Below are 115,343 nucleotides of genomic sequence, written 5' to 3' on the forward strand. Positions count from 1 at the left end.
GGTGGTGGCCTGCCCCGGCCCGCTCGGCGGCACGGCGGTGAGCGCCGCACCCAACTGCAACGAGGCCGCGTGCAGGGCCTGTTGGGCGATGCCGGTGGCCAGTGACGAGGCCAGGCTGCCCGCCCCGGGGTTGGTCAGCACGGTGACCGTGGGGCGGGTCGGCGCGGCCGGCGCGGGCGCTCCCAGCGCGGCCACCGACGCGGTGAAGCCCGCCGGCACCACGATCGCGCCGTACAGCTTGCCCGAGCCCATTTGTTGTCGGGCCGAGTCCTCGTCCATGATCCGCCAGGAGACCGCGTGGTCCGGGTCGGGCGCGGCGGCGATGCCCTCGGTGATCCGGGCGCCGAGGTTCTCCGTCCCGGCCGGCGCGCCCTGATCGGCGTCGACCAGGCCGATCGGCAGGCGATGCAGATCCGTGCGCGGGTTGAGGATGCCGCCCATGTAGAGCATGGACAACAGGAAGGCCAGTACCCCGACGATGACCGAGGGCATCACCCAGATCCGCGGATTGCGCAGCACCCGAGACGCGCCGACCCAGGGGGTGGACTGGTTCGAGGCCATCACTCTCCAGACGGGCCGAGGGCGGACCGGCCGCCCGCGCGCAGGCACGGCGACGGGCGGGCCGCCGTGGGCGAGATGGTCGCCCGGTCCGGGTCGGACCAAACCCCGGCTGCGCGGGACGGGCGAACGCCCGTATCGGGCCCGGGAGCGCTGCGTCGCCGGAACGGCGAAAAGGCCTCGCTCCCGGCGTGGGGCGCCGGAAGCGAGGCCGTCATCGGTCGCGCGTGATCAGGAGATGCTCACGTCGTCCACGAGGAACGTGGTGGTCAGCGAGGAGTCCTCGGCACCCGCGAAGGTGAGGGTGACCGTCTGGCCCGCATAGGCGCTCAGGTTCACCGTGCGTTGCACGTAGGCACCGGTGGCGCCGACGTTGGAATAGGTGGCCAGGGTGGTGGAGCCGATCTTGATCTTCAGAGTGTCGTAGACCGTGCTGCCGGTCTCCTTGGTGGTGGTCTTGATCCACACCTTCAGGCTCGGCGAACCGGCCGGGATCGTGATGTTGGACTGGCTCACGGTCTCGGTCGCGGTGGACCCGTAGCCCATCATCCACGCGTACCAGGAGCCGCCGTGCGCGGAGCCCGGGTTGCTGTTGGTGATGTCGTTGGCGCTTTGCGTCCAGTTCGCGGTGCCCTGTTCGAAGTCGCCGTTGCGGATCGAGTTGCCCGGCGGCGCGTTGCCGACGGTCAGCGTGTACTGCGCGGTGTGCGTGGCGGAGGGACCGGTACCGGTCACGGTGATCACGTACGTACCGTTCGCCGCGTTCGCGGCGGCCGTCGCGGTCAGGGTGGCGGAGGCGCCGGACTGGACGGAGTTCGGGACCACGCTCACCGAGACGTCGGCGGGCTGACCGGTGGCGGTCAGCGCGACGGTCTGTGCCACGCCCGAGGTGATGGTGGTACCGACCGTGGCCGAGACCGAGTTGCCGGCGAGCACGGAACCCGAGTTCGGGGTGACGGCCATCGAGAAGTCGTTCTGCCCGGGGCCACCGGTGCACGTCGGGTCATTGGGCTGCGCGGGCACGCTGATCGCGTCCCAGGCGGCCTTGGTCTTGTTGAACAGCGCGCAGGTCGCGTCGAGGGTCTTGGCCGAGTTCAGCGTGGCGGTGCGGTACTTCTTGTAGGTCATGCCGCTGGTCTTGAGCAGCATGCCGCCGTAGAAGACCTTGCCGGCCTGCTGGATGCCGACCCCGGTGAGGGTGGTGTTGTTGCAGGTGGGGCTGGTGGGCTTGCCGCCGCCGGGGTTGGTGCCCTCGGCGAGCAGGTAGAACCAGTGGTTCAGCGGGCCGGCCGCCGCGTGCTCCTCCGTGTTCGGGATGGAGGAGCTGTAGCAGTCGGGGTCGCCGTTGGTGGAGGGCTTGTACATGTAGCGGATCGGGCCCTGGCCGACCAGGTTGACGGCTTCGCCGACGGTGTAGTCGGGGACGTCGTACGGCGAGGGCTCGTTGGTGTACGCCTCGGTCAGCGCACCCATGATGTCGCCGGTGGACTCGCCCAGACCCGGCTCGGTGCCCGCGCCGCCGGGGGTGAACTGGTCGATGCCGTGCCCGAATTCGTGGCCCACGACGTCCATCGAACCGATCCACTGGTTCGCCTGGTTGTGCCCGATGGAAACGGACGAGCCGTCCCAGTAGGCGTTGACGTCGTTCAGGCCGACCTTGACCGGCCAGCTTCCGCCGGTACCGTTGTGCCCGTTGCGACCGAGCCAGTCGCGGAGCATGTTCCATTCCTTCTGCGCCGCCCACATGACGTCGGCGCAGCCGGTCTCCTTGCTGGACGCCTGGCCGTTGCCCCACGAGTCGCTCGACTTGGAGAAGACCGTGCCGTTGGCGTAGTCGGCGCAGGTCAGGCCGGGACGGTTCGGGTCGCGCAGGGAGTACGTGCCGTTGTTGTTGGTCGTGTCGATGGTCAGCGGACCGGGCCCGTTCCACTGGCTGTTCGCGCTGCCGGCCTTGACGTCGTCGACGGTGTCGAGCACCGTGCCCGTGCTCGCATCGACGAAGACGTGCAGCCTGCTGGGCGCGGACGCGGTACGACCGGCCAGGACGGTTTCCCAGGCCAGGTTGCTCTGCCCGTCCTTGACCCGGACGACCAGGCGGTGCGACTCGACCTTGTCGACCGAGGCGAGCCTGGTCCTGGAGGTGGCTTCCGCCGCCGCCGCGTCGATTCGCGCGGTGGTGTTCGCCGCGATCCGGGTGCCGGTGGCGGATTGGGTCGCGCGGACGCGGCCCTGGCCGTCGGCGAGCACCACGGCGTCGCCGCCGACCACCGGGATGCCCCGGTAGGTGCGCTCGTAGGCGACCGAGTAGAGGCCGTTGACCCAGGGGGTCACCGCTTGGCGCTGATACTGCTCGTCGGGACCCTTGGCGAGAGAGTCCAGACCACTGGCCGCGGCCCGGTCGGCGGCGGAGACCGCCAGGGACTGCGAGCCGGGGGGAGGCGGGTCGGCGGAGGCCGACTGAGCGGTCGAGGCGACCGTCAGCCCGGCGAGTACGGCCAGAACAGTCCCGGCCGTCACCGTTTTTCGATTCATCGAGGCTCCTTGAGTGGAAGGTAGACCTCGACCACGAATCCGGCCTTCGCCGTGCGTGTCCGCAAGGAGAGCGAACCGCCGCCGAGTATGGCCGCCGGGTTCGTGCCCGATCGGCAAACGCTCACACGGTGGGACGGCCCCGTTCAATGCGCCGTCGAGCGGTCGGCAAAATCTGTCAAATGCCTTCTTCCGCACCAGAGTTGCCCAGGACGGAGAATGACGGCCGGGAGTCGGTCGACGGGGCCGCCCGGCGCCCGGCGCGCCTTCGGAGAGGCACGTCGGGCATCGGGCGGTCGGTGCGATCGGCCCGGATCAGCCCAACGGGAGATCCAGATGATGCGGGTCCGATTCGGTGCGGGCGATGGTGATGGTGCTGCCCTCGACGGTGGCGGCACCGTAGAACGGGTCGATGGTGTCGACCACCAACATCACCCGGTGGCCGGCCGGCACGTTGTAACCGGTGGCCTGGAGTTCGATGTCCACCGTGACCGATTCGCCGGCCTCACCGAGGAGCCGGGTGAACGGCGCGTGCGTGATGATGTGGCCCAGGCCGCGCGGACCGACCGCGAACAGGTAGGCCACCAACGTCGATTCCGGCGCGTCGACGGTGTAGGTCAGGTGCAGCCGGGGGATGCCGCGCAGCGGTGTGACGACGGGCAGCGGCGCGGTGACCCACACGCCCGCGTTCGCCCGGTCGATCTTGCCGGTGCGGTAGACCCTGGGCAGACCGGCCAGTTCGGCGAATCCGGAGAAGATGATCGCGTCCGCGACGGTGGCCCGGGTGTCGGTGCCGGCCCGGAAGGTGACGTCACCGTCGCCGCTCGGCTTGTCGGTGAGCGTGCCGTCGCCGCCGTTCTGCGGCGCGGACAGGTAGAGGCGTTCGGTGCGTCCGGTGACCGCGCCCCAGGTGGACCGTTCCTCGATGGGGCCGTGCCACATGATCTCGGAGATTACTTCGCCCTCGGTGTTGATGCCGTTGTCGACCCCCTTGAGGTGGTGGTCGAACCATCGGTGGGCGTCCTCCCAGATCCGGTTCGGCAACCCGACGATGCCCGTCGCCTCGGGGCCCGAGTGATCGCCGATGGACATCAACAGCCGTTTGGGTCCGCTCAGTCGGTTGAACGTCTCCAACATCTGATTGCTCGGGAACAGCGTCTCGTGCCACGCGTTCGCGAACAGCACCGCCACGTCGTTGTCGTTGATCTGCTCGATGTAGGTGATCGGTGAGCGCGGGACGGCCCAGGCCAACGTGTCCGGCACGTTCTCGTTGTTCAACACGTCGGCGAATACCTGCTGGGTCTTCTTGCTGAGCCTGGCCTTGGCCGCGGCCTTCAACAACGCGGCGACCGAGGCGACATGGCGGGTGTCGTTCTCGTAGAACGCCTTGCCCAGGTCGCCCCACGTGCTGAGCGCGGCGACCGCCTTCACCCTGGGTTCGTGGGCGGCGACCAACTGGCTGATCCCGGAGCCGTAGGAGTCGCCGAGGAAGCCGACCGAGGTCGGCTCGGTGCCGATCTGCTCGATCGCGAAGTCCAGCGCCGCGATGCCGTCCTCGATGTCCGGGGTGCCGGCCACCTCGACGTGGCCACCGGATCCGGCGAAGCCGCGGGCGGTGTAGGCCAGGACGTCGTATCCCTTGAGGGCGAACCGGATCGCCTGTGCCACGTAGACGAGCCAGCCCGCGTCCGTCCACGGCGAGGGCATCACCACCACCGGCCGGGCCTCGCCGTCGCGGTGCGCCCAGAGCGCGCCGTCCAGCGACACCTTCGTGCTCCCGCCCTCCGGCGGACGGGGAACGGTGACCCGGCGGAAGTCGACCCGGGACCGAAGCTGCTCGATCTCGGCCGCCCGCGCGGGCGCGAGATGACTGGTGTCCCCGGTCTCCAGGGCCTCGGCGATTCGCGCCAAGGCCGCCTCGTCCAGTTCCGGATAGAGGGTGGTCGGTTGCGGTTCCTGAGAACTCACGTCGGTCCTTTCCCACTTCGTCGGATCGAGCGCACGACGTCGACGACGCACCATGATCGCGGTGCGTGCCGACTTCAGGACACACTGTCATTTCATGGTGCTCCGCGATGGGAGTATGGGAGGAAAATCCGAAGTGGGAAACAGCCGTTCCGGTGCGCCGGCCCCTTTCGCTACCCTCGGCCGACCTGTCGGAATCGACGAGCGGGGCGGCCCGCGGATCGGATGGCCAAGATGAGCGTTCCCCCGGAAGTCGAGACAAAGCGGCCGACCGTGTCGATCTCCGCCGGACGGGTGCGCGGCACCGCCTCGGACGGCATCCACCGCTTCCTCGGCATCCCGTACGCCGCCGCGCCGGTGGGGCCGAGACGGTTCGACCGGCCGGTGCCGCACCCGGGTTGGTCCGGTGTGCGGGACGCCGATTCGATGGGGCCGACCGCGCCGCAGGCGCCGTATCGGGGCGGCCTGGAATCGCTGCTGCCGACGGTGACGGTCGAGGGCGACGAGGTGCTCAACCTGAACATCTGGGCGCCCGCCGACGCGACCGGTCTGCCGGTCATGGTGTGGGTGCACGGCGGTTCGCTCGCACACGGCGCGAACGCGCTGCCCGGATACGACGGCAGCACCTTCGCCCGGGACGGCGTGGTGTTCGTGGCGCCGAACTACCGTCTGGCGTCCGAGGGTTTCTCGGTGCTGGCGGGTGCGCCGCGCAATCTCGGACTGGCCGACGTGCTCGCCGCGCTGCGCTGGGTGCGGGCCGAGATCGCGGCCTTCGGCGGGGATCCGGAACGGGTCACCGTGTTCGGCGAGTCCGCCGGATCGATCCTGCTCGGTGCGCTGATCGCGCATCCCGAGGCCGAGTCGTTGTGCACCCGGGCCATTCTGCAGAGCGGCATGCCCGGCGCCGTCCCGCCCGCGCGGGCCGGGCGGATCACCCGCCTGGTGGCCAAGCGGCTGGGCCGGGCGGCCACCCGGGAGGCGTTCGCGGACGTGCCCGCGGCCGAACTGGTCGCCGCCGAGCAGGCGGTCACCGCCGGCGGCAACCCGATGACCGGCGGCCCGGGCTTTGCCTTGGCCGTCGGCGAGGACCCGGTGCCGGTCGAGCCGTTCGCCGCGCTACTGGCCGGCGCCGGTTCCGGGATCGGGCTGTTGATCGGCTCGAACGCCGAGGAATACCGGTTGTGGTTCGTGCCCACGGGCCTGTTGCACCGGGTCGGGCCACTGTTGTTCGCGGGCGCCCGGCTGAAGTTCCGGATCGGGCGCCGGATCCTGGCCGTGTATCGGGCCGAGCGGCCGGGCGCCTCGCGCGGCGAACTGCTGGGCACGCTGGCCGGCGACCTGCTGCTCCGGCTGCCGATCAACCGGCTCGCGGATGCCCGGCTGGCGCGCGAGGCACCCACCCATGTCTACGAGTTCGGCTGGCGCAGTCCGGCCCGCGACCTCGGCGCCGCACACGCGATGGAACTCCCGTTCGTGTTCGACGGCCTCGACCTGCCCGACTGGCGGGCGCTTACCGGAGACGCGCCGCCGCAGCGGTTGGCCGACGAGATGCACGCGGCGTGGGTGCGGTTCGCCAAGACCGGCGACCCGGGCTGGGAACCGTGGGACGTCCGGCGCCCGGTCCGGGTGTTCGACGCGCCCGAATCGAGCACGGTGCTCGCCCCGCGCGAGGTCGAGCGGGCGGTCTGGCGCTGAGCGGTGCGGCACGTCCGGCCGGGTGGACGGCGACTCACCCGGCCGGGCCCGAGCCGGCGCGCCGCCGGCTCAGCCGAGGGCTCGGCGGACGGCCGCGTGCGGCAGCGCGTACGCCCGCTGCCCGGCCGGGGCGTGCACCGTCTCGGCGGCCAACAGGGCGTCCAGGACCGCCTCTTCTACGGCGTCCATGGTCGCCGCGAACACCGTGTCGAGCAGCGCCGAGGGCAGCGGCTCCATCGCGCGCGGCGGCGCGGTGGAGAAGGCCACCGCGCAGTCGCCGCTGCCGTGCGCGAACGCCGCGCCGACCCGGGCCAGGGCGAACACGCCGCGGCCGGCGATCCGGGTCGACTCGCGGGTCGAACAGGGCAGATCGGTGGCCACCACGATCACGCACGAACCCCGCCCGTGCACCGGCCCGGCGGTCGGCAGGCCCAGCGAGACGGGCCGCACCGACTGGCCGCCCAGGCGCAGTTCGCCGGACATGTTGGCCTGGACCAGGACGCCGACGGTCGCCTCGCCGGTGTCCGTCGGCACCCGGCGCGACGCGGTGCCGATGCCGCCCTTGTAGCCCAGCGCACACGCGCCGGTGCCGCCACCCACGTTGCCCTGCGGCACCGCCCCGGTCGAGGCGGTGTCCAGTGCGGCGTGCACGTGCGTGGCGGTCAGCGCCCGTGGTCGCGCCCGGGACAACCAGGTGTCGTCGATCTCGCCGACCACCGGGTCGACCGAGGCCGGCGGCGGGTCGACCCGGGCCGGCCGCCAGGTCAGCAGGGCGTCCGCGGCCCGACAGGTGGACTGCGTGGAGGTCAACAACAACGGCGTGCCCAGTCGGCCGAGTTCGACCAGTGGGCCGGCTCCGACCAACCCCGCGTGGCCGTTGCCGACGAACAGCCCCGCGCGCAACGGGCCGTGGGTGTACAGCGCGTCGGGCACGATCGCGGTCACCCCCGAGTACAGCCCCGCCGCGGCGTCGCGCAGCGTGGTGTGGCCCACCCGAACGCCCGCCACGTCGGTGATCGCGTTCCACGTCCCGGGGCGCAGTCCACCCGGTGCGTGGCCGTAGTCGCGGATCCGCGGCCGCGGCCCCGGGCGATCGGTCGCGAGTGCGGTCATGGTCGGGCTCCAGGGGTCGGTTCCGCCGGCATTCGCATGACGTCACTGTGCGCCGCTGCCGCGACGGGTCGCACCGTCGCCGCCGACGAAAGATCGGCCCCGACTCCGTGGCCCCCGCCAAGCCGGCCACACGGTGCGCGGCGGGCGCCGACGTGCCTCGCGTCCCGCGTCCGGCGTCCCGTGTTCCGGCGCCGTGCGGTCCGCGCTCTATAGGCTGACCACCCACTGGCGCCGGAGAGCGGCACCGACACGGTTGAGGGTGCACGGATGAGCGCGCGTTTCGAGGAACTCGACTGGCGGCCGACGCCGATGGGCGAGATCAGCCTGCGCCGCAGGCGGGATCCGGCCACCGGCGAGGACGTGTACGAGGTCAAGCTCGGCGACGAGTTCCTGATGTCCAGCCTGTTCACCGCAGGCGAGATCGCGCTGACCAGACTCGGCCTGGCCGCACTGCCCGAGGGTGAACTCGACGTCGTGGTGGGCGGGCTCGGGCTCGGTTACACCGCCAAGGCGGCACTGGACGACCCGCGCCTGCGCAGCCTGATCGTGGTCGACGCGCTCGGCGAGGTGATCGACTGGCATCGGCGCGGCCTGGTGCCGTTGGGCCTCGCACTGGCGGACGATCCCCGGTGCCGGTTGAGCCAGGGCGACTTCTTCGCACTGGCGGGCGATCCCCGGGGGTTCGATCCGCAGGAGCCGGGTCGCCGCTTCCACGCGATCCTGCTGGATGTCGACCACTCGCCGCGGCACGTGCTGCACCCCAGCCACGCCGCCCTGTACCGGCCCGCAGGACTGCGCGCACTGGCCGATCGGCTGCATCCGGACGGGATCTTCGCGTTGTGGTCGAACGACCCGCCGGACGCGGAGTTCGGCGAGGTGCTCGGCCAGGTGTTCACGGACCCGGTCGCGCACGTGGTCGACTTCGACAATCCGCTCCAGGGCGGTACGTCGACCAACACGGTCTATGTGGCGCGAAAGGCGGGAGACCCCGCGTCCTGACCCGGCGGGACGGCGAGCCGGGCCGGGACGCGGGGGTCCCGGGCGTGTTCCCGAGCCCCCTCCGGAACACGCGCGGATGCCGTACCCGGCGACAGGGCACGGGTCGCCGGATACGGCATCGGGTCAGCCGCGCAGGTGGTCGATCGCGGTGCGGGCGGCCAGGCCGATCGCCGCGTCGGCACGCGGGAGCCGGAAGCCCATCGACTCCGAGCGCAGGAACACGCCGACGGCGTAGCGCTTGCCGTCCGGGTATTCCACGACACCGGCCTCGTTGCGCACGCCCCACAGGGTGCCGGTCTTGCCGGACACCCGGATCTCGTCCCCGAACGCGGAGGAGAGCCGGTGCGGCCAGATCTGTCGGCCCATGATCTCGCGCACCTCGGCGCACGCCTCGGCCGGACCGGCCTCGTCCCGCCAGATCGCGGCGAGCAGTTTGGTGATCTCGCGCGGGGTGGTCGAGGCGGTGCGCTCGGGGTCGCGCACGCGCAGCCCGCGGCACTGGTCGGGGGTGAGCGCGGCCATCTTCTCCTGGGCGTCCGCGGCCGTCGGGTCGATGCCCAGATCGAGCATCACGGAGGCGAAGAGTTCCTTGCACCCGGTGACCGAGGTGTCCCGGCAGCCCAGCTCGTCCAGGGTGGCGCGCACGTTCTCCCGGCCGACCAGCCGCAACATCACGTCGGTGGCCGCGTTGTCGCTCATCGTCATCATCATGTGGGTGAGGTCGCGCGCGCTCATCTCCACGTCGTGCCGGCAACCGTCGGTGCCGATGCCGTCGCCCTCGCGGTCGGCGTCGGTGACCAGGTGGCGGCCGGCCCGATCGAGGCGGCCGTCGGCGGCCTGGCGGGCGTACTCCAGGGCGATCGGGATCTTGAAGACCGAGGCCAGCACGACCGGCGCGTCGCCTTGGTACTCGACCTCGCCGTCCCCGTCCAGTTCGCGTACGTGCAGGTAGCCGTCCACGTCGGCGGCGTCGAAGACGGCCCGGATGCTCTTCGCCGGCTCGGCCGGCGCTTGCTCGCTGCTCATGTGCGCTCCGTGAATCGTCGGCCGACCCCTGGGGGCCGGTGGTGGTGGCTCAGCGCTTCGCGGACGTGTTGGGCAGGTGGGTGGCCGAGGTGTGCGCGGCCACCGCGTACCAGATGTTGACCAGGTCCATCAGGGCGTTCGGGTCGGGCGCCGCGCACCGCACCGTCAACAGGTCCAGCCGCTCGGCGCCGGGCACCAACGCGGCGAACTCGGCGGCCAGGGGGAGTTGGAAACCCACCTCCAGGACCAGTTCCTCGGGCACCGGCAGCGCGCGCAGCGAGGAGGCGTTCTTGACCGCCAGCGCGGCCTGCTCGCGGATCAGGTCCCGAGCCAGGGAGGGGTGCATGGTGTCCGCCGCAGCCCAGCCCTCGGCCGACTTGACCTGTGCGGTGACCACGCCGGGGAACGCCTCCGCGGCCACCGAACACACGTGGTTGTCGCCGGTGACCAACCCGATCGGCACCCCGTGCTGGGCCGCGAGCAGCGCGATCACCTCGGCCTCGGTGACCTGGCGACCGCCGAGTTTGACCGTGGTGAAGTTGCCGGAGAAGGTGTGCGCGAGCACGCCCGGCTCGCCGGCCGCCGCGTGGTAGCCGACGAACAGCGCCACCGCGTGTTGCGGGCCCAGCCCCTGGGCCATGCACTGGGCCTTGGGCGAGCCGAGGATCATCCGGGCCCGGGGGTCGAGGTCCTCGGCGATCAGGTTGTCCATCGTGCCGTGGCTGTCGTTGATCAGTACGCGGTCCGCGCCCGCCGCGAAGGCGCCCTCGATCGCGGCGTTCGCCTCGCCGGTCATCAGGTGCTGGGCCCGCGGGTAGCCGCTGCCGCCGCGCCAGATCTGGTCCAGCGTGGCGATGCCCGCCACACCTTCCATGTCGATCGAGATGTACACGTCCATCGGTCACTCCCGCTTCGTCGCGTTGCCCGTGCCGGTCCGGTTCGCGCGCGTCCTGCGGGAAACCGGTGCGGGCGGTGCGCGGACCGTCGGCGGCCTCTGCCGAGGATTCCGGGAAGCGGTACCGCTCGGCGTCGGTGATTCGGACAGGTTCGGGGGCGGTTCTTCGTCCCGGACGACGATTCACGCCATTCGGGCGCTGCCTACCGTGATCGTCCTCTGCGGCACTCGCCGCCGCTTTCCGAGGAGGTATCCCACGATGGGACGATCCGAGGTGTCCGGGCCGGTTGCCCGGACGCTGCCGACGCCGGAGTATCTAGCGACCCGAATCGGCGAGCTGGCCGAGCGTGGCAACATCCCCGGCGCCAGCGTCGCGGTACGGATGGGCGACGAGACGGTGACCGCCGCCACGGGTGTGCTCGACGTGGAGATCGGGTACCCCGCGACCCCCGACTCGATCTTCCAGATCGGATCGATCACCAAGGTCTGGACGGCGACGCTGATCATGCAGCTCGTCGACGAGGGCGTGCTCGACCTGGACGCCCCGGTGCGGACCTACCTGCCCGAGTTCCGGCTCGTCGACGAGGCCGCCGCCCAGGTGGTGACGCCCCGTCAGCTCCTGTGCCACACCGCCGGTTTCGAGGGTGACCTGTTCGACGACCACGGCCCCGGTGACGACGCGGTGGCCAAAATGGTCGCGGGACTGGCCGACGACGCGGGCCAACTCTTCCCGCCCGGCGAGATGTTCTCCTACTGCAACAGCGGCTTCGTCGTGCTCGGCCGGATCGTCGAGGTGCTCACCGGGCAGACCTGGGAGGCCACCCTGCGTGAGCGGATCGCGATCCCGCTGGGGCTGACCCGGGTGGCCACCAACGCCAACGAGGCGCTCCTGCACCGGGTGGCGATCGGGCACGGTGCCGGGCCGGACGGGGTTCCGGTCAAGGTGCCGGCCTGGGAGGGGCCGCGGTCCAACGCGCCGGCCGGCTCGACGCTGACCACCACCGCGACCGACCTGGTCGCCTTCGCCGCCGCGCACGTCGCCCGGGGACTGTTGCCGGACGGCACGCGCCTGTTGTCCGAGGCGTCCGCGCTGGCGATGCGCGAGCCGCAGGTGCACGCGCCCGACATCGGCGCGGTGGGCACCGTGTGGGGGCTGGGCTGGAACCTCTTCGACTGGGTCGGCGGCCCGGTGATCGGCCACGACGGCGGTGCCATCGGGCAGAGCGCGATCCTGCGGGTGGCCCCCGAGAGCGGCGTCTCGATCGCGATCCTCACCAACGGCGGTGACCTGGGGGTGATGTACGACCTGGTCCGCGACGTGTTCGCGGCCAGTGCCGACGTGGTGGTCCCGGAACCCGTCGCGCCGCCCGTCGACCCCCCGGTGGTGGACTCGCGCTTCTTCGTCGGCCGCTACGCCTCGCAGGCGATGGTCTACGACGTGGTCGAGTCCGAGGAGGGCCTCGAGTTGACCATGCGTACGATCGGCGCCGCCGCCGAGATGGCCGGGGGCGAGCAGGTGCGGACCGGCAGGCTCGCGGTTCGCGACGCCCGCACCCTGATCGAGGTCGAGCCGCGGGGCGGGCGGTACACCCAGTACGCCTTCCTCGGCGACGGCGACCGCGCCGGCTTCCTGCACATGACCCGCGCGCTGCCTCGGGTCACCGCCGGCGAATCGGGCACCGCACCCGGCAACGGACAGCGCGGCGCCGAGTGTTCCTCCGGAGGCGAGCGATGAGACGCGCCCCGCGCACCGCCGCGGTCGTGTTCGCGCTGGGGTTGTTCGCGGCCGGCTGCGGGGGAACCGCCCCCGGTGGCGCCGGGGGCGGTGACGATGCGGTCACCATCGCGATCCCGGGCGACCCGGGCAACCTGAACCCGATGACCGCGCTGACCTCGTCCGCGGTGACGATGAACCGCTACACCTACGACGCGTTGATCCAGGTCGACCCGGTGGACGGGCGGATCGTCTCCGGCGTCGCGGAGAAGTGGACCTCCGACGCGACGTCCGCGACCTTCACGATCAGGCGCGACGTGATGTGCGACAACGGTGTCGCGCTGACCGCGTCCGACATCGCGGCTCAGTACACGTATATCGTCGACCCGGCGAACAAGTCCCCCCTGAACGGTCTGATGGTGCCCCCCGGCGTGGTTGCCACCGCCGACGACGCGACGAACACCCTGACGCTGAAGACCACCGATCCCAGCCCCTTCCTGGTTCGCGGCTCCGCGATGTTGCCGCTGGTGTGCCCCACCGGGCTGCGTGCGTCGGAGCAACTCACCCACACGTCCGACGGCACCGGGCCGTATCGCCTGACCGAGGTGGCCTCGGGCGATCACTTCACCTTCACCAAACGGCCCGGATACGTTTGGGGGCCGGACGGTGTCGACAACAAGCACATGCCGGAGCGGGTGGTCTTCAAGGTCATCGGCAACGAGTCCACCAGGGCCAACCTCCTGCTCGCCGGCCAAATCGACATCGCGCCCGTCATCGGCAGCGACCGTTCCCGGTTGCTCGCGGCCGGCGTGAAGTACCAGTCCCAGCGCGATCCGCTCGGGATGTTGACCTTCAACGAGGCCGCCGGTCGGGTCACCGCCGATCCGCAGGTGCGGCTGGCGCTGCTCTCGGCGCTGAACCTCAAGCAGATCGGCGCGGTGGCCACCGGCGGCAAGGGTGTCGCGCCGCTGCGGCTGGGCGTCACGATGGGCCCGCCGTGCACGGAGGACGCGATCACCGGCAACATCGCGCCGTACGACCCTACCAAGGCTGCCGAGACCATGCGCGCGGCCGGCTGGAAGAAGGTCGGCGGGCGTTGGAGCAAGGACGGCAAGCAGTTGTCGGTCTCGCTGGTCAATCCCGGCAACACCTATGGAACCCAGGTCGTGGCCGCCGTCGAGTTGGTGGCCAAGCAGTGGACCTCCTTCGGGGCCAAGGTCAGCCTGCAACCGACCACCCCCTCGACCAATGCCACAGTCCTGTTCAGCGGCCAGTGGGAGGTCGCGTGGGCGCCGCTTTCGGTGACCACGCCCGACCAGGCCGTGCCCTTCTTCGGCGGGCCTCCGCCGCCCGACGGCCTGAACTTCGGCTCGCTCGACAACCCCGAGTACAAGCGGCTCATGGCCCTTGCGATGGCCAAGCCTGACACCTCCGGCTGCCCAGAATGGACGGCAGCGGAGTCCGAGTTGACCAAACGTGTCGATGTGGTGACCTTTATGGACTCGATGACCCTGTATTTCACCCGGGGCTATACCTTCCAACTCGATGGTGGAGGCCCGATTCCCACCAGTCTTCGCAAGGTCGGTGGCCGATGAGCACCGCAACCCTCACCGGTCGGGTGATCGACTTCCGGCTCGGCCCCTGGGCCTCCTTCCTGGTACGCCGCACCGGGCGCCTGTTGGTCTCGCTCGCCGCTCTGATCACCGCAGCCTTCGCGATGATCCACTTCGTCCCCGGCGACCCGGTCCGAGGTGCCCTGGGGCTCAACGCCACGCCCGAGGCGGTCGCCGCCCGCAAGGAACAACTGGGCCTGGACGAATCGCTGATCTCCCAGTACCGGCACTTCCTGAGTGGGCTCTTCCACGGCGATCTGGGCGAATCGATCACCGCCCGGGTCCCGGTGTCCCAGATGATCGGCGACCGACTGCCGGCCACCATGGAGATCGCGATCTACGCGTTCGTCCTGGTGATGCTGGTGGCCGTCCCGCTGGGCATGGCGATGGCCGTGTGGACCCGCAACGGTCGGCGCCGGCGCGGCGAACTGGCCTTCGCCTCCTCGACCGGGGCGATCGTGGCCATCCCGGAATTCCTCCTCGCCGTCGGCCTCGCCTCGGTGTTCGGCGTCTCCCTCGGCTGGTTCCCGGTGGCGCTGCGCGAAGGCCCCGACTCCTACGTACTGCCCGTGCTCGCCCTCGCCGTCACCCCGATCGCCGCACTGTCGCGAATCGTTCGGGTCGAGGCGCTGCGCGTGTTCGAGACCGACTACATGCGCACCGCCCGGGCCAAGCGCCTGCCGGGCCGACTGGTCTACCTGCGGCACGCGTTGCCCAACCTGCTGACCTCCTCGCTCACCCTCGGCGGCCTGCTGCTCAGCGGCCTGCTGGCGGGCACCGTGCTGATCGAGAACGTCTTCGCCTGGCCCGGCCTGGGCATGACCATCGTCCAGGCGATCCTGCAGAAGGACTATCCGCTCGTCCAGGGCATCGTCCTGGTCTACGGAGCCACCGCCCTCACGATCAACTTCATGGTCGACCTCGCCGTCGCCGCCGCCGATCCCCAGTCCACGATTCGCGGGAGCTGACGATGTCCCAGACCCCAAGACTCCGCCTCGCCCTGCGCACCCCCCTGGGGATCGCCGCGGCCGCCGCGAGCACGATCATCGTCCTGACCGCGATCTTCGGACCGATGTTGCTCGGCGACACGGCCGACCGCATCGACACCGACGCGATCGGCCGACACAGCGGCACCGAGCACCTGTTCGGTACCGACGCGCTCGGTCGCGACATCGCCGCCCGGGTGGTGGTGGCGACCCGGCTCACGCTGGAACTCACCCTGTTCGCCACGCTCATCGCGGTCGTCGGCGGCCTGATCCTGGGCGTGCTGCCGGCGGTCCTGGGCCGCCGCGCCGGTCGCCTGATCACCGCGACGGTCAACCTGCTCGTCGCCTTCCCCGGCCTGCTGTTCGTGCTCTTCCTCGCCGTCATCTTCGGCGTCGGTACCTTCTCCGCCGCCTTCGCCATCGGCCTGGGCGCGGCACCCAGCACCGCCCGACTCGTGCAGAACCTGACCGCCTCCATCGCCGGCACCGACTACGTGGCCGCGGCCCGGATCCTGGGCGTCAACCGCTTCCGGATCATCGTGCGGCACATCCTGCCCAACATCGCCGAACCCGTCGCGCTGTTCGTCTCCACCACCGCCGCCGGCATCCTGGTCGCCTTCTCCGGCCTGTCCTTCCTCGGGCTGGGCGTGCAACCGCCCGACTACGACTGGGGACGCCTGCTCAACGAACAACTCGACCGGGTCATGGTCGACCCGATGTCGGCGGTCGGCCCCGGCGCCGCGATCGTGCTCACCGGCATCACCTTCGGCCTGATCGGCGAGGTCGTCGCCAAGGCGAACGCCGGTCGCACCGCGCCGCAGCCCGAGATCGCGACGGCCGAAACGAGCGCCATGACGCCCGCCGAGGAGAGCGCGTCCGGCCTGCTGCACATCGACCACCTCCAGGTCCGCTTCCCCGGCCACACCGCGGTGCACGACGTGTGCCTGACCGTCGACGAGGGCGAAGCGGTGGGCATCGTCGGCGAATCCGGCTCGGGCAAGAGCCTGACCGCGCTCGCCGCGGCCGGACTCGTCCCGCACCCCGGCCGGGTCAGCTCCCGGACCATGCGCTTCGGCGACCGGGACCTGAACAAGCAGGCGCCCAAGGGCACTTCGATGGCGATGGTCTTCCAGGACCCGATGGCCTCGCTCAACCCCGCACTCACCGTCGGCCGGCAACTCGCCGAAGTGGCCGAGGTGCACCACAACGCCGGACGCGCGGCGGCCGTCTCCCGCGCCGTCTCCCGGCTGGGCGCGGTCGGCATCATCAACCCCGAACTGCGGGTCCGCAAGCGCCCGCACGAGTTCTCCGGCGGCATGCGCCAGCGCGTGATGATCGCCATGGGCCTGATGGGCGAACCCCGCCTGATCATCGCCGACGAGCCCACCACCGCCCTGGACGTGACCGTCCAGGCCCAGGTGTTGGCCCTGCTCCGGGACGTGCGCACCGAATCCGGTGCCGCGCTGCTGCTCATCTCGCACGACATCGCCGTCGTCTCCCAGGTGTGCGACCGCGTCGTGGTCATGTACGCGGGCCGGATCGTGGAGGAACTCCCGGTCGGAGACCTCGCCGACGGCGTCGCCCACCCGTACTCGGCCGCGCTGATCGGCGCGGTGCCCAGCATGACCACCGACCGGGACACCCCGCTGGCGACCATCCCCGGCCGCCCGCCCGAGCCCGGCGAGCAGAGCGTCGGCTGCCCGTTCGCGCCCCGCTGCGCCCGGGCCACCGACCGCTGCCGCACCGAGGAGCCGGTGCTGGAGCAGATCCGCCCGGGCCGACGCGTCGCGTGCTGGGACCCGATCACCACCGCCACCCACGAACTGGAGGAGGCACGATGAAAGCCGTGAGCACGGCGGATCCCTCCGCCGCCGAAGCCGCCTCGGGCCCCGCCGGAAGCACCACGTCCGGCTCGCTCGAACTGCGCAACATCACCGTGCGCTACGGACGGGGCCGCAACGCCTCGACCGCCGTGGACGACGTCTCCCTGGACGTGCCCGCGGGCAGCGTGGTCGGTCTGGTCGGCGGTTCCGGATCGGGCAAGTCCACGCTGGGCCGGGCCGCGGTCGGGCTGGTCTCGATCGACTCGGGACAGGTCCTGGTGGACGGCGTCGACCAGGGCCGCAAGCCCGGGCGTCGGCCGATCCAACTGGTCTTCCAGGACCCGTTCGCGTCGCTGAACCCGCGGCTGACCATCGGCGGTTCGGTCGCCGAGGCGCTGCCGCGCGCCGACCGGGCGACCCGGGCGACCGAGGTGGCCCGCTACCTCGACCTGGTCGGCATCGACCCGGGTGTCAGTACCCGCCTGCCGCACGCGCTCTCCGGCGGCCAGCGCCAACGGGTCGCGCTGGCTCGCGCGCTGGCCGCCCGGCCCGCCGTGCTGGTCGCCGACGAGGTCACCTCCGCACTGGACGTCTCGGTGCAGGGTGCGGTGCTCAACCTGATCCGCGACCTGCAACGCGAGCTCGGCTTCGCGATGTTGTTCATCTCGCACAACCTGGCCGTGGTGCGCTACCTGGCGGACCGGATCGCGGTGATGGACCGCGGCGTCCTGGTCGAATGCGGCCCGGCCGCACAGGTGTTGGAGAACCCGGAACACGACTACACCCGGGCCCTGTTGTCCGGTGTCCCCACGATCGGCGAGCCGCTGCCCGAGCGGGCGGCGGTCGCGCCCGCGACCGAAGCGGAGACGGAGGCAACGGCCCGATGACGCCGACACCGGCGGGAGCGCGTACCGGCGGCGACCTGTACCGCGCCGACCGCGAACCCGAACCCGATTCCGGTGCACTTCGCGAGCGCGCGGTCGAGGCGGCCGACCGCGCGGCTCGCCTGGCCCGGATCGAGATCCGTGAGCTGCACACCCTGGGCGAGATGGCCGACGCGTGCGAGTTGTTCCAACACGTCTGGCAGCCCGAGCCGACCAACCCGATGATCAGCCCCGAACTGATGACCGTGGTCGCCCACTCGGGCGGCTACGTGGTGGGCACCTACGAGGGCGACCGGCTGATCGGCGCGTGTGTGGGCCTGCTCTCCACCGAGGGCCTGCACTCGCACATCGCCGGCGTCGACGAACGCTCGCGCGGACGCGACGTGGGCTACGCGCTCAAGGTCTACCAGCGCGCCTGGTGCCTGGAGCGCGCCATCACCCGGGTCACCTGGACCTTCGACCCCCTGGTCGGCCGCAACGCCTACTTCAACCTGGCCAAGCTCGGCGCCCTCCCGGCCGAGTACCTGGCCGACTTCTACGGGCCGATGTCCGACGCCATCAACGGGGACGACTTCTCCGACCGGCTGTTGGCCCGCTGGGACCTGACCGCCGACCGGGTCGCGCTGGCCTGTGCCGGGGTGGCGCAACCCGTCGACACCGAGGACCTGGCCGGAGAGGTGGTCATCGGCCTGGACGCGGGCCCCGACGGGCGGCCGATCCGGGGCCGCACCGACGGGGACGTGGTGCTGGTCGCGGTACCTCGGGACATCGAGGCGCTGCGGCGGGCCGACCCGTCGGCGGCGCGGGGGTGGCGGCTGGCGGTGCGCGAGGTGCTGGGCGAGCTGATGAGCCAGGGTCGGCAGGTGCGCGGCTTCGGCCGGGACGGGCGGTACGTGCTCGATCGCGGACCGGACGGGTATCGACCGTAAGAGTCGACATCGTGCGGAGTGAGCCGGTTTCACCCCCGCACATCCGACTCAAGATCGTTTAGACTCCGCCCACGGGCCGGCCATCGAGGACATGGGCGGCCCCTGGGCCGGACAGGCCGGCCGGGCTCGACGGGGGACCTGTGTCGACGGATTGGAACCCCGAGTCATGAACGTGCCAAGCAGCCGGCGAATACACCCCGTGGGCAGCACTCCCACGCACACCCCGGTGGGCAGCCGATGACCGCGAGTCCGCGCGCGGTCCTCGGGCGCATCATCGACGACCTCGGCTCGACCCTGTTCGCGGTGGCGGCCGGCACGCCGGATCCCGACCGCGAGGTCACCGGCGTGCTCATCCACGATCCGCACGACGAACCCGCGCACCTGCCGGGTGCGGTGGTCCTGGGCGTCGCCGTCTACGGATCCGCCGCGATCGCCGCCCTGGTGCACCGCGCCGCCGGGCTGGGCGCACCGGCCATCGTGGTGCGCGGCCCGATCGTGGTGGACGCCGAGATCGAGGCGGCCGTCGCGAGCACCGGCGTGGTGATCCTGGCGCTCACCCCCGGTGCGTCCTGGTCGCAGGTCACCACCATGCTGCGGGCCCTGCTCGCGGTGGACGAGGTGGGCACCGCGCAAAGTGGCGAAACCCTCGACGGCGCACCGGCCGGCGACCTGTTCGCGCTGGTCAACGCGATCGCCGCGCTGCTGGACGGACCAGTCACCGTGGAGGACCGCAGCGGCCGGGTGCTGGCCTTCTCCAGCCGCCAGGACGAGGCGGACGAACCCCGGATCGCCACCATCCTGGACCGCCAGGTGCCCGCGGAGATGTTGCGCATCCTGGAGGAGCGCGGCGCCTTCCACGCGCTGTACCGCAGCGAGGGACCGCTGTATCTGGCCGGCGTCTCCGACCTGCCCAGGGTGGCCATCGCGGTCCGGGCCGGGGACGAGATCCTGGGCTCGATCTGGGTCGTGGTGCACGAGCCGCTGTCCGAGGAGTTGGCCCGCTCGCTGACCGAGGCGGCCAAGGTGGTCGCGCTGCACCTGCTGCGCCGCCGGGCCGGCGCGGACGTGGAACGCCGACTGCGTACCGATCTGCTCGCCACCGTGCTCGAAGGCGGCCCGGCGGCGGTGGACGCGGCCGGCCGACTGGGCCTGGCCCATCAGCCCGCGTGCGTCCTCGCCCTCGCCGTGGTCGGCGACTCGGCACCGGCGGAGCGCAGCGCCGAGGAACACCGGATCGTCGACGCGCTGGCCCTGCACCTGGCCGCGGTCCATCCGCGTACCGCCACCGCCCGACTGGGCGGCTTCACCTACGCGATCCTGCCCACCGAGTCGGACGCTCGGGCGGTCCGGCTCGCCGAGGAGTTCCTGGCCCGGATCGGCGGCCGGATCGACGCGGTCGTGGGCATCGGCCGGGTGGCCGCCCGCGAGGTGGACCTGCCCTCCTCCCGCGCCGACGCGGACCGCGCGCTGCGGGTGCTGCGTGCGGGCCGCTCGTCGTTGCGGGTGGCCCGGTTGTGCGACGTGTACGTGTCCTCGCTGCTGGTCGACGTCGCCGACCGGGTCGCCGCCACCGACGACGCGCCGGCCGGACCGGTCACCCGGCTGCGCGCCTACGACGCCGAACACGACACGCACCTCACCGAGACCCTCGCCGCGTGGCTGGACACCTTCGGCGACGTCACCGCGGCGGCGGCGGCCGTGCACGTGCACCCGAACACGTTCCGCTATCGACTGCGCCGGTTGTCCGAGGTGGGCGCGATCGACCTCGCCGACGGGGACGCCCGCTTCGACGCGATGTTCCAACTCCGCCTGCACGGCGTGCATCCGGGCCGCGGCTCCGCCCGGGCCGCGGCCAGCGGACGGATCACCGCCCCGCCGACGCTGCGCGGGCCGGTGGTCTAGGAGGACGTCGTGTTCACTCGGTGCGGCGGTCGCGCCCGAGTGCCATCCGGGCGGCGCGCCGAATGGGCAGGCGGCGGCCGGCACCAACCACGGGGCACCCGTGCGCTCGGGCCTCGGCCGGCCGGGGCCGCTCCGGTCGAGGGGTTGCCGCCGGTGGCCGCCGGGCAGCGTGTCGGCAGGAGAAGGAAGAGGAGGCCGCGGTGTCCGGGACCGAGGATACGGAACGCGAAGGCGAGTCGGCGCAGGTCGACGGCCGGGCGATGACCCGGTTCGACGACATCTACGACCGGCCGGACCCACGGGCCTTCTTCCGGGCGCTCGGATCGTTCGAGTACCAGACGCCGCATCACGCCCAGCGGATCTTCCGCCACATGCTCACGACCTGGACCGGCAACGGCAACGGCAGCCCGGGGCCGGGCAGCGTGCTCGACATCTGCTGTTCGTACGGGATCAACGCGGCCCTGCTCAATCACGACGTGACGCTGGCCGACCTCTACGACCGGTACGGGTCCGCCTCCATCGCCGCGCTGGACACCGCCGAGCTGATCGAGGCCGACCGGGCCTGGTACGCGGCCCGGCGCCGGGCGGACGCGGTGCGCGTGGTCGGTCTCGACGTGGCCGCGAACGCGGTGTCCTACGCCCGGGCGGTCGGCCTCCTCGACGCGGGGTTCGCCGAGAACCTGGAGGTGGCACCGCCCTCGTCGGCCCTGCTCGCCGCCACCCGGTCGACCCGGCTGATCACCGTCACCGGCGGCGCCAGCTTCCTGTCCCCGCGGTCCTTCCGACCGTTCCTGACCGACGCCGCGGAACCCGTGTGGGTGGCCGCGTTCGTCCTGCGCACGGGGTCCTACCAGGCCATCGCCGACGGCCTGAGCGCGCTCGGCCTGGTCACCGAGAAGGTCGGCCCGCACACCTTCCCGCAGCGCCGCTTCACCGGCGAGCAGGAACAGCGCTACGCCGTCGAGGCGGTGCTCGCCGAGGCCGAGGATCCCCGCGGCAAGGAGAGCGCCGGCTACTTCCACACCGCCCTGCACCTGTCCCGCCCACCCCAGGACACCACAACCTTCCCACTCGCCGCCCTGCTGCCGGCGCAGGACTGACCGGCGCCCGGCGGGCCTTTACCGCCTTCCGACCCGGGTCAGAAGATCCGGATCTGTCGGATGCCGACCCCGGCCCGGCGCAGCCGGCCGCGCAGCGGGCCGTCGGTGTTCGGGGCCAGGGTCGGCCCGACCGAGGCGGCGATCCGCTCGGCCGCCCCGGCGACGTCGATGCGTTCGGTGTCGATGTGCTCGGCGAACTCCGGGGCCGCCAGTTTCTCCAGGCACACATCGAGTCGGGAGACCGCGAAGCTCTCCCGACGCGGCGGCGCTTCCTTGCCGAGCACCATCCGGATCGCCTGCCCGAGGCCGCGTTCGTTCAGCCGCCGCAGGATCGTCTCCCGCTCGGCGAACAGCGTGAAGTGCCGTACGTTGTGCCCGCGTTCCCGCAGACGTTCGATCGTCTCGCGGAAGTGGTCCGGCTCGATCATCGTCATCGGCGCGATCACCGGGCCGGATCGCCCTCGTCCGGTCAGCACCAGATCCAGTACCTCGAACACGCCCTGTCGCCAGGCGACCAGATCCTTGAAGTCGCCGCGCAGCGCCGGCGGCAACATCCGGTGCAGGCCGTAGCCGACCTCCTCCGGATCGCAGATCACACTGCCGGGCAACCGCCGGGACAACTCGTGTGCGGTCTGGGATTTGCCGACGCCGAAGGGGCCGTTGATCCATAAAAGCATGTATCGAGCCCACGAGTTCGCCGCCGCTTCCGGCGGCGATCACAGGTAGTGGAAGGTCGGGTGCGGGTGCATCAGGAAATCGTGGTGGGAGATGTTCCAGGCGTAGGCGCCGGTCAGGGCGAAGACCACGCGGTCGCCGACGCGAAGCCGGGCGACCGGGCGGTGGCGGGCGAACACGTCCTTGGGGGTGCAGAGTTGGCCGGTCAGGGTGAGTTCGGTGTCGTGCACCTCCGGGCGCGGCCACGGATAGGGCCAGGGGATCGTGCTCGGCACGATCGTGCACGGTTGGTCGTGGCCCTTGGCCGCGGGGGTGCGCAGGTGGTGGGTCCCGCCGCGCAGGACGGCGAACGTGCGGCCGTGACTGTGCTTGAGGTCCAGCACCTCGGTGGCGTACCAACCGCAGTACGCGGTCAGCGCCCGACCCGGCTCGATCCGCACGGTGAGGTCGGGGTGGTCGGCGACCAGGCGCGCCAGGCCGGCGCCGAAGCGGGTCCAGTCGAAGCGGGCGGCCGGATCCGCGTAGTCGACCGCCATTCCGCCGCCGATGTTCACCTCGGACAGCGCGATCCGGTGGCGTGCCGCGACGTCCCGCGTCCAGGTCAGGACGCGTTCGGCGACGGTGAGCGCGGTGTCCGCGTCCAGGCCGCTGGCCGGATGCGTGTGGATGCCGCGAAGGCGCGCCCGACCCGCGTCCGGCCCGGCGAGCAGCCGCAGACAGTCCTCGACCTCGGCCGGATCCATGCCGAACGGGCCGGAGCCGCCGCCCATGGTCAGGGCCGCGCCCCGGAGCAGGTCCGGCCCGAGCGGCAGGTTGACCCGCAGCAGCACGTCGACGTCGCGCTCGGGCCGGAACCGGGCGGCCAGTGCGACGAGTTGGTGCAGCTCGTGGCGGCTCTCCACATGGAAGCGCCCGACTCCCGCGCGCAGCGCGGCGATCAGCTCGTCCACCGTCTTGCCGGGGCCGCCGAAGGCCACCGGCACGGCGGGCTGCCGGGCGAGCACATGCGCGAGTTCGCCGCCCGAGGAGACCTCGTAGCCGCTCACCTCGGCGGCGAGCGCGGCCAGGATCTCCGGTGCGGGATTGGCCTTGACCGCGTAGTACAACTCGACCCGGGCGGGCAGCGCGGCGCGCACGGCCGCCACGTGCGCCCGCAGCGCGCCGAGGTCGTGGATGTAGGCGGGGAGTTCGGCGGTGGCCAGGTGCGTCACCCGGGTCCGTACGGCGGGGGTGATCATCGTGTGCTCCGGGCGGGTGTGCGGCGGACCCCGTCGGGGATCGACGCGGCCAGTGGTGAGGGGATCCGCAGGTACTGCGCCTCGCGGTCGGACCGCCGTTCCCAGCGGGCCAGCAGGTTGCCCTTGGCGGGCAGCGGGGCGCCGGCCAGCAGCGCCCGCAGCGGCGGTGGTTCGCCGTGCTCGGCCGAACAACGCGCCAGCACCGCGCGTACCCGCGCCCACAGCCGGGCCTCCAACCGCGGATGCAGGTCGGTCAGCGCGGCGAGCATCTCGGCGACGTTGTTGACCAGCAGGCAGTAGGCCACCCGGTCCCAGCCGCGCCGGGCGGTGTAGGTCATGGGTTCGGCGACCGAGGGCGGCAGCGCGGCCAGGGTGGCGGCGTGCGGTCCGGGCAGCAGCTTGGTGCCCTCCATGTCCCGGATCAGCACCTGGCGGGGCCGGCCCGCGGCGTCGACCGCGAGCAGCACGTTCTGCAGGTGCGGCTCCAACACCACGCCGTGCGCGAAGTAGGCGGCCAGCACCGGCGGGACCAACAACCGCAGGTAGTCGTCCCACCAGCGCAGCGCCGCGTCCGGTCCGGTGCCGGGCGGCAGCCGGGACACGTGGGCGGACCCGGTGGCGTATTCGGCGGCCACCGCGGCGGCCAACAGCGCCGTGTGGCCCGGCCGCAGCCGCGTGTCCAGGCCGTCCCGGACGATCACCCCGAACCCTTCGAGCAGGTCGGGTGCCACCGCCGCCGACACACTGCGATATGCGGGCTCGCCGAGCATCGCGAAGTCCGGGTGGCGTGCCGCCGATCGAGCCAGGATCGGGGCCAGCGCACGGGTCAGCGCGACCGCCCCGGACAACTCGTAGGCCGCGTTGCGGCGCACGCAGTTGGTGATCCGCACATTCAGACCGAACTTGAGGAACATGCCGGCGCCGGCGAGGGTGCGCACCGACGCGGTGGCGGCGAACGGGGCGCCGCCCGGGCCCAGGTCGAGTATGTCGCCTGCGGCCAATGCGGCGCGCAGACGGGGGTGTTCGGCGAGCAGGTCGAACTGCCACGGGTGTGCGGGCAGCAGGGTGTATCCGGCCGGGACCGGGCCGAGTCGATCCAGGACCGCGGTGTCGGCGGCGGCGAGCCGCTCCTGGGCGATCAGTTCGCTGCGCACCGCCAGGTGCCGCAGGCGGAACGTGGCCCGGGCCTCGGGCGCGTAGGCCGGCCACGTCGCCGGGTCGGCCCCGCGTGCCTTGGGCGTGGGATGGAAGCGGTGCCCGAACAGCAGGGCCTGTTCCGACTCCAGGTAGCGCGAGGCGGGCCGGACGACGGGTCGGGCCAGCCCCGCGGCCACGCCGGCTCGGCTGGACGCCACCTGGCCGAGGAACTCGTCGTTGTCCACGCCGGTTTGTCGACCCAGTTCGGTGTGGATGCGCCGGGCCAGCTCGGACCAGGTCAGCACCCGCCAGGCGGAGCCGCGCAGTTCGGCCACCGGGCCGATGAACCGGTGGTCGCCCAACAGCGAGGTGCGCCGCAACCGCACGCGCAGCCAGGTACCCGAACGAACCAGGTGCAGCCGGAGATGGCCGGCGTCGCCGGGCTCCACGAAGCTGTGTCCCGCCGGGCCGCACACCTCCCGGTGCAGACAGTTGAGCAGGGTGTGCGCGACGACGTCGTCGGCCGAGGGTGGTGCGGGTGGGACGGCGGAGACGGTTCGGGATGCGGCCGACGAGAGCGGCATGGGCGACTCCAGCGGTTCGAGGGGCGGCGGGGCGTGCGGGGGTGCAGGCCAGGGGTCGGCGGCGGGCGTGTCGGCGTGCTAGCCGCGTCTCGCGTGCCGGTGCAGGTAGTTCGGGCCGGTCGTGTAGTGCTTGTTGATGTCCGCCGCGCCCGAGCGCTGCTTGCTGAGCAGGGTGCCGGCGGTGATCATCGCCTTGACCGGCAGTCGGTCCCCGAGCAGCACCCGGCGGCGCAATTCCGGTTCCGCGAACTCGTCCAGCCGGTCGTGCACCAGGTGCAGCAGCCGGTCGCGTTCCGGCACCGGCAGGGCGAAGGCGATGGCGCCGGCGCACAGATGCACGGTGATCGTGACGAACACGTCGGCGAGCGCGCCCTCGTCCGTGCTGTAGGTGCGCGGGTCGTCGAACCCGTCGTGCGGCAGCGGACAGCGGGCCGGATACACCCTGGGGCCGTCGTTGTCCTTGAACAGCAGGCGGACCGGACGGTCCCGGGCGAACACCAGGGAGACGTTCTGCGGATGTGATTCGAGCGCGATCCCGTACCGGTACAGGGTGGTCTGCCAGTCCAGGAGCAGCGTGAGGTAGGCGTCGAGCAGCGCGAACCGGTCACCGCCATGGAAGCGGTCCGCGACCCGATCCAGCACCCGTACACCGTCCGGCCCCCTCGCGAGCAGCGCGGCGAGCGGCAGGACGAGGGCGTCCTCCAGGCCGGGCGGATGGCGGCGCACCAAAGCGGCCAGCAGCTCGTGCCCGGCGTGCAGGTGGGTCTGCTCGTCGGCGAGCAACACCCGTTCCCGGAACTGCGGTTCCCGGTTCAGGACCTCGCCCAGGAGGCGCTGTCCGGCGGCGCCGTCGACCAGCGTGCCGGGCTTGATCGTGCGCCGATTGCGCAGTCCGAGGGTGGCGATCGGCAGCGGGAGCTTGAGATGCACGGCGGGGTCGTGCCGCACCGCGACGGTACGCATCGACAGGGTCGGCCGCACGTCCAGGTGCTCCCGGTCGGTCCGCACGGCCGGCGCCGGGAGTCGGTCGAACGTCAACGGGTGCACGGGCAGCGCGAGATGATCGCCCATCAGGTCGGGTCGGCCGAGTTCCGCGGCGGTCGGCCACCAGTCCGGCAGCGTCCCGGTGCGGGTGGTCGCCTCGTGCGGCAGCAGCGCCCAGCGCAGCCGCAGGCTCGGATGGTGCTCGGGCGCGTATCGACGCAGCGCCGCGGCGGGCAACCCGGAACGGGCCCGTGCGGTCGGGTAGAGCGGATGGTCCACGTGCGCCGCCAGCGTGTCCAGCGCCGGACCCGCGCCCAGGCCGGTCCACGTGCTCGGGTCGGGGCCGTGCCGATCGGCGAGCCCGGCCCGCACGGCGGAACCGGTGCGCGCGAGCAACCCGCCCGCGCGGGCCGCCTGCCGGCACTCCTCGGCGAAGTCGGCGAAGCCGGACCGGTCCTGCGGATCGGCGGCCTCGCGCAATACCGCGAGCAGGTGGTCGGTGTCGGTCACCCGGGTGCCGTCGTGTTCGCCCACCAGGAGCGGCGCCCGGGCCGCGTACTCGCATTGGAACCCGTCGACCCGGACCGGCAACAACCACGTGTGCGTGCCGCCCGGCACGGTCAACCGCAACCAGGTGCCGTCCGGTCGGGACAGCGGTACCGCCGTGCTCCGCAGGCCCAGTACGTCCTCGCGCAGCACGGTGTCCAGCACCCGACACAGCAGTTCGTCCTCGAACCGGGTGGCCGGCGGGGGTGAGGGGGTGCGGTGGACCCGGGATATGGGCGGGTCGTCGGCGTGCCGGGTCACGGCGTGATGCTCCACTGCCGGCCGGTCAGGAACGCCTCGGCCGCGCGGTGCACGGCGGCCCGATCGGCTCCGACGGTACGCAGCACCCCGAGATAGTCCCGGTTGGAATGGTGCAGTTCGTGCCGTTCGCCGATCGTGCGCAACGGGTGGTAGTCGATCCGGACGCCGCCGTCCAGGACCGTGTTCTCGTGCCCGGGGGCACCGGTGAGCACCCCGGCCCGGTCGGCGCACGGGTAGTCGAGCCGGGCATGCCGCCCCGACCGGGCGCCCGGGTCGGCGGGCAGGTCGACCCCGAGATGCACGCCCAGGATCTGCTCGAACAGCGGGATGCCGAGGACGTCCGCGAGCAGCAGGTCGCACCGGTCGCCGATCGCACGGTAGTTGACCTCGATGAGTCGCGGCCGCCCGTCCTGGACCACGAATTCCGTGTGACAGGCCCCGAATCCCACGCCGAGCGCGTCGAGTTGGGCGAGCACCGCGGCGGTGATCGCGGGCGGCGGGTCGGGCACCAGGTCCAGGCGCGTCTCGATGAAGTACGGCGGCGGCGAGATCCGGGTGTGGAAGCCGCCCACCACCCGCACGCCGTGCCGGTCGCCGAGGGTCTCCAGGGTGTACAACTCGCCCGGCAGGTATTCCTCGACCAGCAGCGCGGCCGCCGGTCGGCGGGACCGGATCTCGGCGCAACGTGCCAGGAGTTCGGTGTCGTCGGCGACCAGCACCACGTCCTCGCCAGCGACCCCCTCGCGCGGTTTGAGCACGCACGGATACGGCGGTGCGAGGGCGAGCAGGTCCGTCGCCCGCTGCTCGGGCGCCAGTTCGGCGGCCCACACGGTGTCCGCGCCGGTATCGGCGAGCCGGCGGCGGGTCTGTGCCTTGTTCTTGGCCCGCAGCGCGGCCGTCCAGTCCTTGCCGGGCAGGCCGAACCAATGCGCCGCGAGGGCCGCTTGCACCTGGAGGTGGTCGCTGTTGGTGAACACCGCGTCCGGCCGATCCGCGGCGCCGACGCGATCGATCACCGCGCGGAAGTCGCGTACGTCACAGTCCAGCACCTCGACCCGGGGGAGTGCGGCGCACAGTTCGCGGTGGGCTCCCGCGTGGGCGGGGTCGGCGAGCAGGGTGACGTCGAGCCCGAGGCGGCCGGCGGCGGGGAGGAATCCCTCGGTCACCGAATCGGTGGGATTGAGCGCGAGCAGGTACAGCCGCATGCGTGATCGGTCCCTCTCGGACACGTCGACCCGGGCACGGCGAACCGGACCATCGACCCGGAGCGTCGATCCGGATTCTCGGCCCGGACCCGAGACAACTTAGGGTAGGCATACTTACCGGCCAAATCCGGTCCACCCCAGGGCCGTTCGGGTCGCTACCGGCGCGTCGACGGTGCGCACGGCGAGCGTTGGGTTAGGTTAACCTAACTTCGACATCGTCTCGGGTCGGCCGTGGTCGACCGTGTCCGAGAGGGCGAGCTCCAATCTCCACCGAACGTGAACGCCGCGCGCAGCTCTACCGGCCCTTCCGACTCACCGTGGTCCGGAACACGCCGATCACCCGCAATGCCACCCGGATCACCCTCACCGGCCCGAGGCTGGCGGACTTCGTCCCGGGCGGCCCCGATCAACGGGTCAAGCTCTTCGTCCCGCGCGAGGGTCGGCCGGCGTCCCGGATCACCCGGACCGACCTGAGCTGGCGCGAAGCCTGGACCTCGATCCCCGAGGCGGATCGGCCCTACCAGCGCACCTACACCGTGCGCGCACACAGGTCCGACCCGGTCGAGATCGACATCGACTTCGCGCTGCACACGCCCGGCGGCCCCGCCTGCCGCTGGGCCCGCGCGGCGCGTACCGGCGATGCCATCGAACTGCTCGGGCCGACCGCCGAGCGCAACGGCGGCTACAGCTTCGAGCCGCCGGCGGGCCGCCGACTGTTGTTGGCCGGCGACCATGCGGCGCTGCCCGCGATCGGGTCCATCGTCGAGTCGCTGCCCGCCGACGCCCGCGGGCACGTCTTCGTCGAGGTGGGCTCGGCCGCGGACCGCCAACACCTGGCGGCGCCGCCCGGGGTGCGGGTCGACTGGGTGCATCGCGGCGACGCGCCGTTCGCGGAGAACCGGCTGCTGGACGCGATCCGGGACGCCCACGTGCCGGTCGAGCGCGGCTATGCCTGGCTGGCCGGTGAGGCGAGTCGGGTGCGGGCGCTGCGCCGGCACCTCAAGGACGAGCGCGGCATGGACCACCGCTCGATCGCCTTCATGGGCTACTGGCGGGTCGGCCATACCGAGGAGACCGCACACCGCGAACCGACCGCCGCCGAATCCGCGCAGCCGGTGTCGCTCGCCCGCTGACCCGCCACGGCCCGCCGACGGGCCACGCGCCCGCCGACCACAACCCGCGGCTCAGCGGGCGCGTGAGGATCCGGTGCGCTCGGCGCGCATCCGGCGGGCGATGACCCGGAGATCGATCCAGGCGATCACGGCGGTCGCCGCGCACACGATCGCGGCCACGATCCACAGCGTGCGTACGCCGTGCGTGACATCCGCGGTGGCCGCCAACGCGCACAGTGCACAGCCGATCACGAAGAACGGCAGCGCGATGGTGGACATCACCCGGCGCGCGGCGAGGTCGCTGCGCGGATGGGCCGCCTCGCTGCCGGGCGGGCGCCTGGCCGGAGCGCGATGTCGGGCACTCATATCCTTCGCATACCCGACTATCCCCCGCATACCCGGGTCGGGGAGCGGTGCCCGGACCCTGTTTCGCGGCGTTTGCACGGGTCGGTGCCCGGGAGGACGCTGGAAGGGTACGCGACCGGGTCCCCACGAGTGCCCCAGGCGAGCGCCGAGCGCGGTCCGTACCGGGATCAGGTGAGATCGATGCGCATGCTCCTCCAGGCACGTATGGATACCGAGGCCGGCAACAAGGCGATCAAGGACGGGTCGTTGCCGACGATCATCAAGGGCGTCGTCGAGCATGTCCATCCCGAGGCCGCCTACTTCACCGCCTTCGAGGGCGACCGGACCTGCGTGCTCGTGTTCGACATGCAGGACTCGTCGCAACTGCCGAGCATCGCCGAGCCGTTCTTCGAACTCGGCGCCAAGGTCACCTTCAAGCCGGTGATGAACCTCGACGACCTGCAAAAGGGCCTGGCCGCGCTGGGTTGATCCGCGCCGGGTCGACGCGGCGCGGATCAACGCCGAGTCGGCCGCGCCGGCCCGATCGCCCGGTAGGGTCGACCCACGGTCCGACCGGGTGATCCGCACTCCGGCGATCGCCGGATTCGGGGGCTCACACGTGTTTCGGGTCGCGGTCATCGACGACTATCAGGGGCCGGGCGCCGCACTCGACTGCTGGCGGAAGTTGCCGGCGGACACCGAGGTCGCGTTCTTTCCCGACCACGTGCGCGACATCGAGGCACTGGTCGAGCGACTGGCGCCGTTCGACGCGGTGATCGCGATGCGCGAACGCACCCCGTTCCCGGCCGACCTGCTCGCCCGACTGCCCGCGCTCCGGCTGCTGATCACCACGGGTATGAACAACGCCGCGATCGACATCGCGGCGGCTCGGGCGTGCGGCGTCACGGTGTGCGGCACCCGCATGCAGTCGCATCCGGCCGCCGAGCTGACCTGGGCGCTGATCCTCGAACTGGCCCGGCGTACCGGCGCGGAGGACGCCAACCTGCGCGCCGGCGGCTGGCAACACGGCGTCGGTCTGGACCTCGCCGGATCCACCCTGGGCCTGATCGGTCTCGGCAGGCTGGGCACCCGGGTGGCCACGATCGGTGCGGCGTTCGGGATGCGGGTGCTGGCCTGGAGCCAAAACCTCACCGCCGAGCAGGCCGCGGCGGTCGGTGTCACCGCGGTCGAGAAGGAAGTGTTGTTCCGCGAGGCCGACTTCGTCTCGGTCCACGTGCGGCACAGCGAGCGCACCACCTCGCTGGTGGGCGCGCCCGAGCTGGCCCTGATGCGCCCCACCGCCTACCTGGTCAACACCTCGCGGGCGCCGATCGTGGACGGCCCCGCCCTGCTCGCCGCGTTGCACGAGGGCCGGATCGCCGGTGCCGCCCTGGACGTCTACCCGGTGGAGCCGATCCCCGCCGACGACCCGATCCTGGCCGCCCCCAATACCGTCCTCACGCCACACATCGGCTACACCACCCAGGGCAACTACACCCTCGCCTACACCGACGCGGTCGAGGACGTCACCGCGTTCCTGGCGGGCGATCCGGTGCGCGAGCTGTAGGCGGCGGGGCCGTACCCGAGGGCTGTGCCGGTCCCGCGCGCCCGCGCTCGGCGAGCGGTATCCGGGCGGGGGCCGGAACCACCTCGACGAGAACACGTGCGCGTACGAGCGGCCCGACGGGCCGCGTGCGGCGTCGGTCGACCCGGTCCTCGGTCGCCCCGACCACGAGGCGACCGAGGACCGCGGGTGGGTCAGCGGGCGTCGGGTCGGGTGCCGATCGTGGAGATCAGCCGCCAGCCGGTGGTGACCAGATCCGGGTGGGCGGCAACCTCCTGGAAGCGGTCCAGCAGGTCCTCGTCGATGCCCAGCTCGACGAGCTGCGCCCGGAGCTGGCGGGCGTTGCACGCGTACAGGCGGTGGGCGAGGCCGGGCCCGGCGCAGTCCGCGTCGGTGCGGGTCACCCGTACGTCGACCAGGCCCGCCTCGACGAACGCGTCCTTGGTCGCCGCCGCCCACTCCAGGTCGGCGCCCCGGCCGCGCAGGACGGCCAGGATGCCCGCGACGACCTCGGTGAACACCTTCTCGTCGGCGGGGTCGGCGCAGGCCAGCACGCGCGGCGGCTCGGGGCAGTACCAGTCCTCGATCACCAGGACGCCGCCGGGCTCCAGCACGTCGACCAGGCGCGGCAGGATCGCCCGGCGCTCGGGTATGTGCAGCAGCACCAGCCGCCCGTGGATGCCCCGGTAGGGCCTGCGCGGCAGCTCGTCGGTGCGCAGGTCCAGCGGGAAGGTGCGGATCGGTGCGCCGTCGGCGGGCGCGGCGACCGCCCGCGCGTCGAGATCGGTGGCGTGCACGACGCCGGTCGGGCCGATCCGGCGGGACAACTCGCGGGCGATGCTGCCCAGGCCGTGCCCGATCTCCAGCCACTCCTGGCCGGTCGGGTCGTCGAGCGAGTCCAGCACCATGCGGGTGCTGGGATCGAGCAGGTCCTGGAGGGTTTCCAGTTGGAAGGTGATGTCGTCGGCTTCGGCGAACGCGTACAAGAGCGACTCCTCGCTGGGATGGACGATGTCGAACGGCGCGGCCGGATCAACCGCCGAGGACGGCGAGTTGCTCGACCGCCACGTTGGCCCGCTTGGGCCCGTCGTTGCGCACCTCGAAGCGGTACCACTGCTGGACCGGCGAGTGGGTGGCCGGGTTGAGCTGCATCACCCCGCGTGGACTGTCGATCTGTCCGACGTTGCCCAGCGCGGCGTTCACCGCCTCGGGGGTGAGCTTCTTCTTGTCGGCGCGGACCGCGCCGATCGCGGTGTCCAGCGAGCGGGCGATGTCCCATGCGGCGACCGCGTAGATGGTCGGGCTCCGCTCCGGGTGACGCTGCTGCCAGGCGGCCACGAAGGCCCGGTTCGCCGGGTTGTCCAGGTCCGCGCCGTAGGTGGCGAACGTGGTGATGCCCGCCGCGGCGTCGGCCTGGGCGTCGAGTTGGCGACCCTCGGTCAACGGCCCGCTGCCGTACAGCGGGAGCTTGGCGGCTTCGGAGGTCTTGTACTGCTTGACGAAGTCGACCGCCGCGGTACCCGCGTAGAACGCGTAGACGGCCTTGGCGCCGCTCTGCGCGATCTTGTTCAGGTAGGGCAGGAAGTTCTGGGTGGCGGGGAACGGGGTGAAGGTGGTCTTCCCCTCCGGGTTGGCCAGGGTGCCGCCGGCCTTGGTGAACGACTCGGTGAAGCCCTTGAGTTGGTCCCAACCGCCCTGGTAGTCCGGGCCGATCGCGTAGACCGGGCCGTTGACGTGTTCCTTGACCCAGGGCCCGGCGGCGGCGCCGGCCTCGTAGGACTGGGTGTTGAACGACCAGACGTGCGCGGTGAGTTTGGGATCCGGGAACTCGGGCCGGCCGGCGACACCCATCAGCGCCGTGTTGTTGGCGGCGGCGATCGGCAACACGCCGGCCACGCTGCCACCGCTGACGATGCCGGTGATGGCCAACACGTTCTGCTGCTTGACCAGTTCGGTCGCGGCGGGGACGGCGGTCGGCGGACCGGCGCCCTCGTCGCGCACCACGATGTCCGCCTTGAGGCCGCCCAGCTTGCCGCCGTGCGTGTCGCGGTACAGCTCCAGGCCCGCGCGGGTGTCCTCGCCCACCGCGGCGTACGGGCCGCTCGCGGGGGTGAGCAGGCCGATCTTGGCGACGGCGTCGGATCCCTTGCCCTTGTCGTCGCCGGCCGCACTGCCCGAGCACGCCGACACCACCAGGAGTAGACCGGTGGCGATGGCCAGGGGGGTGCGGATGCTTCGGATCCGTCTACGGGTGCTGCTGCGCATGTCCGTCTCTCTCTCGGCAGGTTCGGCGATACGGGGTACGAACTCCGGATGGGGACTGCCGGCTCGGTCGCGCGACGACGCGGAACGTGTCTCGGGGCGCGCGGGAGCCGGGGCGGATGCGCCGGGGCGGCCGGTGGGCCGGGCGCGCGAATACTCCGGACGACCGGGGCGGATGGCCGGGTCGTCCGGGACGGGACAGCCGGGTATGGGATCAGAAGACCCGGCTGGGGGCCGGCATGCGGGCGGGTTGCGGCTGCAGACCGCGACCGCGTGCGAGCGGCGTCAAGGACGGGCCGACGCGCTCCATCAGCGCGTGCATCGCCCGGATCAGGTTGCCGACGTCGGCGTTCCAGGTGGTCGCCACGATCAGCGCCGAGGGGTGCACCTGTCCGTCCGGGCCCGGGCTGGTGTTGCCCATGGTGAGCAACAGACCGTGCTCGGCCTGCGACATCAGCACACTGACCGGCCCCAGGCCCATCAGGTCGGCGCTGTAGTCCTGCATCAGCAGGGCACCGGGCGCACTCGACGCGATCTTCTCCGCGTTCGCGATCCACGCCGTCTGCGATGCCTCGTCGGCGCGGATGCGACCGGGCAGCGCGGCCTGGGCGACCAGCAGCGAGTCACCGCTGGCGGCCACCGCGTGCAGGACGTCGGGGGCGTGGTCGTGCACGAACTGGCGCATGAAGTCGTCGAGCACGCTCTGGTCGACGGCGGGCTCGGTCATGGGGATTCCTTGGGGGTCCGGGTGAAGGGCAGATCGCGGGCGCCGCGCCCGAACGAGGCGGCGGCGGCGCTGGCCTGCGCGATGTCACGGGTGGGTGGGGCGGTACGACGGAACTGGGCCGCTTGTGCCGTCCGGCGCTCGCGGCGGGGGAGGCCCTGCGCGGTCAACTCGGGCGCGTAGTCGGCGGGCAGCGGGCCGCCGGTGATCGTGCCGGTGGCGCCGGGATCCGCGCCGTCGGGGTACGCATCGTTGCCGTTGGCGGCCGGGCCGTCGGTACCGGCGCCGATCGGGCCGCTGCCGTTCCTGGCGACGCCGTTCGCGCCGGCGCCGTTCAGGCCGGACCCGAGGGCGATCGGCCGGGCCAGGCCGGCCGGTGCGGCGAGCGGCCGGGAGACCTGCTCCACCCGGCGGCGGTGCCGGCCCACCGAGGCGATGATCGTGTGCGGGAGCACGATCTCGACCACCGTTCCGCCTTCCTCGCCCGCCTGTAGCTCGACCTGGATCTCCAGCGGGCGGGCCTGGAGCGCGACCACGGTCAGGCCGGTCTGGCGCAGCGAGGGCAACGCGTCCACGTCGGCGCGCAACCGGCGATTGAGCAGCTCCGGGTCGCGATGGCCCACGCCTCGGTCCTGCACCCGCACCAACACGCCCGCCTCGGTGCGTTCGGCGGTGATCTGCACCTCGTGCCGGCCGGAGAAGCGGGCCGCGTTGTCGACGATCTCGCCGAGGATCTGGGTCACCGCGCCGACCGTGTCGCCGGCGAGCGTGACCGACGTGGGGATGCCCTTGAAGGCGATGTCGGGCAGTCGCTCGTAGTTGGTCACCCGCTGGGCGCCGGCACGAATCACCTCGTAGAGCGGGGTGTCCGGCCACAACCGGTTCGGCGGCTGGCCGCTGAGCACCGCGATCGAGTCGGCGAGCCGCTTGGTGCCCTCGTTGCCGTGGTCCACCTCGAACACGGTACCGAGCTGATCCACCGTCAGGTTGGAGGCCTGGAGCCGGTCCAGGGCGCTGCTGACCCGGCTGGTCTGCACCCGGATCCGCCGGGCGACGTCGCCGAGGGCGTCGTTGTACTCGCGCTGGGCCAGCACCAGCGACGCGCTGTGTTCCACGGTGCTGTAGGCGAGTTGGGTCAGCGCGCGGGCCAGATCGGCGATCTCGTCGGCGCCACGCTCGCGGTCCGGCTGCGGGCCGAGCATCTTGAGCGCGTACGCCCGACCGCTCTCGTGCGGGGCCAGCGCGTCGCGGCGGCGCAGGTCGGCCTCGACGGCGGGCAGCGTCTCCTGGGTCATCACGGTGACCCGCTCGGCCAGGGTCTGCAGTCGGCGGTGCAGCAGTCGGCCGAGCCAGGCGGCGGCCGCGGCGGCGGCGAGCACCGCGCCGATCAGCACCGCGCCCTGGACACCGGCCAGCCACCACCGGTCGTCGGTCAGCTCGGCCACCTCGTGGGCGACGTCGGCGTCGGCCCGTTGCTCCACCGACCACAGCCGGTCGGCGCGTTCGGCCAGCGCCGCACGCCAGACGTCGGCCTCCGGGGTGTCGCGGCCGAGCGCGTCCTCGGTCTGCGCGACCCGGATCATCTCGGGTCCGGCCAGTGCCCGGGCGAGCCGGTCGCGCCAGGCGCCGGGCGCGGTCACCGCGAAGGACTCCAGGGCCTGATCGTGTGCGGCGCGGGCGGTGGAGGCCGCCTTGAGCACCGGGCCGCCCAGCGGACCGGCACCCAACGAGCGCAACACGGTGACCTGTTGCTGACCCAGCGCGGCCCGGGCCTGGGCCAGCGCGGTGATCGCGCGCAGCCGCCCGGCGGTGCCGGTGGACACGCCCGGATCGAGCGCGACCCGGGCGCGCAGGTCCACGGTGGTGCCGATCCAGGCCCAGTAGCGCACGGCCGCCGCCGAGGTGGCCACGCCCCGCTGGTCGACCTGGGTGCGCAGGCCGGGCAGGCCGCGCAGCGCGGTGTCCACGGCGGCCAGGGCGTCGCGTTCGCCGGTGGAGTCGGGCTCCAGGCCGCGTCGGCGATCCTGGTAGCGGCGTACGGCGGCCTCGCTCGCGTCGATCGCGGTGCGGTAGTCGGCGCTGGTGATCGGACCGGCGCCGCGCGAGAGCAGGGTCACCGCGGCGGCGCTCTCCGCCTGGAGTCGGCGACCCACCTCGCCGGCGTCGGCCGAGACGCCGACCAGATCGTGTGCGTGGTCGGCGGCCTGGGCCTGTTCGACCAGCACCAGGATCGCGGATCCGGCGAAGAAGACCATGCCCGCGGAGGGCACCACGACCATCAGGGTGATCAGGCCGCGGACGCGCGGACGGACCCGGGCGGCGAGCCGGGTCCGCAACGGGCGGCGCGGGGCGGGGGTCGCGCCCGTGGGGCCGGCGTCGATGGGGCCGGTGTGCTGCGAGCGGGAGGGACGTATCTTCATCCGCGTTCGCTCCCGGGACCGGGCCGGCGGGGCCGGGCGCACCCGAACGGGCGTGCTCCCGCCCGGGGTTGCGGGCGCGTGCGTGGAGCGGTACTCGCAGGCCGAGCGGCGGGTGCACAAGGGTGCCGGTCGTGGCCACCGGAGCGGTTCGCGTCGGCGACGTGCGGGGGAGTGCGGAGTAATCGCAACACGGGCTGGAATCCCTGAACGATGGTCGGTGGGAGGGGGGATGCGCCGGAGGCGGACCCGAGGTGCGGTCCACCGGCGACGCACACGGTCGACGGGCACGGCGTGGGCGCGAGCCGGGTGTGTGGGCCTCGGCCTTCCGGGCCGGCGGCATCCGGCGCCGGCAGCGCCCGGGGCGGCCGGCTCGAATACCACCAAGGCGAGCAAAACGGCCGGTAGCGGCACTTCCGCTTCCGGTTCGGAAACGGTCCGCGCGCCCTGCGCCGGCGGCGGCCCGGTCCGGGTGCTCGACCGGCGGCCGTCCGTGCCCGCGTCATGAACGATCGGGAGCGGCGCGCATCGGCTAGGTCGCGTGCGGGAGCCGGCTCATCCGAGGTGAACTCCCGGGCGAGAAAGTGGTGTTCGCGTCCCGACTCGGCGTCCTCGGACAGCGCACCGACCGCCGTGGGATCGTTCGGTCGCGAGCCTTCGACGCAAAAACGCCCATGAACGGATCACTCCTCGCAAGGGGGTGCGGGGTCGACCAGGAAACGCCCGATCGCGGGTAGGGCAACTGTTCGCATCGGTGCGCACACACACTGTCCCTGCGAATCCACCCGACGTCAAACGAAACTTGGGTGATATCGCGCCTCTGTTGTCACCGGCGTGATCAAGACCGACCCCCCTCGCTCCCGCGGTGGTTCGGCGCCGGAGGCACATCGACGCGGCCCGGCCGAGGGCGGTCGGGTGCGCGGGCCGGGCCCGCCACCTGCCGATCGGGCGCGCGAGAGCCGGCCCGACGCACCGATATGGGTGCCCGAGAGCAGGTCCAACACGCCGATATCGGACGCCCCAGGTGTGACACAAGGCCGGGACGGCAGCGGCGAGTTCGCGCCAATCTCGACCGGCCGGCTCGGCAACTCCGGTACCAGGAGGGTCGATCGGCCCCGCCCATCCCTCCCGGATCGGTGCTCGGCCTTCTCCGTCCGGGACTTCGCGGAAAAGCCCGACGAGTCGACGAGTCGATCGGGACAAGGAACGAAGCAAAGATCGAATTCGGCCGCCGGCCCCCGAGCGGCGGCCGATCTTGTGACCGATACCTACAACACGTGGGGGCTGCGAACGGCGCCCAGTAGGGGCCATCGCCGCACACCGCTCCCGGGGACGGCTCCGCCCGACCGGGGAGCGGTGTGCGGCCGCGGTCGGCGCGGGAGAGGGTGCCCGGGGGCGGTCGGGCGCGGGTGAGGGTCACCATCCGCGGCGCGGTGTCCACCGGGAGCCTGTTGCCATTTTGTGCCGGTTGCGGAGGACGGCATTGTCGGCGTCGGGACCGCCCATCAACACTGGTCTGGACCAATCTCCCGCACTCCGTCCCCCCAGGAGCCGTCCGATGTCACCAGTTCCCGTCCCGCACGCCGCCATCGAATCCGTCAAACCCCACGTTCTGGGCCTGTTCCGGATCGTCGTCGGACTGCTCTTCCTGTGCCACGGCACCGCCTCGCTGTTCGGCTTCCCGGACAGCGGGCGGGGCACCATATCCGCCGGCGAATGGCCGGGTTGGTATGCGGCCGTCATTCAACTCGTGGGTGGTGGCCTGGTGTTGCTCGGCCTGGGCACGCGGGCGGCCGCGTTCGTCTCGTCCGGGTCGATGGCCTACGCCTACTTCACCGAGCACCAGAAGCTGGACCTGTGGCCGATCCAGAACGGTGGTGAGGCCTCCGCGATGTTCTGCTGGTCGATGTTGCTGATCGTGGTGTTCGGGTCGGGCAGCTTCGCCCTGGAGCGGCTGCTGGCGCGTGGCGGCGCCGACGCCTCGACCGCGCCCGCCGAGTCCGCGCCGGCCGCGCCGGCCACGCGGCCCAGGGTGCGCAGGGTCGTCGGCTGACGATGGGCCGGCGCCCGGGGACGGCGGGCGATCAGCTCGGACTGTCGCGGCGGATGCGGGCCGCCAGCCACAGATCGAAGCGATCGTCGCCGTCCTCCGGGCGCCGACCGGTCAGCCGCATCGCCTTGTCCACCCGATTGCGCACGGTGTGCCGATGCACGTCCAGCCGGCGACTCGTCTCGTCCCAGGACCCGCCGGTCTCCAGCCAGGTGGCCAGCGTCGCCGCCAATTCGCCGCTCGGATCGGCCGCGTCGATCGGCCCCAGCACCGCGTCCGCGTAGCCGGCCAACGTGCGGGCGTCGGCCAGGCCGAGCAGCAGTCTGCTCGCGGTGCCGTGCCGGGCCTCCACCGGTTGCCCGGCGGCCCGGCTCACCGCGAGCAGGCTGCGTGCCTGGCGGATCGAGGCCCCGGCCGCCTCCGCCGCGCCGGCCGGCCCGATGCCCGCCGGCCGGCCGGGCGCGAACCGGCCCAGCACCGCCCGTACGTCCAGTTCCGCACCCAACACCGCCTCCACCGCGCCGCCGGCCACCCGGACCAGACCGCCGGGCACAGCCAACGCCAGGTCGGCGGCGAGTTCGGCGGCGTCGGCCTGCGCGCCGTCCGCGCCCGCCGGGTCCACCCGCGCCGGGTCGGCGGCCGGTCCCACCACCACCCCCCGCACCTCGTCCGCCGCCAGCCCCGCGGCGGCCAGCACGTCACGTGCCTGCTCGGCGGTGGTCCCCGGGGCGAGCAGCCGGCCCAGCAGCGCGGCCCGCCGCCGGCGCACCGGCTCGTCGGCCAGATGCCGGCGCTCCAACTCCAGCGACAGCAGCGACACCAGGCCGGACACCAGCAGCCGGGCCGCCGACTCGACCGGACCGGCCAGGACCAACAGCCCGCGCAGCCGCCGGGCGCCCAACGGCTGCACCTCGAACCGCAACCCCCGCGCGTCGCTGCTGCTGCCGCTGCCGTGCAGGCCCCGCGCGGCCACCCGGCGAAGCAGGTCGCCACTCGCCGCCAGCAGCGCCACCGCGTCCGCCGACCCGTCGGCCCCAGGTGCCTCCGGCGGCCCGGCCAGACTGTCCGCGACCAGGCGGCCCACCGGGTCGGCGACGATCGCGTCCACCCCCGTCGCCGCCCGCCAGGCGCGCAGCGTGGCCAGCACGCCGTTGCCGGAGGCCGCCGCGATGGTCAGCCGGCGCTGCGCCTCGAACGCGTGCTCCAAGGCCAACCGCTGTCGGGCGGCCCGGGCCTCGAACACCGCCTTGGTGACCGCGATGAACGGCACCTCGTCCGGCACGGTCAACAACGGCAGGCCGGCCGCCCGCGCCGCCCGGATCAGCGGCTCCGGGGCCCGCTGGTGCGGCAGCTCCCGGCCCAGGCCCAGCACCAGGGCGCACGCACCCGCGTCCGCGACGTCACGTACATACGCGGTGCAGTCCGCGTCGGTCATCGGCAGCAGCAGGCCGATCGTCATCAGCAGCTCGCCGCCCTGGAGCCAGTGGCCCGGGGTGAGCAGCTCGGACACGTGCGCGGCCTCGACCCGCCGATCCAGGTGTTCGGCCCCGGCGGCGACCGCCAGGTGCAGGTCGGGCAGGGCGACCAGGTCGGCGATCCGCAACACGCCGGAGAAATCGGGCATCGCGGACCGGTCGGACGGCGCGGCGGGTGGAGTCGTCGACGGGGACATGGACATAGTGTCCACCCATCAGGATCAGATTCGACATGATATCGATCGTTTACGGTTGTTAACCGGGCGTACCTTCAAGCGTCATCCCACCGAACCACGCGTCGCCTCACCGGCCGTCGTCCCCGACGCGTCGACCGCACAGGACGCAGGACCGCAGGAGAGCCCATGGACGCCACCAGGCCACCGCGCGCGGCCCCCGCCACCGGCAGCTCCGCCGCCCGCGCCGCCGTCCCCGCGGCGCCCGGTCCCGCCGCCGGCCGCGGAGCCGACACCGCTGTGCGATCCGACGCCGGCGGGCGCCCCGGCGGCGTGGCCATCGAGACCCGCTCGATCGACTACGTCCCGGCCCGGGAGCGGCACGGCAAGGTGTGGCACCAGGGTCCGTTCTGGTTCACCGGCAACTTCGTGCTCACCACGATGGTCACCGGGTTCATCGGACCCGCCCTGGGTCTGGGGCTGGGCTGGTCGGTGTTGGCCGTGGTGCTGGGCGCCTGCTTCGGCACCTTCTTCATGGCCTTCCACGCCAACCAGGGCCCGCGGATGGGCCTGCCGCAGATGATCCAGTCGCGCGCCCAGTTCGGCATCCGCGGCGCGATCGTGCCCTTCGTCGCGGTCGTCTTCGTCTACGTCGGCTTCAACGTGTTCAACGTGGTGCTGGCCACCGAGGGCCTGCAGACCGTGCTGCCCGGCGGCTCGACGTTGTGGTACGCGGTGCTGATCTCGATCGCGATCGTGCTCGCCGTGGTCGGCCACGACCTGCTGCACCTGGTCCAGCGCTGGCTGACGTACGCGCTGATCGCCGTCTTCGGCGTGCTCAGCATCGGTGCGATGGTCAACCTCGACGTGGCCACGCCCGCCACCGGTGGCGGCATGTCCTGGACGGCCTTCCTGGTGGTCTTCTCCGGCGCGGCCGGCTACCAGATCAGCTACGCCGTCTACGTCTCGGACTACTCCCGCTACCTGCCCGCCGACGTGCCCGCCCGCAAGGTGATCTGGTGGACGTACGCGGGCGCCGCCGGCTCGGCCGCCTGGCTCATGTCGCTGGGCGCACTGCTCGCGTCCGCGCTGCCGGACCCGAACGCGATCGACGCGGTCCGCAAGGTGGGCAACGACATCATGCCCGGCTTCGGCACCTTCGCCGTGCTGGTCTCCTCGCTCGCGCTGATCAGCATCATGGCGGTGAACGCGTACGGCGCGATGCTCACCACCACCAGCGCGATCGACGCCTTCCGGCCGGTTCGGCCGACGGTGCGCGTCCGGGTGGCCGGGATCGTGGCGATCGAGGCGATCGTCTTCGTGGTCGCGATCGTGCTCCCGGACGACTACCTGGGCAGCTTCAACGACTTCGTGCTCATGATGCTCTACTTCCTGATCCCGTGGACCGCGGTGAATCTGGTCGACTTCTACCTGGTGCGTCGCGGGCACTACGCGGTGACCGCGATCTTCGACCCGCGCGGCATCTACGGCCGCTGGTCCTGGCGCGGACTGACCGCCTACACGGTCGGCTTCGCCGCGATGATCCCGTTCTTCAAGACCAGCTTCTTCACCGGCCCGGTGGCCGACGCACTCGACGGCGCGGACCTGTCCTTCGTGGTCGGGCTGCTGGTCGGCGGCGCGCTGTACGCGTGGCTGTGCCGTGACCTGGACCTGACCGCCGAACGCGCCGCCGAACGCGCGAGCGAGGCCGAACTGGAAGGCGCGGACGCGCCGTCGGGGGTGTGAGATGACCGAGACGGTGGTCGCCTGCGCGCAACTCGCGCTGTCCGTGGGCGACGTGGCGGGCAATCGCCGGGCCGCGCTGGCCGCGATCGAACGCGCCGCGGCGGCCGGAGCCGACGTGCTGGTCCTGCCCGAACTGGTCAACAGCGGCTACGTGATGCGCGACGCGGCCGAGGCGGCGGCGCTCGCCGAGCCGGTCGACGGGCCGACCGTGACCGGCTGGGTCGAGGCGGCCCGGCGGCACGACCTGATCGTGGTCGGCGGCTTCGCCGAGCGGGACGCCGACGGGGCGATCCGCAACTCGGCGGTGCTGGTCGACCCGAGCGGCGTGCGGGCTTGCTACCGCAAGGCACATCTGTGGGGCCGGGAGGCGGAACTGTTCGTCCCCGGACACGAGTTGCCACCCGTGGTGGACACCGCGGCGGGGCGGATCGCGGTGTTGGTCTGTTACGACGTGGAGTTCCCCGAGTGGGTGCGCACCGCGACACTGCGCCACGCGGATCTGCTGTGCGCGCCGGTGAACTGGCCGTTCGCGCCCAGGCCCGCCGACGAGCGGCCCGCGGAGGACATCCGGGTGCAGGCGAACGCCGCAGTGAACCGGGTGTTCATCGCCGCGTGCGATCGCGCCGGACCCGAACGCGGCACCTCGTGGGTCGGCGGCTCGATCATCGTCGACCCGGACGGCTTCCCGCTCGCCGGGCCACCCGCCGAGGACGCCGAACACCTGCTGCTCGCCCGCTGCCGACTCGCCGACGCGCGGGACAAGCGGATCGGCGCACACAACGACGTGTTCGCCGACCGCAGGCCCGAGCTGTACGGGCCGATCCTGACGCCGCCGGCCGACCCGGCCGCCGCGTCGCACGCGCGGGCCGCCGACGCGGGGGAGCGCGCCGCCGACCCGACCCTTGCCTCGAACGACCGCACCACCACCGAAAGGACCGAGCGATGACCGGCGCTCCGCAGGGCCCCATCGACGCCACCCGCGTACCGCGTTTCGCGGGACCCACCACCTTCGCGCGGCTGCCGCGTGCCGACGAGGTCGAGCACGTGGACGTCGCGGTGGTCGGGGTCCCCTTCGACAGCGGCGTCAGCTACCGACCCGGCGCCCGGTTCGGCCCCGCGCACGTGCGGGCCTCCTCCAAGCTGCTGCGGCCCTACAACCCGGCCCTGGACGTCTCGCCGTTCGCCGAACAGCAGGTCGCCGACGCGGGCGACATCGCGGTCAACCCGTTCGACATCGCCGCCGCGATCGCCGACCTGGAGCAGGCCGCCCGGGGGTTCGCCGCCCGCGGCACCCGGTTGCTGACCATCGGCGGCGACCACACCATCGCGCTGCCGCTGCTGCGCGCGGTGGCCGCCGAGCACGGCCCGGTCGCGGTGGTGCACTTCGACGCGCACCTGGACACGTGGGACACCTACTTCGGCGAGCCGTACACGCACGGCACGCCGTTCCGCCGGGCGTCCGAGGAGGGCCTGCTGGACCCGGCCCGCTGCCTGCACGTGGGCATCCGCGGACCGCTGTACGGGCCCGACGACCTGCGTGAGGACGGCGTGTTGGGCTTCCAGGTCGTGCACAGCGACGACTATCAGGACGCCACGGTGGCCTCGGTGGTGGAGCGCATGCGCCGCCGACTGGGCACCGGTCCGGTCTACGTCTCGGTGGACATCGACGTGCTCGACCCGGCCCACGCGCCCGGTACCGGGACGCCGGAGGCGGGTGGTCTGACCAGCCGCGAACTGCTCAACACGCTGCGCGGACTGGTCGGCCTGGACGTGGTCGGCGCGGACATCGTCGAGGTCGCGCCCGCCTACGACCACGCGGAATTGACCGGCATCGCCGCCGCGCACGTGGGCTACGAACTGTTGTCCGTGCTGGCCCGCAACCGCCGCGACGGCCTGCCCGACTGAGCGCACGCCACCACCACCGGGCCGCATCCGTCGCACGGGTGCGCGGCGACCGCTCACGGGGGCGGTCGCCGCGCGGGATATCTTCGTGAACGTCGCGGCCGGTGGGTCGCGGGGGAACTCGAAGGTATGCGGCAGCAGGAAAGGGACGGCACCGGATGCAATACGTGAAGCTCGGCAGCACGGGGTTGGACGTTTCGCGGATCAGCCTCGGCTGCATGAGCTACGGCGTGCCGGAACGCGGTACACACCCGTGGACGTTGCCCGAGGAGGCGTCCCGACCGCTGATCCGGCAGGCCGTCGAGGCGGGCATCAACTTCTTCGACACGGCCAACGTCTATTCCGACGGCACCAGCGAGGAGATCGTCGGCCGCGCCCTGAAGGACTTCGCCCGGCGCGACGAGATCGTGATCGCGACCAAGCTCAACGGTCGGATGCGGCCCGGACCCAACGCGGCCGGGCTGTCCCGCAAGGCCGTGCTGACCGAGATCGACAACTCCCTGCGCCGGCTGGGCACGGACTACGTGGACCTCTACCAGATCCACCGCTGGGACGCGGCGACCCCGATCGAGGAGACGCTCGAAGCGCTGCACGACGTGGTCAAGGCGGGCAAGGCGCGTTACATCGGGGCCTCCTCGATGTACGCCTGGCAGTTCGCCAAGGCCCAGTACACCGCCGAGCGGCACGGCTGGACCAGGTTCGTCTCGATGCAGAACCACCTCAACCTGCTCTACCGCGAGGAGGAGCGGGAGATGATGCCGCTGTGCGCCGACCAGGGGGTGGGCGTGATCCCGTGGAGCCCGCTGGCCCGGGGCCGACTCACCCGCGACTGGGGCGCGGACAGCGCGCGCAGCGAGACCGACGACTTCGGGAAGACCCTGTACGGCGAGGCGGATCGCCCGATCGTCGAAGCGGTCGCCGAGATCGCCGAGGAGCGTGGGGTCTCCCGCGCCCGGATCGCCCTGGCCTGGCTCGCCGATCGTCCCGGCGTGACCGCCCCGATCATCGGCGCTACCAAGCCCGGCCACATCGAGGACGCGGTGGCCGCCCTTTCCATCACCCTCACCGACCCCGAAACCAGCCGCCTGGAAAGCCCCTACACGCCCCGCCCGATCGCAGGCTTCGCCTGACCCGCGCCACCGTCGCCGTACGGGGCGTCGAAGGGAGCACCCCGGCCTCGTGCCGGGGCAATCTTCACAAAACCTCCCCCCGTGCGGCTTCGGTCGGGCGGGGTGGGCTGGTTTGCTGACGGCATGATCCGGATCATCCGCAACGCCGCCTACCGCCTGTACGCCGGTCGCCTGCGCGCCGGTCTCGCCAAGGACACGCTCCCGAATCACGTCGCCCTGGTGATCGACGGCAACCGCCGGTGGGCCCGGGCGATGGGCTTCGAGAACCCGAGCGTGGGGCACCGACGCGGGGCCGAACACGTACACGAGGTCCTGGGCTGGTGCGAGGAGTTGGGCATCACCCGGGCCACCGTCTTCCTGGCCTCGACGGACAACCTGCGCAAACGTCCGGCAGGCGAGGTCGACTACCTGGCCCGGGTGATCGAGGAGGTCGTGGTCGGCGGGGTGACCGAGCCGGGCAACGTCTGGCGCCTGCACCCGGCGGGCCGACTCGACGCCCTGCCGGACTCGACCCGGGACGCGCTCAAGCTCGCGGCGGACGTCACCGGCACCCGCACGGCCGGCTTCGAGTTGACCGTCGCGGTCGGGTACGACGGGCGGGACGAGATCGTCGACGCGATCCGCTCGTTGCTGGACCACGAGGCACGCGCGGGTGCGACCCTGGACGACGTCGCGAGCCGGTTCACCGCCGACGACATCGCCGCCCACCTGTACACCGGCGGCCGGCCCGACCCGGACCTGGTGATCCGCACCAGCGGCGAAATGCGCATGTCCGGCTTCCTCCTCTGGCAGGCCGCCTACTCGGAGCTCTACTTCTGCGACCTGAACTGGCCCGCCTTCCGCAAGATCGACTTCCTCCGCGCACTGCGCGCCTACAGCGCCCGCACCCGCAGATTCGGCCGCTGATCGCCGGCACACGAGGCACCGGCATCCACCGGCGGGCCCGCCGCCGGCCGTTCCCGCGGTAGGGCCGCCGGCGGGAACTCCGTTGTGTGGCACGGGAGGTGGGGATGTGGGGGCGGGTGTAACAGTCGGGGTACGGAGTAGGGGGGCGCGGGGTCGGGGCGGGCGGGGTGGATACGCTGCTGTGCGCGGGTCGTCCCGCGCGTGCGTCGGATCCGATCGGGGGGAAACGTGTCGGATGAGTGGCGAGTGCCGTCGAGTGGTGGGGTCGACGACTGGCCGGAGGAACCGGAGGCGTGGGCGCCTACCGGTATCGATGTGGGTGTGCCCAGCGTCGCACGGGTCTACGACGCGATATTGGGCGGTAAGGACCACTTCGCCGTGGATCGGGTGATCGCCGACAAGGCGATGGCCGCGATGCCCAATGCCCGGGTCGGCGCCAGGCTGAACCGGGCGGTCCTCGAACGCGGTGTGCGGTACATGGCCGAGTGCGGCATCGACCAATTCCTGGACCTGGGCTCGGGGTTGCCGACCGTGCGCAACACCCACGAGGTGGCCCGGGAGCACAACCCCGAGGCACGCGTCGTCTACGTCGACAACGACCCGATCGTACTCGCGCACGGGCGCGCACTGTTGGCCGAGAACGACCGTACCCGGGTGGTGACCGCCGACGTGCGCGATGCCCGGGACGTGCTCTCCCGACCGGAGGTCGCCGAACTCCTGGACCTGGAGCGGCCGGTGGGGCTGCTCCTGCTGGCGGTGCTGCACCATCTCGCGGACGAGGACGACCCGGCCGGACTGGTCCGGGCCTACCGCGAGGCGTTGGCCCCGGGAAGCTTCGTGTTCATTACGCACTTCAGTGATGCCACGCCCGAGGGGCGGGAGTTGGAGCGGCTGTTCCTGTCCACCCTGGGCAGCGGGCGGTTCCGCAGCCGGGAGACGATCGAGAGTTTCTTCGAGGGCACCGAACCGGTCGAGCCGGGCGTGGTCTTCCTGCCGCACTGGCGCCCGGACACGCCGGTACGGGACGAATCGGCGTACGCGGGCCTGACCATGCTAGGCGGTTTGGGCCGCGTGCCGGACGGGCGTCGGGGGCGGGCTCACAGCCGGTCGTAGATGTCCACGAGTCGCCCCAGCACGTCCGAGGCCGTGTCGACGGCGTCGGTGTCCGGGTGGCCGAGGCTCGTGTGCAGGGCGTCCAGCAGGAACGCCTTGCGTTCCTCGTGGCGACGCCGGCCGGTGTCGGTCAGGGCCACCACAGCCGGGAGCCGGCCCGACACGCGAACACCCCGCCGAGGGCCGTGGCCTCGGCGGGGTGTGCTCGGCTCGGGTCGGCGGTCAATCGTTGCGGTGCGCGAACGCGTAACTGCACTGGGCGTTGAAGTCGCCTTCGATCTGGTTTCGCATGAGCCGGCGCTGAGCGAGGGTGGTCTGCGCGTTGATGTTGCAGAAGTTGTTGTCCTGCCCGCGGACGTAGGCACTACCGAAACCGAACCAGACACCGGCCTCGCTGCCGAAGTGAATGTTGACGATCAGCTCGACCCCGCCCATCGGAATCCGGATCGCCTTGGTGGTCAAGGAGGCCCGGTCCTCCCAGTGGATGTCGAAGGAGTTCGGCGCCGCCGCGTACGCGGCCAGCCGAGCCGCCGCGGTGATCACCGGTGCGGGCGCGGGCGCAGGCGGCGGGGGCGGCGGAGGCGGGGGCGGCGGCGGAGGCGGTGCCGGTGCCTGCACGGGCGCGGACGACGAACTCGACGAACCCGATGAACCCGACGAGCTGGACGAGCTGGACGAGCTCGACGACGAAGAACCACCGCCACCGCTGCCGGATCCCCCGCCACCCTTGTCCGGTGTGCTCATGAACATCCCCTCCCCTGGGCGTGTTCACCATGATGTATCCCGAAGTGTCCATCCCGATTCGCCCCCGCGCCAGACTTCTCGGTGGTTGGCTGCCGCGACCCGGCAGCGGCCGAAACGGCCGTACCGCCGCCCGGTGGGACCCGGACGGCGGTACGGAACGAGCCTCGACGTGCGTCGAGTTGCGGCTGTCGTGCTACTTGAGCCCGTTGTCGAGCGCGGTGATCAGCGCTCCGTTCGCGGTATCCCCGGACATCTCCCAAATCATCGCGCCGAGTAGATTCTTGGATTTCAGGTAGGCGGTCTTCTTGGCGATCGACCAGGCGTCGTCGAACGTCCACCACTGGCCGCCGGCTCCGGTGTAGCCGTAGGTCGAGACGGATTGTTCGTCGTGGTAGACGGTCAGATTGGGCACACTGGCAAGCAGGTTCGAGTAGCCCCTGGTGCCGGCCTCCTCGGCGAACTGGCCGGGCGCCGCGCCACCCGCCGACTGCCATTCACCGTGCGCGCCGCCGTCGGCGACGGCCTGCCAACCTCGGCCGTAGAACGGGAAACCGATGGTGAGCTTGCGCGGATTGACCCCGGCGTCGGTGTAGATCTTCACCGCGTCGTCGATGCTGAAGTGGGTCGGGTAGGGGTCCTGCGCGTCGGTGTACAGATTGGCCTGATCACCGGTGCGGTTGGGCTCCCACGAGTTGTCGCTGCCCGCGCCGTGGAAGTCGTAGCCCTGGACGTTGGCCACGTCCAGGTAGTCGAAGATCTTCGAGGTGTCCCAGCCCTGGTTCACCTTGACCGGGTCGGCCGGGGTGAACGCGGTAAGCAGCTTGCGCGGCCCGGCCGTTGCGTCGAGCTGTTTGCGGAACTCGGCGAGCAGCAGGGTCAGGTTCTGCTTGTCGTTGACGTTGTAGTGGTTGCCGGCGTGGCCGTCGGGCGAGCCGGGCCACTCCCAGTCCACGTCGATCCCGTCGAAGATGCCGGCGCCGGTGCCCGGCCCGCCCGCGCCGTTGTAGACCGGCAGGTCGCCCTTGATCCAGATGTCGATGCAGGACTTGACCAGCTTCTGCCGGGACGCCTCGGTGGCCGCCGCGTCCGAGAAGAACTTGGAGTACGTCCAGCCGCCGAGCGAGACCACCACCTTCAAGTGCGGGTACTTCGCCTTGAGTTGCTTGAGCTGGTTGAAGTTGCCGCGCAACTTGGCCCAGCCGTCGTCGGCCACCCCGTTCACCGACTGCGCGGCCGACATCGGCCGGGCGTAGTCGGCGTCCGCGTCGCCCGCGCCGGTGCCCTGGTCGGGGTCCTGCGGGTTGGCGGTGGTGCCCTTGGTGACGCCGGCCATGCAGGTCAGGTTGACCGGATCGATGTTCTCGAACGCGTAGTTGATCACGTCGAGCTTGGCCGCCGAGCCGGAGGTGTCCAGGTTCTTGACGAAGTACTGCCGGCCGTAGATGCCCCACTGCACGAAGTAGCCGACCCGCAGGTTCTTGCCGGCGCCGGCGATGTCGTCGGTGGTGACGTCGAGCGCGTTGGAGGCGGGCGAGGAATTGTCCGCCGCGTCCCGGGCCTTGACCGTGAAGGTGTACTTGGTGACCGGGGACAGGGCCTCGATCGTGGCCGTCGTGGTGCCGGCCGGGACGGTCTTGGCCAGGGTTCCGTCGCGATAGACGTCGTACGCGGCCACGCCGACGTTGTCGGTCGACGCGTTCCAGGCCAGCGCGACGGTGGAGGAGGTCTTGCCGGTGCTGCGCAGGGTGCCGGGGGCGGTCGGCGGAGTCGGATCGCTCGCCGGGTCCACGGTGGTCACCGTGGCGGGTGGGCCGAGCGGTCCGAGGTTGCCCCGGGTGTCCTTGGCCCGGACCGCGTAGGTGTACGCGGTGGCCGGGGTGAGGCCGGTGAGGGTGGCCGAGGCGGTCGGCACGGTCGCGACCGTGGCGCCGCCCGAGACCACTTCGTAGCCGGCCACCGGGTAGTCGCCGCCGGTCGCGGCGGTCCAGCCGAGTGCGATCGAGTGGGCGGTGACGGTGGTGGCGTGCGGGGCGCCGGGCGCGCTGGGCGGGACGTCGGGCGAGCCGTCGCACTTGTCGCCGTTGACCGTGCAGTGCGTGGGCGGCCCGGCCGGGCCGTTGCCGACGAACCAGTAGCTGAACGGGTCGGTGCTGCCGCCCGCCGCGACGGTCCCGTTGTAGTAGGCGTTCTTGACCGAGACATGGCTGCCGGTCACCGTGGCGTCGCCGTAGTAGTTGCCGGTCACGGTGACGCCGGCCGGCAGGTCGAACTCCAATTGCCAGCCGGTCACGGCGGCGGTGCCGCCGTTGTGCACGACGTAAGTGCCCTTCCACCACGAGCCGTTGTCCTGGATGGAGAACGTCGCGGTGAGCTTCCCGGCGGCCTGGGCGGCGCCGGCGTGCAGGCCGGTGAGCACGGCCAGGGGCAGGACGAGGACGGCGAGCAGGGCAACGGCCCGGCTCCGGAATCTGTTGCGGAAGCGGAATCCGCGCTTGTGAGGGGACATGGCTCTCTCCCTGTGTGCGTGGAACAGGGCGGTACGGAACCGTGCACGCGCGCGCCTCACCGGGGTGATCGCGGTCGGCGAATGGGGACATCGACCGCGACCAGGAAGCAGTCGCATAGCGAATTGGTCTGGACCAAAACGCCTATTGGAAGGTAATTGGTCTGGACCAGGACGTCAATAGTTGATGTTCGCCGGACGAATCGCCGCCCATCCGCCCGGATCCACCGGGTCGATGCGGGTGTCGGCCACCTGTACTCCGAGCGTATGGACGCGGCGTAGACGCCGAGCGCGTATTCACCCGGCATGAGCGTTCCTCTCACCTTGCTGGGCCTGCTGGAGCGAGAGCCCAGTCACGGCTACGACCTCAAGCGGGACTACGACACGTTTTTCGGCCGCGGCAAGCCGCTGGCCTTCGGCCAGGTCTACGCCACGATGGGGCGACTGTCCGGGACGGCAAAGTGGTGGTGAACGAGTCGGAGGCCGGCTCCGGCCCGGACCGCGCCCGGGAGCCGGGTGGTTGCACTACCGTGCTGTCCGGCGGGGTGGACGGATGATCGAGAACGGAAGCGGATCGTTGAGCGAGGAAGAACCGAATCGGCGGCCCGACTCCGACGCGGCGGACGGGGGGCACGCGGAGGACGTGGTCGAGGCGCGGACCCTGGCCCGACACGAGCTGCGCACCGAGCCGCACCCCGACCGGGCCGACCCGCCCCCCGACACCGGCGCCGCGCCCGACGACGACGCAGTGCTCGCGTGGTGTACCTGCCTGCTGTGGCGCTCCCGCCTGCCCTGGTCCGCGCCCGAACACCGCCGCGCGTTCGACGAACACCTGGCCCAAGTCCGCCGCGCCGCGGCGATCCTGCCCGCGGCCCTGCTCGACGGTCGCTACGCGTTCCTGCCGTGCGCCGACGAGGACGCCGCCCTCGCGGTCGCCGCGACCTGGGTCGACCTGGGCAGCGCCCGCAGCCGGTTGTTCCTGGACGGCAGCGTCGTGGTGATCGCCTTCGCCGACGTACAGTTCCCCACCGAGGTCGCCCTGTGGGCGCTGCGCCACGACCACACCGACGCCTCCGCCGTATACCTCCTGCACGCCCTGGAGTACGCGGCCGGGCCGCGCCCACCACGGTGAGGGCCCGGCCGACGCGTCGACGATCGGTCGTGGATCAGATCGAGCCGGCCATCCGGCGGACCGCCTCGGCGACGATGTCCGGGTGGGTGCCCAGATTGAACCGGGCGTGCCCCGCGCCGCCGGTGCCGAAGTCGGTGCCGCAGGTCAGCGCGACCCGACCGTGTTCGAGGAAGTGCGCCGCCGGGCGGTCGCCCAGGCCCAGTTCGCGGCAGTCCAACCAGGCCAGGTAGGTGCTCTCGGCCGGGGTGTACCGCACGCCCGGCAACTGCTCGGCGAGCAACCCGGCCAGCAACCGCCGGTTCTCGGCCAGCCCGGCCAGCAGTGCGTCGAGCCAGGCCACGCCGTCGCGCAGGGCCGCGGTGTGCGCGATCACCCCGACGTGGCTGGGGCCGTCCGCCACCTCGATCGGCAGCCGGGCCAGGTCGGCGGCGGCGGCCGGACCGGCCACGGCGAGCGCGGCCTTGAGGCCGGCCAGGTTCCAGCCCTTGGACGCGGACATCAGCGACAGGCCGCTCTCGGCGCCGGGTACGCGCAGGTACGGCACGAACACGTCGGGCGGGGCGAGCGGCGCGTGGATCTCGTCCACCACCACCCGTACCCCGTACTCGGCGGCCAGCGCGGCCACGGTGGCCAGTTCCGCCTCGGTGTGCACGGTGCCGGTCGGGTTGTGCGGGCTGCACAGCAGGTAGGCGACCCGCTCCCCGCTCGCGGTCGCGGTGCGGAAGGCCGCTTCCAGGGCCTCGAAATCGATCCGTCGATCCACGCCGAGCGGCGCCTCGACGATCCGCCGGTCCAGGTTCGTGACGAACATGAAGAACGGCGGGTAGACCGGCGAGTTGACGATCACTCGGCCGCCGGGGTCGGTGACCAGCTTGAGCATCTCGACGACGCCGAGCATCACGTCCGGCACGATCGCGGTGCGCTCCACGGCCAGGGTCTGCCAGCCCCAGCGCTCGGCCGCGAAGTCGGCCAGGGCTCGGGCGTAGCCGGTGCCCGACGCGTATCCGGTGTCGCCCAGGCGCACCGCGTCGATGATCGCCTGGGCCACCGGCTCGGCCAGATGTACGTCCATCTCGGCCACCCACACCGGGAGCACGTCCGCCGGGTAGGCCCGCCACTTCTCGCTGGTGCGTTGCCGCAGCACGTCGAGCGTGAGCGCGCGCAACGGGTTGTCGATGTCGGATATGTGCTTCGGCAGGCTCTCCATGCGTCTCACCCTAGGCGACCCGTCCGGCGAGGCCGGAGAACGCCGCATCGGCTGCCGCGGGCGCGCACCGACCGGATTTCGGCCGGGGAATCGGGCTGTGGCGTCACCGCGTCACCGGCCGATCACACGCCGATCGCAAGCCGCCTCCGCGCCGGTCGATCCGGGCACGAATCGCGTTCGCGTGCGGTCGGATCGGGGGATATGCCCGCCGATGTCGGTACGGGCCGGCAGGATGCTCGGTGTCCGGCTGCGTGCCGGGCATCGGGGTGCGGGGGTACCGGATGGCCGAACGTTCATTCGTCGAGTTCGTGCGTACGGCGACGGGGTCGCCGCCGTACGCCTACCAGGAGACGCTGGCCCGCGACGAGTTGCCGCAGGCGCTGTGCGCGCCGACCGGCTGCGGGAAGACGGTCGCGGCCGTACTGCCCTGGCTGTGGCGGCGGTTGGCGCATCCCAAACGCGCGGTGCGCCGGGCCACGCCCGGCCGGTTGGTCTACGTGCTGCCGCAACGTTCGTCGACCGAGTACACCCGTCGGGTCGTCGTCGAGTGGATCGAGCGCCTCGGCCACAGTGCGGACGTCGACGTGCACGTGTTGTCCGTCGGGGCCGAACCCGAGGCCGACGACTGGCAGGTGCGGCCCGCCCGCCCGGCCGTCCTGGTCGGCACCCAGGACGCGGTGTTGTCCAGGCTGCTGATGCGCGGTCGGGGCGAAGGGCGGTCGTCCTGGCCGCTGTCCTTCGGGTTGCTGCACGCCGGCTCCCAGTTCGTCTTCGACGAGTCGCACCTGATGGGCACGGGCCTGGAGACCTCCGCTCAACTCCAGGGCCTACGCGACGAGTTGGGCACCGTCGGTGGCTCGTCCACGATGTGGATGTCGGCGCTCGGCGACGCGACCCGACTGGGCACCCCGGACCATCCGACGGTCGCCCGGATGGTGAACGCACTCGACCTGCCGGTCGGGACCGAGTTGGCCCGGCGGCTGGAGGCGACCCGCACCGTCGAGTTCGCGCCGATGCCCACCGACGCCGAGTCCTATCCGGACGCGGTGGCCGCGGAGTTGCTCCGCCGGCACCGCCCCGGGACACGGACGCTGGCGATCCTGAACACGGACGAACGCGCCTGCGCGGTCCGGGCGGCGCTGGCCCGGATGGTGGCCGGCCGGGCGGCCGCGCCCGAACTGATCGGCCTGCACGCGCTGCTGCGCCCGGCCGAACGTGCCGTCCTGGTCGAACGATCGGCCCGGGAGCCGGCCGCGGCCGGCCGCATCGTGGTGGCCACCCAGGTCGTGGAGGCCGGCGTCGAGATCACCTCGCGGGTGCTGCTGACCGAAGTGGCCTCGTGGCCGGCCCTGGTCCAGCGGGCCGGGCGCTGCAATCGGGACGGCCGCGAGCCGGACGCGCGACTGTTGTGGACGTGGCCGCCCACGGACGGGGCCGGCGGGGCGCACCACGCACCGTACTCGGAGCCGGAACTGCGCCGCACCGCAAGGGTGTTGATCGGTCTGGAGGGGTGCGCGGTGACCGGCACCCGGTTGGCGCGGACACCGATAGGCGCGGACACGCCGGTTCGGCACGTGTTGCGGCGCGGGGATCTGCTGCGCCTGTTCGATACGCTGCCGGGCGTCGATGCCGAGGTGGGCGAGGGCGCCGACGAGGTGGCCCGATGGGTTCGCGACGATGCCGATCCGCACGTCGCCGTGACCTGGCGGCACTGGCCGAACGGCCGTCCCCGGGACCGCGAACCGTACCCGCGTCGGGTGGAGATCTGTCCGGCGCCGGCGAGCGAGGTGGCTCGCGCGGCGGCCCGCCGGCCGGACCGGTGGTGGACCCTGGATCGCACCGGCGGCTGCCGACCGTTGACGGCGGACGACCTGCGGCCGGGGGCGGTGGTGCTGGCCGACGCCGCCGCGGGTTGCTACGACGTGGCGTCGGGCTGGGGGTTGCACCACCCCGGTCCGGTGCCGGTCGTGCCACTCGACGACGAGCCGGGCGCGGCCGAGGAATCGGCGGTGCCGTGCGCGGAGCGCTGGATCGACCTGCCTCGACACCTGGCCGATGTCGAGCGTGACGTGCGGCTGGTGGCCCGGGAGTTGGCCGAGACCGGCTTCGTGATCCCCGGACACCTGGTCGAATCGGCGGCTGTCGCCGGGCGGTACCACGACGTGGGCAAGGCGCACGCCGCGTTCCAGGCGATGTTGTGCGACGACTGCCCGCCCGGGGCCGAACCGCCGGGCCCGGGCCCGTGGGCGAAATCCGGCCACGACCAGGGGCGGCACTCGCGCGCCCACTTCCGACACGAACTGGTCTCCGCACTCGCCCTCTTGCACCCGGACGTACACCTGCTGAACGACGCGGCGGACGCCGAACTGATCACCTACCTGGTGGCCGCCCACCACGGCAAGGTCCGGGTATCGGTGCGGCCGATGCCGGACGAGGCCGAACGCACCGTGCCGCGCGTGCTCGGCGTCGAGGTCGGCGACCGGCTCGGCCCGGTCGAACTGCCCGGCGACCGGTGGGTGCCGGCCATCGTGCTGGACCCCACCGTGCTCTTCGCCGACGGCGTCGGGGACGGCCGCCGGAGCCCGGCCGGCGTCGCGGACGCCGCCCGCGCGGGTGTCGTGCCCGGTCCCGGTGCCGAGGTCCGGTCGACGGCCTGGACCGAGCGGGTTCTGCGGCTGCGCGACGCTCCGGGCATGGGCCCCTTCCGACTCGCCTTCCTGGAAGCCCTGGTCCGCATCGCGGACCGCCGCGCCGGCCGCTCCTACCTCCTGCCGGCCACATCCCCCTGACCGCCGAGCCGAGCCGAACCGCCGCCCGCCGCCCCTGCCATGCGCTTCGAACGCCCGTTGCCCGTCCGATCCGGGGTGCCATCGCGCCGCTGCGCCACCCGACCATCCCCTGGCTGCTCGCGTGCTGCCGCCGCTGGTGCGCCGCACCCGCCGGCCACCCGGCCGGTGAGGGCGCCCGCCGACCGGAAGATGCGTGGTCATAGCATGCATTCGACCGTGAACCGGAAGGAGCGTCACTCGTGCGCAGGATCCTGATCGTCGGCGCCGGCCACTCCGGGCTTCAGCTCGCGTTGGGGCTCCAGGACCGAGGCTACGACGTCACCGTGATGACCGAGCGCACGCCGGAGGAGATTCGGGCCGGCCGGGTCAGCTCGACCCAGATGATGTTCCCCTCGCAACTGGCCCTGGAGGCCGCCCAGGGCCTGGACCTGTGGGACGACCAGGTGCCCAAGCTGGCCTCCACCGGGTTCACCATCCCCGGCCCGGACGGCGTGCCGTTCGTCGACTGGCTCGGCGACATGGGCGGCTCGGAGTCGGTCGACCAGCGGGTGAAGATGTCCACCTGGCTGGAACTGTTCGCGCGCCGCGGCGGGCATCTGGTGCTGCATCCGGTCTCGGTCGGCGACATCGACTGGTACAGCCGGAATTACGACCTCGTCGTCGTCGCGGCCGGCAAGGGCGAACTGGTCACCATGTTCGACCGCGACCACGAGCGCTCGGTGCACACCGTGCCGCAGCGACACCTGGCGGTGTCCTACGTGCACGGCGTCACGCCCCGCCCGGAGGTCGGCCTGCAGGCGGTGCACCTGAACGTGATCCCCGGCCTGGGCGAGCTGTACTACCTGCCCGGCCTCACGCTGTCCGGACCGTGCGAGATCATCCTGGTCGAGGCGATCCCCGGCGGCCCGTTCGACCGCTTCACCGGCGTCCGCGATCCGCAGGAACACTGGGCGTCCACACTGGAGTTGATCCGCACCTACGCGCCCTGGGACTACGAGCGCACCCGGGCCGCCGAGTTGACCGACGCACTGGGTGTGCTCAGCGGCGCCTTCACCCCGGTGGTACGCCGACCGGTGGCCGAACTGCCCTCGGGTGGCCTCGCGTTGGGCATCGCCGACGTGGTGGTGGCGAACGACCCGATCACCGGCCAGGGCGCCAACAGTGCGGCCCGGGCGGCGGCGGTCCACCTGGACGCGATCGTCGAGCACGGCGACAAGCCGTTCGACCGGGACTGGATGCAGGACACCTTCGAGCGGTTCTGGGCGTACGCCCGGCACTCGGTGAAGTTCACCACCGCGCTGCTCGCGCCGCCGCCCGAGCACGTGGTGCGATTGCTGGCGGCCGGCAACGAGTACCAAGAGGTCGCCGATCGCGTGGCCCGAGCCATCGACACCCCGGCCGACTTCGAGAACTTCCTGTACGAGCCGGACCGGACGGACGCCTATCTGCGCGAGGTCGCCGCGCGGGCCTGATCCGGCGGATCCTGCTCGGCACCGGCCTCGGCCGGCCGGCCGACCCGCGCGAAGCGCATGCCCCGGTCCCGGACCGTGCCGTGTCGCAGCATCAGCATGTCGCGCGGATAGTTCTCGTGCAGCCGCCACGGGGTGGCCGACCCCTGCTTGGGCAACGACGCGGAACCGCGCTGCACGTACCCCGATTCGAGGTCGAGCAGCGGCTCCAGCGGCATGTCGGCCGAGGGAGCCTGCGGTATGCACACGTGCTGGTCGTGTGCGTCCATGTGGTTCAGCAGTCGGCAGACGTACTCGCCGACCAGGTCGCACTTGAGCGTCCAGGAGGCGTTGGTGTAGCCGATCGCGAACGCGAAGTTGGGCACGCCGGAGAGCATCATGCCCTTGTAGGCCACGGTTTCGGATGGTTCGACCGGGGTCTCGTCCACGCGCAGCGTGATGCCGCCGAGGATGCGCAGGTTCAGTCCGGTCGCGGACACCACGATGTCGGCGGGCAGTTCGGTGCCGGACGCCAGGCACACGCCCGTCTCGGTGAAGCCGGCGATCGTGTCGGTGACGATCGAGGCGCGTTCGCCGTGCAGGGCGGTGAACAGGTCGCCGTCCGGGACGAAACACATGCGCTGGTCCCATGGGTCGTAGCGGGGCGCGAAGTGGGTGTCCACGTCGTACCCTTCGGGCAGTCGGCGGATCGCGCCCCGGCGCAGCACCGACTTCATCAGCGTGGGCGCGCGGCGCGAGAGGTGGAAGGCGAGCATGGCCATGCCGATGCTCTTGGCCCGGATCAGCGCGTACGCGGTCCGATCCGGCAACACCCGGCGCAATCGCGCACCCGTCGCGTCGCGTCTGGACAACGCCATGACGTAGCCGGGCGAGCGCTGGAGCATGGTCACGTGCGCCGCGGTGCGGGCCAGCGTCGGGACCAGGGTGACGGCGGTCGCGCCGCTCCCGATCACCACCACCCGACGGTCCGCGTGGTCCAGGTCCTCGGGCCACGCCTGCGGGTGCACCACCGGCCCGGCGAAGTTCTCGATGCCGGGGAACTCGGGTGTGTAGCCCTGGTCGTAGCGGAAGTAGCCGGTGCACCCGAACAGGAACGAGCAGGTCAGCTCCACGGTCTCGGTCGCGCCGTCGCGGTCGCCGGCGCCGTCCGCACCTTGCGTCCGCACCGCCCGAACCGTCCACCGGCCCGTTTCGCCGGACCACGCGGCGTCCACCACCCGGTGACCGAAGCGCACCAGTCGGTCCACGCCGTGCTCACGCGCGGTGTCCCGGATGTACTCCCGGATCACCGCGCCCTCGGCGATCGAATCACCGGCGGCCCACGGGCGGAAGGAGTAGCCCAGGGTGTGCATGTCCGAGTCCGAGCGGATGCCGGGATAGCGGAACAGATCCCAGGTCCCGCCGATCGCCTCGCGGCCCTCCAGAATCAGCACCGACCTGCCCGGCGAGCGCCGCCGCAGGTGGCAGGCGGCGCCGATGCCCGCGATGCCGGCACCGACGATCAGGACGTCGACGTGTTCCATGACCCTGCGCCAACCCCCATCCCACAGTCACCCACCACACACAGCCCCGAGACACGCAACCCAACCCCCGACAACCCACGGTACCGAACACCCAAACCACCCCCACCCCACCCCACCACTCCGCCTCGCCCACCCCGCGCTGCGCCGCCGCCCCACCCGCTCCCTCCGGGCGCCGCGCCCGCGCCCCGGCAGCCCCGCCCGCGCAGCGCAGCATCCCGCCCCGTCCCGCCGACCGTCGGCGGCATTTGCCGGAGTTTGCCAGTGGTCCAGACCTATTGACCGGAAGGTCTGGACCACTTTACGGTCATGGCAATCGCACCACGTGAGTCTCCGGGCCCGTCCCCGCCCGGGAGGTAGGCGTGCCACGCAGGGCGTTCCCTTCCGTGCTCGGCCGCGCTCGAAGTGCCGAAAGGGAATCGAGCATGATGGGTCGCACGTCACGCCTTCTGGGGGCCGCGGTCGCGGTCGCCTTCACGGTTGCCGGGTCGGTCGCGGCCGCACCGAACAACGCCGAAACACACGGCACTTCGCAGCCGGCCAAGCACGCGAGCGGGTCGGTGGGCAGCACCTGCGCGGTCAAGTCGAAGCCCGCGGGCAAGGTGCTCCAGGGCTACTGGGAGAACTGGGACGGTGCGGTGAACGGTGTGCATCCGCCGTTCGGCTGGACCCCGATCACCGACCCGCGGATCGCCGCACACGGCTACAACGTGCTGAACGCGGCCTTCCCGGTCATCCTCGGCGACGGCACCGCGCTGTGGCAGGACGGGATGGACCAGAACGTCAAGGTTGCGACGCCGACCGAGATGTGTCAGGCCAAGGAGGCCGGTGCCACCATCCTGATGTCCATCGGCGGAGCGGCGGCCGGCATCGACCTCAACTCCCGCACCGTCGCGGACCGGTTCATCGCGACCATCGTGCCGATCCTGCAGACCTACAACTTCGACGGCATCGACATCGACATCGAGACCGGCCTGGTCGGCGGCGGCAACATCAACACGCTGTCCGCCTCGCAGGCCAACCTGGTCTACATCATCGACGGCATCCTGGCCCGGATGCCGAGCAACTTCGGCCTGACCATGGCACCCGAGACCGCCTACGTCACCGGCGGCAGCGTGGTCTACGGCTCGATCTGGGGCGCGTACCTGCCGATCGTGAAGAAGTACGCGGACAACGGTCGGCTGTGGTGGCTGAACATGCAGTACTACAACGGCAACATGTACGGCTGCTCGGGCGACTCGTACTCCGCCGGCACGGTCGCCGGCTTCACCGCGCAGACCGACTGCCTCAACCGCGGACTGGTCATCCAGGGCACCACGATCAAGGTGCCCTTCGACAAGCAGGTCCCCGGGCTGCCCGCGCAACCGGGCGCCGGTGGCGGCTACATGACGCCCCCTCAGGTCGCCCAGGCGTGGAACCGCTACAGCGGCGGTCTCAAGGGCCTGATGACCTGGTCGATCAACTGGGACGGCTCCAAGAGCTGGTCCTTCGGCAACAACGTCAAGGCCCTCCAGGGCCGCTGATGCCACGTCGGGGCCCTGCGGGGTCGCCGACGGCAGAGACCGCAGACCGCCGCTGCGGCCCGGGGTCGACGCACACGCCGCGTCGGCCCCGGGGCCATGTCCGGGGTTCGCCGAGCGGTGCCGGTGGTGGCGTCAGGTCCCGTCGATCTGCAATTCGACGAACACGTCCGGATCGAACGGCACCCAGCGGGCCGGGCGGTCGCTGCCCACGATGCGCAGTCGGCACCAGTCCTGGCCCCGGTCGCCGTGCCAGCGGGCGTTGATCCGCCCGAGTGCCCAACTGCCGTCGCGATTACGGATCTCCACCGGCTCGTAGACGCGGCGGATCTCCTCCTCCGGAGGAGCTTGCACCCACTGGGTCTCCGGGCCGTCGGCCGTGGACCGCTCTCGATGATCATTCAGCACAGTTCCACCCCTGATCCGCAGGCGACGGAGCGGTCTCGACCGAGTCGAATCCGCCGAAACCAGGCTTCTACACATCTGTAGAAACCTTACCCCAAGCCCATCGGCGACTCTCGCCCGCCACCACCGCTCGGGCCCGGGAGCCGGCGCGCGCCCGGGCGGCAGCGGTGACACAGTGGCGGTAAAGGATCTTCGTGCGGCCGGTCGCGGGCGTGACCGGCGGGACGAGCGGCGTCGATTGCCCCGTCGCCCGCCATGAAGGTCGTCTCCGCGGCGGTCCTCGGATCGAGCCGTTCGCGAGCGAGGTGACGCATGACCACCAAGCGCACACCCGTCGTGTTCATCCACGGCCTGTGGTTGCACTCGACCAGTTGGCGGGCCTGGGCCGAGCGCTTTCGCGAGGCCGGCTTCGAACCGGTGCTGCCGGAGTGGCCCGGCGTTCCGGACACCGTCCTGGCGGCGCGCCGACAGCCGGAGCCACAGAGCGGCGTCGGCCTCGCGGAGATCGCCGAGGCGCATGTCCGGGCCATCCGCGAGTTGCCCTCCCCGCCCGTCCTGATCGGCCACTCGGTCGGCGGTTTCATCACCCAGCACCTGTTGGGCGAGGGGCTCGCCGCAGCGGCCGTGGCGATCGCGCCGGCTCCGATCAAGGGGGTCAAGGCGGTCGGTCCGGCCCAGGCGAAGTCGACCTTCGCGTTCCTGCGCAACCCGGCCAACATCAAGCGTGTGGTGTCGCTGAATCAGGCCCGCTTCCGCTACGCCTTCGCCAACACCGTCCCGCTCAAGGAGTCCGAGGACCTGTTCGCGGCCTGGACGATCCCCAGCCCGGCCCGGCCGCTCTTCCAGTTGACGCTGGGCAACGTCACCCCGAACTCGGCCGCCAAGGTGGCCACCGAGAACCAGTCGCGCGGACCGCTGCTGCTGCTGTCCGGCAAGGCCGACCACACGGTGCCCGACGTGCTGACCCGCGCCACCTTCAAGCGGTACGCCAAGTCCCGGGCCACCACCGAGTATCGCTGCTTCGAGGACCGGGGACACTCGCTGATCCTCGATCACGGCTGGCCCGAGATCGCGGACGCCTCGCTGAGCTGGCTCGCCGACGCCGGCTTCCCCCGCACGTGACCCGTCGAAGACGGTGCTCGGCCCCGGCGCGGCGGCGCCGAGCGGGCTCGGCCGGGTCAACGGGCCGCGGGCGGCGCCCAGTCGTGGGCCGGCGCGAGGAGAGGATGGTCGGGGGAGCGGTACCACGGTTGTTGCTCCACCGTGTCGCCGTCGCCGAGTTGTACGGTGAGGCCGAAGTCGTGGATGGTGGGCCGCCCCCGGGAATACCACCAGTGCCAGGTCGCCTCGACCTCGTCCCACAACCGGCGCGGGCCGGACTGGCGGATCGTCGGCGGGTCTTGGGCGGCGAAGTGCGCGGCGGCGATCGAGTGCCCGTGCCCGGTGTCGGCGCCGTAGAGCCACAACGTGCCGCCGAGCGCGCCGTGCAACACCGGCCGGGCCAGGCAATCGGGCACACACAGACCCAGCACCAGCGCCACCGGGTCGAACGGGCCGCCCACCACGTCGTCGTAGCCGAGTGTGCTGGTGGTCGGCTGCGCGTAGGCGGCCCAGTCCTCGGGCAGCGCCGCGCCGCCGTACCTGCCCCAGTGCGGGCGATGCGCGCGCAGCTTCATGAACGCGGTGGCCAGCGTGAACGGCCCGCTCGCGGCGCGCCGATCCGGGTCGACCACCAGGCGCAGCGCGCAGTCGCCGCTGCCGTAGTCGGTGCCCCAGGGCAGCACGATCACCGCACCGGGCGCGGCCTGTTCGACCCACGCGGGCGGCACGCGCCGGACCCCCGCGGTGACTTGGATGCGTTCGTACGGGCCGCCCGCCGGGTGGCCGAGCGTGCCGTCGCCGGTGATCACCTCGACGAGATCGCCGAATCCGGCGGCGGCCAGGTTCTCCCGGGCCCGGTGGGCCAGTTGCGGGTCGACCTCGATCGAGGTCACCCGGCAGCCGCGCGCCGCCAACAGGCCGGCGCTGTAGCCGGTCCCGGTGCCGACCTCCAACACCCGCATGCCCGGTGCCGCGTCCAGGTCGTAGAGCATCTCGGCGAGCGTGGACGGCGTGGACGCCGACGAGGTGGCCAACGTCCCGGCGGTGCTGCCGGTGTGCCGGCCGTCGTCCCACTGGGTCACCAGTGCCCGATCCGAGTAGACCGCCCGGCGCCACGCCTCCGGATCGCGATCGCGGTCCACCGGCGCGTCGCTGTCGTCGGGCCAGATCCGGGCGGGGACGAAGTCCTCGCGGGCCACCATGCCGAACACCGATTCCCAGCCCGCCGGAAGAACGTCCTTGCCCTTCAGGAGGGCCGTGAGTGTGTCGGGCCCCACCGTCATGACACGAACCGTCGATCGGATAAGACGGACTGACCGTGCATCGCGAACCAACCTTTCAGGAGGATGACTACGCACCGCACCCTAGAAACCTCGAAGCGTAAGCGTCAAGGCGCTCAAGGAACTTGCCGTGCCAACGAAGCAACCCCCGCAGGAGTGCCCGGGTCCGGCCGATCCGGCCCCTCGAATGTGCCGGCGGCCCCCGCCCGCTCAGCGGTCCATCAACGCGCGTTCCTTGGCCGCGTGTACCGCGGCGGTGAGTCCGTCGATGTCGTACGGGCCGTGGTGTCGACGGCCGTTGACGAAGAAGGTGGGGGTGCCGGAGACCCCGCTCAGGTCGGCCGACTCCTCGTCCTCGGTCACCCGGTCGGCGCCGCGGTGGGCACGCAAGGCGATCCGGAACTCCGCCACGTCCAGTCCCAGGGTTTGGGCGTGCTCGACCAGATCGCCGGGCTTGAGCGCGTCCTGGTTCTCCAGCAGGTGGTCGAGCATCTCCCAGAACGCGCCCTGCTCGGCGGCGGCCTCGGCGGCGATCGCGGCGAGCCGGGCCCGGGGATGCACGTCCGGCAGCGGCAGATGGCGCCACACGTAGCGCACGTCGCCGAAGTCGGCGAGCAGTTCGCGCACCACCGGCTCGGCCAGACCGCAGTAGGGGCATTCGAAGTCGCCGTACTCCACCAGCGTCACCGGGGCGTCGATCGGACCGCGAATGTGGTCGCGCTCGGGATCCACCGGCACGGCCAGGTCGACCAGGCTCTGCGCGGTGCCGAGCAGTGCCCGCGAGCGGGCCGGGCGCGGCATCGCGGCGATCACCACCGAGACCAGCCAGGTCAGCACGAACGAGCAGACCACCGCGCTGAGTACGCCCACCTTGGCCTCGTCGAGCCGATCCCCCTCGAAGGCCAGCGTGGCGATCAGCAACGACACGGTGAAGCCCACGCCGGCGATCGTGCCACCGCCGACCACGGCACCCCAGCCGACCGGCGGCCGCAGCCGGCCGCGACTGAGCCGGGTGGTCAGCGCGGCGACGCCGATGACGCCCACCGGCTTGCCCACCACGTAGCCGAACAGGATGCCCAGCGTCACCGGCGAGGTGTAGGCCCGGGAGATCAGCCCGGCGTCGAGCGTGATGCCGGCGTTGGCCAGCGCGAACAGCGGCACGATCACATAGCTGGTCCACGGGTGGTACATCCGCTGCAGGCGCTCGTTCGGCGACAGGGCCGCGGCCATGCCCAGCCGGGCGCTGCGTTCCAACTCCGGCGTGGGCTGCTCGCGGAAGGAGCGGAACAGGCCGGTGGCCCGCTCCAATTCGGCCCGCGACGCCGGGTAGGCGAAGGTCAACAGGCCCATCACCAGGCCCACCACCACCGGGTCCACGCCCGACTTGAGCACCGCGACCCAGGTGATCACCCCGAGCACGCCGTACGCGCTGCCGCGCCGCACCTTCGCGGTGCGCACCAGCACGATCACCACGAGCAGCGCGAGCGCCACCAGCAGCGCCGGCACGTCGATGTGGTCGCTGTAGGCGATCGCGATCACCACCAGCGCGAGGAAGTCGTCGACCACGGCGACGGTCAGGATGAAGGTGTGCAGCCGGCGGGGGAAGCGGTTGCCGAGCAGGGCGAGCATGCCCAGCGCGAAGGCCGTGTCGGTGGACATCGCGGCGCCCCAGCCGTGCACCGAGGATTCGCCCGCGTTGATCGCCAGATAGATCAGCACCGGCACCGCCATGCCGCTGAGGCCGGCCAGCAACGGCAGGGTCAACCGGCGCCGTTCGCGCAGTTCGCCCATGTCGAACTCGCGTCGGGCCTCCAGGCCGACCACGAAGAAGAACAGCGTCATCAGCCCGCTGTTGACCCACTCGCGCAGGTCCAGGGACACGCCGGAGTCGCCGAGCCGCACCGACAGGTGGGTGTGCCAGAGCGATTCGTAGGAGTCGGCGCCGATGTTCGCCCAGGCCAGCGCGACCAGGGTGGCGGCGAGCAACACGGTCGCGCTGCCGCTCTCGGTCCGGATGAACGCCCAGCGCGCGGTGCGGGCCCCGCCCTCGTCCAGCGACTGCCCCGACAGATCCCCGTCGCCGGACGCCTGCGCCATGCGAATGCCCCCTGTTGTGCCAAGCCCCCCGACGGAAGCGAATCAGACGATACCGCCCACCGTGCGGCGATGATCATCCCGCCACACCAACCGGCGCCCGCCTGCCACTCGCCGCCGGGGTTTGCCGGGGCCGGGTCGGTTGGCGGGTCAGCCGGCGGTGGTTTCCTGCGGGGTCGGTGTCCGGGTCTTGGTGCCGCCCTTGGGGAGCAGGAGGAACAGGGCCATGACGGGGACGAGGTAGAGGAGCCAGACGGTGGTCTGCAGGACGGTGGGGTCGGGTTGGAAGTTGAGGATGCCCTTGAGGAGGGTGCCGTACCAGCTGTCGGGGGGGATGGTGTCGCTGATGTCGAAGGCGCGGTCGGTCAGGCCGGGGAGGTGGTCGGCCTCCTGGAGGTCGTGGACGCCGTAGGCGAGGACGCCGGCGGCGACGACGACGAGGCCGGCGCCGGTCCACAGGAAGAATTTGGCGAGGTTGATGCGGACGGCGCCGGCGTAGAAGAGGTAGCCGAGGACGACGGCGGTGGCCAGGCCGAGGGCGACGCCGATCATGGGTTCGGTGTTCTCGCCGGTGGAGCGGGCGGTGCCCCAGACGATGACGGCGGTCTCCAGTCCTTCGCGGCCCACGGACAGGAACGCGGTGAGGACGAGTGCGCCGGTGCCCATGGACAGGGCGTGGTCGAGTCGGCCCTGGAGCTCGGCCCTGAGGGCGTGCGAGGTGCGTCGCATCCAGAAGATCATCCAGGTGACCAGCAGGACGGCGACGATCGACAGGGAGCCGCCGAAGAGTTCCTGTTGCCTGAACGTCATCTCGGCGGAGGTCAGTTCGAGGGTCGCCTCCAGCGCGACGCTCAGCGCCACCGCGGCGGCCACCCCCAGCCACACGGCCGGCAACGCGTCCCGGCGCTCGCTCTTGACGAGATAGGCGATCAGGATGCTGACCACCAGGGCCGCCTCCAGGCCCTCGCGCAGACCTATCAGGTAGTTGGCGAACACGGGTAACCCCACTCAGGAATTCGAACACATTTCGGAATCAGGCGAGCCTTACCAAAGCACTCGCCCGAACGGGCCGTCAACATGGCGTGCGTCATGCGGAACATGCCGGACCGGGGACTTCCCGCACCCCACCTCCACCACGTCACCCCACCCGGCCTGCGCCCATCCATCCCACCCGTGCACCCCACCCGCGCGCACGTCACCTGCCCGCACCGCGCCCGTCTGCGGACCGTCGCCGGGAGGCGGGAGCAGGCCCGCAGGAACGACCGAGCCGGGGTGCGGAGTTCGCAACCTCGCGATGATTCGGGGGAGTTCGGTGTCGGGATCCGCCGCCGAAGGCCGGCGGCGGGGTCGCCGAAGCGCTTGTCTGGCAAGGCGGATTTCGGCGTTGTTATGGATATGTCGCGCATTCGTGATCATTCGGCAGCCGTGCGGGCCTCCCGGGGCGGGCAGCGGCTCGGCATGACGCAGAGCGATGCATCCCGGGAGCCCGGTGCCGACGATTTGGCCGCCCTGGTGTGGCAGGCCCGTCGATGGAGCGAGTCGACGCCGGATCCGGTGGCCGAGCGGCCGGCGCCCGACGGATCCGGGCCTTCCTTCCGTGCCCGGGTGCGTCGCCTGCTGGCCAACCGCCCCGAATCGGATCCGCCGCATTCCCGTTCGTGACGAGGCGATCCGCGATGACGTACCGGTGCAGCGAAGCGCTGCCCGGTCGGCGCCGCGGGTAGTGTCGGCTGCCTTGACCAACCGCACCCATCGCGTCCCCGGGACACCGGCTTCGTACGCTGCCGGTCCGGCCCGGTGCCGGTGCAGGTGACGACCGGACGGAGTCGGCTCATGAGTGGCGACCAGGTGTCCTTGCGCCCCGCGGCGGAAGCGGACATACCCCTTCTCGAACGCTTCCTGATCGATCCCGACGCGGCCGGCCCGTTCGGCTGGTACGGCTGGTCGGATCCGAACGGTTGGCGGCGCAGGTGGGCGGAGAACGGCCTGCTCGGCGACGACCAGGGATTGTTGCCGGTGGTCTGCGGCCCGGAGGTCGCAGGTTTCGTGGCCTGGCGCAGGATCGTCACGTCGCGCACCTCGCACTGCTGGAACGTCGGCATCAACCTGTTCCCCGAGGCGCGCGGCCGAGGGATCGGCACCCGAGCCCAACTCCTGCTGGTGCGCTACCTGTTCGCCCACACCCAGGTGGCCCGGATCGAGGCCGGCACCGAGGTGGACAACATCGCCGAGCAACGCGCCCTGGAAAAGGTCGGCTTCACCCGCGAAGGCGTGGCGCGTGCCTACACCTTCCGCGACGGTCGATGGCGCGACACGGTCTTCTACAGCATCCTGCGCGACGAGCTCGCGGCGCCGGCCGACGGACCCGGCTAGCGCACTCGTCGGCCGGGCCCCGCGCATCTACCCGCTGGGCCGAGCCCGCGCCTGGTGGGATGGCACCGAAAGCGCGGTGGTCCTTGGTCCGTGCCCACGAAGTCCACCGCGTTCGCACCGGGCTAGCGTCGGGCCAGCGCCGCGAAAGACTTCGACACCACCGACGAACGCCGACACCCTCCCTCGCGGTCACCCCGCGCGACGGGCGGTTCGGTTTCGGCGTCGATCGGAGACTCGCCGTCCCGGTTCGTAGCCGGGCGTACCCGGTACCGGACCGACCCGGGCGGCGACCGGGACGGGCCGACCAGGATGGAGCAAGCCATGACACGACGTCTGCGTCTGGACGACCTGACCGCGATCGCACTGCCCGCGCAGCCGGCGATCTCCCCCGACGGCACCCGGGTGCTGTACACCCTGGTCCGCGTCGATCCGGATGCGGACCGCGACGTACGCAGCCTGTGGCAGGTCGCCTCGGGTGGCGGCGAGCCGGAACAGCTCACCCAGGGCCCCTCGGACAGCACCCCCGTGTGGTCGCCGGACGGCACCCGTGTCGTGTTCCTGCGCGCGGTCGACGGCCCGCCGCAGGTATGGGAGCTGCCGCTGGACGGCGCCGAGCCGCGCAAGCTGACCAGCCTGCCGATGGGCGCCGGCCAACCGGTGTGGAGCCCCGACGGGACCCGCCTGGCGTTCGGCGCCGTGATCGACATCCACGCCGTCGCGGGCGAGGACGACGCCGCGCGGGCCGCCCGGGCGAACGCGCCGATGGTCATCGACAGGGCGGACTACCAGGCGGACGGCGCGGGCCTGCTGGGCACCCTGCGCAACCACGTGCACGTGCTCGACCTGGCCTCCGGCGAGGTCACCCGGGTCACCGAGGGCGACTGGCACGCGACCGACCCGACCTGGTCGCCGGACGGACGACGGCTGGCCTACGGCGCCGGTTTGGGCACGGACGCGGACCTGACCATGCAATCCGCGGCCTACGTCGTCGACGTGTCCACTCCCGGTGCGCCGGCCGAACGGGTCGGCTCCGCGGACGGCATGGCCGGCTGGGTCGGCTGGACCCCCGACGGCGAGTCCCTGTTGGTGCTGGGCACCGAGCACACCCGCACCGGGCACACCCGCATGTTGCGCGTGCCGCTCGCCGGCGGCCCCACCGAGGATCTCGTCGGTGCCCTGGACCGCAACGTGATGCCCGGCGGCGCCGGCTACCCGGGCGCGTTGCCGCAGACCACGCCCGGGGATCGCGAACTCCTGTTCTGCCTCCGCGAGGAGGGCAACACCCACCTGTACGCGCTCGACCTCGAAAACGGCGCCACACGTCTGGTGCTCGGCGGTACCGGCCGCTGCGTCTCCGGCCTCTCCGTGCCCCGGACCCCCGGCCCGGTCGCGATCGTGCTGTCCACCCCGTCCTCGTACGCCGAGGTCGCGCTGGTGGACCCGGCCGACGGCACCGAGCGGGTGCTCACCGCGCACGGCGCGCAGTCCCTGCCGGACGTCGAACTGCTCACCCTGGTCGACCGCCGGTTCACCATCTCCGACGGCACCGTCGTGCACGGCCGGCTGCTGCGCGACCCCAGGACCACCGGCCCCTCGCCGGTGCTGATGGACATCCACGGCGGCCCGCACAACGCGTGGAGCGGAGCGGCCGACCCGGTGCACCTCTACCACCAGGTACTGGCCGAGCGCGGCTGGACCATCCTGCTGCTCAACCCGCGCGCCAGCGACGGCTACGGCGAGGACTTCTTCGCCTCCACCGTCGGCAAGTGGGGCGAGTCGGACGCGCCGGACTTCCTGGAGCCGCTGGACGAACTGGTCGCCGAGGGCACCGCCGACCCGCGGCGGCTGGCCGTCTCCGGCTACAGCTACGGCGGCTACATGACCTGCTACCTCACCAGCCGCGACAAGCGCTTCGCGGCGGCCGTCGCGGGCGGTGTGGTCAGCGACCTGAACAGCATGCCCGGCACCTCCGACCTGGGCGCCTACATGTCCCACGCCGAGTTCGGCGGCACCCCGTGGGACGATCCCGAGCTGTACACCCGGCTGAACCCGTTCGCCAAGGTAGGCGACGTGGACACGCCCACGCTGATCGTGCAGGGCGGTGCCGACGTACGGTGCCCGCTGGGCCAGGCCCAGCAGTGGTTCGGCGCGCTGCGCCAGCGGAACGTGCCCACCCGGCTGGTGCTCTACCCCGGCGGGTCGCACCTGTTCATCCTCTCCGGCCGGCCCTCGCACCGACTGGACTGGAACCGTCGGATCGTCGACTGGGTCGAGCAGTACGCCGGATCCACCGGTCGCACCCGGCCGGCCCCGCTGGACGCGGCGCACTGGCAGCGCCGGCTGTCCACGCTGGCCGAGCGCCACGGTGTCCCCGGGGCGACCCTGGGCATCCTGCGCCTGGACGAGCACGCGGCGGACGACCTGGTCGAGGCCGCGCACGGCGTGCTCAACGTGAACACCGGCGTCCCGGTGACCACCGACACGGTGTTCCAGATCGGCTCGATCACCAAGGTGTGGACCACGACGCTGGTCATGCAACTGGTCGAGGACGGACTGCTGGACCTGGACCAGCCGTTGGCCGAGGTGCTGCCCGAACTGCGGTTGTCCGACCCGGAACTCGCCAAGCAGATCACCATGCGCCACCTGCTCACCCACACCAGCGGCATCGAGGGCGACCGGTTCATCGACACCGGGCGCGGGGACGACTGTCTGGCCGCATACGTGGCGCAACTCGTCGACGCCACCCAGGTGTTTCCGCCCGGCGCGGCCTGGTCCTACTGCAACTCCGGCTTCACGCTGGCCGGACGGGTGATCGAGCACGTCACCGGCAAGACCTGGGACCAGGTGCTGCACGAGCGCCTCAGCGGGCCGCTGGGCCTGGAACGCACCATCACGCTGCCCGAGGAGGCACTGCTGCTGCGGGCCGCGGTCGGTCACATCTCCGAGGACGGCGGGGCTCCCGTCGTCGCGCCGGTGTGGATGTTGCCCCGCTCGGCCGGACCCGCCGGTCTGATCGGTTCCACCTCGGCGGAGCTGCTGCAATTCGCCCGGCTGCACCTGACCGACGGCGCGACCGCCGACGGCACTCGACTCCTGGGCGCCGAACACGCTTTGGCGATGCGGGAGAAGCAGGTCGAGGGGTCCGACCTCGCGGCGATGGACGCGTCGTGGGGCCTGGGTTGGCACCGCTACCAATGGGACGGCCACGAGGTGTTCGGCCACGACGGCGGCACCATCGGGCAGTACGCGTTCCTCCGCACCCTGCCCGAACTGGGCCTGGCGGTAGCGCTGTTGACCAACGGTGGCGAGGCGCCGGAGCTGTACGAGGACCTGTACCGGGAGATCTTCGCCGAGGTCGCGCAGGTAGCCCTGCCCGCCTCGTTCGCCCCGCCCGCCGAACCGCCGGCGTTCGATGCGGACCGCTACGTCGGCGTGTACGAGCGGGCCATGCAGCGCATGGAGGTGGCGAGCACCGCCGAGGGTCTGGTGTTGCGGATCCGGATGACCGGGGACCTGGCCGACACGTTGCCCAACGCGGTGCGGGAGATGCCGCTGGTCGCGGTGGCGGAGAACCTGTTCGCGATCCGGGAGCCCGGATCGGCGATCTGGCGTCAGGTGACTTTCGGCGCTCTGGCGACCGGCGAGCCCTACCTGTTCATGGGTCAGGTCACCCCGCGCGTGGGCTGACGCCCGGCTCGGCCCCGATCCCGATCTCGACCCACGCCGCGTTCGTTCCGGACGCGGTCCCGGGCACCGCGTTTCCCCCGTGACGCGGTGCCGGACGGTCCCTCGTCTCGCTGCCCTGTGCGAGACGGGGGACCGTCCGTCGTGTCGCGGTCGGCCGCGTACCGCCGGCGCTCAGGCCGAGGTGCCGGCGGGGGCCGGTGACCCGGCGCCGTCGATCCGCCGGTAGTGGTCGGCCACTTGCAGCAGCCAGGCGATCTCCTCGCGCGGGGTGCCGCCGCCACCGGTGCGGCTGGGCGCGGGCGGCATCTCCGGCACGGGGATGCCCTGGGCCCTGGTCCGGGCGACCGCGTGCATGTGACGGCCAAGTTCAAGGGCACGCCGTCGGTGGCGTACAACCCGGGAACCGATGCGTTGGAATTGTTCGCGTTGAGGACGGACAACGCGGTGTGGCACAACTGCATTCAGAACGGGACGGCCTGGGAAGGCTGGTCGGTGATGGATGCGGGGTCGAAGTTCACGGCGACGCCGACGGCGGTGTACGACGCCGGCACGAGCAGCCTGGAGTTGTTCGATCTCGGGACGGACAACAGCATTTGGCACGCCACCTATCACGCCGGTTGGAGTTCGTGGAGCCAACTCGGCGCCGGACCCTACGCGATCCTCTGATCCTCGCGGCACGGATGCGTTCCTCGTCGCGGCAACTCGCTTGTCTCGGATGAGGACGTTGTCGCCACCGGTTCGAACCCTCGCCCGATCGGTCCCCGCCCTGCGGTGCGGCCGGTCGGGTGAAGGCGCGTGACGTCGCGCGGCGGATCGTCGGCTATCGGCCGATTTGGGGGAGCATGGCTCGGGCGACGCGAGCGGCGCACCGTATCCGGCGTGGTGAGGGAGCATGACGATGGACGAGCTGACCACGCGGGTGGACGGCATGCTCGACGACCTCTGCGAGGACCTGCGGCGGCTGACCCGGATCCCGTCGATCGCGTTTCCCGGCTATCCGCCGGAACCGGTGCAGCAGGCCCACGACATGCTGGCCGGCCTCCTGCGCGAGGCGGGTGTGCAGGACGTCTCCGCGCTGCGGCTGCCGGACACCTCGCCGGTGATCACCGGACACATTCCGCCACCGCATCCCGACGCGCCGACCGTGCTGCTGTACGGGCACTACGACGTGCAGCCGGCCGGCGACGAGTCGTTGTGGACGACGCGGCCGTTCGAACCGACCGATGTCGACGGGGCGATCCACGGGCGTGGGGTGGCCGACGACAAGTCGAATCTGATCGTGCACCTCGGCGCGCTCCGTGCCTTCGACGGGCGGCCTCCGGTGGGGATCCGGATCGTGTTCGAGGGGCAGGAGGAGTACGGCAGCGAGTTCGACGACTACCCGCCCACGCATCCGGACGAGTTCGCGTGTGATGCGATGGTGATCGCCGACATGGGCAACATCCGCCCGGGCACCGGCACGCTGACCGTGGCACTGCGCGGGGTGGTCGAGGTGATCGTGGAGGTGCACACCCTCGAAGAGGCCAAGCACAGCGGCAACTTCGGCGGCGCGGCACCCGATGCGCTGTTGGTGCTGCTGCACGGGCTGGCCGCGTTGCACGACGCGAACGGTGATCTCGCGGTGCCGGGCCTGCGGCGCGAACCGTGGTCGGGCGGTGGCTGGAGCGAGGAGGAGTTCCGCCGGCTGGCCGGGATCCGCGAGGGCATGCCGCTGATCGGCACCGGGGACCTGGGCTCACGCTTGTGGTCGGGGCCGGCGATCACGGTGACCGGCGTGGACGCGCCGTCGGTCGACAGGGGCGCGTCGGCGGTGGTGCCGGCGGCTCGGGCGAAGCTGAACATGCGCTGCCATCCGGCCCAGGATCCGGCCGAGGCGCAGCGGCTGTTGATCGATTTCCTGGTCGGGCTGCGGCCGTTCGGGGTGCCGATGCGGGTGACCCAGGCCGGCGCGCCGGGGTTCGGCTTCGCGGCGGCCACCGACGGGGTGGCCTATCGGGCCGCGCACGAGGCGCTGCGCGCGGCGTGGGGCGCGGAGCCCGTACACGCGGCGGCGGGTGGATCGATTCCGTTGGTCAACAGCCTGGCGGCGGCCCGACCTGGCGCGGAGATCCTGCTGTTCGGGGCGCAGGACAGCATGTGCAACCTGCACGGGCCCAACGAGCGGGTGTTGGTGAGCGAACTGCGCGACGCGGTGGTGGCGGAGGCCGCGTTCTTCAGTGCCTATGCGGAGCGCTTTCGCGGAAGGTAGCAGCCGAACGGCCCTACTCCGCAACCGAATTCATCGGCTCCATCTGGTTCGTCTGTTTCATCGGATTCATCGGCAGTCGCAAGGAGCAGCGCGTGAGCACCGACCAGGCGTCGACCCCGGCCGAGGACGAAGCGCCGCCGCCGAAGCGGGGCTTCCGCTTTCCCAACGCGCTGACGGTGCTGGCGATCGTGACGATCGCGGTGTGGGTGCTGGCGTTCGCGATTCCGGCCGGCGAGTACCAGCGCGGCGAGGACGGCAAGCCGGTCGCCGGGAGCTACCACCACGTCAAGTCGCCGGAGGACTTCGTCCAGCGGCTCAACGACCTGTTCCTGTCCCCGGTCAACGGCCTGTACGGGCTTAGGGACGTGGAGAGCGGGCAGGTCGCGCCGGACAACGCGGGTGATCTGTACGGCAGTGCGGCGGTGTTCCTGTTCGTGTTGGCCATCGGGGCGTTCATCACGGTGGTCTTCGCCACCGGTGCGCTCGATCGGGGTATCGCCCGGCTCGCGCATCGGCTGCGCACGCGTGGTGCGGTGTTGATCGTGGCGATCATGACGGTGTTCGCCATTCTGGGTTCGGTCGAGGGCTTCGCCGAGGAGACGTTGGGGTTCTACGGGCTTATCGTGCCGTTGATGTTGGCGCTGGGGTATGACCGGATGGTGGCCACCGGCACGATCATCCTGGGCGCGGGTGTGGGCGTGTTGTGTTCTACGGTCAACCCGTTCGCGACCGGGGTGGCGTCGTCGGCGGCCGGGATCTCGTTGGGCGACGGGATCGTGTTGCGGCTGATGATGCTGGTCGTGTTGACCACGGTGACGATCCTGTACGTGGTGCGGTATGCCCGTCGGGTCAAGGCGGATCCGAGCCGTTCGATGGTGGGCTTTCTGCCGGGGGATCGCGAGCAGGCGGAGAAGGCGGCCACCGGCAGCGAACCGCCGCCGTTGACCCGTACCCATCAGATCGTGCTGGTCGCGGTGACGGTGACGTTCGTGTTCATGATCTTCTCGATCATTCCGTGGGCCCAGGTGCTCAGCGGGGATGCGGACGCGGCCCCGTACGGCTGGGAACTGGGCTGGTCCTTCGCAGAGTTGGCGGCCCTGTTCATTCTGGCGGCGGTGATCGTCGGGACGTTGGCGCGGCTGGGGGAGAAGAAGCTCGCGGAGACGATCATCCAGGGCGCGGCCGACTTCATCTCACCGGCGCTGATCATCATGCTGGCGCGCGGGGTTACCGTCATCATGAACAACGCGCAGGTCACCGACACGGTGCTGCACTCGATGGAGGGCGTGGTCTCGGACGCCTCCTCGGCGCTGTTCGGCATCCTGATCTTCTTGGTGAACCTGCCGTTGGCCTTCCTGATCCCCTCGACCTCGGGGCACGCGACGCTGGCCATGCCGATCCTGGCGCCGCTGGCCGACTTCGCGGACGTGCCACGGTCGTTGGTGGTGACGGCATGGCAGTCGGCGTCGGGCTGGATGAACCTGTGGGTGCCCACCACCGCCGTGATCATGGGTGGCGTGTCGTTGGCCAAGGTCGGCTACAACCAGTATCTCCGGTTCGCGGCACCGCTGTTGGGCATCCTCTTCGTGCTGATCTGCGCCTTCGTGGCATTGGGCTCCGGCCTGTCCTGAGCGGACGGCAAGGGCAATGGGCGTAGCACGGGCCGATGGTCGCGACCAGTGGCATTCGTAGGGGCGAGGGGCAACTTTGGCGCACTTACCGCTGCGCCCGGTCGTTGCGATCGTTGAGTCGTTCCTGCGCACTCTGCGTTGGACAGCCCTTCACGGGGCACTCGTTCAACCTTCGAAAAGGGGACCGACTCCCGATGAAAATCCGTCGAATAGCCACCACCGTGGCCCTTGCCGCCGCAACGGCACCCTTGTTCGTGCTGACCGCCGGAACGCCGGCGAGCGCGACCGAGCCATGGCGCGAGGCTCAGTGCACAGCGCAATGGAATGGGATCTATTGGTCTGTCGGCGATTCTCTCGCCAGGAAGATTTGGCGGCAGTGCATGCTCTGGGACGGTCAGATGTCGACCTATCCGCCGGTTCCCGCGGTGACTCCCGAGACCATCGACCCCACGTGGGGACCTCCCGTCGTCGTCCAGCCCCGCCCGTAGACCCGCCCGCCGGCTGACCGGGTACCGACGCGTCGCCCTGCGGGTTCCGAACCCGAACACCCGCAGGGCGACACCCCATTGCGCCGTCGGGCGCGCGGCGTTGCCGTGCATGCGGCCCGGGAGACTGCGCCGAGTATGAGGTGGTCGGCGCTCGGGTCCTTGCTGTCACGGACGGGGACCATGCCGGGCGCGTGTCCGACTTCCGAACCGAAACCGCGACACGGGACCAGAGTTCCAGCCAGAGCGCTCAACCTGCCGGACCCCGCCCCAGGGATCCGGCCGATGGCTTCGGGTCAGGTTCGCTTGCGGCTCGCGATCTCGTCCGAGAGCTGCTGCACGTGGGCGGGGTCCGCGTCCCGGGCGAGGGAGACGTAGTGGTCCATGACGGCCGGCCGGTAGCGCACGGGCAGCGTCTGTCCCGGGGCGAGTCGGGTGAGCTCGGTGATCGTGAGGTCTTCGTCTGCGACACCGCGGAACGAGATGCCGTCGGCGGTCTCCACGTCGAACATCAGGACCACGCGTGGATTGCTGTTGACTTCCCGCCAGTCGACGAGAACGCCGAGCGCAAGCGCCCCCGTACGCAGTTCCGCATTGCGCTTCCGTGCGTCACCGCTCAGGAGCGGGTTCGGGGCGACGCCCGGGAAGTCGGGCCCGACGCCGAGCGATTCCCGACTCAGGTCGGGCCTGAGCTGCGCCATCAGATCGTTGAGCTTCGCCTTCTTCTTCTTCGAACCGAACATCCTGGCCCCTCCCTCGCACCGGTGCCGGAATCTCGGCTCGGCGCTCCGCCCTCACTGCGATTGTACGTCGCGGCCATTCCCGACCTCCGTCGCATCGCCCCGCCCCGATGGGGTCGCCGTCCGCGGTCGCGGACGGGCTCGGTCGGTGCACCCGTCTGTCCACCTGACCCCTGCCCATGTGTCAGACACGTCGTAGACGTCGTGATGACGCGGGACATGGCGTCGGGTGGGGTCCTGCGATCATGCTCCGATGCGCGATCCGAAGGAGTTGGTGGATGTGGCCGGTCCGCTTCCGCGCCTGAAAACGACGAAGCCCCGCCCGGGTCGCCGTCGTACAGTGGCGACCGGGGCGGGGACGTCTACCGCGAGCCGTTACGGCTTCAGTAGCTCGCACATCGCGTTCAGGGCGCCCGCTTGCAGCGCCTGCTGGCCCGCGCTCTCGGTGAGCCCCAGGCCGTGGTTCTCGTTCGCGGCGTAGAAGATCTGCTTGCTGCCGTCCTCGGTGGCGAACCAGCGGGAGTGGTAGCCGATCTCGTCGCCGCCGTGCGACCAGAACCACTGGGTCGCGCCGTTACACGTGGCCTTTACGCGGGTCATGCCCAGGCCGTACTCGTTGTCGTAGTTCTCGATCTTGATCGAGGTCTTCATCTCGGCCAGTTGGGTCGGCGCGAGCACCTGCCCCTGAAGGAGGGCACGCTCGAAGGTGACCTGGTCCTGCAGGGTCGAGATGATCGCACCGGCCGGGCCGAACAGTTGGGTGTTGGACCGGGTCGAGTCCGCGAGCGGCGGCTGGTAGCCCCCCCACAGCGGCGGCGGCCAACGCCAGCCGCGCATGAAGTTGCCGTAGATGTCCGGGGACGTCTCCGGGTAGCTCGTGTTGGTCAGGTTCAGCGGGGTGATGATGCGGTTGGTGATCTCAACCGACGGGGTGTGGCCGGTGACCGCCGTGATGATCATCCCGGCGAGCATGTAGTTCGTGTTCGCGTACTCGAACACCCGGGGCAGCGTGGCCGGCCGCTGGGCCAAGGCCGAGTTGATGAGCTCCTGGGGCGTGTAGCTCTGATCGACGTTGAACGCCCCGTAATACGCGATGTTGTAGGGCGCCATGTAGTCCGGCAGCCCCGAACGCTGGTTGAGCAGCTCGCGGATGGTGATGGTGTTGCCGTCATACCCGTTGCTGTTGACCGCGTTCGGCAGCCAGTGCGCGACGGTGTCGTTCAGCGACAGTTTGCCCTCGGCCTCCAGCTGGAGGACCACCGCGGAGGTGAATGTCTTGGTGTTGCTCGCGATCCGGAACTTCGCGTTCGTGTCCAGCGGTGTCGCGGAACCACGGACGTTCGACCCCGCCTTGACATACGTGTTCGTGGCCCCGTCGACGATGAGGCCCATGACCCCCGGGTAGCCGGCGACTATGCCTTGATCGGCGCCGGTCTGGAACGCCTGCGCGGCGGTGACCGAGGACGCCGTCGAGGGCTGTGCGGTGGCGGCCAGGACGGCCAGGCCGACCGCGGCGCCCAGTAGGGACGTGCGGAGTCTTCGCATACGAGCTCCAGTGCTTGCTGCCCGGGCCGGGGTGGGCCGAGCAAGGGGAGATATACGTGACGGATATGCGGGACGTACCCGAGTAGGCACGCCGAGGCGTGACGCTATGCGTCCCTGGCCATTCCTGGCTTGGACGAAATTGACCTGGCCGCCGGGGGCCGGGGCAAGGCCGGGTGATCGATTCGTGTCCGCCTGGGCGCCTGTCGCGCGGGCCGCGTCGGCCACGCCCGAAAACGCCCGCACCCCGGGTCCTTGTGCGTTCAACCCTCGGTGACATCTGGGTAGACTCCGCCGCCGTGCCGGCTCCCCCGCGTCCAGGACCGGACTTCACGGTGACCCGCGTCGGCCCGCTGTGGCGGGTCCACCGCCAGGAACCGCTCGCCCTGGCGCCGTACGTCCACGAACGTGCCGGGTACGTCGGCGTCCCCGGCCCGCGCTACGAGGCGCGCCTGGTGCCGAACAACTGCGTCATGGTCGTGGTGAACCTCGGGGCCCCGTTCACCCGCATGGGCCGGCTCGACGGCCCGCCCCCGACCGTGAGCACGCTCCGCACGCCGGTGGGCGGCCTGGAGGACGGCCCCGGCGTCGTCGAACACCCCGGCGGCCAAGAGGCGTTACGTATACAGGTCACCCCTTTGGGCGCGTACCGCCTGTTCGCGATGCCGTTGTCGGAGCTGTCGAACACGGTGGTAGGACTCGACGACGTCCTCGGCCCGGCCGCCGACGAACTCATCGAACGCCTCGCCGCCACCGCGGACTGGGCAAGACGATTCGCCCTCCTGGACAACACCCTGCTGCACCGGATCGACCAAGGACCGGCCGCCGACCCCCACGTCGCCCACGCCTGGCACCTGCTCACCGCAGGCCCCCGCGCCATCCCGATCGCCCGGATCGCCAAGGAGATCGGCTGGAGCCACAAACACCTGCTCCGCCGCTTCACCCACCAGATCGGCCTGACCCCGAAGTCCGTGGCCCGCATCGTCCGCTTCCAACACGCCGTCGCCCTGCTCTCCAGTCCCGGCGCCAAGTTGGCCGAGGTCTCCGCCACCTGCAAGTTCTACGACCAGGCCCACATGAACCGCGATTTCCGCGAACTGGCCGGCGTATCTCCGAAACTGTGCGCTTCCTCCCCGTGGGCCGCCGCCCGCGCCGTCGAACTCGACTGAGTCCACGGACTCCTCGGCTACCTCGAAGCCACCGGCGGCATCACGATGCACGGGTGGCCGACGTCGCCGAGCTGATCACGCCGGCGCTCGCCGCGTCGAAGCCCCGCGCAGTGCTCAGCGACCGAGGACGGCCGCCAGTATGTGGGGCCAGGCGGCCGTGCCGAGTGTCGCGTCGGCTTCGGGGGTGCCGCCGTGGTCGAAGCGGGGGGAGGGGGGTGGGGCCGACTCGCCCGGGAAGACGGTGCGATGGCCCGCGTCGGGCCGGGTGATCAGGGTCGTCTTGCGGCCCGCCGTCGTGCGCCGGTCGGCGAGTTCGTGGGCGAAGCGCAGGGATGGCCACATCCGGTCCGCGCCACCCGCGACCAGGACCAGGTCGGCGTCCGTGTGCTCGACCGGGATGGCCGCGGCGGGAAGGCGGTCCGCGTATGCCGCGAGGCTGCTTTCGTACCAGCCGAGCACCGCGACCGGGGCGCCCTCCGGCTGCGTCGGCGCCCACGAGCGGTCGTAGGGTACGAAGGGCAGCGGCTGTCCCTGCCAGGTCCAACACGAACGGTACGGATGTTCCCGACCGTCGCGCCCGGGGCCGACGTTGGCCCAGACGACCGAGGTCGGGGCGAGGGCGATCACGGCGTCGGTGCAATCCGCGAGACAGGACACCGACAGCGCGGCCTCGGCGCCCTTGGAGACACCCAGAATGCCCACACGCTCGGCACCGCGCTCACGCAGCAGCCAGGTCGCGGCGACGAAGGTCTCCAGTGGGACCTCGCAGATACCCGGCGGCTGCCCAGGCCCACCGAACCACCGCACGGACATCGCGCTCACCCCGGCCCGGGCAAAGAGCCGACACCGTTCCCGCTCGACCCGGCCGCTCGATCCGGACAACACGAGCACGCCCACACCGACGTCGCCCGCAGCCGGCCGGGCAAGGAAACCCGCCCAGGGACCCGTCGGTTCACACTCGACGATCTCGGCAGCCACGGCGTCGACCCCTTCGCGTCGGACCAACTCGAACCTCGACGGCACGAATCTACCCACGATCCGGCCGCCCATCGGGCGGCGCGATGTCGAGCACGGGTCGGCTCGGGTCGGGTCCGGGCATCGAACGCCGGTCCGTGGAAGGCGCTTTCGCCCATCGGCAGTGGTTCCGTCGGCGGTGGAACCGCCGGCGATCCGCGACGACATCCACGAACACGAAGCCGCCGGTCGGCCTCGCCCGCTCGATCATGTGCGGGTGAGGCAGCCAGTCATGCGCTGGAGGCAGCCACAGGGTGGGACCGCCCGAGGACCGCGACCTCCGGCCCGGCCCGTGTGGGCGACCGTTCTTCGGGTGAGGTCGGCGCCGGTCCGGTCCCGGGATGCGGGCCACGGTGCCGCCTCCGGCTCTTAGTCAGTTGACTGACTAACCCGGCCTCAAGGTAACCGGCGCCCGGACGCGTGTCCAGCCTTTCGGTCGGACAACCAACCAGCGTGACGGGGCGTTACCCTTCGTGTCGTCGTGAAGATCACTGATCGCGGGGGTGGCGAGCGTATGGGATTGCGATGGCGGGGCTGGGTCGCCGTGTTGGTCATGGGCCTGGCAATGGGCTTCGGGGCGGGGCCCGTTGCGTGGGCTCATTCGACGGAGCCCGCCGATCCGCAGGCGAGTGTGGCGGTGCGGGAGGTGCGGGACTGGTTGACGCATCTGCCGAATCGGGCGCAGAACCGGGTGGTGTCCGGGCAGTTCGCCGGGTACAGCGGGAAGACGTTCTCCCTGGGGCAGGTGGAGGAGCTGAAGACGCAGACCGGCTCGTATCCGGGGTTGCTGGGCTGCGACTACGGGCACGACGGCGACACGATCGACCATGCCTGCAACGCGACGTTGAAGGACTGGTCGGCCGCCGGCGGCCTGGTCACCGTCAGTGCGCATCTGCCCAATCCCGATCAGTCGGACTGGGGTGGGCTGTTCACCAAGCTGGCCACCTTCGACCGGCTCACCGATCGCGGCAGCGCCACCGGCCGGCGTTGGCACGCGGAGTTGGACCGGGTCGCCGAGGGGCTGCGCGAACTCGCGGATGCCGGCGTGCCGGTGCTGTTTCGGCCGATGCACGAGATGAACGGCGACTCGTTCTGGTGGAGTGCGCAGAACCCGCAGACCTTCGCCGAGGTGTGGCGGGACATGTACAGCTACCTGACCGAGGTCAAGGGCCTGCACAACCTGCTGTGGGTGTACGCGCCGGACTGCAGCTACGGCAACCGCTCGGCCTTCTACCCCGGTGGCGGGTATGCCGACGTGGTCGGCCTCGACTGCTACGTCCGTGAGCCCGCGGCCGTCCAGGGCTACGACGAACTGGTGGCGCTGGGAAAGCCGTTCGCCTTCGCCGAGATCGGCCCGCGCAGCGGACCCGGGGGCAGCGTCGAGGTGCCGCTCGACTATGGGAAGTGGATCGACGCGATTCGCAGCCGATTCCCGGCCACCGCCTACTTCATGGCGTGGAACGACCAATGGCGACCCACCGCCAATGCCGGAGCGGGCCGGCTGATGAACGACTCCTGGACCGTCGTGCGCGGCGAAATCGCGACCTCGGCACGCACCGAGGGCGCCCCCGCGCCGGTCGGCACGCCCGTCCCGCTCGCCGACTTCGAGACCGACACCCAGGGCTGGGGCGGCTATCGGGTGCTCGACGGCCCGTGGTCGGTGAGCGAATGGTCCGCCCGGGGCGCCCGATCCCTCAAGGCGGACATCGACCTGGCCGCCCCCGAGGCATACCTCAACCGCGTCGCACCGCAGGCCCTGAGCGGATACCGGGCACTGACCGCGACCGTGCGTACCGCCGAGTGGGGCAACCACGCCGCCGGTACGACCGCCAAGCTCTACGTGCGCACCGGCGCCGGATCGGCCTGGTACGACGGCGGCGCGATCCGTATCGGCCCGAACGGCGCCGTGCTGCGCCTGGACCTGAGCGGAGTCGCCGACCTGCACGATGTGCGGGAGATCGGCGTGCTGTTCGCCTCCGCACCGGGCGCGAGTGGACGAACGGCGGTGTACGTGGACGACGTCACCGCGATCGCGCCGCCCGCCGTCGTGTCGGGTTTCGAGTCCGGAACGGACGGCTGGACCGGCTACCTGACCGCGACCGCGCCGGTGAGCAGCGCCGACTGGGCGAGCGAGGGCGCCCGTTCGCTGCGTGCCGAGGTCGACCCGGCCGCACCCGAGGCATACCTGAACCGGCGGGCGAACCTGGACCTGACGGGCCGTCGCATCCTCGGCGCGACGGTCCGGGCCACCGGCGGCAGCGGCACGGCCAAGCTCTACGTCAAGACCACGGCGTCGAACACGTGGTACGACGCGGGCGCGGTCCCGGTCGGACCGGGCGCCACGACCCTGACCCTCAACCTGGCCGGCGTCGGCTCGCCCCAGGACATCCGCGAGATCGGCGTGCAGTTCGAACGCCGGGGCGGGCCCAGCCAGGGCTCGGTGTTCGTCGACGAGGTCACGGTGCGCTGACCCGGGCGCCGAACACCGGGCGTCGAGAGGAGTACACCCGGAGCGGTGCCGGTGCGGCGGGCCGCCATCCCGCAGCGCCCGCCCGAGCCCGGGACCGACGCGCCGGTGCGCCGGTCCCGGGCGGTCCGGGGGTGGGCGGTCCGCTCAGGCGGGCGTGCTCGCGCTCTCGGCCACATCCGCCGCCGGCTTCGTCTCGGCCAACCGGTCGAGCAGAGCCGGCGGCAGCGGGCCGATCAAGGTGCCCGCGAAGGCGTGCCGCAGGGCGGCGGCGCGCATCTCGTTGATCAGCGTGTTCGTGACGGTGGCCGGGACGACCCAGCCCCCGTGCAGGTGACCGAGCACCCGCAGCCCCGCGGCGGGCACGTCGGCCGCGCGCAGTCGGGCGAGGTACTCCTCGGCCTGGTCGCGCAGCGGGTCGTATTCGGCGACCAGGATCAGCGCGGGGGCCAGCCCGGACAGGTCGGCGCCGTGCAGCGGCGAGGCGAGCGGGTCGTTGGCATCGCCGGTGTCGGCCAGGTAGTGGCGGGCGAACACGTTGAATTCGGCGGGGGACAGGCCCGGCGTGCGCGGAGCGCCGGGCACGACCGGCTCCTCCGCCATCGGGGTCAGGTCGACGGCGGCGGCGTCGAGCACCTGGAGGCTGGGCTGGGGCAGCCCACGCTCGCGCAGCGCCAGGCACATCGCCGCCGCGAGGTTGCCGCCCGCGCTGGCACCACCGATGGCGACCCGGGTCGCGTCGATACCCAACTCCTCGGCGTGTTCGAGGAGCCACGCGTAGGCGGCGAGGCAGTCCTCCAACGGGGTGGGGAACGGGTGTTCGGGAGCGAGTCGGTAGTCGACGTGGACCACGGCGCACGGGACGAGCGCGGCGACCGGGCCGCACTCGGCCTCGGCGGTGTCCAGGTTGCCCAGCACCCAGCCGCCGCCGTGCAGGAAGAAGTAGGCCGGGACCGGTGTTTCCGGCTGCCTGGGCCGCAACACCCTTACGGCGATCGTGCCTTCGGTGACGGGCACCCGGTGCTCGGTGACCTCCACGTCGGGGTCGTACGGGAACTTCACCAGCGTCATGGTGGCGGCCGACTGCGCGCGCCGCACGTTCAGATCGGCGGACTCGGGTTGGGCCCCGGCCGCGACACGCTCCAGGAGCCGGCGCACCGGCGGGTCGATCATCATGGGCTTCTCCTTCGACTTCGACTGACCGGCCGCAGGGCCGGAGTTGACGGGGACACCGCTCGCGGTGTCGGTGCGCGGGTCGGCCTCGGCGTCGCCCGCACACAGAACGTCGCTCTCGCGCCGGGCGTCGTCCTCGTGCAGCGCGTTGCTTTCGCTCCGGGCGTCGCTCTCGTGCAGCGCGTCGATCCGACCGGTCCTGATCACCCGTCGGTAGGCGCGGGCGCTGGGATGCACGATCCGGCGCAGGTCGTCGTCGCGGTCGATGCCGATCAGGCCGAACCGGGGCCGATAGCCGTGCGTCCACTCGAAGTTGTCGAACGCGGACCAGTGCAGGTAGCCGCGTACGTCGACGCCGTCGGCGCGGGCCGCCCGGACCGCCCGCAGGTGGCTGTCCAGGTAGGCCACCCGTTCGGTGTCGTCCGCCGTGGCGATGCCGTTCTCGGTGACGTAGATCGGTAGTCCGGTGACCTGGCCGGCCTGGCGCAACATCTCGGTGAGACCGCCCGGGTAGACCTCCCACCCCATCTGCGTGCTGGGCGTGCCGGGCGGCGCGTTGCCGAGTTCGGTGTCGGCGGCGGCGTCCGCTCGGGCCCGGGTGTAGTACTGGACGCCGACCCAGTCGCCGGGATCGGCGGTGTCGCGCAGGTGTTCCAGGTGTCGCCGGATCAGCACGTCCCGGAACCAGTCGGCGAGTTCGGCGTCCCGGAGGCTGTCCGGGTCGGCCGGTTGGATGAACGGCAGTTGCAGACAGACGCCGGCCCGGGTGCCGGGAGCGGTCGCGCGCAGGGCGGTCACGGCGGCGTCGTGGGCGCGCATCAGCGTGTCGTTGACGGCGACGCACTCCGTGCGATCGCGGTGCCCGGGCGGGTGGTTGCCCTTGAGATAGCCGTTGAACGCGACGATCTGCGGCTCGTTGACAGTGCACGCGAACGGGATGCGATCGCCCAGGCGGCGGCCGGCCTCCGCGGCGAAGGCGCCGAATACCTCGGCGGCGTCGGCCGCGAGCCAGCCGCCGCGTGCGGCGAACCAGCGGGGCAGGGTGAAGTGGTGCAGCGTGACGAACGCGGTGAGGCCGTGCTCGCCCAGCGCGTCCAGCACCCGGGCGTAGTGGTCGAAGGCGGCGGTGTCCCAGACTCCGGGCGCGGGGGCGAGCCGGGACCACTCGATCGACAACCGGTGTGCGTTGTGCCCGAGTTCGGCCAGCAGCGCGATGTCGGTGGGCCAGCGCTCCCACTGGGCGATCCCGGGGCCGCTGACCTCGGCGGTACGCCCGGCGTTCTCCCAGTCGATCCAGTCGTTGGCACTTTGGCCCCCCTCGACCTGATGCGCGGCGGTGGAGGCGCCCCACAGGAAGTCGGTCGGGAAGTCCCGGTCGCCGGGTCTCGTCATCCCTGTATCTCCTCGGAGGTGCCGGCGGTGACCGGCTCGGGGTCGGTGGCCAGGTCCCGGATCAGCGTTCGCGAGTACTCCTCGACGCAGACGACGAGATCGACCATCTCCGGGTCGAGCAGCCACTGCGAGGCGAAGCCGTCCAGCGCCGCGAGGATCTCGATGGCCTTGAGCTCCGGATCCGCGTCCATCCGCATCTCCCCGCTGCGCTGGCCCTCGCGGATCATCCCGGCGACGACGGCGCGCATTTCGCGGTAGCGGCGGACGAAGAAGTCGTGCTCGGGGTCGCCCGGATCCAGGTTCTCCGCGAGCAGCACCGCGAACAGCTTGGCCAGGCCCGGCTGATCGCGGTTGCGGTGGGCGAACGCGGGCATCTCGCGCAGCGCCTGCAGCCCGCCGACGTCGGCGATGTCCCGAGCGAACGCCTGGCTGGCCAGGTCCCGATGCTCGACCACGGCCCGCAACAGGCCCTGCTTGCTGCCGAAGTGGTAGAGCAGGCCGGGTTCGGTGATGCCCACGCGCTGGGCCACCTCCGTCATGCCGGTGCCGCGGAAGCCGGTCCGGGCGAACAACTCCGACGCGGCGGCGACGATCTCCCGGCGCCGTTCCGCGCCCTTGGGGGTGGCCGCCTTGGCCGCCCGGGCACGGCCGACGAGGGGTTTGCGTACATCCGAATTCTCAGTCACAGCGCCACTCTAGATTATTAACTTAGTTGTTAGTAAGTTCCTGTTCGTCGAAAGTCCACGACATCCTGGATCGGAGCTCACGCCATGAGCAGATCGAGACTCGTCCTCGCGTTGGCCGCGCTGACCCTGACCCTGACCGTCGCACCGACCGCCTCCGCCGGGGGTGGACAGGCGGACGGCAAGAGCCTGACCAGCCCCCTGGCCGAGACGGTCTGGCTGTGTCGACCCGGCCTGCCCACCAACCCCTGCAACCAGGACCTCGCCGGCAATCCGCAAACCCCCGGACCCGGCGGCGCGTTCACCGCGCGCTACTTCGACGGAGCGACCACCACCCTCGACGCGACCGCCGTGCACCCCGACGGCTCGCGCACCCCCGAGCCCTTCGCGGGCCCGAACAACCCGCAGGTCGACTGCTTCTACGCGTACCCCACCATCGACCTGCTGCCCAACCCGCTGCTGCGCCTGGGCTCGCTGCCGCCGATCCCCTCGAACAGCGAACTCGCGGGCACCCTGATGCAACTCGGGCGCTTCACCGACACGTGCCGGGTGTTCGCCCCGGTGTACCGGCAGGCGTCGTTGTCCGAGTTGCTCGTGGGCGGCCTGGGCATCCCGCCGGACGCCGAGACCGGATCGAGGGACGTGCGTGACGCCTGGCGCGACTACTGGGACAACCACAACACCGACCCGGTCACCCACCAGCGGCGCGGCGTGGTGATCCTGGGCCACTCGCAGGGCACCGGCGTGCTGACCCGGATGATGCAGCAGGAGATCGACGGCAACCCGGCCGTGCAGGACCGGTTGGTGTCGGCGGTGCTGCTCGGCGGCTACATCCAGGTGCCGATCGGCGGCACCCAGGGCGGCGGCAACGATCCGGCGTCCACCTTCCAACGCATCCCGACCTGCGAGCGGGCGGGACCCCAGGCACCGATCCCGACCGGGTGCGTGGTGGCCTACAACGGCTACGCGCTGCCCGACGGCGAACAGTTGCCCGCCGGATCCGCCTTCGGCCGCACCACGGTTCCGGGCCACCGGATCGCCTGCGTGAACCCGGCCGCGTTGCTGCGCGGCGCACCCGCCGACGGTGCGGCGCCGCTGGACATGTACCTGCCGACCAGGCGGCTGGTGAACGGCAATTGGCTCAACCCACGCGGCCACCTCGGTCATCTGCTGACCGCGTACGAACTGGCCGACGACCCGTCCGGATACACCCGATACGCGGAAACCGTGAGCGCACGCTGCGCGTTCACCCAGGACGCGACCGGCACCGCGAGCTGGCTCGACGTCAAGGGCGGTGCCGGACTGTTCCCGCAGGCCGGGTTGTCCGCCGTGCTGGGCACCCACACGGTCGACTTCAACGTTGCCCAGGGCAATCTGTCCACGCTGATCAGTGCGCAGGCGAGCACGTGGCGGGCGGCGCATCCCGGCTGACGCCGGATACCGCCGCGCAGCGCCGGCCGGCCCGATGCCGGCCGGCCCGACCGATAAGCGGCCGATAAGCGGCCGACCCGACCGACCGCTCCGGCTGACCCGACCGGCACCGGCCGGCCCCGGGGCCGCGCCGAGAGCACCACCGCATCAGCGCACCACCGACCGCCGTGCGAGTCCCGCCTCGGGCCGCGCGAGCGGGTGATTCGAGCATGCCGCAAAAGTCGGCCGAAAGAGCGGAGCCGCTTCGGCGACCGCCATTTCGGCCGACCTCGCGGACCGGTGAATTCGATTACCGAATTCGTCCCGCGAATTCGACTAAGGACCTGTCATGACCATCCTGGGACGCCGCCGCGTAGCGGCCCTCGCCACCGCCGGACTCGTCGTGGCCGCTGTCGCCGGTTGCGGCGGCTCGAACACCGCCGAGTCCGCCGGGGGCAAGACCCTGACCCTGGCCGCCGCGGCCGACGCGACGAGCCTGGACCCGGCCAAGGGGGCCGGCGGCAACGGACTCGCCTACCTCCAACCCCTGTACGACTCGCTCACCACGGTCAACCCCGATCAGAGCGTCGGCCCCGGCCTGGCCACCGCGTGGACCTACACCGACCCGGAGCGCCGCAACCTGCGGATGACCCTGCGCGAGGGTGTCACCTTCTCCGACGGCACCCCCTTCGACGCGACCGTGGTCAAGCAGAACCTGGAACGCACCGCCGCCGCCAACGGACCCTCCTCCTTCGCGGTCGCCGCGGTCGCGGGCATCACCGTCGCCGGCCCCACCGTCGTCGAACTCGCCCTGAAGACACCGGATCCCTCGCTGCTGTACAACTTCGGCCTGGTCGCCGGGATGATGCTCAGCCCGAAGGCGTTCGGCGACGCGAACGCCCAACCGGTGGGCACCGGCCCGTACATCCTGGACGCCGGACACACCACCCGCGGCGACCGCTACACCTACACCCGCAACCCGCGCCGCCCGGACCGCACCGCGTACCCGTTCGACAAGATCGTGATCAAGGCGATCCCGGACACCAACGCCCGTACCACCGCGCTGCTCACCGGCCAGGCCGACGCCGGACTCGGCGCCCCGGCCCGGATGGACGCGGCCAAGGGCGCCGGGCTCACCGTCACCCGCCAGCCCGGCCAGGTCACCGGCATGTGGCTGGTCGACCGCGAGGGCAGGGTCGCCCCGCAGCTCAAGGACGTCAGGGTGCGCCGGGCGATCAACCACGCGATCGACGGCCCCGGCATCCTCAAGGCGATCATGGCCGGCGTGGGCAGCCCCACCACGCAGATGTTCGCCGCCGGATCCCCGGCATACGACCCGGAGTTGGACCGCGCCTATCCGTACGACCCGGCCCGGGCCAAGCGGTTGCTCGCCGAGGCCGGTCTCGCCGACGGCTTCAAGCTCGTCCTGCCCAGCGAGAACGCGTTCGTCCCGGCGCTGTATCCGGTACTCGCCGAACAACTGAACCAGGTCGGCATCAAGGTGGAGTACACCCCGGTCAGCACCAACCAGCTCTCCCAGCAGTACTTCAGCGGCCGGTTCCCGGCATTCATGTACGTCTGGGGCACGTCGCAGAACTGGATCGACGCGAACGCGCTGCTGTCCCCGGCGATGCCCACCAACCCGTTCAAGGTGGCCGACCCGGTGATCGTCGACCTGCTCGCCCGGATCGCCAAGTCGCCCGACGAGGCGCAGGGCCCGCTGTATCGACAACTCAACGCGCACGTCGTCGAACAAGCCTGGTTCGCACCGCTGTTCCGCGGCGACAACGTGCTCTTCTCGGCCAAGTCGGTCAGCCTGAGCAACCGCCCCGGGCAGACCTTCATGGCCTTGACCGACTACCGGCCCGCCGGTTGAGCCGCCCCGTGATCGGCTTCATCGCCCGTCGGTCGTCCTCGGCCGTCGTACTGCTCCTGGTCGTCTCCGCACTGACCTTCCTCCTGATGGACCTGCTCCCGGATCCGGGCCAGGGCATCCTCGGCGTCTCCGCGACGGACGAGCAACTCGCGGCCAAGCGAGCCGAATTGGGCCTGGATCGCCCGGTGGTGCTGCGCTGGCTGGACTGGTTGGGCGCCGCCGTGCGCGGCGACCTGGGCACCTCGTGGACCACCGGCCTCCGGGTGAGCGACTCGATCGGCACCAAGCTCCCGGTGACGTTGTCGCTCACGCTGACCGCGACGCTGGTCTGCGCGGTGCTGGGGATCGCCCTCGGGCTGATCGCCGCCATCCGGCGCGGCGCGGTGGACCGTTCGGTGCACGTGCTGGCGGTGGCCGGCTTCGCGGTGCCCGGCCTGTGGGTGGGCATCCTGCTGGTCACCGTGTTCGCGGTCCGCCTGGAGGTGCTGCCCGCGACCGGCTATGTGCCGCTCGCCGAGTCGCCCGTCGACTGGGCCCGCTCGCTCGTGCTCCCGGTGGCCACGATCGCGGTGGCGGGGGTCGCCGCGATCGCCCAGCAGACCCGCAACGCGGTGGCCGAGGTGCTGGAGCGGGACTACATCCGCACCCTGCGCAGCCGCGGCCTGCCCGCGCGACGCGTGTTGTTCGTACACGTCCTGCGCAACGCCACCCCGCCCGCGCTGACCGTGGTCGGCCTGCAGTTCATCGGACTGTTCGGCGGCGCCCTCGTGATCGAACAGATCTTCGCGCTGCCCGGCCTGGGCTCGTTGGCGATCGGCGCGACCTCCCAATCGGACGTGCCCACCGTGCAGGGGGTCGTCCTGGTCGGCGTCTGCGTCGTGGTCACCGTCAACCTGGCCGTCGACCTGGCGACCGGCGCGCTCGATCCGAAAGTCGGCATGCGATGAAAGACAACCCGGCCTGCTCGTCCGCCCCGGCCGCCGTCCTTGCGCCCGCCTCCGCCGACCCCACTCCGGGACCGGCCCGATCCGCCCCGCCCGCCCCGCCGACCGCACCGCGCCGGCGCGGCCCGCTGGCCCGCTTCCTGCGCGACCCGATCGCCCTCGCCGCCGCCGTCGTCCTGCTGCTCGTCGTGGTGACCGGTGCCTGTGCCGGCCTGATCGCCGAACACGGGCCCAACAGCGCCGCGTTGGACGCGGTGCTGGCCGACCCGTCCGGCAATCACCCGCTGGGCGGCGACGGTTCCGGCCGCGACGTGCTCAGCCGGTTGTTGTACGGCAGCCGGACCAGCCTGCTGGCCGGCTCGATCACCACGTGCGTGGCACTGCTGATCGGCGTGCCCACCGGACTCGCCGCCGGTTACGTCGGCGGCTGGTGGGACACGGTGGTCGGTTGGATCGCGGACGTGTTCCTCGCGATGCCCGGCATCGTGGTGCTGCTGGCCGTGGTCGCGGTGCACGGCCCCGGCCTCGTCGTGTCGATGGTGGTGCTCGGTGTGCTCACCGCCGCCCCGGTCTTCCGCCTGGTACGCGGCGAGGTGCGGCGGGTGCGCGGCGAACCGTACGTGGACGCCGCCAGGGTGGCCGGACTGTCGGACCTACGGATCATGCGCCGACACGTCCTGCGGGTGGTTCGGGTCCCGATCATCACCCAGGCGTCGCTGATCTTCGGCCTCGCGATGATCATCGAATCCGGCATCGCCTTCCTCGGCCTGGGCGAACCCGACCGGGCGAGCTGGGGATCGATGCTCGGCGACGCCTCCACCCACGTCTACGACGCGGCGCTGCTGTCGGTGTGGCCCGGCGCGGCGATCACCCTGACCGTGCTCGCGGTGACCCTGCTGGGCGCGGGACTTCGCGACGCCTTCGTCGGCGACACGGCCGGACCGGTGCGCAGCCGACCGACGATCGGGCGACCCGCGCGCGACCCGGCGGCGGTGGGCGGGCCGAGCACCGTCGGTACCGACGTGCTGCTCGCGGTCGACGGCCTCGGGGTCGGCTACCCCACCCCCGAGGGCGAGGCCGCAGTCGTGGACGCGGTGTCGCTGCACGTGGGGCGCGGCGAGATCCTGGGCCTGGTGGGTGAGTCGGGCTGCGGCAAGACACAGACCGCGCTGGCCGTGCTGCGCCTGTTGCCCGCCGGCGGCTCGATCACCGGCCGGGTCGAGTTCGACGGACAGGACCTCGCCACGCTGTCCGAGCGCGGCCTGAACGCCCTGCGCGGGCGCCGGATCGGCTACATCCCGCAGGACCCGATGTCCAACCTCGACCCGAGCTTTCGGATCGGCAGTCAACTCACCGAACCGCTGCGCACCCACCTCGGGCTCTCCCGCGACGCGGCCCGCAAACGTGCCCTGGAACTCCTGGACCGGGTGGGCATCACCGACCCGCCCCGGGTCTTCGACGCCTACCCGCACCAGATCTCCGGCGGCATGGCCCAGCGGGTGCTGATCGCGGGCGCCGTCGCCGGCGAGCCCGACCTGCTGATCGCGGACGAGCCGACCACCGCACTGGACGTCACCGTCCAGGCCGAGATCCTCGACCTGCTGCGCTCGCTCCGACGCGAGCACGACATGGGCATGGTGCTGGTGACCCACGACCTGGGTGTGGTCGCCGATCTGTGCGACCGGGTCGCGGTGATGTACGCGGGCGAGATCGTGGAAACCGCGCTCGCGGCCGACCTGTTCGCCCGACCGGCGCATCCGTACACGGCCGCACTGCTGGCCGCCATCCCGCCCGCCGAGGGCGGCGCCGGCGAGCGGGGCCCGCTGCGCACCATTCCGGACCGGGTGCCCTCGGTCCGGGAACGGCCCACCGGTTGCCGCTTCGCCCCGCGCTGCGCGTACGCCGCACCCGAATGCGCCGGACACCCGGAACCGACCGGCCACGGCGCGGGTGCGGTGCGCTGCGCCCGGGTGGGGAACGAGGTGATCGCATGGATGCGCTGAAACGGCACGCCGATCCGCAGGCGGCGAGCGGCACCGGCACCGAGCCCGGTCCCGAGCCCGGTCCGCTGCTCAGCGTGCGGAACCTGGTCGTCGAGTACCGCGCCCCCCGTCGGCGCAAGCCCGCGCTGCGGGTCCTGCACGGTATCGACCTCGACGTGCATCCGCACGAAACGGTGGGCCTGGTCGGCGAATCCGGCTCGGGCAAGACCACCCTGGGGCGTGCCGTGCTCGGCCTGGTCCCGATCGCGTCCGGCACGATCGGCTTTGCCGGGAACCGGATCGACGGCCTGACTCGGCGGGCGCGACGCGCGCTGAGCCGGGAGATCCAGGTGGTGTTCCAGGATCCGTACGGTTCGCTGAATCCGTCGATGACCATCGGCGACATCCTCACCGAACCGCTCACGGCCGACCGGTCGCACAACCGAGTCGCCGCCCGGGCCCGGATCGGCGAACTCCTGGACGCCGTCGGCCTGCCCGGTGACACCGCCGACCGGCCGGCCCGGGAGTTGTCCGGCGGACAGCGTCAACGGGTCGCGATCGCCCGGGCGTTGGCCCCCGGGCCGCGCCTGATCATCTGCGACGAACCGGTCAGCGCGCTCGATCTGTCCACCCGGGCCCAGGTGCTCAACCTGCTGGTCGAACTCCAGCAACGGACCGGCGTGGCATACCTGTTCATCGCACACGACCTGTCGGTGGTGGGTCACGTGAGCGATCGGGTGGCGGTGATGTCACGCGGCACGATCGTCGAGTGCGACACCGCCCGCCGGATCACCACCGAGCCCACCCACCCGTACACCCGCAACCTCCTGCTCGCCGCACCGGTGCCCGACCCGGCCCGCCAGGCCGCCCGGCGAGCGGCCCGGCATCGACTGGTGCAGGACGAGGCCACGCGGTGACGTCGGCGCGGCGGGGGAGCACCCGAGGCGGTCACTCGCCGCGCAGGACCGCCACGACCTCGGGCGGGAGCGGACGCACGGAGCGGCGGCCCCGCGGCGCATCGGCTCCGGCTGTCGCCGCCGGGCGCGCCACCGACCCCGGACGTGTCGCCCGCCAGGGCCGAGCGCGGCACCCTGTGCGTTCCGGTGGGCATCGTGGACCACCCGTTCGAGCAGCCCCGCGCGCCGCTGCCCGCGGCCCTGCCCGGCGCGGGTGGCCATGCGGGTATCGCCGGCGGGCCGCAGAGCGGCAAGACCACGCTGCTGCGGACCCTGGTCGCCCCTGGCCCTGACCCAGACCGCACGCGCGGTGCAGTTCCACTGTCTGGACTTGTGCGCACCGGCGTACTCGACCGCCGCGCGTCGTGTGCCGCCGGGATAGGGCGTACCGGCGAAGACGTTGACGATCCGCGCCGGCGGCGACGGCTGTGGCGATGGCGCGGGCGATCGCCGGCGAGGGGCGGTGGTCAGATTTCCACCACGGCGGCGGCGAGTGCTCCGTCGCCGCCGAGGGAGGTGAGCAGCACGCGGGTGCCGGTGGGGTGGTCGGACTCGAAGACCATTCGGGCGGCGATGAGCAGGCCGGCGGCCCGGGGGTGGCCCGTTTCCGGGCCGACGTCGGTGACCCGGTGGCGCTGGAGGCCGAAGTGGCGACGGAAGGCGCGGTTCGTCTCGGCCGCCGGCGTGTGCAGCGCGACGTGGTCGATCGTCGACCACGCGACCCCGGCTTGGCGCAACGTCTGCGCGATCACCGCCGAGATCGCGATCGGCGCGTCCTGTACGCATTCGCCGTGGTGCGCGCGCCAGGAGACGCTGACCCGGTCGACCATCGTGGCCACCGCGGATCGCCCCGGCTCGTGCCGACGCGCCTGGACGCCCGCGGTGATCCGCGGGCGCGCCGCCGGCCCTGTGCCACCCGTGCGCGCTCCGGGGATGCGGATGCCCGGATGCGCATCCGCGCCCACGCGGTGGTCGCGCACGGACACGGCCAGCAGCCGACGACGGGTCAGCCCCTTCTCCAGCACCAGGGCCGCCGCGGGCCGTCCCTGGTGCGACGGCGCCAGGATCAGGCCGCGCCGCGCCGCGGGATCGACCGCGAGATGCGCCGCGAGGGTGCCCAGTGCGGACAGCGGATGATCGCCGCAGTGCACGGCGTGGTAGGCGTGGATCCGGCCGACGCCGAGTCGATCGAGGACCAGCCGCCCGGACAGCGCGATCGGCGCGCCGGCGGTGGCCCGGTCGCACAACAGGCAGTACTGGTCGTCCAGATCGCCCCCGCTGAGCCCGCCCCGGGTCAACGTGTCGCGCAGCGCGGCCTCGTCGATCAGGAGGGACGGCAGCGGCGTGGCCGCCGTGCAGCTCCCCACGGCGGCGATGCCCAAGCCGGAAACCTTCATCGTGTCTTCTCCTTCGCGGTGCCGACGCCGAGACCCGGCATCGGGCACGGCCTCCGAGGACCATTGACCCCGTCCCCGCGCCGGCCGGTGAGTCGGCGTGCCGCAGGCGGATCCCGGAGGCCGTGCCGGATCTCCGAACCTACGCGCCGCCGACCCGCCCGAGCCCCGCCTTCACGCCCCCCTGACGCGCCGACCGCCCGCCGCTACGCGGCTCTTACGCCCGAATACCCCCGCGCGCCCCGAGCGGCTCACGTATTGCGGCAACTCCAACCACCCTCGCCCGCCCGCCGCACCCGAGGGCGCCGCGGCCCACCGGCCCGTCGCCGTCAAGGGCGCGTACGGATCGAGCCCGAACGCGTATGTGTGGCATACGGATTCCGGTTGGAAATCGGGGTGCCGGCCGGCGTCGAAGGCATGCGGGGGAGCACCGGCATGGCCGGCAACAGCGCTTCGGGACAAGCGAGTTCACGGATGCACGGCGATGCCGGCGGCGGCATGGGGCGCCGGCCGCGCTTCGGGGGCCGGCCGCCCTGACGGCGGTGTTGCCGGCCACCTGTCGGCTGGGCGAGGCGATCGGCCGCGGGCTGTTCCGCCGTCCCGGCCCCACCGCCGGTGCGGTACCCGTACGACGCTGAACCGACCCGCCGGCACTACGGGCCCTTCGGCGTCACAGCCACTCGTTGCGTCGGAACGCCCGGAACATCAGTACACACGCGGTGACCATCACCGTCAGCACGGTCGGATACCCGTACGTCCACTTCAGTTCGGGCATGTGCTCGAAGTTCATGCCGTAGATGCCGACGATCAACGTCGGGACGGCCAGGATCGCCGCGATGGCGGCGATCTTGCGCATGTCGGTGTTCTGCCGGACGGTCACCCCGGCCAGGCTGGCGGACAGGATGCCGTCCAGCAGTTCGTCGAACGCGGCCAGCCGCTCGCGGACCAGGGCCAGGTGGTCGGCGACGTCGCGCAGGTACGCGTCGAAGCCGGTGCCGACGCCGGGCAGCGCGACGGCGGAGAGCCGCTCCAACGGCCGGGCCAGCGGCAGGACCGCCCGCTTGAACTCGATCAGCTCGCGCTTGAGCTGGTAGATGCGCTCCGCGTCGTTGCTGGGCCGAGGCGAGAACACGTCGACCTCCAGCCGCTCGAAGTCGTCCTCGACCTTGTCCGCCACCCGCAGGTAGTCGTCGACGACCCGGTCGGTGATCGCGTGCACGACCGAGGCCGGCCCGTGCGCCAGCATCGCCGGGTCGGCCTCCAGCGACTGACGCAGCTCGACCAGCGGCGGCGCACTGCCGTGCCGGACCACCACGACGAACTTCTCCCCGGCGAAGATCATGATCTCGCCGGTGTCGACCACCTCGCTGGTCGCGGTCAGCGCGTCGTGCTCCACGTAGACGATGGTCTTCAGGACCAGGAACAGGGTGTCGTCGTAGTACTCCAGTTTCGGCCGCTGATGGGCCTCGACCGCGTCCTCCACGGCCAACGGATGCAGGTCGAACGCGTCGGCGACGCCGGCCAGGTCCTCGGCGAGCGGGGCGTACAACCCGATCCACACGAAGGTGTCCTCGCCCGCCTCGGCCGCATCCAGCGCGTCACTCAGCGCCACCTCGCCGGGGCGCCGCACACCCTTGTCGTAGAGCGCGCAGTCCACCACCACGGGAGCGCGCGCAGCCCCCGACCCGGGCGTGGGTGCCGCGCCGGAGCCGTGCCGGAACCGCCTGGGTGTGCGCCACGAACTCATCGTCCTACTCCCGAATCGAGGGTGTCCCCGCCGATGGTAGGCGGCCAGGGCGGCTGCGGTGCGGGCGCCGGCGAATCCGGCCTCGCTTCGGCGCCGGGCCGCATCCGTCGGTGCCGCGCCCACGCCGACCGGGCCCGTCGTCGGTGGTGTCGCCTACCCTCGGTGCCTTCCGTACGTCGGGTCCCCGAACCCGACGTCGAGCGAGGAGGCAACCGGTGCGTACCCCAGGCGAGTTCCCCGAATTCGCAGCGGAGAACCGGCAGCCGGCGCCGTCCGCGACCGCCGGACCGCACCCGCGCTTCGACGGGCTGTACGTGGCCGTCGAGCCGGACGATGTCGCCGGGAAGGAGCGCAGGGCCAGGAAGGAACCGGGCTTTTGTGCGTACATCCGGTTCACCGCCCCCGACCTGGTCTCCACCGTCACCTCGCTCGTCGGTGCCGTCGAGCAGATCGCCCGCTGGTTCGGCCCCGAACACACCGGATGCAGCCAGGGCACCTACGAGCTGGACGGGACGTCGATCTCGTTCGCCGCGACCAGCCGGTCCGGCACCGTGCTGTACTCGGGCACGCTGAGTCCGGACGCGTCGACGCTCCTCCTGGACACGCACAGTCTGATCAACGGCCGTCGGGCACACGTCGAGCTGCGCTTCACGCCGGCGTCGTTTCCCGACCGGCTGAAAGCCTGATTTGCTCGTCGGCCGCCCGGGCGGGTTCGCCCACCCGTGCCCGGACGGGCCGGTGGGCCTCGAGGATCGGCCGTCGGCGCCGATCCACCCCGGGCGTGTTGCTAGATTGGCCCTGCCGCAAGTGTCTGCGGCCTCCGCCTATTTTGGGGATTCCGTGCCGCTCAGCACCACCGTGCCCATTCCGGAAATCGACCTCGTGGCCGTTCGGGAGGAATACGCCGCCCTGGCGGCGGAGGGTCTCCGTCTCGACCTCACCCGAGGCAAGCCCTCGCCACAGCAGCTCGACCTGGCCAACGGCCTGCTCACGTTGCCCGGCGACGCGGACTTCAAGGCCGCCGACGGCACCGACTGCCGCAACTACGGCGGACTGAACGGCCTGCCCGAGCTGCGCGCGATCTTCGCCGAGCTGCTCCAGGTGCCCGCCGCGCAGCTCCTGGCCCTGGGCAACGCGAGCCTCACGCTGATGCACGACGTGATCGCCAACGCGTTGTTGTCCAAGGTGCCCGGTGCCGAGCGCCGCTGGGTGGACGAGCCCGAGGTGCTGTTCCTGTGCCCGGTGCCCGGCTACGACCGGCACTTCGGCGTGCTGGAGCGGTTCGGCATCGGCATGATCCCGGTCCCGCTCACCGGTGCGGGCCCGGATCTGGAGCAGGTGGAGGCGCTGGTCGCCGCCGACCCGAGGATCAAGGGCATGTGGTGCGTGCCCAAGTACAGCAACCCCACCGGGGAGAGCTACAGCGACGAGACGGTGCGCCGGCTGGCCGCGATGCCGACGGCGGCGCCGGACTTCCGGCTGTTCTGGGACAACGCCTACGCCGTGCACCACCTGACCGACACCCCGGTCGAGCTGCTGTCCGTGCTGGACGCGTGCGCCGAGGCGGGCAACCCGGACCGGGCGTTCGTCTTCGGCTCGACCTCGAAGATCAGCCACGCCGGCGCCGGCGTCGCCTTCTTCGGTGCGTCCCCGGCCAACGTGGCCTGGCTGACCGGCCTGCTGGCCAAGCAGACGATCGGTCCGGACAAGATCAACCAGCTTCGGCACGTGCGTTTCTTCGGCGACACCGCAGGCGTGGTGGCGCACATGGAGCTGCACCGAGAGCTGCTCGCGCCGCGCTTCGAGGCGGTGTACGAGGCGCTGGAGCGTGAGCTGGGCCCGCTCGGGATCGCCTCCTGGACCCGGCCCGAGGGCGGCTACTTCGTCAGCCTGCTGGTTCCGGACGGTTGTGCCGCCGAGGTGGTACGGCTGGCCAAGGAGGTCGGCGTCGCGCTGACCCCGGCGGGCGCCGCCTTCCCGGGCGGGAACGACCCGCGCGACCACCAGATCCGGCTCGCGCCCAGCTACCCCACGGTCGACGAGGTCCGCCGGGCGATGCGGGCCGTGGCCGTGTGCGTGAAGCTGGCCGCAGCCGAGGCCGCTGCGGCCTGAGCAGGCCGACGACCCCGTCGTGGGGGGGCCGGGGGGGGGGGGGGGGCGGGGGCGGCGGGGGGGGGGGGGGGGGGGGTCGGGGGGGGCCGCCGGGGGGGGGGGGGGGGCCCGGGCCCCCCCCCCCCCCCCGCCCCCCCCCCGGGGGGGGGGCCCACGACGGGGTTTTTGCATGCGTGGGCAGGGTGCGGCCGGTGCCCTGTGGCGGGCGTACGGGTGAACCTCCGTCGGTCCGGAGCGACCGGTGGCGGCGATGCTTGACATGATTCGGCTAACGGTGTTAGCTAAGTGATCGTAGGGATCGACGGCATCAGCACATGGGGGAGAGATCATGACTACGGAGTTTCTGGAGATCGACGGCGGCCGACTCGCCTACGACGTGAGTGGGCAGGGACGATTGATCGTGCTCTCGCACGGCATGGGCGACAACAGATCGTCCTATCGCGGCGTCGCCGAGCGACTCGTGGCGGCGGGGTATCGGGTCGCCTGTGCGGACCTGCGCGGCCACGGCGAATCCACCGTCGGATGGTCCTCGTACACCCGCACCGACACCGCCGAGGACCTGCTCGCCCTGATTCGGCACCTGGGCGGTCCGGCCGTGCTCGTCGGCCACTCCTTCTCGGGCGGCTCGGCCACCATCGCCGCCGCCCGCGCACCGGAGCTGGTCGACGCGATCGTGGAGATCAGCCCGTTCACCCGGGCCCAGAAGGTCGACGCCAAGGCGATGTTGTCGAACGCCCGCTACCGCAAGGGCATGCTCCTGCTGACGGGCACCGGCCTGCTGCGCAGCGTCGGCGTCTGGAAGCGCTACCTCGCGCACGCCTACCCGGGGACCAAGCCCGCCGGCTTCGCCGCACACGTCGCCGCCCTGGACACCGAGCTGAGCCGACCGGGCCGGATGGCCGCGGTCGCCAAGATGGGCATGTCCGCCCCCACCGACGCCGGCGCCGTCCTCGGCGACATCCGCTGCCCCGCACTGGTGATCGAGGGCACCCTCGACCCGGACTGGCCCGACGCCGCCGCCGAAGGCACCGCCATCGTCACGACGATGCCTCCGGGCCTGGGCCACCTGGAAACCATCGAGGGCGCCGGCCACTACGCCCACGCCCACTTCCCGGACCGGGTGGCCGCCACCATCCAGACCTTCCTGACCGACAACACCCGCCCCTGACCCCACCGTCCGCACGACTCGGGACGACGCCGGGACGGTCAGTGGCGGCGCAGGCGCGTGATCGCCTCGGCCTTGGGGGTGTAGGCGCGGGGGAGGTGGAGGCCGGTGGTGAGGGCGGCCAGGACCTCCTCCTCGGCTCGGTGGTAGGTGAGCGCGTCGGCGAGCAGTGTGGTCGCGTCGGCGGCCGGCAGGGCGACCGCGCCGCCGTCGTCCAGCAGGATCGGGTCGCCGTCCGACACCGGGGTGCCGGCGATCTCGATCGGGCCGCCGATCTCGGCGACCCGGACGGCGCCCCCCGGACCCGCCGTGGCCTCGGCCAGCGCCCACAACCGCAGGCCCAGCCGGGCCACCGCCGACACGTCCCGGACACTGCCCTCGACCAGCGCGCCGACCGCCCCCCGGCCCAGCGCGGCGGCGGTCAGGATCTCGCCCCACACCGCACCGGGCGCCGCGTCCGCCCCCGCGATCACCACGACCCGGTCGGTCAGGTCCTCCGCGAGCAGCGCGTGCAGCGGCTTGAGGCCGGGCGCGCTCCGGCCGGCCACGATCCGGACCGTCCGGGCCACCCCCAGCACCGCCCCCTCGCCCCGACGAAACGGTCGGAGCGGCGGCGTCAACCAGCCGGTGCGGCCCCGGAGTTGCAGCAGATCGGCGAGTGCGGCGGTGGCGGGCAGCGACGACGGGGCGAGGTCGGTCACGGAGCGGTCCTCTCGGTCAGCAGGAACTTGCGGATCTTGCCGACGGAGGTGCGCGGCAACTCGGCCACCCGCTGGAAGCGCACCGGCCGCTTGGATTTGGCGAGCCGATCCGCGCACCAGTCGGCGAGGTCGTCGAGCGCGGTCGGGCCGGCCTCGGGCACGGCCACCACGAACGCGACCGGTACTTCGTCGCGCACGTCGTCCGGCGTGCCCACCACCGCGGCCTCCAACACCGCCGGATGCTCGGCCAGTACCGCCTCGATCTCCACCACCGAGACGTTCTCGCCGGCGACCTTGAGCACGTCGCCGCGCCGCCCGGCGAAGTGGAAGTGGCCGCCCGGGTCCACCCGGGCGCGGTCGCCGGTGACGAACCAGCCGTCCCGATAGGCGGCGGCGGTCGCGGCCGGGTCGTCGAGGTAGCCCGCGAACAGGCTCACCCCGGGTTCGCCGCCGACCACGATCTCGCCGTCCGCGGTCGGCTCGCCGGTCGCCGGATCGTGCACGGCCACGACACAGCCGGGCGTCGGCCGGCCCATCGATCCCGGTACCGGCGTGCCGGCGGGATTGCTCAGGACGGCCGGGATGGTCTCGGTCATGCCGTACAACTGGCGGGGCCGACAACCGCCGAGCAGGGCCGCGAACCGCTCGTACTGGTCGTCGGTGACGTTCTGCGCGTACCAGCAGTGCCGCACCCGCAGCCCCGACGGCGCGTCCCGACTGCGGGTGCGGGCCAGGATCATCCGGATCGGCGCGGCGAACAGGCTTGCGTGGGTGACCTCGTGCCGGGCGGCCTGTGCCACGAACCGGCTCGCGGAGAACGCGGGCAGCAGCACGACGCTCGCGCCGACGGTGATCGCGGCGGCGAACGAGTAGTACTGCGCGTTGGCATGGAACATCGGCAACACCACGAACTGCCGGTCTTCGAAGGTGAGTTCGGCGGCGGCAGCCATCACGGCGCCGGCGAAGGCGTAGTTGGCCTGGGTGACCATCACGCACTTCGGCTCGGCCGTGGTGCCGGACGTGAACATCAACCCGGCCAGGTCGGCGGGACCGGGTGGCTCGGCACCGGCGGTCGTGGGTCGACCGAGCAGGATCGCCAGATCGGTGTCGTCCTCCGCGATCTCGACCACGGTGGTGCCGGTCTCGTGCGCCGCGGCCCGGTAGTCGGCGGCCCGTTCGGGCGCGCAGAAGCCGATTCGCGCACGGGTCCGGCGCAGGTGCGCGGCCAGCTCGGGGGTTCGCGCGGAGGGGTCGGAGCACACCATCGCCGCGCCGAGGCGGGCCGCCGCGAGCCACAGCGCGACGTACGCCGGGCAGTTGCGCAGCGCGATGCCGACCCGGTCGCCGGCGCCGATGCCGCGCGCGAGCAGCCCGCCGGCCACGCGGGCGACCAGGTCGTCGAACTCGGCGTAGGTCCAGCGGGTCACGCTCCCGTCGGGCGCCTCCCAGATCAGGAACGGCGCGTACGGGTGGGCGGCAACCGTGTCGGACCAGCGCGCCGCGAAGGTGGGCGGTACGGACGTCATGTCGACCTCCAGGTACATCAACGAGGGAGCGGACGGAAACGCACAACGAGCCGAACACGACCAACGGTCCCGGGACAACCGACAACGGACCGCTTCCCACGCGGTCGAGCGCACGCGGGACGGCGCCCCCGGGGCCGATGGCTTCCCGCGCGGGTCGATCGACAACCAAGCAGCCCCGCGGTCCCACAACCGAGCAGAGTCCCGCGCCCGGGTTGCCGGGCCGCCGGGCCCATCGGCGTCAGTGCCCTCGTGCGCGGCCCTCGACACCCGGTGGCCCCGGGATTCGCCCGGTCCACCGGCGCGAGCGCCCTCGTGCGCGGTCCTCGGCGCCGGTGGACCCGAGAGCCGGCGGAGCCGAGAGCCGGCGGACCCGGCGGTCCACACGCGGCTGCGGCCCCGCGAGCCGTTGGGTCCGCCGACCCGCGGGACCCGGTGGCCCCGCGATTCGGCGGACCCGCCGAACCCACCCACCGACCACCCGCCACCCGTCGTCAGGTCACCCCCGTGCCGCGACGGCCTCTTGCGGCGGTGTTCCGTAGCCGCCGCCGCCCGGGAGTTCCAGGCGGACCACGTCGCCCGGTTGGAGGGTGATTCGGGCCTGGGTGCGGACCGGTTCGCCGTTGACCAGGAAGCGTCCGGTGGCGCCCTCGCCGCCGCCGAAGATGCCGCGTGGGCCGCGCGCGAGTCGGCTGGCCACCGCGTTGAGGACCCACGGCGAGGGCGAGTCGACGGTGAACTCGATGGTCTGGCCCATCCCGCCCTCCTGCGCCCCCGCGCCACCCGAGCCGCGCCGAAGTTCCTTGCGCAGGAAGCGGATCGGCGCGGACGCCTCGACCACCTCCAGCGGCACGGCGGAAACGCCGGTCGGATAGGACGTGGTGGACAGACCCGGCTTGCTCGCCCGTGCGCCGACGCCGCCCGCGTAGGTGAACATCGCGGTGATGAACGGCTTGCCCTCCGCGTCGTGCCCGCTCACCTGCATGGTCCACACCGCCGCCGAGCCCTCGGCCATCACCGCCTCCGGCAGTGCCTGCGACATCGCGTTCAGCAGCGGCATCGGCAGGAACATGCCGACCACGTGCCGCGCCGTGCACGGCGACGGGGACACCGCGTTGACGATGCTGCCCAGCGGCGCCTCGACCCGGATCGGCGCGAGCGAACCCGCGTTGTTGGGCACGTCCGGATTGAGCAGGCTGCGCAGCGTGAACGTGGTGTACGCGTGCGTGTAGTTCTTGACCACGTTGATCCCGAACGGACTCGCCCCGGACGAACCGGCGTAGTCCACCAGGATCTCGCCCGCCTCGGGGTCGATGGTCACCGCGACCTTGATGGTGATCTCCGAGCCGTCCGCGAGGTCGAGGATCGACGCCGACTCGTAGGTGCCGCCCGGCAGTTCCCGGATGGCCCGACGGGTGGCCTCCTCGGAGCGGCGGATCACCTCGTCGCCCAGGTCCTCGATGTCGTCCAGCGCGTACGCGTCCAACAGTGTCTTCAGCCGGGCCGCGCCCACCTCGCCGGAGGCCATCTGGGCGTGCAGGTCACCGGCCATGTGGGTGGGTTGCCGGACGTTGGCCAGCACGAAGTCCCAGACCGGCTCGTTGCGTTCGCCACCGACCATGAGCTTGCTGATCGGGATCCACAGACCCTCCTCGAACACGTCCCGGGCGCCCGCGCCGATGCCGTAGCCGCCGACGTCGGTGTGGTGGATGGTGGACCCGAAGAACGCGATCACCCGCCCGCCGCGCCAGACCGGCACCAGGACGGTCACGTCCAGGAGTTGGCCCGCGGTCTGGTACGGGTCGTTGGTGACCAGCACGTCGCCGGGGGCCAACGAGTCGACCGGATGCCGGTCCAGGATGTTGCGGCACGCGATGGCCAGCGAGTTGATGTGGCCCGGAGTGCCGGTGACGGCCTGGGCGACCATCCGGCCGCGCCGGTCGAACAGCGCGTTCGCCAGGTCGCCCGCCTCGCGCACGATCGGGCTGAACGCGGCCCGCTGGAGGGCCTTGGCCTGCTCGTTGACGGTGGCGACGAGAGAGCCCCACAGGACTTCCAGCTCGATCGCGTCGAAGGTGCGGGTCACGCGGATCCCTCCTCGGTGCCGGCGGGGGTGGCGACGGCGGTGGTGGCGGTGGCGACGATCGAGCCGTCCGGGGCGACTTCGCAGGACCAGCCGTCCGGGATGACCGACGTGGTCTCGCGCTCCTCGACCAGGGCCGGCCCCACGAAGCGGTGTCCGGCGCCGAGTTCGGCCCGGCGGTACACCGGCACCTCGACGGCGGGGGCGCCGAGCCGGAAGCGGGCCGCGCGATGACGGTCGGGCGTCGGGCTCCCGGTGCCGACCGGCACCGTGGGCACCTCGAAGCCGGGTGCGTCCGACCACGCGGCGACTCGCCAGGTGACCACCTCGACGCCGACGTCGGGGATGCGCAGGCCGTAGATCTTCTGGTACTCGGTGTGGAACTGCTCGATGGTGTCGGCGAGCGAGGTGGGCCACGCGTCGCCCTCGCCGACCCACAGCGTGATCTCGTTGCCCTGACCCTCGTAACGGGCGTCCAGGCCGTACCGGAAGCTCACCTCGCCCGCCTGCGCGCCGGCGGCGGCGAGCACCCGGCGCGCCTCCTGCCGCATGTCCGCGAGCAGCGTGTCCCGGTCGGCGGACACACTCTCGTCGAGCGTGCGCACCATGCTCCGGGCCAGGTCGATGCGCACCGGGCTGACCAGCGTGCCGAACGCGGACAACACGCTCGCGTTGACCGGGAAGATCACCCGGGGCGCCTCCAACAGCGTGGCCACCCCGCACGCGTGCACCGGTCCGGCGCCGCCGAAGGCGATCAGCGCGACGCCGCGCAGGTCGATGCCGCGCTCGACGGCGTGCATCCGGGCGGACGCGGCCATGTTCTGGTTGATCACCTCGTACACGCCCACCGCGACGTGGTCCGCGTCGGAGCCGGCGCCCAGCCGTTCGGCCAGCGGGGCGAACGCGGCCCGGGCGGCGGGCAGATCGAGCGGCATCTCGCCGCCGAGGAAGTACTGCGGGTCGAGCAGGCCGAGCACCAGGTCCGCGTCGGTGGTCGCCGGCACGGTGCCGCCCCGGGCGTATCCGACCGGACCCGGGTCCGCGCCGGCGGAGTCCGGACCGACCTTGAGCAGGCCCAACTCGTCGACACGGGCCAGGCTGCCGCCGCCCGCGCCGATCTCGACCAGGTCGACCGAGGGGATCGAGCACGGGTAGCCCGAGCCCTTCTTGAACCGGTAGACCCGGGCCACCTCGAACGCGTTGGTCAACTCCGGCCGATAGTCCTCGATCAGACAGGACTTCGCGGTGGTGCCGCCCATGTCGAAGCAGAACAGCCGCTCCTCGCCCAGGCGTCGGGCGTACCAGACACCGGCCAGGGCGCCGGCGGCCGGACCGGACTCGACCAGCCGAATCGGCACCCGGCGGGCGTCGTCGGCGGAGACCACGCCGCCGTTGGAGAGCATCATCAGCACCGAGGCGCCGAAGCCCTCGGCGGTCAACCAGGACTGGAGTTCGGCCAGGTAGGGGCCGATCACCGGCATCGTGGCCGCGTTGCACGCGGTGGTGACCATGCGCGGATACTCGCGGATCTGCGGCGTCACCTCGTGCGACGCGCACACCGGCACCGAGAGCCGCTTGGCCAGTCCCTCGGCGACCGCGCGCTCGTTGGCCGCGTTCGCGTACGAGTTGAGCAGGCACACCGCGACGGCCTCGACCCGATCGGCAGCCAACCGGGCCGCCAGCGCGTCGAGTTCGGCCTCGCTCGGCGCGGTGCGCACCTCGCCGGTCGCGGTGGTGCGCTCGTCGATCTCGAAGACCAGCTCGCGCGGGATGGGCGGGGCCGGGAACTCGATCTGGAGGTCGTACATGTCGTACCGGTGCTCGTTGCGGATCTCCAGCGTGTCGCCGAAGCCCGAGGTGGTCACCAGGGCGGCTCGGCCGGTCTTGCCCTCGATCAGGGCGTTGGTGATCAGCGTGGTCGCGTGCACGATCGGCCGGGTGATGTCGGCCGGCGTGATGCCGGCCTTGGACAGCGCGGAGGTCACGCCCGCCCGAACCCCGCCGAGCGGGGCGGACGGGGTGGTCAACGTCTTCTCGACCACCACGCGGCCGGTGTCGGCATCCAACAGGACCACGTCGGTGAAGGTGCCACCGATGTCTACGGCAAGGCGCCAGTCGGTCACGTCAGCCCTCCTCTTCTTCTCGGTGTGGGAGTGATCTCGCGGTGGTAGGGGGACGCGGGCATGGCGTTCACCCGTTCGCGGGTCGGGCCGGCAGCGCGAGCACGGTCGGCGGATCGGGCACCGGCTCGACCTCCTCGCGGCCCGCGGTGGCCTCGGCCGCCGCGTCCAGGTGCCACAACCAGTCGGCGGGCAGGTCGTCCACGTGGTAGATGGCCTCGACCGGGCAGACCGGCTCGCAGGCACCGCAGTCCACGCATTGCTCGGGATGGATGTAGAGCATGCGGTCGCCCTCGAAGATGCAGTCGACCGGGCATTCGGTCACGCAGGTGAGGTCCTTGACGTCCACGCAGTTCGCGCCGATGACGTAGGTCATGCGGGACCACCTCCCACGCGCGGTTGCGGCTCGGGCACCGTCCAGGCGTCGCCGCCGAGCAGGTCGGCGACGCTGCCGGGACCACGCTCGGCGAGCGCCCGCTCGCCCTGCTCGACCACCAGCCGGTCGTACGCGGGCCGCCGCACACTGCGGAACACCCCGATCGGGGTGGGCCCGCCGGCCTCGGGCAACCGGGACAGCGCGAACGCGGGCACCGGATCGCTCGTCTGCGCGTCGTGCGTGACCGCGACGTCGTCCGGACCACCGGGCCGCAGCCCGCCGCCCGGATCACGCACCACGGTGCGCGCGCCGTCCGGCCCGTAGCGCATCGGCGCGCCGTGTTCGAGCCGCAACACGAAGTCGTCGCGCACACCGGGCGTCTTGAGCTGCTCGAACGCGCCGTCGTTGAAGATGTTGCAGTTCTGGTAGATCTCCACCAGCGCGGTGCCCTCGTGGGCCGCCGCCGCGCGCAGCACCGAGGTCAGGTGCTTGCGGTCGGAGTCGATGGTGCGGGCGACGAAGCCCGCCTCGGCGCCGAGCGCGAGCGAGACCGGGTTGAACGGGTGGTCGAGCGAACCCGCCGGGGTGGACTTGGTGATCTTGCCGGTCTCGGAGGTCGGCGAGTACTGACCCTTGGTCAGGCCGTAGATCCGGTTGTTGAACAGCAGGATCTTCAGGTTGACGTTGCGCCGCAGCGCGTGGATCAGGTGGTTGCCGCCGATCGAGAGCGCGTCGCCGTCACCGGTGACCACCCACACGCTCAGGTCGGGCCGCGAGACGGCGAGTCCGGTGGCGATCGCCGGGGCGCGGCCGTGGATCGAGTGCATCCCGTAGGTGTCGAGGTAGTACGGGAAGCGGCTGGAGCAGCCGATGCCCGAGACGAAGACGATGTTCTCCCGGCGCAGGCCCAGTTCGGGCAGGAAGCCCTGGACGGCGGCCAGGATGGCGTAGTCGCCGCATCCCGGGCACCAGCGCACCTCCTGGTCGCTGCGGAAGTCGCGGGCGGACAGCGGGGGATCCGCCGCCGATCCGGCGATGGTGAGAAGCCGTGACTCAGACATCGGCGGCGACCTTCTCGATCGCGGTGCGCAGCTCGGCCACCTTGAACGGCATGCCGCGCACCTGGGTGAGGGATTCGACGTCGACCAGGTACCGGGCGCGCAGCAGTCGCGCGAGCTGGCCCAGATTCATCTCCGGGACCAACACTCGGCGATAGCGGGCGAGCACCGTGCCCAGGTCGGCGGGGAGCGGGTCGAGGTGGCGCACGTGGGCCCGGGCCACCGAGCCGCCCGCGGCGCGAACCTCGGCGCACGCGGCGGCGATCGGCCCGGCGGTGGAGCCCCACCCGAGCACCAGCACCTCGGCGCTCCCGTCCGGGTCGTCGACGGTCAGCGGCGGCACGTCGCGGGCGATCCCGTCCACCTTGGCCCGCCGGGTGCGCACCATCAGGTCGTGGTTGGCCGCGTCGTAGGAGATCTCGCCGGTGCGGTCGGCCTTCTCCAGGCCGCCCACCCGGTGCTCCAGGCCGGGCGTACCGGGCACCGCCCACGGCCGGGCCAGGGTGTGCGGATCCCGCAGATAGGGCTGGAAGCAGGGCGCGCCGGCCGCGTCGACCGCGTTCGGGCCGGTCGCGAACGCGGGGTCGATCGTGGGAAGTTCGTCGAGCTCCGGGACCCGCCACGGCTCCGAGCCGTTGGCCAGGTAGCCGTCGGACAGCAGCACCACCGGGGTGCGGTAGGTGACCGCGATCCGCACCGCCTCGACCGCCGCGTCGAAGCAGTCGCCGGGGGAGGAGGCGGCCAACACCGGCACCGGCGATTCGCCGTTGCGGCCGTACAACGCCTGCAACAGGTCGGCCTGTTCGGTCTTGGTGGGCAACCCGGTCGAGGGGCCGCCGCGTTGCACGTCCACGATCACCAGCGGCAGTTCGAGCGAGACCGCCAGCCCGATCGTCTCGGCCTTGAGCGCGAGCCCGGGGCCGGACGTGGTGGTCACCCCCAGGGCGCCGCCGAACGCCGCGCCCAGTGCCGCGCCGATCCCGGCGATCTCGTCCTCGGCCTGGAACGTGGTCACGCCGAACTGCCGGTGTCGACTCAGCTCGTGCAGGATGTCGGAGGCGGGCGTGATCGGATACGAGCCCAGGAACAGCGGCAGCCCGGCCCGGTCGGCGGCGGCGATCAGCCCGTAGGCGAGCGCCCGGTTGCCGGTGATGGTGCGATGCCTGCCGGGAGTTCGCGGCGCGGCCGGCACCTCGTGGCTGACCGCGAACGACTCGGTGGTCTCGCCGAAGTTCCAACCCGCGGTGAACGCCGCCACGTTGGCGGCGGCCAGGTGCGGACGCGCGGCGAACTTCTCCCGCAGGTAGGCCACGGTGGCCTCGGTGGGGCGGTGGTACAGCCACGACACCAGGCCCAGGGCGAACATGTTCTTCGCCCGCTCGGCGTCCTTGCGCGGCAGCTCGAAGGCGCGCAGCGCCTCGACGGTCAGGCCGGTCAGCGGCACGGCGTGCAGCCGGTAGTCGGCCAACGAATCGTCGGTGAGCGGGTCGACGCCCGCCGGGTAGCCCGCCTTGACCAGGTTGCGCGGGGTGAACTCGTCGGCGTCCACGATGATCTGGGCACCGCGCGGCAGCTCGGGCAGGTTCACCCGCAGCGCGGCCGGGTTCATCGCGACCAGCACATCGGCCGCATCGCCGGGAGTGGTGACCCGGTGGTCCGCGAACTGCACCTGGAACGCGGAGACCCCCGGAAGGGTGCCCGCAGGGGCGCGGATCTCGGCCGGAAAGTCGGGAAGGGTGGACACATCGTTGCCGAAAAGCGCGGTCTGCGCGGTGAACCGGTCGCCGGCAAGCTGCATGCCGTCGCCGGAGTCACCGGCGAACCGGATGACCACCCGGGATACGGGGGTGACCTGCTGAGACATGATCGCGACTCCTGATCACAGGCACGGCGAAGCCAACACGCGGCACCCAAAGAAGAAAAACCCACCGGACGAACGAACCTCGACCCACCAAGGGCCCGAACCCAGCCCGCCCTGCATCCGAGACCAACAGACCGAAGCCCGTGCGGCCTTCAGCCGGCCTCGCGCCCCAGGCCCGCCGGCCCGGCGTTCGACGACGACAGGCCAAAGCCCGTGTGGCCTCCAGCCGGCCTCGCGCGCGAGGCCCGCCGACCCAATTCCAGCCCGTCCGGCGTTCGAGGACAAGCAGGCCGAAGGCCGTTCGGTCCTCGGCCCGACCCGCACCCGAGACCCACCGGTCCAAATCCAACCCGCCCGGCATCCGAGGGCAACAGACCCAAGGCCGCTCGAACTTCAACCGGATTCGCGCCCGGGGCCCGCCGGTCCAATTCCAGCCGGTCCGGCATCCGAGGGCAACAGACCCAAGGCCGCTCGAACTTCAACCGGATTCGCGCCCGGGGCCCGCCGGTCCAATTCCAGCCGGTCCGGCATCCGAGGGCAACAGACCCAAGGCCGTTCGGTCTTGGGCCGGATTCGGGTCCGGGGTCTGCCGGTCCGGTTCCAGCCGGTCCGGCGTTTGAGGACAAACGGGCCGAAGGCCGTGTGGTCTTCGGCCGGATTTGCGTCCGGGGTCTACCGGTCCAATTCCAGCCGGTCCGGCGTTTGAGGACAAACAGGCCGAAGCCGTGTGGTCTTCAGCCGGCCTCGCGCGCGAGGTCCGCCGGCCCAAATCCAGCCCGTCCGGCGTTTGAGGACAAGCAGGCCGCAGGCCGCTCCGAACCCAGCCCGTCCGGCGCATGAGGACCAGCGGCCCGCCGGCCGATCAGACGGATGCGCCCCCATGGACCGCATCGCGCAACCGCTCCACGAGCAATTGCGGCTTCGCCGATCCCCACACGTTCCGGCCGAAGGCCACCCCCGCACCGCCGGCGTCGACGACGCCCTTGGCCAGCGCGACGACCTCGTCCTCGCTGTCCGACTTGGGGCCGCCCAGCGCCACGACCGGGACCGGACACGCCGCGACCACGTCGGCGAACTCCTCGGGCCGGCCCGGGCACACCGTCTTGACGATGTCCGCGCCCAGTTCGGCGCCGATCCGCGCCGCGCGGGCCACGGTCTCCGTGGTCCACGGCACCGCCTTGCCCCACCCGCCGGGAATCATCTCGGCCATCACCGGCAGGCCGAGCTGTTCGCACTCCGAGGTCAACCGGGCCAGGCGCTGGAGCGACAGGTGCTCGTCGGGCGCGCCGGGGAAGGCCAGCACGACCACACAGTCCGCGCCCAACTTCAGCGCCTGCTCGGGCAGATGCATGATGTCGGTGACATCGCCCGGGGCGAAGTCGCCCAACTCCGAGGCGCCACCGTCGATCCGCAACACCAGCCCCGAATCGGCGAAGGTATCGGCGTAGGCCCGGGCCAGATGCCAGGTCGCGAGCACGGCGTCCGGCCCGCCGGCGGCGATCTGCGCCATCGGCTCACCCAACGGCGGCCCCTCGCCCATGTAGGCGGCGTGGTCGATCGCGACGAACACGGCGCGGCCGTCCGCACCGAACATCCGGCGCATCCGGCGGAGCTTGCCTGCCCCGGTGGCGGAAAAGGTCTGCACAGTCGTTCCCTTCGATGGTTGTCAGCGTTGGTTGTCGGCGTCGGCCGTCGCGGCCGCCGTCTGCCGCTCGAACTCGGCCCCGTCCCAGTAGTCCACGCGATGCGCGATCAGGTCGCCCACCACACGAAGCCGGAACACCCCACGGATCCGCACCGGTTCGGCGCCCGCCGAACCGCCGCGCAGACGGAACGTCATGGTGTACGCGAGCGCGGCCCGATCACCGTCCACGAGCAGGTCCTCGACGGCGTAGCGCAATTCCTCGAACTCGGCCAGGAATTGCGGCAGTCGCTCGCGATACGCGACCCGCCCGTGCAGACTGCGACCCAGCGCCGAGGTGTGCTCGTTGTGGAAGTCCACACTCACCCGGGCCGCGATCGCCGCCGGATCACCGGAGTTGAGCGCCGCGAGATACGCCTCGGCGGCTCGTCGGGTCCGCGCCGGATCGCTCACGCGTCGGCCCGGTCGCCCCACAGCTCGCGGACCTCCGCGAACACCTGCTGGTTGTGCGAGATCTCCACCACGTTGCCGTCCGGGTCCTTGAGCGCGCAGATGTAGCCCACCGGAGGTGGTACATCCATCGGCTCCCAGTGCAGGCACCCGGCGGCGCGGGCCCGGTCCGCGATGGCGTCGACGTCCGCGCGGGCGGCCACCTCCATGCCCAGGTGCGCGAACGGGGTGAGCTGCGGCTGCGGCTTGCCCTTGTCCTTGTCGAAGGCGACCAGGACCAGCACGAACGGCGTGTGCACCTGGTTGGGGTTGGACAACCAGGCATTGGATCCCGCGGCATCGCTGTGCCGCGAGACCACCACCAGCGGGGTGAACGAGGTGTAGAACTCGACCGCCGCCTCCAGGTCGGACGACGGCAGCGCGATATGGGTCCAGCGGGCCTCGGTCAGCGTCGGTTCCATCGCGGTGGCTCCTCTCACGTTCCGGTGTGTCGGGTTGGTGTCGAACTGCCACGAGCCCAGGGCGGCGGCAGCGGCGATCGCTCGCTCAGTCGATCGCGCCGGTGAACTCGTCGGCCGCCAGCGGCGTGGCCACGTCCTCGCGGATCTGCCGCATCATGTGCTGTGCGCGGCCCTCCCAGGCACTGGGCGGCCCGACCCGATAGAACGGCGAACGCAGGTTCTCCATCAGCACGGTCACCATGTCCGTGTCCTCCTTGTTGGTCAGCTCCAGGTTGACCAACTCGCGCTCCTGGAGCTCGATGTCGTCGGTCAGCCCGTAGATCCGGGAGAACAGCCGGGTCCGGTCCGGTGCGATCGGGTCGGCGCGCACCATGATCAACTGGGACGCGTAGGGCAGCGGGGTGAGATTGGGGTAGACGAACTCCGCGTAGCTGCCGCGCAGATCCTCCTCGCCCAGGTCGGTACGCCCGAGCGACATGTCGTACGCGTCGCTGTGCGGCTTGTAACCGCTGGTGGTCCGACCCTCGAAGCGCACGATGGTGTCCATCTGCTTGCGCACCTTGTTCAGCCGCCGGTGCACGAACCGCACGTGGTAGTCGTCGTTGGAGTTCTCCACGAACGCCTTCCAGTTGAACGGGTACTCCTCGTCCAACTCGCGGTGATAGCGGTGGTACTCGCCGATCTTGTACGCCTGGTAGCGCGGCAACAGCGGCGCGATCCACTCCTCGAACGTCGGCGCCTTGTGCGACAGGCACGCGAAGACGAGCTTGTCGAAGGCCACATGCACCCGAATGGGCACCAGGCCGTACTGCTGCATCGGGAAGTCCGGACCGTACATCCGGTTCATGTCCGGAATCGACAGCAGCTTGCCGTCGAGACCGTAGGTCCAGGCGTGGTACGGGCACGCGAACGCCTTGCCGCAGTTGCCCGCCGGATCGAAGGCGACGCCCGAGGCCCGGTGCCGGCAGTTGTTCAGGAAACCCTTGATCGAGCCGTCCCGCTGCTTGACCACCAGCACCGACTGGCTGCCGATCCGCCCGGTGATGAAGTCGCCGGGGCGGCGCAGATCCTCCGTGTCGCCCAGCCACACCCACGAGCGGGCGAAGACCCGGATCATCTCCAGATCGAACAGATCCCGGTCCCAGACCTCCCACGGCTGCAACATCTCGCTCGGCAGGGGAGCGACCACGAGCCCGTCGCCCTCTCGCGTCGCCGCGGTCCGGCGAAGTTCCGCCACCCGCTCGTCCAGGGCACGTTCGGCAGCCCCAAGCTGGTCAGTCGGCACAGCTTCCTCCCCGTCACCTGGGATGTTTGCGATACAGCCGAAGGTAGGCGCCGGGAAACGGCCCCGATATGTGCTTCAGGCACGAACAAACGGCCCGTGCGCTGCGCCGGGACCACATCGGTGCACACGCGCGGTCGTGCCAGCCTCGGGGGAGGACGTGCGTGGATCACCTTTGGAGGGCACCCGTGGAGTACACCCCGCTAGGTCGCACCGGCATCCAGGTCAGCCGGTTGTGCCTGGGCACGATGATGTTCGGCGCGTGGGGCAACCCGGATCACGACGCGTGCGTACGGATGGTGCATCGCGCGCTCGACGCCGGGATCAACCTGGTGGACACCGCCGACGTGTACGCGTTCGGCGAGAGCGAGGCGATCCTGGCCAAGGCACTCAAGGGCCGGCGGGACGACGTGGTGCTGGCGACCAAGTTCGGCGAGGCGATGGACCCCGACGCGCCGCTGCGCCGCGGGGCCTCCCGGCGCTGGATCTTCCGCGCCGTGGAGGACAGCCTGCGCCGCCTGGAGACCGACCACCTCGACCTCTACCAAATGCACCGCCCCGACCCGAACACCGACCCGGACGAGACGCTCGGCGCCCTGACCGACCTGGTCCGCCAGGGCAAGGTGCGCGCGATCGGTTCCTCCGCGCTGCCCGCGGAGGGCATCGTCGAGGCCCGGTGGATCGCCGAGCGACGCGGCCACGAGCCCTTCGCGGTCGAGCAGTTGGCCTATTCGGCGTTCGCCCGCCACGCGGAGACGGCCGCACTGCCCACATGTGGGCGGTACGGCCTGGGCGTGCTGGTCTTCAGTCCGCTCAACGGCGGCTGGCTGACCGGCAAGTACCGCGCGGGCCAGAGTGTTTCGGCGGACTCGCGGGCGGTGCGCAACGCCGAGCACTTCGACCACGCGGACGCCGCCGTGCGGGCCGCGAAGACCGCGCTGGTCGAGGAATTCGCCGCCATCGCCGAGGACGCGGGCTGCTCGCTGCCGGAACTGGCACTGGCCTTCGCGCTGGCCCATCCCAACGTCACGTCGGCGATCATCGGCCCCCGCACCGAGACCCAACTGGAGTCGCAACTCGGCGCCTGTGCGGTCGAGTTGTCCCCGGAGATCCTCACCCGCCTGGACGCCCTGGTCGCCCCCGGCACCGACGTCAACCCGGCGGATTCGCCCTACCCACGCCCGATCCTGCACCGGGGGTGAGTGCCGCCGCGCCGGGGCAGGGGGAATGCCTTCGCCGGCCCGCCGGACTCCTGCTGCGGCCGGTCCGCCGGACTGCTACCGCCGCTCTCCTACCGCCCGATTCCCACCGCCGAACCGCTACCGCCGCCCTCCCATCGCCGTACTCCTGCCGCCGCCACCCAGACGGGCACGCAGCAGATTGGGATCGGTGGCGGTGAAGAAGGCCGCGCTGAGCACATACACCTCGCGCCCGCGCACCGCCACGGACGTGGGGTTCTGCAGCCCGTCGCCGGCGTCCAGGACGGTACTCACCGCACCGTCCGAGGTCACCCGCACGACCCGGTTCGGGGCGTTGATCGCGGCGAGCAGCTCGTCGCCGCGCCCGGTGAACGCGATGTCGTCGATGCCGATCAGGCCCGACGCCCTGACCTGGGGTGTTCCGGCCCGGTTGCCGGCGCGGATCGGAATGCGCAGCAGCGTGCCCCGGTCCAGGTTGGTCACCCACAGCGCGCCGTCGTGCACCTTCGCGCCGTCGGCCCCGAGGAAGCCGGAAGCGGCGAGTTCGGGGGCGGTGGACCACGCGGTCGGGGTGCCGCCGGCGACCGGGACGGTCCAGACCGTGCCGAGCACCGAGTCGGCGATGTAGAAGTGGCCGCCGCGCCGATCCAGGGCCAGCCCGTTGGGTACGCCGTCGGCGGGCAACGCGGCGATGCGCTGCGGGGCCCGGCCGGGACGGACGCGCCAGAGCCCGGTCAGGTCGGCGGTGCCGGCCGCGTACAACACGTACACCGTGCCGTCCGCCGTGCGCACGATGCCGGTGGTCATCGGCGCGTCGAGAGCCGGCGGGTGCGCTCCGGCGTCGGCGGGGGCGGGCAGCGTCGCCAGGATGTGCGTCCTGCCGAGTCCGTCGACCCGGGCCACCTGGCGGCTGCGGGCGAACACGACGTACGCCGAGCCGTCGGGCAACAGGTCGATGTTCTCCGCCTGTTGCCCGGCGGCCAGGTCGAAGTGCGCGGCGATCCGGACATCGGTCAGCGGCCCGCCGGTCGCCGGCGCGGCACCGGCCGGGGCGGTCGTGACGAAGGTGGTCGCGGCCAGTGCGACGGCCGCGACGGTGAGCTTGAGCTTGCGCTGGGACATGGTTCCTTCACTGTTTTCGGGCATGCGGCGGCCGAGGTACGGCGCCGTGGTCGGGCACGACATGGGGGATGGCAGGGGAGGGCGGTGGCAGGGCGCGCGGGATCGCCGGCGTACCGGCGCGGCACCGTCGCGGGCGCCGGGGAGAGCACGGTTCAGCCGGTGCGGGCCTGGTCCACGCCCGGACGCGGTGAGGTCGCCTCGCGGGATTCGGTGGCGTGCGCGAGCAGGGCC

General features: G+C 71.9%; 89 protein-coding genes and 1 pseudogene (2 of these 90 running past the window's edge). 43 read left to right on the top strand and 47 right to left on the bottom strand.

Going from position 1 to position 115,343, the window contains the following annotated elements; genetic code table 11:
- The 3 genes and pseudogenes from ACH4U8_RS29520 to ACH4U8_RS29530 form a co-directional block, all read right to left on the bottom strand.
- Positions 1 to 561, bottom strand: partial view of a DUF3533 domain-containing protein gene (locus ACH4U8_RS29520; RefSeq protein ID WP_395781310.1) — the 5' portion only. 723 nt of this gene lie to the left of the window's left edge; only the first 561 of its 1,284 coding nucleotides appear in the window; the start codon lies at positions 559 to 561; its stop codon lies beyond the left edge, outside the window.
- Positions 562 to 1,119: 558 nt separating this feature from the next.
- Positions 1,120 to 3,090 (bottom strand): annotated as a pseudogene (locus tag ACH4U8_RS29525) (M4 family metallopeptidase); the annotation flags it as partial.
- A 312-nt stretch (positions 3,091 to 3,402) separates the two neighbouring features.
- On the bottom strand, positions 3,403 to 5,055 hold the full coding sequence (locus tag ACH4U8_RS29530; protein WP_395781312.1) for a CocE/NonD family hydrolase: 1,653 nt from the start codon (positions 5,053 to 5,055) through the stop codon (positions 3,403 to 3,405).
- A 231-nt stretch (positions 5,056 to 5,286) separates the two neighbouring features.
- Between ACH4U8_RS29530 and ACH4U8_RS29535 the strand changes: the two genes are divergently transcribed.
- Complete coding sequence (locus ACH4U8_RS29535; RefSeq protein WP_395781314.1) at positions 5,287 to 6,747, top strand: carboxylesterase/lipase family protein; 1,461 nt, start codon at positions 5,287 to 5,289, stop codon at positions 6,745 to 6,747.
- Between the two features lie 69 nt (positions 6,748 to 6,816).
- On the opposite strand, the gene ACH4U8_RS29540 is transcribed toward ACH4U8_RS29535, so the two are convergent.
- Positions 6,817 to 7,860 carry a P1 family peptidase gene (locus tag ACH4U8_RS29540; protein ID WP_395781316.1) on the bottom strand — a complete coding sequence of 348 codons (1,044 nt, stop codon included), beginning with the start codon at positions 7,858 to 7,860 and terminating at the stop codon, positions 6,817 to 6,819.
- A 267-nt stretch (positions 7,861 to 8,127) separates the two neighbouring features.
- Between ACH4U8_RS29540 and ACH4U8_RS29545 the strand changes: the two genes are divergently transcribed.
- The gene (locus tag ACH4U8_RS29545) at positions 8,128 to 8,859 is read left to right on the top strand and encodes a spermidine synthase (RefSeq protein ID WP_360321318.1); all 732 of its coding nucleotides are present in this window, start codon (positions 8,128 to 8,130) and stop codon (positions 8,857 to 8,859) included.
- Positions 8,860 to 8,982: 123 nt separating this feature from the next.
- On the opposite strand, the gene ACH4U8_RS29550 is transcribed toward ACH4U8_RS29545, so the two are convergent.
- Both ACH4U8_RS29550 and ACH4U8_RS29555 read right to left on the bottom strand, forming a co-directional pair.
- The gene (locus tag ACH4U8_RS29550) at positions 8,983 to 9,885 is read right to left on the bottom strand and encodes a serine hydrolase (protein ID WP_395781318.1); all 903 of its coding nucleotides are present in this window, start codon (positions 9,883 to 9,885) and stop codon (positions 8,983 to 8,985) included.
- Between the two features lie 49 nt (positions 9,886 to 9,934).
- Positions 9,935 to 10,783, bottom strand: coding sequence for a M55 family metallopeptidase (locus ACH4U8_RS29555; protein WP_360321324.1), 849 nt, complete (start codon positions 10,781 to 10,783; stop codon positions 9,935 to 9,937).
- 256 nt (positions 10,784 to 11,039) lie between these two features.
- Between ACH4U8_RS29555 and ACH4U8_RS29560 the strand changes: the two genes are divergently transcribed.
- The 8 genes from ACH4U8_RS29560 to ACH4U8_RS29595 all read left to right on the top strand — a co-directional run bounded on the left by ACH4U8_RS29560 (position 11,040) and on the right by ACH4U8_RS29595 (position 21,731).
- Entirely contained in the window at positions 11,040 to 12,515 is a 1,476-nt protein-coding gene (locus ACH4U8_RS29560; protein ID WP_395781320.1) for a serine hydrolase domain-containing protein, read from the top strand.
- Entirely contained in the window at positions 12,512 to 14,089 is a 1,578-nt protein-coding gene (locus ACH4U8_RS29565; RefSeq protein ID WP_395781322.1) for an ABC transporter substrate-binding protein, read from the top strand. The genes ACH4U8_RS29560 and ACH4U8_RS29565 overlap by 4 nt, the downstream gene beginning before the upstream one ends.
- Entirely contained in the window at positions 14,086 to 15,075 is a 990-nt protein-coding gene (locus ACH4U8_RS29570) for an ABC transporter permease (RefSeq protein ID WP_395781324.1), read from the top strand. The genes ACH4U8_RS29565 and ACH4U8_RS29570 overlap by 4 nt, the downstream gene beginning before the upstream one ends.
- 2 nt (positions 15,076 to 15,077) lie before the next feature.
- On the top strand, positions 15,078 to 16,934 hold the full coding sequence (locus ACH4U8_RS29575; RefSeq protein ID WP_395781326.1) for a dipeptide/oligopeptide/nickel ABC transporter permease/ATP-binding protein: 1,857 nt from the start codon (positions 15,078 to 15,080) through the stop codon (positions 16,932 to 16,934).
- Complete coding sequence (locus ACH4U8_RS29580; protein ID WP_379990060.1) at positions 16,931 to 17,803, top strand: ABC transporter ATP-binding protein; 873 nt, start codon at positions 16,931 to 16,933, stop codon at positions 17,801 to 17,803. The genes ACH4U8_RS29575 and ACH4U8_RS29580 overlap by 4 nt, the downstream gene beginning before the upstream one ends.
- Positions 17,800 to 18,729, top strand: a complete 930-nt coding sequence (locus ACH4U8_RS29585) for a GNAT family N-acetyltransferase (protein WP_395781328.1) — start codon at positions 17,800 to 17,802, stop codon at positions 18,727 to 18,729. The genes ACH4U8_RS29580 and ACH4U8_RS29585 overlap by 4 nt, the downstream gene beginning before the upstream one ends.
- 237 nt (positions 18,730 to 18,966) lie before the next feature.
- The gene (locus ACH4U8_RS29590) at positions 18,967 to 20,631 is read left to right on the top strand and encodes a PucR family transcriptional regulator (protein WP_395781330.1); all 1,665 of its coding nucleotides are present in this window, start codon (positions 18,967 to 18,969) and stop codon (positions 20,629 to 20,631) included.
- A gap of 200 nt (positions 20,632 to 20,831) precedes the next feature.
- Positions 20,832 to 21,731, top strand: a complete 900-nt coding sequence (locus ACH4U8_RS29595; RefSeq protein ID WP_395781332.1) for a hypothetical protein — start codon at positions 20,832 to 20,834, stop codon at positions 21,729 to 21,731.
- A 38-nt stretch (positions 21,732 to 21,769) separates the two neighbouring features.
- On the opposite strand, the gene ACH4U8_RS29600 is transcribed toward ACH4U8_RS29595, so the two are convergent.
- The 5 genes from ACH4U8_RS29600 to ACH4U8_RS29620 form a co-directional block, all read right to left on the bottom strand.
- Positions 21,770 to 22,408: an AAA family ATPase gene (locus tag ACH4U8_RS29600; RefSeq protein WP_395781334.1), complete on the bottom strand. Its 639-nt coding sequence runs from the start codon at positions 22,406 to 22,408 to the stop codon at positions 21,770 to 21,772.
- Positions 22,409 to 22,447: 39 nt separating this feature from the next.
- On the bottom strand, positions 22,448 to 23,644 hold the full coding sequence (locus ACH4U8_RS29605) for a type III PLP-dependent enzyme (RefSeq protein WP_360321354.1): 1,197 nt from the start codon (positions 23,642 to 23,644) through the stop codon (positions 22,448 to 22,450).
- Entirely contained in the window at positions 23,641 to 25,365 is a 1,725-nt protein-coding gene (locus ACH4U8_RS29610; RefSeq protein WP_395781336.1) for an IucA/IucC family protein, read from the bottom strand. Before ACH4U8_RS29610 ends, ACH4U8_RS29605 begins: the two co-directional genes overlap by 4 nt.
- Positions 25,366 to 25,443: 78 nt before the next feature.
- Entirely contained in the window at positions 25,444 to 27,156 is a 1,713-nt protein-coding gene (locus ACH4U8_RS29615; protein ID WP_395781338.1) for an IucA/IucC family protein, read from the bottom strand.
- Positions 27,153 to 28,361 (bottom strand): acetyl-CoA carboxylase biotin carboxylase subunit family protein, encoded by a 1,209-nt coding sequence (locus ACH4U8_RS29620; protein ID WP_395781340.1) that lies wholly within the window; start codon positions 28,359 to 28,361, stop codon positions 27,153 to 27,155. The genes ACH4U8_RS29615 and ACH4U8_RS29620 overlap by 4 nt, the downstream gene beginning before the upstream one ends.
- A gap of 317 nt (positions 28,362 to 28,678) precedes the next feature.
- Between ACH4U8_RS29620 and ACH4U8_RS29625 the strand changes: the two genes are divergently transcribed.
- On the top strand, positions 28,679 to 29,494 hold the full coding sequence (locus ACH4U8_RS29625; RefSeq protein WP_360321363.1) for a siderophore-interacting protein: 816 nt from the start codon (positions 28,679 to 28,681) through the stop codon (positions 29,492 to 29,494).
- Positions 29,495 to 29,545: 51 nt separating this feature from the next.
- On the opposite strand, the gene ACH4U8_RS29630 is transcribed toward ACH4U8_RS29625, so the two are convergent.
- Positions 29,546 to 29,839, bottom strand: a complete 294-nt coding sequence (locus ACH4U8_RS29630) for a hypothetical protein (protein WP_360321366.1) — start codon at positions 29,837 to 29,839, stop codon at positions 29,546 to 29,548.
- 180 nt (positions 29,840 to 30,019) lie between these two features.
- Here ACH4U8_RS29630 and ACH4U8_RS29635 point away from each other — a divergent pair, with 180 nt between their 5' ends.
- Together ACH4U8_RS29635 and ACH4U8_RS29640 are read left to right on the top strand one after the other, a co-directional pair.
- Positions 30,020 to 30,307, top strand: a complete 288-nt coding sequence (locus ACH4U8_RS29635) for a hypothetical protein (protein ID WP_360321369.1) — start codon at positions 30,020 to 30,022, stop codon at positions 30,305 to 30,307.
- An 88-nt stretch (positions 30,308 to 30,395) separates the two neighbouring features.
- A complete protein-coding gene (locus tag ACH4U8_RS29640; protein WP_395781342.1) occupies positions 30,396 to 31,385 on the top strand; it encodes a D-2-hydroxyacid dehydrogenase family protein in 990 nt (329 codons plus the stop codon).
- A gap of 191 nt (positions 31,386 to 31,576) precedes the next feature.
- Here ACH4U8_RS29640 and ACH4U8_RS29645 read toward each other — a convergent pair whose 3' ends face one another.
- From ACH4U8_RS29645 to ACH4U8_RS29660, 4 genes are all read right to left on the bottom strand, one after another.
- Entirely contained in the window at positions 31,577 to 32,368 is a 792-nt protein-coding gene (locus ACH4U8_RS29645) for a methyltransferase domain-containing protein (protein WP_379992423.1), read from the bottom strand.
- A gap of 46 nt (positions 32,369 to 32,414) precedes the next feature.
- Positions 32,415 to 33,647 (bottom strand): ABC transporter substrate-binding protein, encoded by a 1,233-nt coding sequence (locus ACH4U8_RS29650; RefSeq protein WP_395781344.1) that lies wholly within the window; start codon positions 33,645 to 33,647, stop codon positions 32,415 to 32,417.
- 211 nt (positions 33,648 to 33,858) lie between these two features.
- Complete coding sequence (locus tag ACH4U8_RS29655) at positions 33,859 to 34,371, bottom strand: hypothetical protein (protein WP_360321381.1); 513 nt, start codon at positions 34,369 to 34,371, stop codon at positions 33,859 to 33,861.
- Complete coding sequence (locus tag ACH4U8_RS29660) at positions 34,368 to 36,788, bottom strand: nitrate- and nitrite sensing domain-containing protein (RefSeq protein WP_395781346.1); 2,421 nt, start codon at positions 36,786 to 36,788, stop codon at positions 34,368 to 34,370. Before ACH4U8_RS29660 ends, ACH4U8_RS29655 begins: the two co-directional genes overlap by 4 nt.
- Before the next feature lie 1,555 nt (positions 36,789 to 38,343).
- Here ACH4U8_RS29660 and ACH4U8_RS29665 point away from each other — a divergent pair.
- Positions 38,344 to 38,838 carry a DoxX family protein gene (locus ACH4U8_RS29665; RefSeq protein ID WP_395781348.1) on the top strand — a complete coding sequence of 165 codons (495 nt, stop codon included), beginning with the start codon at positions 38,344 to 38,346 and terminating at the stop codon, positions 38,836 to 38,838.
- A gap of 31 nt (positions 38,839 to 38,869) precedes the next feature.
- On the opposite strand, the gene ACH4U8_RS29670 is transcribed toward ACH4U8_RS29665, so the two are convergent.
- Complete coding sequence (locus ACH4U8_RS29670) at positions 38,870 to 40,507, bottom strand: PucR family transcriptional regulator (RefSeq protein ID WP_395781350.1); 1,638 nt, start codon at positions 40,505 to 40,507, stop codon at positions 38,870 to 38,872.
- Between the two features lie 165 nt (positions 40,508 to 40,672).
- On the opposite strand from ACH4U8_RS29670, the gene ACH4U8_RS29675 reads away from it, so the two are divergent.
- The 6 genes from ACH4U8_RS29675 to ACH4U8_RS29700 all read left to right on the top strand — a co-directional run bounded on the left by ACH4U8_RS29675 (position 40,673) and on the right by ACH4U8_RS29700 (position 47,280).
- Complete coding sequence (locus ACH4U8_RS29675) at positions 40,673 to 42,229, top strand: cytosine permease (protein WP_360321393.1); 1,557 nt, start codon at positions 40,673 to 40,675, stop codon at positions 42,227 to 42,229.
- Position 42,230: 1 nt separating this feature from the next.
- The gene (locus ACH4U8_RS29680; protein ID WP_360321396.1) at positions 42,231 to 43,175 is read left to right on the top strand and encodes a nitrilase-related carbon-nitrogen hydrolase; all 945 of its coding nucleotides are present in this window, start codon (positions 42,231 to 42,233) and stop codon (positions 43,173 to 43,175) included.
- Positions 43,172 to 44,134 carry an agmatinase gene (speB, locus tag ACH4U8_RS29685; RefSeq protein WP_395781352.1) on the top strand — a complete coding sequence of 321 codons (963 nt, stop codon included), beginning with the start codon at positions 43,172 to 43,174 and terminating at the stop codon, positions 44,132 to 44,134. Before ACH4U8_RS29680 ends, speB begins: the two co-directional genes overlap by 4 nt.
- A 155-nt stretch (positions 44,135 to 44,289) precedes the next feature.
- Positions 44,290 to 45,261, top strand: a complete 972-nt coding sequence (locus ACH4U8_RS29690) for an aldo/keto reductase (protein WP_360321402.1) — start codon at positions 44,290 to 44,292, stop codon at positions 45,259 to 45,261.
- 123 nt (positions 45,262 to 45,384) lie between these two features.
- Positions 45,385 to 46,167, top strand: coding sequence for a polyprenyl diphosphate synthase (gene uppS / locus ACH4U8_RS29695; RefSeq protein ID WP_395781354.1), 783 nt, complete (start codon positions 45,385 to 45,387; stop codon positions 46,165 to 46,167).
- Between the two features lie 228 nt (positions 46,168 to 46,395).
- Entirely contained in the window at positions 46,396 to 47,280 is an 885-nt protein-coding gene (locus tag ACH4U8_RS29700) for an SAM-dependent methyltransferase (protein ID WP_395781356.1), read from the top strand.
- Here ACH4U8_RS29700 and ACH4U8_RS29705 read toward each other — a convergent pair.
- The 3 genes from ACH4U8_RS29705 to ACH4U8_RS29715 form a co-directional block, all read right to left on the bottom strand.
- Positions 47,265 to 47,444, bottom strand: a complete 180-nt coding sequence (locus ACH4U8_RS29705) for a hypothetical protein (RefSeq protein ID WP_395781358.1) — start codon at positions 47,442 to 47,444, stop codon at positions 47,265 to 47,267. The genes ACH4U8_RS29700 and ACH4U8_RS29705 overlap by 16 nt on opposite strands.
- 58 nt (positions 47,445 to 47,502) lie before the next feature.
- A complete protein-coding gene (locus ACH4U8_RS29710) occupies positions 47,503 to 47,823 on the bottom strand; it encodes a hypothetical protein (RefSeq protein ID WP_360324335.1) in 321 nt (106 codons plus the stop codon).
- A 394-nt stretch (positions 47,824 to 48,217) separates the two neighbouring features.
- Positions 48,218 to 50,530, bottom strand: a complete 2,313-nt coding sequence (locus tag ACH4U8_RS29715) for a glycosyl hydrolase family 18 protein (protein ID WP_360324333.1) — start codon at positions 50,528 to 50,530, stop codon at positions 48,218 to 48,220.
- A gap of 303 nt (positions 50,531 to 50,833) precedes the next feature.
- On the opposite strand from ACH4U8_RS29715, the gene ACH4U8_RS29720 reads away from it, so the two are divergent.
- Both ACH4U8_RS29720 and ACH4U8_RS29725 read left to right on the top strand, forming a co-directional pair.
- Complete coding sequence (locus tag ACH4U8_RS29720) at positions 50,834 to 50,998, top strand: PadR family transcriptional regulator (RefSeq protein WP_395781360.1); 165 nt, start codon at positions 50,834 to 50,836, stop codon at positions 50,996 to 50,998.
- An 82-nt stretch (positions 50,999 to 51,080) separates the two neighbouring features.
- Positions 51,081 to 51,659 (top strand): hypothetical protein, encoded by a 579-nt coding sequence (locus tag ACH4U8_RS29725; protein ID WP_360324329.1) that lies wholly within the window; start codon positions 51,081 to 51,083, stop codon positions 51,657 to 51,659.
- Between the two features lie 34 nt (positions 51,660 to 51,693).
- Here ACH4U8_RS29725 and ACH4U8_RS29730 read toward each other — a convergent pair whose 3' ends face one another.
- Entirely contained in the window at positions 51,694 to 52,866 is a 1,173-nt protein-coding gene (locus tag ACH4U8_RS29730) for a MalY/PatB family protein (RefSeq protein ID WP_395781362.1), read from the bottom strand.
- A 281-nt stretch (positions 52,867 to 53,147) separates the two neighbouring features.
- Between ACH4U8_RS29730 and ACH4U8_RS29735 the strand changes: the two genes are divergently transcribed.
- Together ACH4U8_RS29735 and ACH4U8_RS29740 are read left to right on the top strand one after the other, a co-directional pair.
- Complete coding sequence (locus ACH4U8_RS29735; RefSeq protein WP_395781364.1) at positions 53,148 to 55,655, top strand: CRISPR-associated endonuclease Cas3''; 2,508 nt, start codon at positions 53,148 to 53,150, stop codon at positions 55,653 to 55,655.
- Positions 55,656 to 55,894: 239 nt separating this feature from the next.
- A complete protein-coding gene (locus ACH4U8_RS29740; protein ID WP_395781366.1) occupies positions 55,895 to 57,127 on the top strand; it encodes a styrene monooxygenase/indole monooxygenase family protein in 1,233 nt (410 codons plus the stop codon).
- On the opposite strand, the gene ACH4U8_RS29745 is transcribed toward ACH4U8_RS29740, so the two are convergent.
- Positions 57,097 to 58,647 (bottom strand): flavin-containing monooxygenase, encoded by a 1,551-nt coding sequence (locus tag ACH4U8_RS29745; protein WP_395781368.1) that lies wholly within the window; start codon positions 58,645 to 58,647, stop codon positions 57,097 to 57,099. The genes ACH4U8_RS29740 and ACH4U8_RS29745 overlap by 31 nt on opposite strands.
- Positions 58,648 to 59,072: 425 nt before the next feature.
- On the opposite strand from ACH4U8_RS29745, the gene ACH4U8_RS29750 reads away from it, so the two are divergent.
- Entirely contained in the window at positions 59,073 to 60,167 is a 1,095-nt protein-coding gene (locus tag ACH4U8_RS29750) for a chitinase (RefSeq protein ID WP_360324337.1), read from the top strand.
- Between the two features lie 132 nt (positions 60,168 to 60,299).
- Here ACH4U8_RS29750 and ACH4U8_RS29755 read toward each other — a convergent pair whose 3' ends face one another.
- Positions 60,300 to 60,518, bottom strand: a complete 219-nt coding sequence (locus tag ACH4U8_RS29755) for a hypothetical protein (protein ID WP_360324319.1) — start codon at positions 60,516 to 60,518, stop codon at positions 60,300 to 60,302.
- 363 nt (positions 60,519 to 60,881) lie between these two features.
- On the opposite strand from ACH4U8_RS29755, the gene ACH4U8_RS29760 reads away from it, so the two are divergent.
- Entirely contained in the window at positions 60,882 to 61,691 is an 810-nt protein-coding gene (locus tag ACH4U8_RS29760) for an alpha/beta fold hydrolase (protein ID WP_360324317.1), read from the top strand.
- 56 nt (positions 61,692 to 61,747) lie between these two features.
- Here the strand turns inward: ACH4U8_RS29760 and ACH4U8_RS29765 are convergent, their stop codons facing one another.
- From ACH4U8_RS29765 to efeU, 3 genes are all read right to left on the bottom strand, one after another.
- Positions 61,748 to 62,953 carry a methyltransferase domain-containing protein gene (locus tag ACH4U8_RS29765; protein WP_360324315.1) on the bottom strand — a complete coding sequence of 402 codons (1,206 nt, stop codon included), beginning with the start codon at positions 62,951 to 62,953 and terminating at the stop codon, positions 61,748 to 61,750.
- Between the two features lie 207 nt (positions 62,954 to 63,160).
- A complete protein-coding gene (nhaA, locus tag ACH4U8_RS29770; RefSeq protein ID WP_379990444.1) occupies positions 63,161 to 65,047 on the bottom strand; it encodes a Na+/H+ antiporter NhaA in 1,887 nt (628 codons plus the stop codon).
- A gap of 147 nt (positions 65,048 to 65,194) precedes the next feature.
- The gene (gene efeU / locus ACH4U8_RS29775; RefSeq protein WP_395781512.1) at positions 65,195 to 66,040 is read right to left on the bottom strand and encodes an iron uptake transporter permease EfeU; all 846 of its coding nucleotides are present in this window, start codon (positions 66,038 to 66,040) and stop codon (positions 65,195 to 65,197) included.
- A 363-nt stretch (positions 66,041 to 66,403) separates the two neighbouring features.
- On the opposite strand from efeU, the gene ACH4U8_RS29780 reads away from it, so the two are divergent.
- From ACH4U8_RS29780 to ACH4U8_RS29790, 3 genes are all read left to right on the top strand, one after another.
- Entirely contained in the window at positions 66,404 to 66,706 is a 303-nt protein-coding gene (locus tag ACH4U8_RS29780) for a hypothetical protein (RefSeq protein WP_395781370.1), read from the top strand.
- A gap of 171 nt (positions 66,707 to 66,877) precedes the next feature.
- On the top strand, positions 66,878 to 67,417 hold the full coding sequence (locus tag ACH4U8_RS29785) for a GNAT family protein (protein WP_360324495.1): 540 nt from the start codon (positions 66,878 to 66,880) through the stop codon (positions 67,415 to 67,417).
- Between the two features lie 321 nt (positions 67,418 to 67,738).
- Positions 67,739 to 71,104 carry a serine hydrolase gene (locus tag ACH4U8_RS29790; protein WP_395781372.1) on the top strand — a complete coding sequence of 1,122 codons (3,366 nt, stop codon included), beginning with the start codon at positions 67,739 to 67,741 and terminating at the stop codon, positions 71,102 to 71,104.
- Between the two features lie 171 nt (positions 71,105 to 71,275).
- On the opposite strand, the gene ACH4U8_RS29795 is transcribed toward ACH4U8_RS29790, so the two are convergent.
- Positions 71,276 to 71,458, bottom strand: a complete 183-nt coding sequence (locus ACH4U8_RS29795) for a hypothetical protein (RefSeq protein WP_395781374.1) — start codon at positions 71,456 to 71,458, stop codon at positions 71,276 to 71,278.
- Here ACH4U8_RS29795 and ACH4U8_RS29800 point away from each other — a divergent pair, their 5' ends adjacent.
- From ACH4U8_RS29800 to ACH4U8_RS29810, 3 genes are all read left to right on the top strand, one after another.
- Complete coding sequence (locus ACH4U8_RS29800; protein ID WP_395781376.1) at positions 71,459 to 71,770, top strand: hypothetical protein; 312 nt, start codon at positions 71,459 to 71,461, stop codon at positions 71,768 to 71,770.
- Positions 71,771 to 71,996: 226 nt separating this feature from the next.
- Positions 71,997 to 73,352 carry a M20/M25/M40 family metallo-hydrolase gene (locus ACH4U8_RS29805; RefSeq protein WP_395781378.1) on the top strand — a complete coding sequence of 452 codons (1,356 nt, stop codon included), beginning with the start codon at positions 71,997 to 71,999 and terminating at the stop codon, positions 73,350 to 73,352.
- Positions 73,353 to 73,444: 92 nt separating this feature from the next.
- Positions 73,445 to 74,983, top strand: coding sequence for a YfcC family protein (locus ACH4U8_RS29810; protein WP_395781380.1), 1,539 nt, complete (start codon positions 73,445 to 73,447; stop codon positions 74,981 to 74,983).
- 781 nt (positions 74,984 to 75,764) lie between these two features.
- Here the strand turns inward: ACH4U8_RS29810 and ACH4U8_RS29815 are convergent.
- Together ACH4U8_RS29815 and ACH4U8_RS29820 are read right to left on the bottom strand one after the other, a co-directional pair.
- Positions 75,765 to 76,211, bottom strand: coding sequence for a hypothetical protein (locus tag ACH4U8_RS29815; RefSeq protein ID WP_395781382.1), 447 nt, complete (start codon positions 76,209 to 76,211; stop codon positions 75,765 to 75,767).
- A 372-nt stretch (positions 76,212 to 76,583) separates the two neighbouring features.
- On the bottom strand, positions 76,584 to 77,753 hold the full coding sequence (locus ACH4U8_RS29820) for a serine hydrolase domain-containing protein (RefSeq protein WP_395781384.1): 1,170 nt from the start codon (positions 77,751 to 77,753) through the stop codon (positions 76,584 to 76,586).
- A 332-nt stretch (positions 77,754 to 78,085) separates the two neighbouring features.
- On the opposite strand from ACH4U8_RS29820, the gene ACH4U8_RS29825 reads away from it, so the two are divergent.
- The gene (locus ACH4U8_RS29825) at positions 78,086 to 78,919 is read left to right on the top strand and encodes a helix-turn-helix domain-containing protein (protein WP_395781386.1); all 834 of its coding nucleotides are present in this window, start codon (positions 78,086 to 78,088) and stop codon (positions 78,917 to 78,919) included.
- A gap of 114 nt (positions 78,920 to 79,033) precedes the next feature.
- Here the strand turns inward: ACH4U8_RS29825 and ACH4U8_RS29830 are convergent, their stop codons facing one another.
- Positions 79,034 to 79,897 carry an acyl-CoA thioester hydrolase/BAAT C-terminal domain-containing protein gene (locus ACH4U8_RS29830; protein WP_395781388.1) on the bottom strand — a complete coding sequence of 288 codons (864 nt, stop codon included), beginning with the start codon at positions 79,895 to 79,897 and terminating at the stop codon, positions 79,034 to 79,036.
- Positions 79,898 to 80,447: 550 nt separating this feature from the next.
- Here ACH4U8_RS29830 and ACH4U8_RS29835 point away from each other — a divergent pair.
- Positions 80,448 to 82,403: a glycosyl hydrolase gene (locus tag ACH4U8_RS29835; protein WP_395781390.1), complete on the top strand. Its 1,956-nt coding sequence runs from the start codon at positions 80,448 to 80,450 to the stop codon at positions 82,401 to 82,403.
- 144 nt (positions 82,404 to 82,547) lie between these two features.
- Here ACH4U8_RS29835 and ACH4U8_RS29840 read toward each other — a convergent pair whose 3' ends face one another.
- Both ACH4U8_RS29840 and ACH4U8_RS29845 read right to left on the bottom strand, forming a co-directional pair.
- Positions 82,548 to 84,965, bottom strand: a complete 2,418-nt coding sequence (locus tag ACH4U8_RS29840; protein WP_395781392.1) for a family 1 glycosylhydrolase — start codon at positions 84,963 to 84,965, stop codon at positions 82,548 to 82,550.
- Positions 84,962 to 85,651, bottom strand: a complete 690-nt coding sequence (locus tag ACH4U8_RS29845) for a TetR/AcrR family transcriptional regulator (protein ID WP_360324449.1) — start codon at positions 85,649 to 85,651, stop codon at positions 84,962 to 84,964. Before ACH4U8_RS29845 ends, ACH4U8_RS29840 begins: the two co-directional genes overlap by 4 nt.
- An 84-nt stretch (positions 85,652 to 85,735) precedes the next feature.
- Between ACH4U8_RS29845 and ACH4U8_RS29850 the strand changes: the two genes are divergently transcribed.
- The 5 genes from ACH4U8_RS29850 to ACH4U8_RS29870 all read left to right on the top strand — a co-directional run bounded on the left by ACH4U8_RS29850 (position 85,736) and on the right by ACH4U8_RS29870 (position 92,777).
- On the top strand, positions 85,736 to 87,079 hold the full coding sequence (locus ACH4U8_RS29850) for a DUF3089 domain-containing protein (protein WP_395781394.1): 1,344 nt from the start codon (positions 85,736 to 85,738) through the stop codon (positions 87,077 to 87,079).
- 328 nt (positions 87,080 to 87,407) lie between these two features.
- A complete protein-coding gene (locus ACH4U8_RS29855; RefSeq protein WP_395781396.1) occupies positions 87,408 to 88,934 on the top strand; it encodes an ABC transporter substrate-binding protein in 1,527 nt (508 codons plus the stop codon).
- A gap of 8 nt (positions 88,935 to 88,942) precedes the next feature.
- Positions 88,943 to 89,881 (top strand): ABC transporter permease, encoded by a 939-nt coding sequence (locus ACH4U8_RS29860; protein ID WP_395781398.1) that lies wholly within the window; start codon positions 88,943 to 88,945, stop codon positions 89,879 to 89,881.
- Complete coding sequence (locus ACH4U8_RS29865; protein ID WP_395781400.1) at positions 89,878 to 91,881, top strand: dipeptide/oligopeptide/nickel ABC transporter permease/ATP-binding protein; 2,004 nt, start codon at positions 89,878 to 89,880, stop codon at positions 91,879 to 91,881. Before ACH4U8_RS29860 ends, ACH4U8_RS29865 begins: the two co-directional genes overlap by 4 nt.
- Complete coding sequence (locus ACH4U8_RS29870; protein WP_395781402.1) at positions 91,869 to 92,777, top strand: ABC transporter ATP-binding protein; 909 nt, start codon at positions 91,869 to 91,871, stop codon at positions 92,775 to 92,777. The genes ACH4U8_RS29865 and ACH4U8_RS29870 overlap by 13 nt, the downstream gene beginning before the upstream one ends.
- A 506-nt stretch (positions 92,778 to 93,283) precedes the next feature.
- Here ACH4U8_RS29870 and ACH4U8_RS29875 read toward each other — a convergent pair.
- Both ACH4U8_RS29875 and corA read right to left on the bottom strand, forming a co-directional pair.
- A complete protein-coding gene (locus tag ACH4U8_RS29875; protein ID WP_395781404.1) occupies positions 93,284 to 94,213 on the bottom strand; it encodes a 3-oxoacyl-[acyl-carrier-protein] synthase III C-terminal domain-containing protein in 930 nt (309 codons plus the stop codon).
- Between the two features lie 667 nt (positions 94,214 to 94,880).
- The gene (gene corA, locus ACH4U8_RS29880) at positions 94,881 to 95,957 is read right to left on the bottom strand and encodes a magnesium/cobalt transporter CorA (protein ID WP_360324461.1); all 1,077 of its coding nucleotides are present in this window, start codon (positions 95,955 to 95,957) and stop codon (positions 94,881 to 94,883) included.
- Positions 95,958 to 96,172: 215 nt separating this feature from the next.
- Here corA and ACH4U8_RS29885 point away from each other — a divergent pair, with 215 nt between their 5' ends.
- The 3 genes from ACH4U8_RS29885 (at position 96,173) to ACH4U8_RS29895 (ending at position 99,237) form a co-directional block, all read left to right on the top strand.
- Positions 96,173 to 96,643 carry a hypothetical protein gene (locus ACH4U8_RS29885; protein ID WP_395781406.1) on the top strand — a complete coding sequence of 157 codons (471 nt, stop codon included), beginning with the start codon at positions 96,173 to 96,175 and terminating at the stop codon, positions 96,641 to 96,643.
- Between the two features lie 154 nt (positions 96,644 to 96,797).
- Positions 96,798 to 98,069 carry an aminotransferase class I/II-fold pyridoxal phosphate-dependent enzyme gene (locus ACH4U8_RS29890; protein WP_395781408.1) on the top strand — a complete coding sequence of 424 codons (1,272 nt, stop codon included), beginning with the start codon at positions 96,798 to 96,800 and terminating at the stop codon, positions 98,067 to 98,069.
- 328 nt (positions 98,070 to 98,397) lie between these two features.
- The gene (locus ACH4U8_RS29895; RefSeq protein WP_395781410.1) at positions 98,398 to 99,237 is read left to right on the top strand and encodes an alpha/beta fold hydrolase; all 840 of its coding nucleotides are present in this window, start codon (positions 98,398 to 98,400) and stop codon (positions 99,235 to 99,237) included.
- A 38-nt stretch (positions 99,238 to 99,275) separates the two neighbouring features.
- Here the strand turns inward: ACH4U8_RS29895 and ACH4U8_RS29900 are convergent, their stop codons facing one another.
- From ACH4U8_RS29900 to ACH4U8_RS29950, 11 genes are all read right to left on the bottom strand, one after another.
- Positions 99,276 to 99,935 (bottom strand): RraA family protein, encoded by a 660-nt coding sequence (locus ACH4U8_RS29900; RefSeq protein WP_395781412.1) that lies wholly within the window; start codon positions 99,933 to 99,935, stop codon positions 99,276 to 99,278.
- On the bottom strand, positions 99,932 to 101,461 hold the full coding sequence (locus ACH4U8_RS29905) for a class I adenylate-forming enzyme family protein (RefSeq protein WP_395781414.1): 1,530 nt from the start codon (positions 101,459 to 101,461) through the stop codon (positions 99,932 to 99,934). Before ACH4U8_RS29905 ends, ACH4U8_RS29900 begins: the two co-directional genes overlap by 4 nt.
- A 496-nt stretch (positions 101,462 to 101,957) precedes the next feature.
- Positions 101,958 to 103,544, bottom strand: coding sequence for a hydantoinase B/oxoprolinase family protein (locus ACH4U8_RS29910; protein WP_395781416.1), 1,587 nt, complete (start codon positions 103,542 to 103,544; stop codon positions 101,958 to 101,960).
- Positions 103,541 to 105,664 (bottom strand): hydantoinase/oxoprolinase family protein, encoded by a 2,124-nt coding sequence (locus ACH4U8_RS29915; protein ID WP_395781418.1) that lies wholly within the window; start codon positions 105,662 to 105,664, stop codon positions 103,541 to 103,543. The genes ACH4U8_RS29910 and ACH4U8_RS29915 overlap by 4 nt, the downstream gene beginning before the upstream one ends.
- 67 nt (positions 105,665 to 105,731) lie before the next feature.
- Positions 105,732 to 106,037 (bottom strand): ferredoxin, encoded by a 306-nt coding sequence (fdxA, locus tag ACH4U8_RS29920; protein WP_360319827.1) that lies wholly within the window; start codon positions 106,035 to 106,037, stop codon positions 105,732 to 105,734.
- The gene (locus ACH4U8_RS29925) at positions 106,034 to 107,098 is read right to left on the bottom strand and encodes a 2-oxoacid:ferredoxin oxidoreductase subunit beta (RefSeq protein ID WP_360319825.1); all 1,065 of its coding nucleotides are present in this window, start codon (positions 107,096 to 107,098) and stop codon (positions 106,034 to 106,036) included. Before ACH4U8_RS29925 ends, fdxA begins: the two co-directional genes overlap by 4 nt.
- On the bottom strand, positions 107,091 to 108,959 hold the full coding sequence (locus tag ACH4U8_RS29930; RefSeq protein ID WP_395781420.1) for a 2-oxoacid:acceptor oxidoreductase subunit alpha: 1,869 nt from the start codon (positions 108,957 to 108,959) through the stop codon (positions 107,091 to 107,093). Before ACH4U8_RS29930 ends, ACH4U8_RS29925 begins: the two co-directional genes overlap by 8 nt.
- An 859-nt stretch (positions 108,960 to 109,818) precedes the next feature.
- Positions 109,819 to 110,601 carry a class I fructose-bisphosphate aldolase gene (locus tag ACH4U8_RS29935; protein WP_379991450.1) on the bottom strand — a complete coding sequence of 261 codons (783 nt, stop codon included), beginning with the start codon at positions 110,599 to 110,601 and terminating at the stop codon, positions 109,819 to 109,821.
- Positions 110,602 to 110,622: 21 nt separating this feature from the next.
- The gene (locus tag ACH4U8_RS29940) at positions 110,623 to 111,051 is read right to left on the bottom strand and encodes a nuclear transport factor 2 family protein (protein WP_395781422.1); all 429 of its coding nucleotides are present in this window, start codon (positions 111,049 to 111,051) and stop codon (positions 110,623 to 110,625) included.
- On the bottom strand, positions 111,048 to 111,509 hold the full coding sequence (locus ACH4U8_RS29945; RefSeq protein WP_360319817.1) for a VOC family protein: 462 nt from the start codon (positions 111,507 to 111,509) through the stop codon (positions 111,048 to 111,050). Before ACH4U8_RS29945 ends, ACH4U8_RS29940 begins: the two co-directional genes overlap by 4 nt.
- A gap of 85 nt (positions 111,510 to 111,594) precedes the next feature.
- Complete coding sequence (locus ACH4U8_RS29950; RefSeq protein ID WP_395781424.1) at positions 111,595 to 112,794, bottom strand: aromatic ring-hydroxylating dioxygenase subunit alpha; 1,200 nt, start codon at positions 112,792 to 112,794, stop codon at positions 111,595 to 111,597.
- A 185-nt stretch (positions 112,795 to 112,979) separates the two neighbouring features.
- On the opposite strand from ACH4U8_RS29950, the gene ACH4U8_RS29955 reads away from it, so the two are divergent.
- Positions 112,980 to 113,993, top strand: coding sequence for an aldo/keto reductase (locus ACH4U8_RS29955; protein ID WP_395781426.1), 1,014 nt, complete (start codon positions 112,980 to 112,982; stop codon positions 113,991 to 113,993).
- 117 nt (positions 113,994 to 114,110) lie between these two features.
- Here ACH4U8_RS29955 and ACH4U8_RS29960 read toward each other — a convergent pair whose 3' ends face one another.
- Positions 114,111 to 115,112, bottom strand: a complete 1,002-nt coding sequence (locus ACH4U8_RS29960; protein WP_395781428.1) for a hypothetical protein — start codon at positions 115,110 to 115,112, stop codon at positions 114,111 to 114,113.
- 152 nt (positions 115,113 to 115,264) lie between these two features.
- A protein-coding gene (locus ACH4U8_RS29965) for a helix-turn-helix domain-containing protein (RefSeq protein WP_395781430.1) crosses the window boundary here: on the bottom strand, positions 115,265 to 115,343 show its 3' end. It continues 824 nt past the right edge of the window; the window shows 79 of its 903 coding nt (coding positions 825–903); the start codon falls outside the window, past its right edge — the gene reads right to left on this strand; its stop codon occupies positions 115,265 to 115,267.

It is taken from the genome of Embleya sp. NPDC020886, from assembly GCF_044333915.1.
Classification (GTDB): domain Bacteria; phylum Actinomycetota; class Actinomycetes; order Streptomycetales; family Streptomycetaceae; genus Embleya.

Excerpts from the sequence above, each read along its gene's own strand:
- ACH4U8_RS29535 (WP_395781314.1), top strand. The coding sequence starts at position 5,287 with ATGAGCGTTCCCCCGGAAGTCGAGACAAAGCGGCCGACCGTGTCGATC.
- ACH4U8_RS29540 (WP_395781316.1), bottom strand. The coding sequence starts at position 7,860 with ATGACCGCACTCGCGACCGATCGCCCGGGGCCGCGGCCGCGGATCCGC.
- ACH4U8_RS29545 (WP_360321318.1), top strand. The coding sequence starts at position 8,128 with ATGAGCGCGCGTTTCGAGGAACTCGACTGGCGGCCGACGCCGATGGGC.
- ACH4U8_RS29550 (WP_395781318.1), bottom strand. The coding sequence starts at position 9,885 with ATGAGCAGCGAGCAAGCGCCGGCCGAGCCGGCGAAGAGCATCCGGGCC.
- ACH4U8_RS29555 (WP_360321324.1), bottom strand. The coding sequence starts at position 10,783 with ATGGACGTGTACATCTCGATCGACATGGAAGGTGTGGCGGGCATCGCC.
- ACH4U8_RS29560 (WP_395781320.1), top strand. The coding sequence starts at position 11,040 with ATGGGACGATCCGAGGTGTCCGGGCCGGTTGCCCGGACGCTGCCGACG.
- ACH4U8_RS29565 (WP_395781322.1), top strand. The coding sequence starts at position 12,512 with ATGAGACGCGCCCCGCGCACCGCCGCGGTCGTGTTCGCGCTGGGGTTG.
- ACH4U8_RS29570 (WP_395781324.1), top strand. The coding sequence starts at position 14,086 with ATGAGCACCGCAACCCTCACCGGTCGGGTGATCGACTTCCGGCTCGGC.
- ACH4U8_RS29575 (WP_395781326.1), top strand. The coding sequence starts at position 15,078 with ATGTCCCAGACCCCAAGACTCCGCCTCGCCCTGCGCACCCCCCTGGGG.
- ACH4U8_RS29580 (WP_379990060.1), top strand. The coding sequence starts at position 16,931 with ATGAAAGCCGTGAGCACGGCGGATCCCTCCGCCGCCGAAGCCGCCTCG.
- ACH4U8_RS29585 (WP_395781328.1), top strand. The coding sequence starts at position 17,800 with ATGACGCCGACACCGGCGGGAGCGCGTACCGGCGGCGACCTGTACCGC.
- ACH4U8_RS29590 (WP_395781330.1), top strand. The coding sequence starts at position 18,967 with ATGACCGCGAGTCCGCGCGCGGTCCTCGGGCGCATCATCGACGACCTC.
- ACH4U8_RS29600 (WP_395781334.1), bottom strand. The coding sequence starts at position 22,408 with ATGCTTTTATGGATCAACGGCCCCTTCGGCGTCGGCAAATCCCAGACC.
- ACH4U8_RS29605 (WP_360321354.1), bottom strand. The coding sequence starts at position 23,644 with ATGATCACCCCCGCCGTACGGACCCGGGTGACGCACCTGGCCACCGCC.
- ACH4U8_RS29610 (WP_395781336.1), bottom strand. The coding sequence starts at position 25,365 with ATGCCGCTCTCGTCGGCCGCATCCCGAACCGTCTCCGCCGTCCCACCC.
- ACH4U8_RS29620 (WP_395781340.1), bottom strand. The coding sequence starts at position 28,361 with ATGCGGCTGTACCTGCTCGCGCTCAATCCCACCGATTCGGTGACCGAG.
- ACH4U8_RS29630 (WP_360321366.1), bottom strand. The coding sequence starts at position 29,839 with ATGAGTGCCCGACATCGCGCTCCGGCCAGGCGCCCGCCCGGCAGCGAG.
- ACH4U8_RS29635 (WP_360321369.1), top strand. The coding sequence starts at position 30,020 with ATGCGCATGCTCCTCCAGGCACGTATGGATACCGAGGCCGGCAACAAG.
- ACH4U8_RS29650 (WP_395781344.1), bottom strand. The coding sequence starts at position 33,647 with ATGCGCAGCAGCACCCGTAGACGGATCCGAAGCATCCGCACCCCCCTG.
- ACH4U8_RS29655 (WP_360321381.1), bottom strand. The coding sequence starts at position 34,371 with ATGACCGAGCCCGCCGTCGACCAGAGCGTGCTCGACGACTTCATGCGC.
- ACH4U8_RS29660 (WP_395781346.1), bottom strand. The coding sequence starts at position 36,788 with ATGAAGATACGTCCCTCCCGCTCGCAGCACACCGGCCCCATCGACGCC.
- ACH4U8_RS29665 (WP_395781348.1), top strand. The coding sequence starts at position 38,344 with ATGTCACCAGTTCCCGTCCCGCACGCCGCCATCGAATCCGTCAAACCC.
- ACH4U8_RS29670 (WP_395781350.1), bottom strand. The coding sequence starts at position 40,507 with ATGTCCCCGTCGACGACTCCACCCGCCGCGCCGTCCGACCGGTCCGCG.
- ACH4U8_RS29675 (WP_360321393.1), top strand. The coding sequence starts at position 40,673 with ATGGACGCCACCAGGCCACCGCGCGCGGCCCCCGCCACCGGCAGCTCC.
- ACH4U8_RS29680 (WP_360321396.1), top strand. The coding sequence starts at position 42,231 with ATGACCGAGACGGTGGTCGCCTGCGCGCAACTCGCGCTGTCCGTGGGC.
- speB (WP_395781352.1), top strand. The coding sequence starts at position 43,172 with ATGACCGGCGCTCCGCAGGGCCCCATCGACGCCACCCGCGTACCGCGT.
- ACH4U8_RS29690 (WP_360321402.1), top strand. The coding sequence starts at position 44,290 with ATGCAATACGTGAAGCTCGGCAGCACGGGGTTGGACGTTTCGCGGATC.
- uppS (WP_395781354.1), top strand. The coding sequence starts at position 45,385 with ATGATCCGGATCATCCGCAACGCCGCCTACCGCCTGTACGCCGGTCGC.
- ACH4U8_RS29715 (WP_360324333.1), bottom strand. The coding sequence starts at position 50,530 with ATGTCCCCTCACAAGCGCGGATTCCGCTTCCGCAACAGATTCCGGAGC.
- ACH4U8_RS29720 (WP_395781360.1), top strand. The coding sequence starts at position 50,834 with ATGAGCGTTCCTCTCACCTTGCTGGGCCTGCTGGAGCGAGAGCCCAGT.
- ACH4U8_RS29725 (WP_360324329.1), top strand. The coding sequence starts at position 51,081 with ATGATCGAGAACGGAAGCGGATCGTTGAGCGAGGAAGAACCGAATCGG.
- ACH4U8_RS29730 (WP_395781362.1), bottom strand. The coding sequence starts at position 52,866 with ATGGAGAGCCTGCCGAAGCACATATCCGACATCGACAACCCGTTGCGC.
- ACH4U8_RS29735 (WP_395781364.1), top strand. The coding sequence starts at position 53,148 with ATGGCCGAACGTTCATTCGTCGAGTTCGTGCGTACGGCGACGGGGTCG.
- ACH4U8_RS29745 (WP_395781368.1), bottom strand. The coding sequence starts at position 58,647 with ATGGAACACGTCGACGTCCTGATCGTCGGTGCCGGCATCGCGGGCATC.
- ACH4U8_RS29750 (WP_360324337.1), top strand. The coding sequence starts at position 59,073 with ATGGGTCGCACGTCACGCCTTCTGGGGGCCGCGGTCGCGGTCGCCTTC.
- ACH4U8_RS29760 (WP_360324317.1), top strand. The coding sequence starts at position 60,882 with ATGACCACCAAGCGCACACCCGTCGTGTTCATCCACGGCCTGTGGTTG.
- ACH4U8_RS29765 (WP_360324315.1), bottom strand. The coding sequence starts at position 62,953 with ATGACGGTGGGGCCCGACACACTCACGGCCCTCCTGAAGGGCAAGGAC.
- nhaA (WP_379990444.1), bottom strand. The coding sequence starts at position 65,047 with ATGGCGCAGGCGTCCGGCGACGGGGATCTGTCGGGGCAGTCGCTGGAC.
- ACH4U8_RS29785 (WP_360324495.1), top strand. The coding sequence starts at position 66,878 with ATGAGTGGCGACCAGGTGTCCTTGCGCCCCGCGGCGGAAGCGGACATA.
- ACH4U8_RS29790 (WP_395781372.1), top strand. The coding sequence starts at position 67,739 with ATGACACGACGTCTGCGTCTGGACGACCTGACCGCGATCGCACTGCCC.
- ACH4U8_RS29795 (WP_395781374.1), bottom strand. The coding sequence starts at position 71,458 with ATGCACGCGGTCGCCCGGACCAGGGCCCAGGGCATCCCCGTGCCGGAG.
- ACH4U8_RS29805 (WP_395781378.1), top strand. The coding sequence starts at position 71,997 with ATGACGATGGACGAGCTGACCACGCGGGTGGACGGCATGCTCGACGAC.
- ACH4U8_RS29815 (WP_395781382.1), bottom strand. The coding sequence starts at position 76,211 with ATGTTCGGTTCGAAGAAGAAGAAGGCGAAGCTCAACGATCTGATGGCG.
- ACH4U8_RS29820 (WP_395781384.1), bottom strand. The coding sequence starts at position 77,753 with ATGCGAAGACTCCGCACGTCCCTACTGGGCGCCGCGGTCGGCCTGGCC.
- ACH4U8_RS29835 (WP_395781390.1), top strand. The coding sequence starts at position 80,448 with ATGGGATTGCGATGGCGGGGCTGGGTCGCCGTGTTGGTCATGGGCCTG.
- ACH4U8_RS29840 (WP_395781392.1), bottom strand. The coding sequence starts at position 84,965 with ATGACGAGACCCGGCGACCGGGACTTCCCGACCGACTTCCTGTGGGGC.
- ACH4U8_RS29850 (WP_395781394.1), top strand. The coding sequence starts at position 85,736 with ATGAGCAGATCGAGACTCGTCCTCGCGTTGGCCGCGCTGACCCTGACC.
- ACH4U8_RS29855 (WP_395781396.1), top strand. The coding sequence starts at position 87,408 with ATGACCATCCTGGGACGCCGCCGCGTAGCGGCCCTCGCCACCGCCGGA.
- ACH4U8_RS29865 (WP_395781400.1), top strand. The coding sequence starts at position 89,878 with ATGAAAGACAACCCGGCCTGCTCGTCCGCCCCGGCCGCCGTCCTTGCG.
- ACH4U8_RS29870 (WP_395781402.1), top strand. The coding sequence starts at position 91,869 with ATGGATGCGCTGAAACGGCACGCCGATCCGCAGGCGGCGAGCGGCACC.
- ACH4U8_RS29875 (WP_395781404.1), bottom strand. The coding sequence starts at position 94,213 with ATGAAGGTTTCCGGCTTGGGCATCGCCGCCGTGGGGAGCTGCACGGCG.
- corA (WP_360324461.1), bottom strand. The coding sequence starts at position 95,957 with ATGAGTTCGTGGCGCACACCCAGGCGGTTCCGGCACGGCTCCGGCGCG.
- ACH4U8_RS29895 (WP_395781410.1), top strand. The coding sequence starts at position 98,398 with ATGACTACGGAGTTTCTGGAGATCGACGGCGGCCGACTCGCCTACGAC.
- ACH4U8_RS29905 (WP_395781414.1), bottom strand. The coding sequence starts at position 101,461 with ATGACGTCCGTACCGCCCACCTTCGCGGCGCGCTGGTCCGACACGGTT.
- fdxA (WP_360319827.1), bottom strand. The coding sequence starts at position 106,037 with ATGACCTACGTCATCGGCGCGAACTGCGTGGACGTCAAGGACCTCACC.
- ACH4U8_RS29925 (WP_360319825.1), bottom strand. The coding sequence starts at position 107,098 with ATGTCTGAGTCACGGCTTCTCACCATCGCCGGATCGGCGGCGGATCCC.
- ACH4U8_RS29930 (WP_395781420.1), bottom strand. The coding sequence starts at position 108,959 with ATGTCTCAGCAGGTCACCCCCGTATCCCGGGTGGTCATCCGGTTCGCC.
- ACH4U8_RS29945 (WP_360319817.1), bottom strand. The coding sequence starts at position 111,509 with ATGGAACCGACGCTGACCGAGGCCCGCTGGACCCATATCGCGCTGCCG.
- ACH4U8_RS29960 (WP_395781428.1), bottom strand. The coding sequence starts at position 115,112 with ATGTCCCAGCGCAAGCTCAAGCTCACCGTCGCGGCCGTCGCACTGGCC.